Below are 113,391 nucleotides of genomic sequence, written 5' to 3'. Positions count from 1 at the left end.
GCGCGAAATATGAGCGTGGATTTGGAATTCTGGGCAGCTGCACTGCGCAATGTTTGGGGTCATGAGGCAAAACTGGAGCGGCTGGATGGCGAATATGACCTGAACTTTCTGGCGCGCGCCACCAACGGGCAGGACTATGTGTTGAAAGTCATGCGCGCGGGCTGTGCGCCCGATCTTGTCGACATGCAGGTCAAGGCTTTGGAGCACATCGCTGCGGCGGCACCTGGCCTGCCGTTCCCCAAGGTGTTCCCAACAATCGATGGCGCTTTTCTACCTGAGATTGCCGATGAAACAGGCGCACCCCGTCTTGCCTGGCTGCTCGAACGGCTGCCGGGCGAGTGTTACGCCAAGTCCAACCCAAAGCCGCTGGATCTGATCGTCAAACTGGGTCGGGTTCTGGGCGCAACCGGACGGGCGCTCAAGGGGTTCGAGCACGACGGCCTTGCGCGGGCATTCAAGTGGGATCTGATGCAGGGCGGTTGGATCGCCAACAAACTGGATGCAGTCGAAGATCCGACACGGCGGGCGCTGTTGGCGGACATCGTCCAGGCCTTTGCAGCGATCAAGCCCGAGTTGGAGACCCTACCAAAACAAGCGATCCACAACGATGCCAATGACTACAACATCCTGGTCGAGGGCGCATTGGGTGAGCCCAAGCAGGTATCGGGTCTGATTGATCTGGGCGACATGTTCGCCGCGCCACGGATCTGCGATCTGGCCATCTGTGGCGCCTATATCGTGCTGGATCATCCCAACCCCGAGGCAGCACTGGCCGGGCTGGTCCAAGGCTATCACGCGGCCGGACGGCTGAGCGCCCAAGAGGTCGATCTGATCTGGCCATTGCTGCGAATGCGGCTGGCGGTGTCGGTGGTGAATTCGACCCTGATGGCGGTGGAGAACCCCGAAGATCCCTACGTGACCATCTCTCAGGCGCCCGCGTGGCGGTTCCTTGAGAATGATGCGGTCAACGGTGGCCTGATGTCGGCGCGCCTGCGCGCGGCCTGCTACCTCCCCGTGACCGATGGTGCCGACCGGGTTCACGCCTATCTGGAGGAACACCGGGGCGAGTTTGCCGACCTCTTTGGTCGCGATCTAAGCGATGTGCCGATGGGTTCGCTCTCGGTCGAGAACTCTACTTGGCCGCAGAACCCGTTTAACATGCCGCTGGAGGAAGCCGCGCGCGTGGGTGAGGAATTTGGCCCTGATTGGTGGCTGGGTTACTACAGCGAACCGCGCCTGATCTATGCCGAACCTGGGTTCCGCAAGGGCCCCTGGAAGGCCAGCGACCGACGCACCGTACATCTGGCAGTGGATGTCTTTGCCCCTGCGGGAACGCCGCTTTATGCACCGATGAGCGCGCGGGTAGAGGTGGTCGAGAACCGCACTGGGCATCTGGATTATGGCGGCGTCGTGATCCTGTATCACGAAACACCGGAAGGTGACGCGTTCTACACACTTTATGGTCATTTGGACCCCGAGGTTTGTGACCGTCTTAAACCCGGCGACCCGGTGGCGCGCGGCGCGGCCTTTGCCCGGCTTGGCGATCACACGCAAAACGGCGGTTGGGCTCCGCATGTTCATTTCCAGCTGGCCCTGACCACCGACGGGATGGAGGCCGACTGGCCCGGCGTGGGCGACCCCGACGAGATGTACCTGTGGCACAAGGTCTGCCCCAACCCGGCGCCTATGCTGAATCTGCCCGATGACAAGGTGTTCTATCAGCCGACCGACAAGGGTGGCGTGCTGCAAGGGCGTCAGGATCATTTCGGCGGCAACCTAAGCTTGACCTATGACGATCCGGTCATGCTAATGCGGGGCTGGAAACACCATCTGTTCGACGAATGGGGGCGGCCCTATCTGGACGCCTACAACAACGTTCCCCATGTGGGCCACGCACACCCACGCATTCAGGCGGTCGCAGCGGATCAGCTCAAACGCATGAACTCGAACACCCGCTATCTGCATCCGGCACAAACTGCCTTTGCCGACAAGGTGCTGTCGAAGATGCCTGAACATCTGGAGGTCTGCTTCTTCGTCAACTCAGGCACCGAGGCAAATGAACTGGCCTTGCGGCTGGCGCGGGCGCACACCGGCAACAAGGGGATCGTGACGCCGGATCATGGCTATCACGGCAACACCAATGCGGCTGTCGCAATCTCGGCCTACAAGTTCAACAAGCCGGGTGGCATCGGTCAGGCGGATTGGGTCGAACTGGTTGAGGTGGCCGATGACTATCGTGGCAGCTTCAAGCGCGATGATGGCGATCGTGCCCGGAAGTTTGCCGATCTCGTTGATCCCGCCATTGCCGCGCTGCAAGAACGGGGCCAGGGATTGGCTGGGTTCATCGCCGAAACCTTCCCCTCGGTCGGTGGTCAAATCATCCCGCCCAAGGGCTATCTGCCTGCGGTTTATGAGAAGATCCGCGCCGCTGGCGGGGTCTGCATCGCAGATGAGGTGCAAACTGGCCTCGGCCGTCTGGGAGAACACTATTTCGGGTTCGAACACCAAGGCGCCCTGCCCGATATCGTGGTTTTGGGCAAACCCATCGGCAACGGGCACCCTCTGGGTGTACTGGTCACCACCAAAGAGATCGCGCAGAGCTTTGACAACGGGATCGAGTTCTTTTCGACCTTTGGTGGGTCCACCCTATCGTGCCGGATTGGCAAAGAGGTGCTGGACATTGTCGATGACGAAGGACTGCAGGACAATGCGCAGCAGATGGGCGACAAGCTGATGACAGGGCTCAAGGCGCTTGAAGCCAAACATGGCTGCGTCGGAGACGTGCGCGGGATGGGTCTGTTCCTGGGCGTTGAGCTGATCAATCCGGACGGGTCCGAGGGCACAGAGATCTGTAAATACGTCAAGAACAGGATGCGTGATCACCGCATTCTGATCGGCAGCGAGGGACCCAAGGACAACATCCTGAAAATCCGCCCGCCGCTGACGATCGAGGCAGAAGACGTCGAGATGATCCTTTGGGCCTTGGATCAGGTGCTGTCCGAGGTGGGCGACTTTGCGCCCGCGCACGAACATTCCTGCGGGCATGAGCACCATCATCACGACTGCGGGTGCTGCTGACAGAAAATGCCCCGGACCTGAGGGAGGGCCGGGGCGACAATGACTTTGTTGAAAAGGGCTTGAGGCTGTCAGTGCAACACTGATGGCGTGGGGGAATGGGTCACCCGTCCATGTTGAAACGGAAGGGTCATGCGCCGCAGGGCCAGCCCGAATTGCTCTGACAGCGCCGCCAGAGACGGGGCAAAGTCCGGTCGCACGATCAACGCGGCCATCATCATCGCGTCTTCATGCTGGCCGTCTGCAGCGGCGCCAATCATCTGAGCGAAACAGCTTTCATCTGCGCCCAGGCAGGAACAACCCAACCCATGGCGCATCAACGGGCGGCGCCCATGTGTCGCACAGAGCGAGCAAATCTGCTCCAACGTCGACATCGCCGACTTGCCAAGGCCCCGCCCGAGAGCAAGGTCAAAATCGCTGGCAGCATCAGCGCGGGAATGGGCGCTGTCGCTCCACATGCGCAGGTACATCACCGCGCCCGCCTCGACCGGGGCAAGGTCGGCGAGACGGCCAACAGCCGCCCCGCCCCGAGGTGTGCCGCTCATTTGGTCAGGATCAATTTGCCTGCGCGGGTGATCCGCAGCGTGTAGAGCTGATCGCCCAACTCGATGTGGGCCAGATTGCCACCCTTGGTCAGCTCTTCGGCCTTGTGGGCGGGCAGCAGGGAAACAGGGTAACCGTGGGTCGGAGTAGAAGTCTGCGCGTTCATTGGATCATCTCCTGAGCTTTGGACTGGATGCGAGTGGTGGCTGGGACATTTGTCCGGGCTCGGGGAAGCAGACATGTGAATTCAATGCTTTGCATGTTGCGAACCAGAGAACGGACTGGGTTGCGATATTGGCTGACCCTTTGCAAAGCAGGTTGGCAAGATGGGGTGGCTGTTCGTGTTGATCCATAATCTGATAAAAATAGTAAGGTATGTCAAGCGGGCAATTTTGCGCCTGCAGAATTCTGCGAACGTCCCCTCTTGCGCTTGCGTCCTGGCCCTGTCACTCAAGGCTGAAACAAAGGAGATCGCCCATGACCGCAAGCATCGTCTTTGATCTGGACGGCACGCTTGTCGACAGCGCACCGGACATTGCCGCCGCCGTCAACGCCATGCTGGCGGACGAAGGGTACGAATCGCTGGACCTTGCGACCGTGATCTCTTTTGTCGGCAACGGCCTGCCGCATCTTGTGAAGTTGGTGATCGAGCACGTCGGGTTGGACATGGCCCGTCACGCCGAGCTGTCGGCGGCAACACTCGCCCACTACAACCGTGCCTCAACCGCGCTGACGGTTGTGTATCCCGGCATCACCGAGGTGCTTGAGACGCTGCAATCGCGGGGCCTCAAGATGGGTCTGTGCACAAACAAGCCCGAAGCCCCGGCTCGTCATGTGCTGGACGCGCTGGACATGGCGCAGTTCTTTGACGTGGTGATCGGCGGCGACAGCCTGCCCCAACGCAAACCGGACCCCGCCCCATTGCACGCCACCTTCGACGCGTTGGGGGCAAAGCAACAGATCTATGTTGGCGACAGCGAGGTTGACGCCGAAACCGCACACCGCGCGGGCGTGCCGTTTCTGCTGTTCACCAAGGGGTATCGCAAGACACCGGTGGCCGACCTCCCGCACCATGCCACGTTCGACGATAGCGCGGGTCTGATCGCGGCCGTTGATCAGCTGCTCGGCAGCTGAGCTTCGATCCGTTCTCGGATGCTGTCGGGCCAAGGTTGGGATTTGCCCATACGTTGGATGTAGACGAGCGTGCCGCTGCACCTCAGGCGCAGTTCGTCGCCGCAGTGCGCCGTGATCTCATAACTCACGCTGGAGCGTCCCAGGCGTACAGGCGTCAGGCGAAAATCGAGCACATCGCCGTGCAAGCTGGGCGCGGTGAACCCGGCCGAAATCTCGACCGTGGGCGCGCCATTTTCCTTGACCAGAACCTCGAACGGGGTGCCTAGAGACTGGGCAAACCAATCTTCGACCACATCGTTGATCATCTCGAAGTAACGCGGGAAGAACACGATCCCTGCAGGGTCGCAATGTTTGAACCGAACGGGGATCTGAACGTCAAAGGCCAAGGGGCTGCTCCTGTCTGCTTGGGCGCACTGTCGGGTGTTTCTCGTCCGGGCTCAAGGGGCCGCAGCCAAAGTGCGCCAAGCGGTCGCCAACCCGGCCCGCGTCACGCGCGGTTCATCCGCCAGCGCCGCCGGGGCACCCTGGGCGCCCAGCGCATCGACATAGAGCTGCGCCAACTCCCCCTCGCCCACCACGGCCAGTTGCTGACCCAGCCAAAACGGGCGCGCCGCCGCCAGTTCCGACCCGATCAACCCACCCAACAAGCGCGCGCGGGCGATCTCGGGCTGCAACCCATCCAGCACCGCCTCAGCATGAATGGAATGAACGCGCGCCATGACCCGCTCAGGCTTGGCGATGGCATCGCCCACGGCTTCAGAAAAGGTCACGCCATCCACACGGGCCGCGCGCGCATCAGGCACAGCACGGTCCAGCAAGGTGGCCGCAACCACGCCGGTCATGAAGGTCTGAAAGCTCACGATCTCTCCAGCGCTGACGTGGATCCAGCGGCTGTGTTCGCCGGGCAAACAGATCACCCCGTCCCAATCCGTATTCAACGCCAGAAACCCGGCCACGCGGGTCTCATCACCCTGCATCATATCGACGGGTTGCTTCTGCCGCAGGCCCGAGACGCCGCGCAGCCAAACTCTGACATCACCGATATCCACCGACCATGCCCCGTCTGACAAAGGTTCGCAGGGCACCGAAGCCCCCACAGGCCCAAGCGTGCCACAGGTCATCACATCAACCGGCGCGTCCGACAAGAACACCGAGATCAGGCCCAAAAGTGCCTCAGCCGGGCGCGCAGCCTCGACCGGGCCAACCTGCGTGACCGTGTCCAGAACCGTATCCCCCCGCATGGCCCAAGCCCGCCTGCGCACAGGCGTCCAATCAACTGCGATCCATTCGGGCGAGGTATCCATGTCTGCTCCTGCTTTGCGGTCAATGTGCCATAACGGATTCCGTGCTGACCTGCCACAAGCCAACCAAACCAATCCAATTGGTCTGGTCAGATTTTGCCCTTTTGGCCGTTCTGCACAACCAAATGACAGCGCTATCCTGCTTCAAACACAGCAACGCCCGGACTCTGTCATGACCCAGCACGCCAAAATTCTCCCCAGCGTCTGCCCGCTGGACTGCCCCGACACCTGCAGCCTGAATATCACCGTCGAGGGCGACCAGATCACGCAAGTGAAAGGCTCGGAGGCGAACCCCTATACGGCAGGTGTCGTCTGCAACAAGGTCACGCGCGCCTATCCCGATTTCGTGCATGGCGACAAACGCCTGACCCACCCGATGAAACGCACCGGACCGCGCGGCAGCGGACAATTCGAGCGCATCACCTGGGATGACGCACTGGATATCATTCATGGCCGCTTTTCTGCGGCAATTTCTAAGCACGGGCCGGAAACGATCCTGCCGTTCAACTACGCAGGTCCGCATGGAGAGCTTGCGGGCGGGTCGATGGACCGCCGGTTCTTCTACAAGCTCGGCGCGTCCCTGCTCAATCGCGGCCCTCTATGCGGCGCGGTGCGCGGCACAGCTTACAGCAGCCTTTACGGTGCAGCACCGGGCATGCCACCCGAGCAGGCCGTGCATGCTGATCTGATCCTTGTCTGGGGCAACAATGTCACAGTGTCGAACCTGCACATGACCCGCGTGTTGAAAGAGGCGCGCAGCAAAGGCGCCCGTGTGGTCGTCATCGACCCCAAGCGGATCAAGCAAGCCGAACAGGCGGATATGCACATACACATCCATCCCGGTACTGACGTGGTCCTCGCCATGGCTCTGGCCGCCGAACTGGAGCGGCGGGATGCTTTGAACATGGGCTTCATCACCGACTGGACCGTTGGATTTGACGCCTACATGGACCAGGCCCGCAGCTATACGGTCGAAGATGTCAAAACGATCTGCCGCATCTCAGCGGAGCAGTTCCACCAATTGGCCGATTGGATCGTAGCAGCAGAAAAAATGGCCACCTCGCTCGGCAACGGGATGGAGCGGGGGCGCTCCGGCGGTTCGGGCCTGCGCGCGGCGATGGCGTTGCAGGCGTTGACCGGCCAGCACGGGCATTTGGGCGCGGGCGTGATCGCCAAATCTGGCCTTTCGGTGCCCAAGACCACGGACATTCTGCAAGGCTCACATCTGATCCCCAAGGGGACACGGGTGTTCAACATCGTGGATATTGCCGAAAAGCTGCAGGACGAAACACTCGATCCGCCGATCAAGGCGACGATGATCTACAACCACAACCCGGTGGCCACTCACCCCGATCAGGCGAACATGATCAAGGCGCTGATGCGCGAGGATCTGTTTGTGGTGGGCTGCGATGTGGCGATGACCGACAGCATGATACTGTGCGACGTGATCCTGCCCGCCTGCACCCATTTCGAACACGACGACATCTTTGGCGCTTACGGGCAGAACTATTTGCAACGGGCGGCCCCGGTGATCCCTCCGGTCGGGGAAAGCCTGCCCAATACCGAGATCTTCCGGCGTCTTGCGGCAAAGTTTGGCTTTGACGGACCAGAGTTCCTCGCCAGTGACCGCGATCTGATGGATCAGGCGATGGATGGTGCGCATCCACAGCTGAATGGTCAGTCCCCCAGTGAAATCGCCGTGGACCGGGCCATCGGCATGACATTGCGTGATGGCTCCCCGATGATCATGTGCGACACGGTTAAACCCGCCACGCCAAGCGGCAGGATCGAGCTGTTCAGCCAAAACCTAGAAGACCGGTTTGGCTATGGCGTACCACGTTTTGAGCCCGTGCCGCAGGACCGGCGCTTTGCCCTGATCACGCCATCCTCGGCCAAGCGCACCAACGCCACCTTTGGCGGACATGCCGGCAGCCTTGGGCCCGAAGTGGTCGAGATGAACCCCGCAGACGCCCACGATTTGGGTTTGCAGGACGGGGCCGAAGTCACGGTGTTCAACGGACAGGGAGAGGTGAGCTTTACTCTTTCCGTCACAGACGCCACGCGCCCCGGCGTTCTGTACAGCCCGAAAGGCACCTGGCGGGCCACGTCAAAGACCGGCCTGACCGCCAACGCGCTGATCCCGGCAGGCATTCGCACCGATATCGAAGACGGCGCCTGCTACAATGAAACCTTTGTGGATGTGAGATGCAGCTAGGGCAAATCCTGCCCAGCTCCCTGCCTGGCGAGATTTCCGATGGTCCGGAAGTCTCGCCCTTTTTACTGAGACATCAAATCACGCAAGGACTTCCGTTGTTGTCCCTGCTCATCAAAATTCTCGGGTGCAAGCCAAGCCTCGAACGCCGCCTCGATCCTCGGCCAATCCCGGTCCAGGATCGAATACCAAGCGGTGTCCCGGTTGCGGTCCTTGTAGACCAGCGACTGTTCGAATGTGCCATCGTAGGAAAAGCCCAACCGCTCTGCCGCGCGCTTGGACGGTGCATTGAGCGCATCACATTTCCATTCGTAGCGGCGATAGCCCAGTTCCGTGAACACCCGTTTCATCATCAAAAACATCGCCTCAGTCGCAAGCGGTGTCCGTTGAAGAAGCGGAGAGAAGGCAATGAAACCAACTTCGATCGTGCCCGCTTGCGGCGCGATGCGCAGATAGCTGGCCACGCCAACGGCCTGTCCGGTCTGGGCGTCGATGATGGCGTGAAACAACGGATCAGGACTGAGCGCGGCCTCGGCCAACCAAGCGTCAAACCCGGCGCGGTCATCCACAAAAGGACCAACCGGCATATAGGTCCAGAGCCGCCCCGTTTGGTCATGACTGAAGGCGTCGAACAGGTCCGCACCATGCCGTTCTTGGTGCAGACGCTCAACCCGGCAGAACTGCCCCATCATCGGCGCATCGCCCGGCCGGTCGCATCCGACCCAATTGGGCACCTCGACCCCGATGGGTTGTCCGTGTTCGTTCATCCGCTGCGCCATTACGCCCTCCATTCCGCATTGTCGATTGTGGGTTTGCACCACATTCGGCGCGCCGTTAATGTCCAAAGAATAACGATTTGAGCAGACCAATTCGATGACCCAAACGCCCTCCATCGCCTTTGCCATCGACCGCGAGGCCCGCACGCCCGTGTTCGAACAGATCTGCGACCACATCCGCCAAAGGGTTACGCGGGGTGATCTGCTGCACGGCGCACGCCTGCCTGCCACCCGCGCGCTAGCGACGGAACTGGGGGTGTCGCGCTCAACCGTCGTGACTGCTTACGAACAATTGGTGGCCGAAGGCTATCTGAGCAGTCTGCAAGGATCCGGCTATACCATCCGTGCGATGGAAGGCGTCGAATTCACCGCTCCCAAACCGGCAACCGCCAAAACGACGCGCTCTGAGATCGCGCCCACCCGCCTGCCCTTTGCGCCGGGTTATCCTGACATGCGGCTGTTCCCCTATCGCCAATGGGCCAAGTCGGTGGCGCGGGTCTGCCGCACCAATCCGCAGGCCATGCTTTTGGGCGGCGCGGCCTTTGGCAATTTCGAACTGCGTCAGGCCATCGCCGGGCATGTGGCCGAGTGGCGCGGCATCACGGCCGACCCGGCGCAGATCATTGTCACCGCAGGCTCGGCCGACGCGCTGGAGATTTGCACCAGAACGCTGGCCGAACGTGGTGACGGCATCGGGCTGGAAAACCCCTGTTACCCGCCCCTGCGACGCTTTGCAGATGCACGCGGGCTGGAGACGCATTTCCTGCCCGTGGACGAGCATGGCGCACAACTGCCCCGCCCGGAACAGGACGTGCGTCTGGCGGTGCTGACCCCCTCGCATCAGTTCCCGCTGGGGGGCGCGATGTCGCCAGACAGGCGGCAAGCCTTCATCACATGGGCCGATCGCGCCGGCGGCTGGATCATCGAAGACGACTATGACAGTGAATTTCGCTATGCAGGACGCCCCATTCCGGCGATGGCGGGTTTCGACCGGCTGAACCGCACAATCTATGTCGGTAGCTTCTCAAAGATCTTTTCCAACACCCTGCGCCTTGGCTATCTGATCGTCCCTCAGGCCCTGACGGATCACTTCCGCACCTCGCTCGAACGCTTTGGTCTGCGCGCCAGTTACATGCCGCAACAGGCCCTGGCCGAGTTCATCCGCGATGGCGAGTTCTATCGCCATCTGCGCCGGGTGCGCCGCACCTATGGTGAGCGGCGCAAGTATCTGCTGGATCGGCTGACCCGGGACTTTCCCGACGTTGGCTCGCTGGTGGATCATCAGGCAGGGATGCAGGTCGCCTTTCATCTGCGTGACGGCTTCGATGACACAACGCTTGCCGCGCATGCGCAAAAGCTGGGTTTGAACGTCGACACGCTGTCGCATTTCTGCGCAGACGGGGCGGACTACAACGGTTTCCTTCTGGGCTATTGCGGATTTTCCATCGAAGAGCTGGAAAAGGCCCTGACCCGCCTTGAACAGATATTCGCCCCCTCACACCGGAGCCGCTGATGCAAAGCCGCCGTTTCATGCAAGTTGATGTCTTCACGCCCACCCCGACCCAAGGCAACGGGCTGGCGGTTGTGCTGGATGGGGACGGGCTGAGCGATCAGCAGATGCAGGATTTCGCCACCTGGACCAACCTGGCCGAGACCACGTTCATCCAATCACCCACCTCACCGGACGCAGATTATCGCCTGCGCATCTTCTCGCTGTCGGGCGAGATGCTTTTTGCGGGGCACCCCACGTTGGGCAGCTGCGCGGCCTGGTTGGCGGCGGGGGGTGCACCGAAACGCTTCGGCTGTGTTGTACAGGAATGCGGAGTTGGCCTTGTCGAGATCGATCAAACCGGCCCAATGCCCGCCTTTACCGCGCCTGCAACCGCGGTGGACGCCCTGGACCCGGAGCAGGTGGAGCGCATCTGCGCAGCACTTGCACTGTCCCGTGACCGGATCACCCGCACCGCGCGTCTGAACAATGGCCCCACATGGCAGGTGATCGAATTGCAAAGAGCTGCCGACGTGCTGGCGGTGAAACCCTTCACCACACGCGGACCCGAATTTCGCGGCGTTGCACTGCTTGGACAGGGAGGCGAGGCAGACGTTGAAGTTCGAAACCTTGGCCCCGCCAGCTCCATGAGCGAGGACCCGATAACCGGATCGCTGAACGCGGCCCTTGCCTGCTGGAAATACGAAACCGGGGGCTGGACCGGGCCAAAGGTGATCGCGCAAGGCACCTGCATCGGTCGCACGGGTCGCGTTTATGCCGATTGTCGCGAGGGCACCGTGTGGATCGGCGGCCAAAGCCACATTCTCATCGACGGCACAGTGACCCTGTAGCTTACCCCTCCAGAGAGACCCAAAGGACGGTTGCGTCCTCTTCGCTGGTCGAGACACAGCCATGTCCCATGCCGCTGTCATAATAAACGGAATCCCCCGCCTGCATCTTCAGTGGCCGGTAATGCTCGGTAAAAAGCGTCAACTCGCCCCCCAGAACAAACATGAACTCTTCGCCCCGGTGACGCACCCAGCTTTCAAACTCGGTCACATCGCGCGCCTTTATGGTGCTGATGTAGGGGACCATGCGTTTGCTTGTCAGTTCACTGCACAGCAGCTCGTGATCATAGGTGGTGGTTTCCTTGTGCTCGCCCTGCCCCTTACGGGTGAAATCGCGGCGGCCCGAGATATCGCTTTGCGCAGACTGCACAAACAGCTGCGGCGTTTCCAATTCCAGCGTCTGCATCAAGCGGCGGATGATCTCGAAACTGGGGCGGGTCTGGTTGTTTTCGATCTTTGAAAGGGTCGAGCGACCAATGGCTGCCGCCTTGGCCGCTTCCTCCAGCGTCAGGCCCTTTTCCTTGCGCGCATCGCGAATCATTTTCCCCAAAACTTCGCCATCCGGGGCCTCACTTGCCTCGGCCGCGATACCGCTCTCTTCGATTTGAACTGGTTCCATCGACCCATTTTCCTTGTTTCCCGCAGAGCTTAGCCACGACCTAGTTCATAGTCAAAATTTCTCAACAATAGTTTTTGTTGCTTATAGGGGAAAAGTTTCCTAAAGGAGTCACAACGCAGCATACAGGCACATTCGGCGACAATCCGCTACGCGCCATCTCGGGGAGGAGACAGCCATGAGCGCATTTGATCTGATCGTGATCGGAGGCGGTCCGGGCGGCTATGTCGCAGCAATCCGTGCAGCCCAGTTGGGCCTGTCGGTCGCCTGTGTCGAAGGGCGCGGCGCCTTGGGTGGCACTTGCCTGAACGTCGGCTGCATCCCCTCGAAAGCTTTGTTGACCTCCTCGGCCAAGTTTGCCGAACTCTCCCATGTCTCCTCACACGGCATCTCGGTCGAGGGGGTCAGCATTGATCTGGGCGCCATGATGGGGCGCAAGGACAAGGTGGTGGGCGATCTGACCAAAGGGATCGCATTCCTGTTCAAGAAGAACGGTGTTGAGCATATCGAAGGCTGGGCCAGCATCCCCGCCCCTGGTCAGGTCAAGGTTGGCGACGACCTTTATGAAGCCAAAAACATCATGATCGCCACCGGCTCGGAACCAACCCCGCTGCCGGGTGCCGAGATTGATGAGGTCGACGTTGTCAGTTCGACTGGTGCGCTGGCGCTGGATTCAGTACCAGAGCATCTGGTTGTTGTGGGCGCAGGCGTGATCGGCCTGGAACTGGGGCAGGTCTGGGCCCGTCTGGGCGCCAAGGTGACCGTCGTTGAATTCCTCGACCGTATCCTGCCCGGCATTGACGGCGAAATCGCCAAGCTGTCGCAGCGCGCATTGTCTAAGCGGGGGCTGAAGTTCCAGCTTGGGCGCGCGGTAAAGACCGTCGAAAAGACCGACGCAGGTCTGTCGCTGACCGTCGAGCGTGTTGGCAAAGATAAAATCGAGCAGATCGAAGCGGACAAGGTGCTGATCGCCATTGGCCGCCGCCCGGTCACACGTGGTTTGGGCCTCGAAGAGCTCAGGGTCGCCGTGAACGCGCGTGGCTTTATCGAGGTTGATGGCACGTTCCAGACCTCGGTCCCCGGCATTTATGCCATTGGCGATTGCGTTCCCGGCCCGATGCTGGCGCACAAAGCCGAAGAGGATGGTGTCGCCTGTGCCGAGACGCTGGCAGGGCAGCATGGGCACGTGGATTACAACACTGTTCCGGGCGTCGTGTATACTGATCCCGAAGTTGCCTCGGTCGGTCAAACCGAAGAGGCCCTGAAAGACGCGGGCACCGACTATATCAGCGGCAAGTTCACCTTCATGGCCAACTCGCGTGCTCGGTCGACCGGCGAAACCGATGGCGCGGTCAAGGTTCTGGCCACACCCGAAGGGCAGATCTTGGGCGCACACATCTGCGGCGCGCATGGCGGTGATCTGATCGCTGAGCTGGTGCTGGCCATGACCAAAGGTGCCACCGTCGAAGAGGTCGCGCGCACCTGCCACGCCCACCCCGCCATGGGCGAAGCGGTGAAAGAGGCCTGCCTCGACGCGCTTGGCCGCGCCATTCACGCATAAGGGGAACCGCCAGATGACCATCCAGCTTCGCCACCCCGAGAAGTCCAAAAAGGCCGACAGCGTGATCCCGCGCAAGCCCAAGTGGATCCGCAAGAAAAAGATCGAAAGCGCCGAGTACTATGAAACCCGCCGCCTGATGCGCGATCACAACCTGACGACCGTCTGCGAAGAAGCCGCCTGTCCCAACATCGGCGAATGCTGGTCGCAGCGCCACGCCACCATGATGATCATGGGCGAGACCTGCACCCGCGGCTGTTCTTTCTGCAACGTGGCCACCGGCAAGCCAGACACTTTGGATGTGTTCGAACCGGGCCGGGTTGCGCAGGCCGTCAAGAAACTTGGTCTGCGCCATGTGGTGATCACATCCGTGGATCGCGACGATCTGGACGACGGCGGCGCCGAACACATCGCGCAGACCATCCGCGCCGTGCGCCACCAGAACCCCAACACCACCATCGAAGTTCTGACCCCCGATTTCCTGGGCAAAGGCGACGCGGCGCAAGCCGTCTTCGAGGCCGCGCCAGATGTGTTCAACCACAACCTGGAAACCGTGCCGCATTTGTATCCACGCGTGCGCCCCGGTGCTCGTTACTATACCTCGCTGCGGTTGCTGGACGACGCCAAGCGCGCCAACCCGCAGATCTTCACAAAATCCGGCTTGATGGTCGGCCTGGGAGAGACAATGAACGATGTGCGTCAGGTCATGGATGACCTGCGCGCGGCCCAGGTCGATTTTCTGACCGTCGGCCAATACCTGCAGCCCACCCCCAAACACCACCCGATCGACCGGTTCTGGACGCCTGAGGAGTTCACCCAGCTGGAACAGATCGCAAAGGGCAAGGGATTCCTCGGCGTATCCGCAACGCCGTTGACCAGATCCTCGTTCCATGCGGACGAAGATTTTGCCGCCTTGAAACAGGCCCGCCAACAGACGCTTGCGTCCGGCACCTGACCTTCAAGGCAAATGACCAGACGCAAATGGGAGGGAAACCATGGAAGCGTTAAATTCAATCGTAGGAGCCATCAATGGCGTCGTATGGGGGCCGCTGATGCTGGTCCTCATCCTTGGCGTTGGCTTCTTCCTGCAGGTCGGCCTGAAGTTCATGCCGATCCTGAAGTTGGGCACGGGCTTCAGCCTGCTGTTCAAAGGCCGTGAAGGCCAAGGCGAAGGCCAGATCAGCCCGTTCAACGCACTGATGACCTCGCTGTCGGCCACCATTGGCACAGGGAACATCGCCGGTGTTGCCACCGCTGTCTTCCTGGGCGGTCCAGGCGCCTTGTTCTGGATGTGGATGACCGCCCTGGTGGGCATGGCCACCAAATATGCCGAAGCTGTCTGTGCCGTGAAATATCGCGAGACCGACGAGCTGGGCAACTTTGTTGGTGGTCCGATGTACTACATCAAAAACGGCCTCAGCTCGAAGTGGTACTTCCTGGCACCTGCCTTTGCCCTGTTCGGCGCGATTGCCGCGTTCGGCATCGGCAACGGCGTGCAGGCCAATGGTGTTGCACAGGTTCTGGACAGCAACTTTGGCGTCAACACATCCGTAACCGGCGTTGTGCTGATGGTCCTGACCGCAGCCGTTATCCTGGGTGGCATCACCCGCATCGGTGCTGTGGCTGGTAAACTGGTGCCCTTCATGGCCGTCAGCTACATCATCGCAGGTCTGCTGGTTCTGCTGATCAACATCGGCGCCATCGGCGACGCGCTGAGCCTGGTGTTCACGCACGCTTTCACTCCGTCGGCTGCCGAAGGTGGCTTTGCCGGTGCCGCCGTCTGGGCCGCGATCCGCTTTGGTGTGGCCCGTGGTGTGTTCTCGAACGAAGCCGGTCTGGGTTCGGCTCCGATCGCACACGCTGCAGCCTCGACCGCAGGTCCGGTAAACCAGGGTCTGGTGGCAATGCTGGGTACGTTCATCGACACCATCATCGTCTGCTCGATCACCGGTCTGGCCATCATCGCCTCTGGCGCATGGCTCAGCGGTGAAAGCGGTGCGGCTTTGACCTCGCTGGCCTTTGAAACCTCGCTGCCGGGTATCGGTGGTGCACTGATCGCCATTGCTCTGTCGATCTTTGCCTTCACCACCATCCTGGGCTGGTCGTTCTACGGCGAAAAATGCGTGGGCTTCTTCTTTGGCGCCAAGGCGCTGATGCCTTACCGCGTGCTGTGGATCGTCGCGATCTACTTTGGTGCAACCGCCGATCTGGGTTTTGTCTGGCTGCTGGCCGACACGCTGAACGCCATGATGGCGATCCCGAACCTGATCGCCCTGGCGCTGCTCAGCCCGGTTGTCTTCAAGCTGACCAAGGAATTCTTCGCCTCTGGCGGGGCCTCGGAAAGCGGCGACAGCACGGCTGCTGAGTAACACGAACCCTTCGAGAGGGCCGTACCCCGGCCCTCTCATCCCAAAACAGAATTCTTGCCTCGTGAGGAGACGACAGATGGCTACGAAAATCCTGCTTCCGATCGACCACACCGATGACCGGTCCTGGAAAAAGGCGCTGGCGACCGCGCTGGAACAGGCCAAGTTCTATGGCGCAGAACTGCACGCCGTCGAGGTCATCCCCGAGATCATCCAACTGCCGAACCTGCCCGAGGGCTATGGTTCCGGCGCCCGCGACTTTGTCCGCGGCAAAGTCCAGGCCATCCTGATGGCAAACGACGCATCCCATGTGCCCGTGCACATCGAAGAAGGCAGCGTTTACCGCGAAATCTTAAAGCTCGCCCACAAGGACGGCTATGACATGATCATCATGGCATCGGCCAAAGGCGACTTCCCGAATTATGAAATTGGTCCGAACCTGGCCCGGGTGGTGCGCAACGCGCATTGCACCGTTATGGTCGTCCGTGACTGATCCCGACCCGTCAACTGAAAGGCACCTGTCATGACCGACGCGCCCAAACGCACACCTCTTTACGATCTGCACGTCGAACTCGGCGGCAAGATGGTCGATTTCGCGGGCTGGGAAATGCCCGTACAATACCCCATGGGCATCATGGGCGAGCACAATCACACCCGCGCCAAGGCTGGCCTGTTTGACGTCAGTCACATGGGTCAGGTGATCCTGCGCGGCGAAAACGTGGGTGAAAAGCTCGAAACGCTTTGCCCACAGGCCTATGCCACCCTGAAAGAGGGCAAGGCGCGTTATGGTTTCTTCACCAACGAAGACGGCGGGATCATGGACGACCTGATCGTGTCAAATGCAGGCGATCACTACTTTGTCGTCGTGAACGCGGCTCTCCGTCACCAGGACATCCCGCATATGGCGGCCAACCTGGATGGTGTCGAAGTGACCGAGATCTTTGACCGCGCGCTGGTTGCCGTCCAAGGCCCGTCGGCCGAAAACGTTGTGGGTGATTTGTGCCCCGCCGCGCGTGAACTGAAGTTCATGGAAACCACTGTGGCGGACATCAACGGCGTCGAATGCCGCATCTCTCGTCTGGGGTACACCGGCGAAGACGGCTATGAAATCTCGATCCCCGAGGACAAGGCCATCGAAGTGTCACGCGCGTTCCTGGCACATGACGATTGTGAGCCTGCGGGTCTGGGCGCACGTGACAGCCTGCGCCTTGAAGCGGGTCTGTGCCTTTATGGCAATGACATCGACCAGTCGACCTCGCCCGTCGAGGCAAGCTTGGGTTGGGCGATGCAAAAACGCCGCAAGGAAGAGGGCGGGTTCCCCGGTGCCGCGCGCATCCAAAAGGAACTGGCCGAAGGCGCCGCCAAGAAACTGGTTGGCATCAAACCGACAGGCCGCGCCCCTGCCCGTCAACACGTTGAAATCCAATGTCTTGAAGGCAATACTATCGGCGAGATCACCTCGGGCGGCTTTGGTCCCACTGTCGGTGGACCGGTGGCCATGGGCTATGTCTCGGCAGGCCACGGCGAGCCGGGCGAGAAGGTCAACCTGATCATTCGCGGCAAGGTTCAACCTGCCGAAATCGTATCGCTGCCCTTCGTGCAGCAAAACTACAAACGCTAAACAGAGAGCAACTTGAACATGGCTATCTATTATTCCGAAGAGCACGAATGGGTTCTGGTCGAGGGCGACACCGCCACCATCGGCATCACACAGCACGCCGCTGACCAGCTGGGCGAAATCGTCTTCATCGAGCAGCGCGAAGAAGGCGATGAATTCGAAAAGGGCGACGAGATCGGCGTGATCGAATCCGTCAAAGCCGCGTCCGAAATCTATGCCCCCGTCGATGGCGAAGTGGTCGCTGTGAACGGCGACCTGGAAGAGACCCCCGGTAAGCTGAACGAAAGCCCCGAGGGCGACGCCTGGATCTACAAGATCAAACTGTCGGACGCCTCGCAGCTCGAAGAGCTGATGGATCTGGATGGCTACAAAGCCCTGATCGGCTAAGTCTTCATTTGCCAAACACGCCCGGCGGCAGACCGCCGGGCCGGACATTTGACCTCAGGAGCGCTGAAATGGCCTTCAAACTCACCGATTACGAAGCTTACGATTTCGCCAATCGCCGCCACATCGGCCCGTCGCCCACCGAAATGCGCGATATGCTCAAGGTGATCGGCTTCAAAACCCTGGACGAGCTGATCGACGCCACCGTCCCCCCTGCGATCCGCCAGAAAGAGGCGCTCGATTGGGGTCCGGCGATGACCGAGCGCGACGCGCTCTTCCACATGAAAGAGATCGCGAGCAAGAACAAGGTTCTGACCTCGCTGATCGGTCAGGGCTATTACGGCACCACGACGCCAGCGCCGATCCTGCGCAACATTCTGGAAAACCCGGCGTGGTACACGGCCTATACCCCCTACCAGCCCGAGATTTCCCAAGGCCGTCTTGAGGCGCTGTTGAACTTCCAGACCATGGTCAGCGACCTGACCGGGCTGGATGTAGCCAACGCTTCGCTTCTGGACGAAGCCACCGCAGCAGCCGAAGCCATGGCTATGGCCAAGCGTGGCGGCCGGTCCAAAGCCAACAACGCGGCCTTCTTTGTCGACAAAAACTGCCACGCCCAAACCATCGCCGTGATCAAAACCCGCGCCGAGCCTCTGGGCATCGACGTGCAGGTTGCCGACCCTGCCGAGCTGGAAGCCGGTGCCGTCTTTGGCGCGATCTTCCAGTATCCGGGCACCAACGGCCACGTGCAGGACTTCACCGATCAGATCGCCGCGCTGCATGAAAACAAGGCCATCGCCATTGTTGCCGCCGACATCCTGTCGCTGGCACTGCTGAAATCGCCCGGTGAAATGGGCGCGGACATCGCCATCGGCTCGACCCAGCGGTTCGGCGTTCCCATGGGATATGGTGGCCCCCACGCCGCTTACATGGCAACCACCGACAAGCTGAAGCGCGCGATGCCGGGCCGTATCATCGGTGTGTCCATCGACAGCCGTGGCAACAAGGCCTATCGCCTGGCGCTGCAAACCCGCGAGCAGCACATCCGCCGCGAGAAAGCGAACTCGAACGTCTGTACCGCTCAGGCGCTGCTGGCCGTGATCGCGTCGATGTACGCCGTGTACCACGGCCCTGACGGCATCAAAGCGATTGCCCAGTCGGTGCACCGCAAGACCTCGCGTCTGGCCAATGGTCTGGAAGCCGCCGGTTTCGCGGTTGAGCCCGAAGTGTTCTTTGACACCATCACCGTCGAAGTCGGCCACCTGCAGAACGTCGTGATGGAGGCCGCAGTGGCCCGTGGCGTCAACCTGCGCAAGGTTGGTGAGACGAAGGTTGGTATCTCGCTCGACGAACAGACCCGCCCGGAAACCATCGAGGCCGTCTGGGGTGCCTTTGGCATCGACCGCAAAGACGACAGCTCGGAAAAGCACTATCGCCTGCCCGACTATGCGCTGCGTGAAAGCGAGTATCTGACCCACCCGATCTTCCACAAGAACCGGGCCGAGGCCGAGATCACCCGCTACATGCGCCGCCTGGCGGACCGCGATCTGGCGCTGGACCGTGCCATGATCCCGCTGGGGTCCTGCACCATGAAGCTGAACGCCACGATCGAGATGATCCCGGTCACCTGGCCCGAGTTTGGTAATCTGCACCCCTTCTGCCCCGAAGATCAGGCGCAGGGCTATCATCAGATGATCGATGATCTGAACGACAAGCTGTGCCAGATCACCGGCTATGACGCGATTTCCCAGCAGCCCAACTCGGGTGCGCAGGGTGAATACGCGGGCCTGCTGACCATCCGCAACTACCACTTCGCCCGTGGCGAAGGGCACCGGAACGTCTGCCTGATCCCGACATCGGCACACGGCACCAACCCGGCGTCGGCGCAGATGGTGGGCTGGAAGGTTGTTCCGATCAAAGCGGATGACAACGGCAACATCGATCTGGTGGATTTCCGCGAGAAGGCTGAAAAGCACTCGAACGAGCTGGCAGGCTGCATGATCACATACCCCTCGACCCACGGCGTCTTCGAGACCACCGTGCAAGAGGTCTGTGACATCACGCACGAGCATGGCGGTCAGGTCTATATCGACGGGGCCAACATGAACGCCATGGTGGGTCTGTCGCGTCCGGGTGACATTGGCGGCGACGTCAGCCACCTGAACCTGCACAAGACCTTCTGCATCCCGCATGGCGGTGGCGGCCCCGGCATGGGTCCGATCGGCGTCAAGGCGCACCTGACCGAACACCTGCCGGGTCACCCGGAATACGGCACCGCCGTGGGTCCGGTTTCTGCGGCGCCCTTCGGCTCGCCTTCGATCCTTCCTGTCTCGTGGGCCTATGTGCTGCTGATGGGTGGTGCAGGTCTGACGCAAGCGACCAAAGTGGCGATCCTGAATGCCAACTACATCGCGGCGCGTCTGAAGGATTCCTATCCGATCCTCTACACCTCGGAAACGGGCCGTGTTGCGCATGAATGCATCCTGGACACCCGCCCGCTGAACGACGAAGCCCACGTCTCTGTGGACGATGTTGCCAAGCGTCTGGTGGACTCGGGCTTCCACGCCCCGACCATGTCCTGGCCGGTGGCTGGCACGCTGATGGTGGAACCCACGGAATCCGAACCGATGGCAGAGCTGGACCGCTTCTGCGATGCCATGATCTCGATCCGTCAGGAAGCGCAGGACATCATCGACGGCAAGATCGACGCGGAAAACAACCCGCTCAAGAACGCGCCGCACACGGTGCGTGATCTGGTGGGTGAATGGGATCGTCCCTACACCCGCGAGCAGGCGTGTTTCCCTCCGGGCAACCTGGGCGTCGACAAATACTGGCCGGTCGTCAACCGGGTCGACAACGCCTATGGCGACCGCAACCTGATCTGCACCTGCCCGCCCATGTCGGACTACGAAGACGACGCCTGATCCAACTCGGGTCACCAAACCAACCAGCCCTGCCGGGATATCTCGGCAGGGCACACCCTCCCCTTTTTTCAGGGTGCCCCCAAGACTGACGCGATCCATCACCAGGAGGAGACAGGCATGACCTTTTTCAATCCGGTTTCAGACACCGCTCAATGCACCCTTGCCCCTGCGGGCACGACACCCTTGCACGACATCGATATCCTGCTGCCCGACGGCGCGCCGATTGCTGGAACCCGGATGATCGAGGACATGTTCACCGCCGCCAACGAGTTGCTGACTGACGGCGGATACAGCCTGTCCGTGCGGCATCTGTCCGAGCCGCATCATCAGGATCCCCGCCGCTGGAGCCGCCGAACGGTGGTGTTTCTGGGCGACATTCACAGCCGCTGGCAGGTCTCCGACAGCGACCGGCACAAGGTGCAACGCATCATCCGTCTGGCCCCGCGCACGGTGTTGGTGGGCGGCGCCGTGTTCCTGCTGGGCGAAACCGGCATGCGTGATAACCACCAGATCGCCGTGCACCCCAATTTTCTGGCCGCTGCGGAAGAAGAGCACCTGACCCCGGCCCAGGGTGGCGGACACACCGCCCATTCGAACGCCTTGCACAGCGCCACCAGCCCCTTTGCCGCGCTGACCCTGTTCATTGACTTGATCCGGGACGATCACGGGCAATTCATAGCAGGCGCCCTGGCCGAATATCTGGGCTTGTCGCATCCATCCGAGCGCACCCGCAGCAAGGTCGCCCTGCACTTGAAACAACGCGCCGAGGGCGACGCCCTGATCGCGCGCATTCTGGACCTGATGCAAGACCACATCGAAGAGCCCAAGCGGGTGCGCGATCTGGCCCGTCAGGTGGGCGTCTCAACCCGCAAGCTGGAGCGGCGGTTCCAGGAAAAGACCGACACCACGCCCTTGGTTGCGTACCGCAACCTGCGGATCGAACGGGCGCATCAACTGATGATACATTCCAGCCTGTCACTGCCCGAAATCGTGATCGCGACCGGATTCAGCTCGCTCACCAACCTCAGCTATTGGTGCCGCAAGGAACTGGGTTCGAGCCCACGTACGCTACGCCGTCAGGCTTTTGCCACTGCAAATGAGGCACGCAGCGCATAAGGTCCAAGGACAGAAATTAGAGTTTCAGAAGACGACCCAGACGCTCAGCAATGTGCTGAATACCGCAATGATCCCCAAAGACGCCAGCAAGACGGCAAAGGTGATCAGGGTCTTGTCCAGACCGTTTGAAGGCGGGGTCGCGGTGTGGGATTCGTTGCTCATGCCCCTGACCTATTGGGTCCCACGGCTGTCTTCAATAAGCGGGAAAACGCCCGGCGAAATCCCGCTTGCGGATTGCCTCATGATGCAGCCGCAAGGGCCAGTTCGCCGGAATCATACCACTGCGCTCAATAAGCACCCCGGCCACTCAAGACGGCACGAAACGTGCGAAACATGATTTGGATATCGGTCAATACCGACACATGCCGGGCATAGGCCAGATCCAGCGCGATCATCTCGTCAAAACCGATGTCGGCACGTCCGGACACCTGCCAAAGCCCCGTGATGCCAGGCAATACGCTGTGACGCCCATGTGCCTTGGCCGGGTAAGCCGCAACCTCTTGCGGCAGCGCGGGGCGCGGACCGACCAGTGACATGTCCCCCTTCAGCACATTGAACAGCTGTGGCAGCTCATCCAGCGACCAACGGCGAATGAATTGGCCCACCGGAGTGACGCGCGGATCGCTTTTGAGCTTGAAGCAGACACCATCGCGTTCGCTTTGTTCAATCAGCTGGTCACGACGCGCCTCGGCGTCCTGGTACATCGAGCGAAACTTCAACATCCGGAACGATCGGCCGTAAAGACCGACGCGGGTCTGCACAAAAAACACCGGCCCGCGAGACGTGATCGCCACAAGGCCCGCGACGATTGCCAGCACTGGCCACACTGCCAGCAGGATGAGAACCACCAACCCGAGATCCAGCACCCGTTTAGGGTTGAGCTTTGGCAACAGGCGGCGACGTTTGGTCGGTGCAAGTGAGGTCATGGTCATGGCGATCTCCTGTTGTGCAAGGCATCAAGTCCGAACACTGAGCCAAGGGTCTTTTGACAGCGCGTTGCGCATCACGGCGACGCTTCCATTGCGCGGCAATGTGTCGAGCCGGTCGATTTGGGACAAAACTGCATCTTTGGGATCCGAGGGGTGCATTGCCAGAACACCCACATCGCTTGCGGACAGGACAAACTGGCATGCCAGACGGTTGGTCAAGCTTCCGGCCGACACCACGATGACGTCAAAGTCTTCCACCAGACTGTCGAGCGCGGTGCGGACCATCGGGGCGGAAACAGACGAGTCATCAATGTCGCTGTCGATCCCCTTGCGCAGCTCCCAGGCACCGGTGCTGCCACGCATGGCCCGCGGCTGACCTCCCTCGTGGCTCAGAACGCTGCGCCAACGGTTTGCCTGGACCGAGGTCGAGGACACGCCAATGTCAGCTTCGACAAACAGCGCTTTCATCCGAGCGCGCGCGCAGCTGGCCGCCAAGGCACGCGCCAATTCTGTGGTGGAGCGATCAGTGACGCAGGTGACTGCGATGATCGGTGCCTTGCCCACCAGTCGCGGCTGCCGCAAGGGGCGCAGTTGCAGTTCATTGCGCAGCAGGTCAGCGGCACAGTCATCGCTGCAATCCACATCCGAGACCTGCAACACCGGCAAACGATGTTCCACAGGCGTCAGAGTTTCGGCAAAGCGCAGGCTGCGATCCGTCAGACCCAACCCCAAAGCAATCAAAACTGCCAGGCCCACTCCGCCGACAAGTCCACCCGCAGCAAGCATCTTGCGGCTGTCACTGACCGGGCTGGTAGGCAGCGAGGCAGGAGACATCAGCACAGCGTAACCCGGCAACGCACGCCCGGATTCCAGGCGGATCACCTCAAGCGCGCGGCGCGTCTCTTCCAGCAGCCTTTGCGCCTGGTCGATATCCTGTTCAACCTGGTCTAGCTCGATCCGGCGGCGGTTGAGATCCCACGCTTCTTTTCGGGCGACGTCCAGTTGACCTTCGACTTTGGTGAACAGCGCGCGAATGTCGGCCAGGCTGGTGTCTGGCCCTTCGGCCGACGCATCGGTCAGTGCACCGGTCTGACCCAGCACCTTGATCTGCTCGCGCCGGTCGGCAAGCGCGGTTTCGATTACTTCGATCTCGTCCAGCTTGGCTTTGACCTTCAATTCGAACCGGGAATTGTTCTGACCTTGGTATCCGGCACGCAGGCCGGCCAGCTGGCTCATCAATTTGGCCCGTTCAAAGTTCAGGTCCGCCATCGCCCGATCCAGAAGCGTCGCGCGCATGATCTCTTCGTCAGACGTATCGGCCGAGGCGCCGCCGTTGTTGGCTTCCAGCGCAATCAAGGTTGCCGCCACTTCGGACTTGCGGGCCGCAAGGGCATCAATCTGGGCGATTTTTTCCACATGTGCCTTGGCTAGAGCGTTCATTCCGTACTCACCGCCGACCTCAAGCTGAGTCGCGCGCAGGTCGTCCAATCGGTCCACCAACTCAAGTTCCCGCGCGTTCAATTCAGACAGGCGCACGGCAGAGCGCGACACCTCGGCCTCGGTTTGCAGGTTCAGATACGACGACACAACGGCGTCCAGCTTCGCTTTGGCAAAGTCGGGTTCGCGGCTTTTGGTTTTCAGGACAATCAGGCTGTCTGAACGCCGAACTTCGATTGAGCCCGACAAATCCGAAACCCGCATACCTTCAGCGGTTTCGCGGTCAGAGCTTGTGATGGTCGCATGCGCCCGTGACATGACCGGGTGCGAGGCAACATAACTGGTCTCGGCCTTGACGAAACTGTCAAAGGTTTTGAGGACCGAAGCCTCACCAGTGGAATAGAGAATATTGGTTTCCTGGGGAAAAACGCGCAAGATGGCCTGCGCTTCGTAAAGCTGATCGCCAGCAAGCAGCCCAAGGCAAGCGCCAATCAACCCGAGTCCCCCAGCCCCAGCGATGGTGCGTTTCCAGCGACCACGCATTGCCCGTGCGCCAGAGACCAGCGGGTTCTGTTCCGGGATCTCGGTAGACGGTTGGGCCTGCATGATCGGATCGTCACCCGCAGGCTGAGAGAGAGCTGCAAGCGCCATGGTTATCGCACCACCCGTGAGGTCAGGTCTCGTTCCCAGCGAAGGCTTTGAGACGTTTCAAAGAGCAAGACCAATCGCACCCAGGTGACAACGGCCAGGAAAATGGCAATTGGCAACGCATCGCGCGGAGATATGAACGCCCGACCCAACATCCGGAACCGGCTGGTGCGTTCGGGGCTTGGCAACCCCAACTTGGAGATCTCTCGCGCACCCCGCAGACTGCGGCGGCGGATGCTCACAAGCGCGCTGAGCTTCGTGGGCGATCGCGCCACGAAAATGCACCTTGATACCGTTGCGATCTGCGCGTCACAAAAGCTGCGACGGATGTATTCGTCATCAGCCGTGACATCAGGCAGCGGAAACACCTGCTCGGCCCCTTTGGCCGACAAGGCGAAGAGCCCACCAAACTTGCCACGGTCGAAATAGGGGTTCGACCGCCATCCCTGGTAAAATGCCCGCACCGCAGTCGAGGCATGGGTGGTGTCGACATCCATCCGACCGCAGGCCGCATCTGTCCCTTCGGCAGTCACAGCAACGGACAAGGCCGCAACAGATTCCGCAGTCACGTCCAAATCCGCGTCCATGCAGACAACCGGCGCGCTCTTGTCCGCCGCGGCATAGCCAAGGTTCATGGCGTGACACTTGCCCGCCGTATCACATTCGATGACCTGCGCTTGCGGCAAAGCGGCACGCGCACGCGCTGCGGTCGCGTCCGAACAACCGTTGGCAATCACGATGACCTGGAATTCGGCCAGGTTCAGGCCGCGCGACAAAAACCACAATGTGCGTCCAATGACGGCTGCCTCGTTATGCGCCGGAATGAGGATTGTCGCTTTGGTCATAGCGAACGCGCCGCATTGTTGGACGACACCTGCTGCTGTTCCTCGTGACCGCCCCAGACAAAGGTCCGAATGACATCGAGCAAGGGTTCAAGCTTGGCGCCGTCAGGTTGAATTGGCATCATCTCGACTTCGAACGCATAGCGCGCATACCAATCCAAGGTTTCGTGCAAGGCCTCGGCATCATTCGCCACCGTCACATTCGACAAGCGCATCATCTCCTGCGCAGTGTCCAACTGATGGTCATTGCGGTGTTCGCCGAACTCGGACCTGCGCGGCATCAGGACGATGGGTTTGCCCAACTCTGCGGCCGAAAGGATCGTGCCCATGCCCGCATGCGCCACAATCAACTTTGCGGCCTTGAAGCGTTGACGAAATTCTCGTTGACCCAGATGCTCGACCGTTTCCATATGGTGGAATGCACATTGGCCATCGCCCGTCTGAGCCAGGACTGGAACACCCGGATTGCTTCCGGCCCAATCATCCAGAGCATGCAGCATCCGACGAAAAGGCAGTTGTGTGCCAACAGTTGCGAAAATCATGAGGTTATCCCGTCGAAGTCGTGAAGAAAGGTTCAGATGATTGCGCCGCGGTACTCGGCGCCACTCAGATCGGCCACGGCGGGCCATTGCGAGAGAACGCGGTCTGCCACATCCAGCGACAGCCGGGCCGAAATCGACAACGAACGGGCATTGGCAATTGAGTCGATGAACATCGTGCGCGCTCCGATCAGGCGTGCCACTCGGATCGCAAGAAACCCACCGGCTGCTCCCGTCGAAATCACCACATCAGGACGCAGGCGCAGCACGATCCAGGCCAGCCGCAGCGCGCAAAGAGCCAGACGCAGCGGCGTGTCCTTGTTGGCATCCGGATAGGTGTGAACATGGCCGTCACGCACCCGGTCAGCCGCGGTGCTATCCGTGGTGGCGTAATGCACCTCGGTCCCGTCAAAGGCAGGTGCAAGGTGTTGCATCTGAACCCAGTGACCGCCTCCGGACGAGACGGCAAGAACGACGGGTTTTTGGCGTGAATGTTTAGTCATTGATATGCTCCCAAGCTTCTCTTCGATGCCTTGAGAACAAATCTAGCGTGTCATAACCCCTTGATGTGCAGTCGCAAAAGTCACCTTTGCGCCGATAAAGGTGAGCCTAGCTATGCTTTGGGATAGAACGCTGTCTAATCGCAGTTGGCAGCAGATCAGCATAGAGGTCAACAAGGCGATCCGCCTTGGAGGACCACAGTCCCTCACGCAGGACCTTGGCCTTGGCGCCCGCGCCCAGACGGGTCCGCGATGGTGCGTCCTGAGCCAGTGATCGCAGGGCGTCGGCAACACCCTTCGCCAGCTGTTCCGGGGTCTCCACCGGCAAACGCAGACCGCATGTATCGTCCACGATCCAACCCGGACCACCACGGTTGGCCGTCACGACGGGCAACCCATGGCGCATCGCCTCGTACAAGACACCGCCGGCGGGTTCACGAAACGATGGAAAGCAGAACACGTCGTGCGACGCATAAAGCGTTTCTAGCTGGTCGCGGGGCACCTGGCCCAGAAACTCGACACGGTCGGACACGCCAAGGCGCTCCGCCTCTGCTCGGCACAGGTCAAGTTCCTCTCCGCTGCCCGCGCTGGTCAGAGTGATCCCGGGCATGTCCCGCAAGTGTGCCAATGCACGTACCGTGTCACGCAAACCTTTTGTGCGCACGGCGCGGCCCACATGCAGGACGCGCATTTGACCAGGAAGCTGCGGGCGAGCGACCTCAGGCTCGACATCGTCGATGCCAAGTTCAAGCATTGCTTCGAACCGCTGCAAAGGCACATCGCCCAGGACATCCCGCACGTAGGGTGCGACACCCAGAATGCAGGCTGCCTGCGAATAGCTGGCACGCAACCAGGGATCATGCCGAAAACGATAGGCATCCAATGCCCGCAGCCGGGTGAAAAGTGGCGCGCTTGCAACTTCGGAGCGAAAGGCCTCGGGCGTTTCCAACGCGCCACCCAAGGGGCCAATGACAAAGGGCATGTCGAAATGGCGCAACGGCGAGGCATAGCGCGCCGCTTGGGGCATCAGCTGGTGAGCAATGTCGAAACGCTCATTCCGTTTCAATTGATCCGTGATCCAACGACGCACGTGACGTGCAAACACGGGCCATGCAGGTTTGAGCATGGCGTTCAGTCGCTCGTGTTTTCTGGCCCATGCAGGCTCGGGCCAGGTGACAACCTTGGCCATTGGCAGCTGAGCCGCGACGCTCTCACGCCCGTCACGTTGAAAGGTCAACAGGGTCAAGTCCACGCGCTCTGACAGCGCTCGGGCCCATTTGAAGGCGATCAGGGCCTCGCCGACATCCGTTGCATCGACATTTGGGGCGATCAGCAGGACGCGCATCATTGGGCTGCCCGATTGGTCGACGCGGATCTCAACTTGGGCCATGCACGCGGCAGATCCCGTACCACCGACAGGAAGTGCAGCGCGCGGTTCCCGGCGCGGCGCGGCCGTACCAATCCCAAAGCCGTCCAAAACACCGCGCGTGACGTGTTGTGAAAGGTCAGAACCGCAAAACACGCCATCCCTGCAAGAATGCCGCCATGCTTGCGGTGCAGGCGGGTGACGCCCTCGGTCATCATGACATCACGCCGATGGTTGAACTTGGCGACGGCGCCGCCGCCAAAATGGGTCACGGCGGGAAGGGGGACATAGGTCACGCCCCATCCCGCTTGGGCAAACCGTAGGCACCAATCCGTCTCTTCCCCGTAGAAAAAGAACGCCTCATCCAGCAGACCAATCTGCTCCATCGCTTCACGGCGCACCACCATCGCAGCACCCGAGATCACATCGACCTGGCGCTCGGTTGACCTGTCCCAACCTGTCATGCGGTAACTGTCCAGCTTTCCAATGCGGGTCAAACCAAGCGCCTGAAGGATCAGGTACTTGAGCGATGGGAAGGCGCTGCACGATGGTTGGACGGTGCCGTCCGTGTTCAAAACACGCGGCCCCATCACGGCGATTTCGGGGTGGTTGTCCATCCACTCGATCGACTTGGGCAGAACGGTTCCGTGTACCAAAGTGTCCGTATTGAGCAGCATGACATAGCGGCCCGCAGCATGGCGCAGGGCCAGGTTGTTGCCACCGGCAAAGCCGAGGTTCTGCTCGCTCTCGATCAGCGCCACTTGCGGAAACTCGGCTTGAACCATGCCGACCGAAGCGTCGCCAGACGCGTTGTCGACCACCAAAACCTCGGCCTCCAGCCCCCGCAACCCGTCAAACACGCTGCGCAGGCAATCCCGCAACAGATCACATGTGTTCCAATTCACGATGACAATCGAAATATCCATGGTTCGGGGCTTTCTCTAAGTGGGCTCAAAATAACCGTTCTGGCTGCAATTGGGGCCGAACAGGTGCAAAGGATCGGTTAACGACAGAAGAGGTCGGGCGGGCATCCAACAGCCAACTGCCGGCCCCAACAAGGAAGAAGAAAAGCACAAAGAGCGCGTTCCACAGATGAACCGTGGCCGCCGCGACGCTGATCCCGAACAGGGTAAAGGCCCAGGCATGACGCGCCCGTTTCCATTCAACAGGCAGGCCCTTGCGTCGACCAACGGCCCAGACCAGTCCCAGAAGCAGCCCAACAAGCAGCAAAAGGGCAGGCAGCCCATAGCGCACGGCCGTTACCAGCCAAAAGTTGTCCATGCTGTCGGACATCCAGACCGGACGCTCCCATTGGCCCAGTCCAATCCCAAAAAGCGGATAGCGCGCAACCTCGGCGGTGCCGTACTCAAAGATCAAAATCCGGTTGTAGGCCGACTCTTTGGAGAATGTCAGGTAGTTGACGAAGACATGAAACGGCGTCTTGGTCGACAACAGGTCAATCGCGAGGTAGGCCAACCCAAACAAAGAGAAAAGTGCGGTCCAACGGCCTTTGAACTTGCCCAAGACGCGTTCCCATAGGGCGACAAAGCCCTGCATGATCAGCACCACATAAGGCCCGCCCGAAGCCGACATGAACGTGGCAAGCCCAACGCCCGCCACCTTGGCCATGCCCGACAGATTGCTCAATCGCTTTTCGGCAATCACAAAATAGGCCAGGGAAAAGGCCGAGGCCGAAAAGACCCCGTAAAGGATCGGATGGTCAAAGGGGCCGAAAGTGCGCTCAATCCCCATGCGCGGCTCGATATAGGCTGCTGGCCTGCCTCCAAACGCGGCCGAGATGCTGTCGTGCAGGATGTGAATGCCGGTCAGCGCCTCGGGCACGGTAAACAGCAGCGTGGTCAGCACCAGCCCCACATAGGCATAAGACATCGCCACAAAGTCCTGATGCGAGCGGATGTAAAGCCGCCCGATCAGATAAGCCCCGGCGCATTCGACGAAATAGATGCCGCCCGATTCAATTCCCTGCGCCAACCCGCCCCAGTTGATCAGCGCAAATATGGCCCAGGTGCAATGGGCCAGGATCAACCCGTCAAAAAGCGTCACCTTGCCCTGCCGCCCGGACACCAGTTGCAATAGCATCGGCAAGATCATCACAATCAGCACCACCCGATAGGCCGAAAGCCTCAGCCCGCCCAGGTTAAGCGACACCGCCGTCGGCAACATCATCGCCACCATAAAGATGGCGATCGCCAACGGCACACCAAACAAGGTGCGGGTTTTGGCGGCTGTCGTGCTCATGCGGCGACCTGCGCGCGGCGGCGGGTGGCGGGGTGCTCAACCAGATGCCAGCTGGCGATGGCAAACGGCATGGTCGCGGCCAGGCTCAGCACCGCCAGCGACGCGGGAGAGAGGCCGGGGGCAAGCCACAGCACGCTCTGCGCCACCGGCCAGCCATAGATATAAAGGCCATAGGAATAGTCAGCCGACAGCCTGACCTGCGGGGCCACCAAGGCCAGCGACAGGATGCCGTAGCAGACAGCAGGAATGGCCAGCGGCGCGGGCAGCAGCGGCACACTCAGCACCAAAAGCGCACCCAGTGATGGTAACAGCGCCAAGGAGGCGCGCAGGTCATGCGCGGCCATGCCGAATCCAAAGGCAAGGAACAGTGGCAACGCCGTGTCTACCCGGTGCGGCAACGGCCCGTTCCACAGCAGCCCCAAGGTTGTCGCGGTGAGCAGTGCGCCGATCCAGGCCAACCGCCTGCGCGGCGTGGCCAGGGCAATGACGGCACAAAGCACATAAGCCGCGATTTCATAAAACAGGCTCCACAGCGGGCCATTGAGCACCAGCGGATAGGGGTTGTCTACAAAGGCCCCGCTCAACCGATGCTCAATCGATACCAGCGTGATGGCGCGCATGGCCCAAACGGTGCTTTCGCGCAGATCCGCCGTTGCCCCGCTGACCTGCGCCAGAAGCAGCGTAACCAAAACCGCAACGCCAAGCCCCGGAAAAATCCGCCTGATCCGAGCGCGCCAAAAAGCAACTGCCGAGCGGCGCTGACTGCTGGCCGTGATCAAGAGACCCGAGAGGAAGAAGAACAGCACCACCGCCCATCCGCCTAATGACCGGCCCGTCCGGTCAAGCAGCGGCTCTGCCGTGCCGGGGCCAAGGGTCAGTGGCCAGGCGTGGCTGACAATGACGCAAGCGGCCAAAAGCAGGCGCAGCGCGTCCAGATTGGCGTTCCGCCCTCTGCCAAATGCCTCGGCCAAGGTGAGATGCATGCTCATTTCGCACCCTCACTGACACTCACTCGACGCCACAAACGTTCGCGCAGGATGCGCTTCCAGGTGCCCAGCACCGATTGTAGCTTCTGCTTGGGCGTCAGGCTCAGCCACATGGAGAACAGGCGCTGTCCCTTGGCCGAAGGTGCTGAAATGCCGACGAGCCGCATGGCCAGCACCCTGCCCCACACAGCGCCATGCGTGTTCTTCAGGTTCGGCTGCGCCCGTTCGATCACGTCACGGGACTGAGGTGTGGCAATCAGCACGCCTGCGCGGATCGCATCCTGGATCAACTTCTGGCCACGCAGGGTTCTTGCAACGATCAGCGATTGACCCTCGTCGGTCTGCCCGACTGGCGGGGTGTGCCAGGGATCACCGACCGAAATATCCGCCAAGGCCCCGGTGTGATCGGCACAGACACGGCACCTCCAGCGGCGCTCCGATTGCAGGATCTGCCCCCAGCCCTCGGCGTAGGAGATCCCCTTGCTGGAGCGCTGCGCTCCTTCGTCATCGATCCAGGTGGCCTGCATCTGCCCGGGCCAGCCGTTGCCCCGATACCTGAGGTCGACAAGCTGGGCGTCCTTGGGCACCTCAAGCCGATCCAACAGCTTGTCCGTGGCCTGAAGGTTTGGTGCACCGGCACAGAAAATCGCAATGCTCAGCGGGATCTTGTCCTTCAAATTCGGGCGCGCGCGCCTTGCTCGAGCAAGCGATGCCACGTCACAGGGTTTGCCGATGAACGCCACCCGGTCATTGCCAGCTTCAATTTCGCCGAGTGCTTCAACCGGGCTGGCCTGCGCATATCGGGATCCGGTGCCGCGCATAAGGTCGGCTTTGTTGCGGCTGACCACGGCTTGGTTCAGTCGTGGGTCATCTTCGCGTGCAGAAATATGCGCCACTCCATCCGCCTGGTCGTTTTCCAGGGCAAACAACGCAAGCGCCGTCACCGCTCCGCCAGATGATCCGCTGCGGCGGATGTCGGGATCCGCGGCCCATCCTTGCCAGACGGACAGGGTTGGACCCCAATTAGCGTCGATGTCGTCCTTGATCTGCAAATCGGACCAATCAGCGGAAATCCCACCACAGATCGACACCGCCTCGGCAGCAGCCTTGCGGCCCTGGTCACTGTCTTCAACCACGGGACGACGGCCATTGACCGGGTCCTCGAGCATCCGGATGGCGTTTGGGAACGCCCCCGCGCAGGCACCACAGCCCGTGCATAGATTTTCCGCAACAATCGATGTGATGGGGTCCGTTCTCATGCAAGAACCTCCTCGCTGTTTGAGAAATGCAATGAGTTGCGCGACAACCAGAACGCACGGAATGTGGCGGCGGCTTCTCCGGCGGCGGCAGCAAATGCGATGACGGCCAGGGGCAGACCCGCTGCGGCACTCACCGCCGCTGGAATGAGGGCCAATGCCCGCAACACGTTGGCCCGCGCCGGATCGCCGGTGCGCCCCGTGGCGACAGCCAGTTGCGACAACGGTGTCCGCAGGATGCGAAAGCCTGCCGCCAAAGCCACACCCAAGGTCAGGAACAGATCCGGGCGGTAAGCAGCGCCATATGTCAGATCGATTGTGATTGGCGCGCAAACAACAAATCCGACGACCATGATCAGAGCCCCAACCGCAAAGGTCGCCATGCTTCTGGGCCAGACCTCAAGCAGACGATTCTGGTGAAAGGCCTGCGCCAACCGGGGCAATAGCAGCGAGACCGCCGCGCGTCCGGCGACCTGAGCTGGCAGCATCGCCAATTGCAGGGTGATGCCATAAACCGCCAGAACAGCCCAGCCATAGGCCTCTGCCACAATCAGGCGATCGGCGTAGAAAGCCACGAAAAGCAACAAGGCATTGGCCACCAATGGCGCCCCGAAACGCTGGAGACGGCCAAGAACCTGGGCCGACATCACAACACTATAGCGACGTGCCGCCACGGCATGGGACAGCAAAGCAAATGAAGCTGTATGAAGGATGAGAACAATGATCATCGCCCGGTGGTCCTGAAAGACGATCCCCGCAGGCAGCACCGCAGCTGCCATCGCCACCGTGGCACCCCCTTCAACGATGGCCATGCTCTGATAGCGAAACCGACGCTCGAACCGGCGATAGTCAAGATGGGACAGGCCGCGAAGAAGCGGGACTAGGGCCAAGAGCGCGTAGCTGCTCCACCCCGGGCCATCATCCAAGCCCCATGCAAAAACGGGGGCCAAACCCAGCAAGATGATCGCAGACATCACACCGCGCAGGATCATCGCCCCGTGCAGCGCGGCTTGAAAGCGTTTGGTGTGACCTTCCACCGCCTGAACGATCAGGCGCTCTATCCCAAAATCAGTGGCCATTTCGACCATCCGAACGGTCAGGGCCAGCATCATCGCCTGGCCCATCTCGTCCGGCCCAAGCAACCATGCAAATACCACCGACCGCGCCAGGGCCGCGGCCTCGGCCACGATCGGGACGGCCCAGGCGAGTGACCGGCCAGAAGGCGTGACGTCAGTCATCGCGCTGTGGCTCCGGCCTGTTTGGCAATCTCGTCCATTTCCCGCGATGCCCGGTCTTTGAGGTCGGCAATGCGATGGTTCAATCGATTGCGCAACGCCCCACGTCGCGCATAGCTTTCAACCGCCCGGGCCGCGATGGTGTTTGCGTCTGTGGTGCGCAGATCGACAACCTCGTCCCCGATGCCGCATTCGTCAAAAACACCCTGAGCTTTGTCGGTGTAACCAAGACCCAATGTGGGTGTACCGGATGAAAAGGCGCCAATCGTGGCGTGCATGCGCGCGCCTGCGAACCAATCCAGGCGCGCCAGCACCCATTTCAACTCCATCGCAGAGAGAGGCTCATCCAATATCTGAACGCGTGTTTCACCCAACGGACCCAGTTGCGCCTTGAGCGCACGTGCCGCGCCCAAATCACTTTCGGCGTCGCCTTCGGGGCGGTGAACATGCGGAACAAGCAACAGATGAAGGTTTGGATCAGCCTCCAAAAGCGCGCGCGCGGTCGCCGTGATCTGGCGTTGGTGAGAGGCATGCAGCCCAAAGGACGCCTGTGCATGATCTGGCTGGTTGTACAACAAGCCCGAGACATTCAAACCTGCAACCGCATGCGCACGGTTCGCGCCCAACAGCAGGTCGATTTCCGGTTTCAACGCCTGTGGCTTTGCCTCTGGCAAGGCCACGGCCACATCTACACCCAACTTGTGCCGGACCGGATCAAACGTGGTTCCCAAGGCGCTTTTCAGGAACTCATAGCTTTGCGCGTCACGGACCCAAACAGCAGCGGCGCGTTTCAGGATATCTTTGGCCGTCGCCTGGGCAGCAGAGGTGGAAAAGGGGCCCAGTTTCTGCGGCAACAGGATCAAGGGGACGCCCGCATCCAAAACCATGCGTTTGCTCAGCGCCATGGCCTGAAACCGCTTGGGCCCGTAAATGTCGGTGAAACTGTCGCCCCCAGAGATATCAAGAACCGCTTGTGATCCTGCAACCGCATTGGCCGCGGCGCTCAGACGACTGGCGCGTCGCACAACCGCGTGAGCCATCCGCAGGTTGTCACCGCGCCAGAACCGACGGTGATTTGTAAGCCCGACCAAATTGACCTCGGCGTAGCCCCAATTGGCTGAGCGCAAACCACGCCCATGATCCGCCACCGTCAGAGATGTCGCGCCTCGGCGGGCCAGGCCCGCGACGACCGAATGGCACAGGGCACTCACGCCCTGGTTACCGGTATCGGGTGCAGCATTCAGCAGAGTAATCATGTGCGTCCTCACAAAAATTGTTGAGGTACGCTAACTTGACCGCCTCTTGGCTTTTGGCGTTCAGGTGTTGAGAAGAGGCCGCGAAAGACGAGGTCGGCTAACCTAAAGGATAGATCGGCATCTTGGTCACAAAAGGTCAGAGAGACCCTTGGCCCCTGGAAATCACTGCACGCCTAAGTTTTTCCGGACGAAAAAGTCACTGATTCTGATTGAGTTCGGACAGTTTGCTCGCCGCCCTTTGCAGCGGCTCGAGGAAAGCAACGATCTGCTCAAGTGTACACCGCATCACCGGGGCATGGACCGACAGTGTTGCCAAGAACCGTGCCTGCGGATCGAGAACCGGCACCGCAATGGCCGCCATCCCGGTCATGAACTCTTCGTTGTCTTGCGAGTATCCACGCCGCCGCGTTTCCGCCAGTTCCTCTCGCAAAAGCTCAGGGTCTGTCGTGGTCTGATCCGTCAACTTCTCCAGCGGCTTGGCGGACAGCACGCCATTCAACGTCGCAGAACGCAGCGAAGAAAGGTACATCTTGCCACTCGCCGTGCAGTGAAACGGAACCTGGGTGCCGATGGGCAGTTGGATGCGCAGCGGCCATTTGGTCTCGACCCGGTCCAGATAGGTCATGCCCTCGCGGTCCGGGGTGGCCAGATTGATGGTTTCGCCGATCTCTTCTGCCGCAGCCTTCATGATCGCCAGACGCGCAGTGCGGATACGTTCGGACGACATCGTGTTGACGGCCAGTGCCCGCAGGCGATCGCCTGGCCCGAAAGAACGCCCATCAATGTCACGTTGTAAAAACCCTTCGGCCTCTGCAGTTTGCAGAAGCCGATGGATCGTTGGTTTGGGCAGGCCGATCGTGTCGATCAGATCGGCCGGCTTGACGGACACCCCAAGGCGCGCGACCTCCTCCAAAATCCGCAGAAGCCGAAGGTTCGTCGGGATCTGGTGTTCTTTCGAAGGTATCGCGTCTTCAGGCATCGCGTCTCATTTCTATCTGTTCGGCAACAGCGCCAGTGCCAGATCCGGTACAAGTGACACAAGCACCCAGACCGAGATCAAAGCGGCAAGGTATGGCACCGTATAGCGAAGCAGACGGAAATATGGAACTCCGGTTACGCCTGATGCCACATAGAGGTTCAACCCGTATGGCGGCGTGATGAAGCCGATCGACGCGCCCACCAGGAAAATCACCGAGAAGTGGATCGGATCAATGCCCACGGATGCCGCAATCGGCGCCAGGATGGGGGCAAGGATGATCGTCACCGGCAGGCTTTCCAAAACCATGCCCGAGAAGAACACGATCACCATCGAGGTAAAGAGCACCGCATGATAACCGCCCATCGAGGTTACGAAATCTCCGATGGTTTGCTGCGCACCTAGCAGGGACAGGATCTGTTGCATCACAACGGACACCGCGATCAGGGGCGCAAGAATGCCACTGATCTGAGCCGAACGGACCACGATTGAGGGGATTTCCGGCAAGGTGAACCCTTCGACCGCGAACATCTCGGCAAAGCTTTTGTCCGAAATGTGCTTGTCTTTGTCAGCACCCATGATCTTGTTGACCGGGTAACTAACGAGACCTGCAAAGATACAGAACCCCACGGTCACGCCCGCAGCCTCGGTGGGAGAGAACTTGCCGGTGTAGATGCCCCAAAGCACCAGACCGATGGCAAAGAAACCCAGCCACGCGCCAAACGCGGTTTTCAGAACGCGGTTCAGTTGCAGCGGGATCAGATAGCCCCAGCCGTTGATGCGGCAAATGATCCAGCAGGCCAGCTGCATGCCGACAACCATCAGCGTGCCGGGCAGGATGCCAGCCACAAACAGGTCCGAGATCGGCAGGTTCATCAGGAAGCCGTAGACGATGAAGATGATCGACGGCGGGATGATGATGCCAACAGTACCACCCGCGGCCGCTGTGGCCGCCGAGAACCGCTCGTCATATCCGCCCTTGACCATCTCGGGATGGAGCATCGAACCAATCGTGGCCGTGGTGGCCGAGTTCGAACCCGAGATCGCAGCAAAGAGACCACAAGCCCCAAGCGAGGCCATGGCCAGACCGCCGCGCAGCCAACCAAGGCAGGCATAGGCGAAATCCGATAGCCTTTTGGCAATCCCTGATTTGTTGATCAGGTCCCCGGTCAGGATGAACAGCGGCATCGCCATCAACGCAAACCCGTCCTTGAAGACGTTCAGCATCTCGGCGCCGGTGTTGTCGAGCGTCAGATCCAGCACAAAGCTGCATCCCACCACCCAGTAAAAGATGATAAGCAGAACTGGCGTGCCCATCATGAAAAGAAAGGTCACCCCAAGCGAGATGATCGTAATCCAGGTTGCATCGGTCATCAGGTGTCCCCCCCGATTACGGCTTGCTCGATCATTGGACCGTCACCGCGGTACTTGCCGAGATCTTCGAGGATGTTCTCGATTGCGCGCGTCGCCAACAGGATGAAGCACAAAGGCATCGTCAGGATGAACCACCAGCGCATGATGTCGTCGGTCCCCAGAACAATGGCAAAGTTGTCATAGGTGTTGACCGTCACACGGGCCGTGGTGGTGACAACGATGATGCAGAAAATCAGCCACAGGACGTTGTCCATGGTCAGCCAGAACAACTGGCCTTTGCGGCCAAGCTTGGTGCGGAACTCGGAAAAGCTCAGATGCGTGCGCAGGCGGATGTTAAAGGTGCACCCGTACCACGCCATGATCATGAACAAGAGCGGCGGGATGGTCGTCGACCAGGGGGCCTGCACCGAAAAGACAAACCGCTGGATGACGCCGACAAAGATGATCACCGCCATGACGATGTAACAATAGACGACGATGGTGCGTTCGGGCGTACGCTCCAACAGGATCAGCAGAACCGGAATGAGCACGACAAGCAGTCGCAGATTGTCGCCCGTCACCGTACTTAGGAAATTGGCAACTGGATCCAGAAAGGCCGCCGCCAAACCCAGGGCCAACATTACAGCGATGATCGGATGAGTGATACGCGTGGCCGAATATCCCAGCCGCTCTTCCAATCTGACTGCTAGTTTTTCGCGATAATAAAAGATAACCGCGCCGATCAAGGTCAGCGGTCCAAACACAAGCCACGCCGCATCCGAGCGGTAGGCCTTTACGACTTTGAAGTTGATGTCCCCTGTCACGGTGGCCGTGACAATGGTGGACATATCCGCCCAGACAGACATCTGGTGCCCCTCCCATGTTCCTAAATACGCCCGATGCCGCAGATTTTCTGCTGGCACGGACAAATGAGCCGGCCCCGTGACCGAGGCCAGCTCCAATACCTTAGCGGTGGATTACGATTTCCACCAACGGCGGGGTTCGACGTTTTCGGGCAGCGTATCCTCGGGGATCGTACGCACTTCGTCGTAGATCTCCTGATAGGTGTCTGCGCCACCTTGCCAGCCGTTGATCCGCTCGCGCCATTCTTCCCACAGCTGGGGCTGGAATTCGGGCGAACACATCTCTTCGGCCTTGCGCAGCTCTTCCTTGGACAGGAATGCGTTGCGCACGTTGTTTTTGGCAAAGATGGTGCCTGGCAACTGCGGATCGGACATGCCGACCGTCTTGACCAGAGCCGCTTCGTTGGCGGCCTGAACATGGGTTTGTGCCCAATAGGCCGATTCCATCACGGCATCCTGAAGTTCGCCACCCAGACCATCAAAGACCTCGGCCGACATCGCCGTGTGCTCGGTGCCACAGAAGAAATTCAGGTGAACCGACTGCGAAACAACCGGCGACATGTTGGCATAGGCCACAGCCGACGCCCAGGTTTCAGCACCGTCAATCAAACCTTGCTTCAGGCCATCCAGGGTTTCTTCCCATGCGACCGGAACCGGGTTCAGGTTCAGAGCCGTCATCGCGATGCGGCCCAACTGAGTACCCGTGACACGGTTTTTGGTGCCGAACAGCTGCTCGACACTGGTAACGGTCGGCTTGTCTTCCCACGACAGACCCAACTGGATACCGCGCAGTTCCGCGTGGCTGAACAGGAATTTCAGCCCGTGGCGACGCTCATATGGTTCACGCAGCAGCGCCTGGGACTTGGGCGAATACAGGAAATGATACTGATCCGCGCGGTTACGGAACATGTACGCATAGTCCAGCACGTTCAGATACGGTGCACCACCAGCCGAGTTCTGGGTGGAGGCTGCATAGATGTCGACGATCCCCTGCTGGGTTTTCTCGACACAGGACACCTGACCGCAGATCTGGTTGTTGCCGATGAATTCGACGCGGATCTCGCCGTCGGTGCGGCTTTCCAGATCGCGAGCAAATTCCAGCGCACCCGCACGTTCGATCAGCAGGTTCTGAGGGTTGAACCCTGCTGCGCCGAACTTCAGCGTGTGTTTGGCCGGTTTTGCGAACCGCTTTTCATAAGTCGACTCGGCGGCGTTTGCCAGGTTGGCCACGCTCATAGCCCCCCCGAACGAACCGGCCGCCAACAGTGTCGAGCTTAGACCATACTGCCCCGCGACCCTGAACAAATCGCGCCGAGACAGATGACTCAGCTTGCTTCCGATACTCATAAGTTCTCCTCCCTGAGTATTAATTATTGAGACTTGTGGTCTCATTTTTACTCATCTATTGATTGGTGACGCAAGGGAATTCTTTTGATCCCGTCAAACAAACCCGTCGGAGGATCTGACTATGTCACCAAAAACAGCTGATTTTCTGATTGTTGGAGCCGGTTCTGCCGGATGTGTTCTGGCCAACCGGCTGAGCGAAAATCCAGCGAATCAGGTGATTCTGCTGGAGGCAGGCGGCCGTGACCTGAACCCGTGGATCCACGTGCCGGTGGGGTATTTCAAAACGCTGCACAATCCCAACACCGACTGGCGTTACAAATCCGAGCCTGATCCGGGCCTGAACAACCGCAGCTTGGATTGGCCGCGCGGCAAGACGCTAGGTGGCTCATCTTCGATCAACGGGTTGCTCTACGTGCGCGGCCAGAAAGAGGATTACGACCGCTGGGCACAGCGCGGCAATCGCGGCTGGGGCTATGACGACGTTCTGCCACTGTTCAAACGGTCCGAGGCGCATGAAAACGGGGAAGATGAGTATCATGGCGGTGACGGTGGACTCGCGGTGTCCCTGATCCGGGCCAAGTCCGAAATTTCCGAGGCCTTCATCGACGCCGCTGTCGAAATGGGCGTCCCCCGGACCCAGGATTACAACGGTGCCGACCAGGAAGGGGCGGGGTATTTTCACCAAACCGCAAAGGGCGGTTTCCGCTGTTCTTCGGCGCGCGCGTTTCTGAACCCCGCCAAGAAGCGTCCCAACCTTGAGATCATCACCCACGCTCATACCGAGGAATTGATCTTTGATCCCAACGACGACAAGCGTGTCGTCGGGGTCCGGTACTCGACCAAAGGGCAAACGCATGAGGTTCACCTGAACCCCGGCGGCGAAGTCATTCTGTCCGCGGGAGCGATCGGATCGCCGCAAATCCTTGAACTGTCCGGCATTGGTCGCGGCGACGTGCTGCAAAAGGCGGGCGTGGCGGTGCGTCACGAACTGCCGGGCGTTGGCGAATGCCTGCAGGACCACCTGCAGATCCGCCTTGTCTATGAGGTGAACGCCGCAACCCTCAATGATGCAATCAACCGCTTTGTCCCGCGCATGGGGATCGGCCTGAACTATGTCCTGTTCCGCAAGGGGCCGATGAGCCTGGGGGCGAGCCAGGTCTGCATCTTTGCCAAGTCGATGGAAGGGTTGGAAACGCCTGACATCCAATTCCATTTCCAACCGCTCAGCGCCGACAAGCCTGGGATCGAGATGCACCCCTTTTCAGGCATCACATCCTCGGTCTGCCAGCTGCGCCCTGAAAGCCGGGGGCACATCCATATTTCGACACCCCGCGCAGCGGATTACCCCAAGATCGTGCCGAATTACCTGTCGGCCACGGCGGATCAACTCTGCGCCGTCCGCGCGGTAAAATTTGCCCGGGCGATGACGGAAACCAAGGCGCTATCACCCTTTATCGTGCGTGAGCACGTGCCATCGAACAACCCGCAGACCGACGAAGAGCTGCTGGACTGCGCCCGAAACATCAGCCAGACGATCTATCACCCGACAAGTACCTGCCGGATGGGCCAAGATGATCTGGCGGTGGTGGATGACAGGCTACGTGTGCGCGGCATCGCCGGGCTTCGGGTGGCCGATGCCTCGATCATGCCGGACATCGTGTCGGGCAACACCAATGCGCCCACGATCATGATTGGCGAAAAAGCCAGCGACATGATCCTGGAAGACCGCAAGCGCGGCGCTTGAGGCCAGTTGGGAGATTGTTGAGCTTATCCAAGATTGAAAGCAGCTCGCCGGTCTCTGCTACGGCTCAATTCCTGGACCTGGTAACCGCCACGCCAAATACGGTGAGGCGGTGGAAAACTGCATCGTGAATATAAACTCTGCGAGTTGGGAGCATCAAAGCTCCCCTCGCGAATTCCCTGAACGGCCCGCTAGTTCAGGTCACACGACAAACAGCTTCAAACCGATCTCATCTTTTCCTTCTCTTCACGTTCCCGCCCCGCTGCCCTGGCCTCCCAGCGGTCGAGCGTCCACGCGATTTCACCGCGTCTTCTGATGCTTTCTCGACGGCCCATTGGCGCGCCATCGGGTCGTCGGCAATGGCGAGGTCGACCGCCTCCAAGCGCTTGATTTCGTCACGCAGATTGGCGGCCTCTTCGAATTCCAGGTTCTCGGCGGCCTTGCGCATCTGCTCGCGCAGCCCGTCCAGATGTGCCTCCAGGTTCGCGCCGTGCATCGGTTTGTCGATGGTGGCGGTGACACGGTTCATGTCGACGTCGCCCTCGTAGAGACCAGCCAAAACATCCTCGACGTTCTTTTTCACCGTTGCGGGCGTAATCCCATGCTCTTCGTTATAGGCCATCTGTTTGGCGCGGCGGCGGTTGGTCTCGCCAAGCGCGCGCTCCATTGAGCCGGTGATCTTGTCGGCATACATGATCACACGACCCTCGGCGTTCCGTGCGGCGCGGCCGATGGTTTGCACCAGTGACGTCTCAGACCGCAGGAACCCCTCTTTGTCGGCGTCCAGAATGGCCACAAGCCCGCATTCGGGAATATCCAGACCCTCGCGCAGCAGGTTGATACCGATCAGAACGTCGAACGCCCCAAGGCGCAGGTCGCGCAGGATCTCGATGCGTTCCAGTGTGTCGATGTCCGAGTGCATATAGCGGACCTTGATGCCCTGCTCGTGCATGTATTCGGTCAGATCTTCGGCCATGCGTTTGGTCAGCGTCGTAACCAGTGTGCGGAACCCATCCGCGGCCACCTTGCGCACCTCGTCCAGCAGATCATCAACCTGCATCTCGACCGGGCGGATTTCGACCTCAGGGTCCAAAAGACCGGTGGGACGGATCACCTGTTCGGTGAAAACGCCGCCAGTTTGTTCGATCTCCCATTTCGCCGGGGTGGCCGAGACAAAGACAGATTGCGGCCGCATGGCATCCCATTCTTCGAATTTGAGAGGGCGGTTGTCCATGCAAGACGGCAGGCGAAATCCGTGTTCGGCGAGCGTGAACTTACGCCGATAGTCGCCCCGGTACATGCCGCCGATCTGCGGAACGCTCACGTGGCTTTCGTCGGCAAAGACAATGGCGTTGTCGGGGATGAACTCGAACAGGGTTGGGGGCGGCTCACCCGGTGCCCGCCCTGTCAGATAGCGCGAATAGTTCTCGATCCCGTTGCAGACGCCGGTCGCCTCAAGCATTTCCAGATCGAAATTCGTGCGCTGTTCCAACCGCTGCGCTTCCAGCAGCTTACCTTCACCCACCAATTGATCCAGCCGGGTGCGCAGCTCTTTCTTGATGCCGATGATGGCCTGCTGCATCGTCGGTTTCGGCGTCACATAATGCGAATTGGCGTAAACCCGCACCTGTTCCATCGTGTCCTTGCGTTCACCGGTCAGGGGGTCGAACTCAGTAATCTGTTCCAATTCCTCGCCAAAGAAGGACAGCTTCCAGGCACGGTCTTCCAGGTGTGCAGGCCAAATTTCCAGTGAATCGCCGCGAACCCGGAACGAGCCGCGCTGAAACGCCTGATCGTTGCGGCGGTATTGCTGCGCCACCAGATCGGCCATCACCTGTCGCTGGTCATATTCGTTGCCGACTTTCAGGTCCTGGGTCATGGCCCCATAGGTTTCGACCGAGCCGATGCCATAGATACACGAGACCGAGGCGACGATGATCACATCATCACGCTCCAGCAGCGAACGCGTGGCCGAGTGGCGCATGCGGTCGATCTGTTCGTTGATCTGGCTTTCCTTCTCGATGTAGGTGTCCGACCGCGCGACGTAGGCTTCGGGTTGGTAATAGTCGTAGTAGGACACGAAATATTCGACCGAGTTTTCCGGAAAGAACCCTTTGAATTCTCCGTACAGCTGCGCCGCCAGCGTCTTGTTTGGTGCCAGGATAATCGCAGGACGCTGTGTTTCGGCAATGACCTTGGCCATGGTGAACGTCTTGCCGGTGCCGGTGGCGCCAAGCAGCACCTGATCGCGCTCGCCGTCGTTCACACCTTGAGACAGTTCTGCAATTGCAGCCGGTTGATCGCCTGCCGGGGAAAAATCCGTATGCATCACAAACTGCTTGCCCCCCTCCAGCTTGAGCCGGGCGCGCACGTCCTCGCTCGTCATCTGTGTCTTTTCGGAATGGGCATAAGGCATGGGGCGGTGTCCTTTGTGGAGCCTCATATTTTGATCTGTTCGGGTTTTGTTTCAAGGCCGATCTCACAAGCCAATGACAAAAACTGACATCAGGATGGCGATGCAGGCCGCAAGCGCCCAATCCCCCAGTAACAACAGGACAAAGCAACGCAATTGATCGATTGGGTTCTTGTCGATCAGACGATTCTTTGCCTATACAGAAATCGGAACAGGAGACAGCCAATGCGTGCCCGTATTTTCAAGCCAGCTCGAAACGCAATGACATCTGGTATGGCCAAAACCCGCAAGTGGGTTCTGGAATACGGTCAGGCCTCGTCGCGCGAAGTGGATCCGCTGATGGGCTGGACGTCCAGCTCGGACACGCAGACCCAAGTGCGTCTGCGCTTCGACAGCAAGGAAGAGGCGGTCGAATACGCCCAATCCCACGGGATTGACGCCGAAGTGATCGAACCCAAGCCGCGTAAACCCAACGTTCGTGCCGGGGGCTATGGCGAGAACTTTGCCACCAACCGTCGCGGCGCCTGGACCCACTGACCCCATGATCGACATCCGTCTGGCTGACCCGAGCGCTACAGACGTGCGCCCCCTGATCGAGGCGCATCTGGCGCACAGCCAGGACGCGGGTCCGGATGAGAGCAACCACACAATGGGCGTCGAGAGCCTGCGTGAACCGGGCATTCGGTTCTGGGTGCTCTATGATGATGAAATCCCATTGGGGTGTGGAGCACTCAAGACGCTTGCGGATGGCACAGCCGAGGTCAAATCGGTTCATGTGGCCGCTGCCGCACGCGGTCGAGGCTTGGCACGGGATCTGATGGCCCATCTCGAGACGCAGGCAAGGCACAGCGGAGCAACTGCGCTTGTTCTGGAAACCGGGGCGGCCCATCTGCAGGAATACGGCGCGGCCCGCAAACTCTATGAAGCGCTTGGATACAGCTATTGCGGCCCGATCCACGGATACCCCGAAGACCCCAACAGTGCCTTCATGCGGTTGGATCTGAATACGGAAGGCTAAGAAAACCTCGCCCCTTTTTGCACTTTCCTTTTGAACTCAATCGCGCGGGTGGGTAAGACAATTTTCAGGCCAACAAAGGCCAGAAAACGCGCGGTCCCTTAGCTCAACTGGATAGAGCAGCTGACTTCTAATCAGCAGGTTGAGGGTTCGAGTCCTTCAGGGATCGCCAGTTTTTCTTCGGTACTGAAAGCGGCGATACTTTGGAAAGGCTCCGAGCCCCCTGTCTAAAGGTCCAATTCCGCCCGCAACTTTTTGGTCAGCTTGGCCACAACCATCTCATATGAAATCAAAATATGCTCTTGCAGCGAGGCGTCGCTCATCCCGCGGTCTTCATAGACCTGCAGCCACTTCATACCCCGAGACGCCAGGTAAGGGGCCGGGCGAATGCCTGGCGCATCTTGCAACACTTCATATGCGATGTCGGTGGCTTTGAAGGTGAAGGCATCCGCGCCGTCATTCCAGCCGCACAAAGCAAAGACCTTGCCGCCCACTTTCCACACGTCCGAATTGCCCCATTGCACAACATGGGTCGTGGCCTTGAGGTTAGAGCAGTAACTGTTGAAATCTTGACGGTTCATTTTTGCCATCCTGACCACGCCAAGCGAGGGTTGCAAGGGGCACCAGAGACCACGCGCACCGAACCCGAAACCAAAGACACCGAACGGCTACCAGCGGGGAATTCAACGGCATAGGCCAGCGTGCTTTGCTGAGTCGGGCATCCTGCGTCGCGTTCCTTCGCGTTACAAATAGAGCTCAAAAGTGAACGCTGGCTTTGGCTAGGAAAAAACGACCTGAAATGGGTTCCTGGCTGTGGCTTACCCTGGCTGGCGGTTGCTGGCTTGGGCTGGCTAAAGCTGGGTACCTATCAAGTCGTTGAAATCTGATTATCGTTTCTATTCCCACCCCGTCAACGTGAAAGTGCAATAAAAACAAATACTTGACTTATTTCATCAGATTTTGCGGAAGATTGCTTCAACGGATGCCCCGCTCAAAGGGCGCCCGTCACGGCCGTTCAGTTCCGAAATTCGGAGGGCTCAGTCTGACGCAGCTTCGCCGTTTGACCCGACCGAACTTTGGATCTCTTTCGAAATCTCCTTGGCCCAATCACCGACGATCGGAAGGAAATCGATCTGACTGAGCATATAGACCAACACGGACACCAGGATCGACGCGCCGACCACCGTACCCAGCCCCACCGCCATGCCGCGCAAAAGTGCCTGCCAGAGCATCAACCAGATCGAGTTCTGTACCCGCACAAACCGGTGGCTGTTGAACTTGGCAATCTCTTCGCGCAGCGCGCGGATTTCTTCGTCGGTGCTTTGTGTCATACGCGCACCCTACGCCATCTGCGAGGGCTGTCCAGAGGGGTCGCATTGCACCGGCTTCACTTCCTGATAGAAAGAATCGGAATAGTCCCCAGATCAGGATCGCACACATGTCATCAAAAGATCTGTTCCAACCCGCAGACGCCGAGGCCCGCACGCTGGCCAAAACGTTGATGGATACGGCAACGCACGCCGCCTTGGCTTTTGTACAACCAAACACCGCGGCCCCCTCTGTGACGCGCCTGGCATTGGCCCGCGACGAACAAGGCGCCCCGGTCTCTCTGATCTCGCAGCTGGCAACGCATACGGCGGCGCTCGCAGCCAATCCGACCTGCGCGCTGTTGGTCGGCGAGCCGGGCGAGAAAGGCGATCCGCTCACCCACCCTCGGTTGACCCTGCATTGCACCGCCCGGTTTTTGGAACGTGGCAGTGCCGAGCACGACACGTTGCGCGCGCATTACCTGTCGATCCGACCCAAGGCCAAGCTATATGTCGATTTCCCAGACTTCCGATTTGTCCGGTTCGACATCTCGGACGGGTTGCTCAATGGCGGGTTCGGCAAGGCCTATATGCTCTCACCGTCGGACTTGATTTAGCGAAACCGCGCGCCTGTGCTACACTGCTGCACATGCGTCTAGCCGTCTACATAATCGCAGGCGGGCAGTTTCTATTCCTGTGTCTGGCCTGGTTGGAAATCGCCATGAACCCGTCAGACGCCGCAGGCCAAGGCATGGCCTATGGCTTTTTGATGGTTGGCTTTCTGGCCCTGGCGATTGTCGTTGTTCCCGCCATCTTGTTGGCGCGCAGCGAGAAATGGCAGCCGCTGGCACTGTTGCTGGCCGCGTCGCCATTCCTGGTGCTGATCTGGATCAACGCGATCTAGCGTACCACATGGATCGCACAGCCCGCATTGCGCACGATCTGCGTCGCCGTGGACCCCAGCAGCAGGTCCTGCATCCCGGGCCTGTGCGAGGCCACGATGATCAGATCGGGCTTGTTTTGCTCGGCCCAATCCAGGATCGACCGCCCCTTGTGCCCTTCAATCACCTCCGCCCTTGCATTGGGTAGCGGGTCGGCCAGGGCCTGCAACTCGCGCTCGATGGCGACGCGGGTTTCCACCAGATAGTCGGTCGGCATGTAGGAAATCGCATAGGCCGGGATATGCTCGACCACATGCAGTAGCGTGATCTGCGCATTTGGGGTCCCCAAAAGCTCGGCCAGTTTGAGCGGGCCAGAGATGTCCCGCTCGCTGTCAAAGGAAATCGGTACAAGGATATTGTGATACATGGATCGCGCTCCTTTTTTGAAAAGATGCCCGGATCCTGCCTGTTTTCGCTGCCTCGTGCGTTGATTCAGATCATGTCTCAGCCAAAGGTCTCGGCCACGTCATACATGACCGGCTCAAAGCTTTTGCACATCTCATTGATCTTGCGATTGCGGTCGCGCATTTCCCTGGTCCGCAGCATGGCCAGGAAATCCTCGCGCCGCTCCCATTGGGAATAGTTGGCAATCCGGGTCTGTGCGTCGTTCACATGCAGACCAGCGGCAACAAAACCCGGCTGTTTCGAAATGAACTCGGCGTAAGCCTCGGTCAAAGCTTCGAGCAGATCTTGGCAGGTGCCCGGGGTCATTTCAAAGGTGGTGATGACGGTTTGGACCTGGGCGGCTGTGGAAATGTTTGGCATGCGGATCCTCCTTGAGTCTCCACCAGCCTATCACAGGTTTTTCAGGACACTCTCAATTTCTTGCATCAATCCAGTGACTTCGGACTTGGCTGTGCGATTGGTGGATTCAGACACCGTGCGCCCCTGCCCCAATGTTTCGGCATAGACGACCCGGTTGGCCAGCTGGGCTTGCGCCACATCTGCCTCCAACTCGCGGGCCTTTTCGGTCACTTCGGCGTCCAGCCGGGTTCCGGCGCGCGCCCGCGTCATCACCATCATCGCAGGTTTGCTTTCACGATCGGCAAGGTAGAGCACCATCTCGACGGCCCACAGATCCAGATGTGACGTTGCCACCGGGATCAGCACCAGGTCCGAGGCCCGCATCGCCGGGCGCAGGTCACTGTCGGCTTTGGGGGGCGTGTCGATCAAAACGATGTCGTGGGCCTCGGCAAGCTTGCGGACCTCATAGGTCACACCCCAGGCCGAAGCGGTGGAAAACTCCAGACCGGGGTCATTGTCCGTGGCTTCAAGCCGGGTCATGAACCAGCGCCCGGCACTGCCTTGGGGGTCAGTATCCATCAAGGCAACGGATTTGCCCGCCCTGGCAAAGGCCACCGCCAGATTGACGGCCATCGTGGTCTTGCCCGACCCGCCTTTTTGCTGCGCAACGGTTATGACATGTCCCAATGGGCGCTCCTAAATTTGCTGCATTGCAGCATACCCCAACGCGACCTTGCCGCAATGCGAAAGCACCAGGATGCGACAGTTTGGTAACCCCTCGTTAACCAAGGTTTACGAAACTGCGTACGGAGGGCATTTGATGGGTCGCATCCTGGCAATTATTCTGCTCAGTTTTTGCGCGGCTCAGCCCGCCTGCGCAGGGGCTTGGTTGCGCGATAAGGGAGCAGGCTTCCTGTCGTTGACCGGGACACTCTACAACCCGTCAAGCACCTATGATTTCAAATCGGCTGTCTACGCAGAATGGGGGCTGACCCCCAAGCTGACTGTTGGCTTGGACCTGAACGAACGTCCAGGATTGACAGGGCACGCGTTGATCTTTGCCCGCGTACCGGTGGCAGCCCTCGGACAGAACGGACGCGTTGCATTTGAATTCGGCGGTGGAGGGCATCACTTTCAGAACCGCTGGCATCCGATGTACAAAGTTGGCCTGTCTTACGGCAAAAGCCTTGATACCAGATGGGGGAGCGGTTGGCTGGCCATCGACTTTGCACTCGAACACCGCATGCGAACCAGCGACCCGTTCTATAAACTGGACGCAACTGTTGGGCTTTCAGAAAACCGCCGTTTGAACCCGATGCTGCAGATCGAAACCGCATATTTTGACAATTCCGAGTTTCAGTGGTCGGTCACACCGTCGATATTGATCAAGAGCAAGAACAACAGAAAATGGCAAATCGGGATCGAACATCGATCCGCCTACCCAAAGGGGTATGGGCTCAAATTCGCCATAATGCGCGAGTTTTGAAAGCCAGGAAGACTGGGGGGCCGCCATGGCAGCCCCCCGGAAAACGACTTACTTGTCGATGCGCATCTGCACGGCCACCTCACCTTGCACGGCTTCTTCGAACCTCAGATGCACCTGGTCCGAATTGCTGCCGCGCTCCAGCTCAACATACGGCATGTGATAACGGACACTGCCCGAACCATTTCTCAGCGCGTTGATCGGAACAATGGAATCCACCCCGCGGGCACGGCCCCCAAATGGCAATCTGCCCTCGGCATCGACGACCCAAGTCTGCGAGGCCGAGTTCTGTTCATGACGCACACGCACAGGATTTGCCGACTTGTGCGAGACACCATGGAACGTGTTGCCTTCAAACAAGACATCGCGAAAGCGCGTGAAGTTCAAATTCGCAAAGCTCGTGTCGACCCGCTCGGCGCGGTCGATATAGCCGTTGATGGACCGGAACTTGTTGTCAGTGATCGAAACACCGTTCAGGAAATGACCGGTACCGTAGGGCCTAATGACAATATAGCTGAACCACGAGGCCACTTCACCGGACAAGAAGATGTTGTCCGTAATACTCATCGCGCTGTACGAGAACCCCGTCACGAAATCCGGAGATGAATCGTGTTCGTTGGTCCATTCGATGGAGCAGTTGTCGACATAGTTTCCGGCAATGACCGAACTGGTGTACGTGCCGATGATCACGACACCTGCCGTGCGCGGACCGTTGGCCACGGAATCGCCCTGGAAGAAGTGATTGCCAAGAACCAAAGAATTGCCACCTGACAGCACTGCAAAATGCAAGAAACGCGTCGCGCGGTTGTTTCGCAATTTCACGTCATTGGCGTTCGCATTAACGGCAATCGACACGCGATCCCCAACGTTCAACGAGTCCTCGGAAGACAGGAATTGGCATTGATCAATGATCATGCCCTGGCACCCGCCACCGCTGGACGAGATCCCACGGTCCTTTGGGCGACTGACGAAGCAATCACGCAGATTGAAGCCGACCCCAGATGGGGCCAGCGCAATGGCGCTGCATCGGTTGTTGCACTGGAACTCGATGTCCGACATCGCAAATTTCGACAGCTGGCTGAACCCTCGGAAATCAAGCATGAACTTGAAATCGTGGAACGTGAAATTCTGTGTGCCCGCCGCATCGTACAAAGCCGATGACAGGGTGATCTCACCTGCCCCGACATTCTTTGCCCGGACATAAACCTCGCGGCCGACACCGTTGCCCTTGATCAAGGATCCAACAGGAATATTGGCCACGTTGGCTACATTCGTCAGCGTTTTCGAATTCGACGGATCATAGGTCGCCTGCGAGGAATAGACTTGCGTGTCCCAGGCCGCGTTGTCGTTCGCCTCGATCTGACCATTGCGGATAACGCGTCGGGTTGCGTAGCTGGTCTTGTTGGGCACAGCCGCTTGCATATCGATCGGCCCGCTCAAGGCAACCTTGCGCCCGCCCAAATTCAGGCTTTCGTGGTCCGCGTTGTTCAGCAGCGCTTGAAACGCCTTTTTGAACGCCAACTCCTCATTTCCAAATGCATCGATATAGTTGGGAAGATCGAAGTTCTTGGTCAGAAGAAGCATCCGGTCGGTCGGCATGGTCACCTTGCCCTCGAACGACACCTCGGACACGAAGGTCACACTGTCAGCCAGGTGATATGTTCCTTCGGGCACGAAAACAGTTCGTCCATTGGCGGCATCATCCGCAGCCTCAAACGCAGCAGAGTCATCGGTCGACCCATCGCCGACCGCGCCATAGTCTCGAACATCCACAATACCGATCATGTCCCGCAGGAAAACGCTGGTGACATCGGTGATCTCGATATCGTCAATGCGGAAGATACCGCCATTGGGGCCTTCGATATCCAAACCGAAATGGCCATAAAGCGCCGTCCGTCCCCATGGCATGTCAACACCAGAGCGCGAGCCAGAGCCCACAATCCCGGTAACCTCGACCACCTCGCCATACGTTGTCAGAGTGACTGCATCAGCCCATTCAGTCACACCCGAAACATGTGTGTTGCCAGCTGCTCCAGCCCATCCCGCAACGCGCACGGTGGGCAGGTTGCCACTGATGGCTTTGACACGGGCTTTGATTTGAAGATAGCACCCAGGCTGCAACGGGGTCTGCCCCATGTAACGCAGCTTCTGGGTCGAGCTGGTTTTCTGCAGCTCCAGACACCCGCCGAAATCGGCATCCGCCGGAACAAAGGCCGCATTCGCCGCCCCGTCATATGTATCCGAACCCGGCGTGCCGTCGCCGCTCGACCAAACATTCAGGCCGTCCTTGAACGCAGGCGGCATGAACTGAATACCGTCGGTGATTGCCTTGTTCATCCAAATCCCTTTCCCAATCGCGCCGCAGACCACCTGCGATGGCGCATCAAACCCGTGGCCCAAGCGGAAAACTCGGACGCGAGCAATTGGGTAAGGGAAAGGGATTAAAGGCGCCTCATAGCACCGTCACGGTGGCGTTGCTCACGCGGTCTCACCTCCGGCGTCCAAAATCTGTACGCCGTTGATTTTCCAGACACCTTCTTGGTTTACCATTTGGTAATCCAGAATGTGGACCGATCCGTCACTGTCAGTGATCATGACCTTCTGCCATTGATACCCTGCGATTTCCCGCAATTCGAGAAACCGCACTTCGCCAGGACGCCAGACCATCGGATAACCACGCCGCACCATCACGCCAAAGTTCTCGGGCGTACGAAACAGGTTCTGGATCGTGGGGCTGGCAAAGCCGAATGCAGTGACAAAGTCATCCGCTTTGAAGGCCTGTATCTGCGACCGGATCTGGTTTTCGATCTGGGCCTCTTGCGCGGGCAAGGGGCTGGCCAAAGCCAGTGTCAGGGCAATTGCGGTAACGAATTGGCGCATGGGACATCCTCCGGGCTGTCCCGCAGAATTAGCCCCACGCGCCGGATCGTCAAATCAGGCCAACTCGCCTGCCAGACCTTTGTCGATCAGGGCCACGGTCTCATCCACTCCATAAAGCGCGATGAACCCACCAAAACGCGGCCCCTGGCTGGCGCCCAGCAGAACCTCGTAAAGCGCGGTGAACCAGGCCCGCATCGGATCGAACCGCTCGCGTCCCACCGAATAGACGATGGATTGCAGCGCTTCATCCTCGACCGGCCCGTCATAGGCCTCCAACTCGGCCCGCAGCGCCTCCAACGCTTCACGCTCCTGATCCGTCGGCGCACGGAACTGCCGTGTCGGTTTGACGAAGTCGTTGAAGTAGCGCACCGCAAAGCCCGCCGCCTGATCCAGATCGGGATGGCTCTCGGCACTCGCATCCGGCGCATAACGCCCAATAAAGCCCCAGAGCGTTTCCTTATCTTCAGCCCCTGACACCGACGCCAGGTTCAACAGCATTGCAAACGGCACCACCAAAGTAGACGCCGGAACATCACCACCGTGGATATGCCACACGGGGTTGTTCAACTGCGCCTTAAGCTCTTGGCCCGGATAGGCGCGCAGCTGCTGGTGATATTCATCCACCGCCTTGGGGATCACATCAAAGAACAGCCGCTTAGCGGTCTTTGGCTTCTGGTACATGAAATACGACAGCGATTCCGGCGCCGCATAGGTCAGCCATTCCTCCATCGACAGGCCATTGCCCTTCGATTTTGAAATCTTCTGGCCCTGCTCGTCATTGAACAGCTCATAGCTCAGGCTCTCTGGTGGTTGCTTGCCCAGCGCACGACAGATCTTGGACGACTGCGTGACCGAGTCGATCAGGTCCTTGCCCGACATTTCATAATCCACACCCAACGCGGCCCAGCGCATCGCCCAGTCAGGCTTCCACTGCATTTTGACATTGCCACCAGTGACCGGGATCTCGACCTTCTCACCATCAGGCTCCTGATACACAATGGTGCCCTTCTCAACATTGCGCTCCAACGTCGGCACCTGCAGCACATGGCCGGTCTTGGGCGACACGGGCAGGAAGCAGGAATAGGTCTCCTGCCGCTCTTTGCCCAGCGTCGGCAGCATGATCTCCTGGATCTTGTCGAACCGTGCGAGCGCGGTCAGCAGCATCTCGTCAAACTTGCCGGACAAGTAGTAATCGGTGGCCGATGCGAACTCGTACTCAAAGCCAAAGCTGTCAAGAAAATCGCACAGACGCGCGTTGTTGTGCTGCGCAAACCCTGCGTGCGTGCCAAAGGGATCACGCACCTTGGTCAGTGGCAGGTGCAGATCTTCTTTCAGCTCGTCCTGCATCGGCACATTGGTCGGCACCTTCCGGAACCCGTCCATATCGTCCGAAAAACAGATGAGCCGTGTCGGAATGTCCGACATCTGTTCAAACGCATGGCGCACCATCGAGGTCCGCGCCACCTCACCAAAGGTGCCAATATGCGGCAGACCCGAGGGGCCATAGCCGGTCTGAAACAGCACATACCCCTTTTCCGGATCCTTCTTCTGATAGCGTTTGAGCACCCGGCGCGCTTCTTCAAAGGGCCAGGCCTTGGACGCTAGAGCGGTTTCACGCAGATCAGACATATCAGTCTCCATAGGGGAATTCGGTGCCGGTTGCCCCATGCAACCAACCCGGCCTCTCCTATTGTGCATCTGCGGCATGAGTCAAGAAACTGGCACTATTTCTGCCCCTTTTCCGCGATCCATTGCAGAATTTCCTGCACAGGGCGGTCAGCGGCCAGCCCATCGCGCGCCGACAGGAAATATCCACGTGCCGAAATCGCATGATGCCCGCGAAGCCGGGTGATCGCGCCAGTGTCCAGAAAGCTGTCCAGCACACCATCCCAGCACAGGCCCACGCCCTGCCCGGCCAGCACCGCATTCACAAGCATCGCATATGAGGTGAAATCCAAAACCCGCGCGCCTTTCGGCATGTCCAGACCCGCGGCACGGAACCAACTCGGCCAATCATGCCACTGGCTGCGCGCGGTCTCCATCGTCAGCAAGGTCATCTTTGACAGATCGTGATCCGCCCCACTCATGCCTCGCTTGTCCAGATAAAGCGGGCTGGCGACAGGAAACACAGCCTCCCCCAGCAGGCGCATCTCATCGCCCTCTTCCGGCAGGCCAAATCGGATCAGAACGTCACCGGGTCGCACGGCCTCACCATACTCTTGGCTCATGATACGAATCGTCACGTCGGGAAAGGCGTCTTCCAGTTCTCCCAGCCGCGGGATCAACCAGAACGCTACAAAACCCGACGGCGCCGTCACCGTTACAACCCGGCCCTTTGCGGCCTGCCTGATCTGTGCAACGGCGCTTTCGATCTGACCAAAGCCACCATGCAGCGCCCGCAGCAAGTCCCTGCCCGCTTGAGTCATTCGTACAGGTTTGCGACCCCGATCGAACAAAGCCACACCCAAATCTGCCTCTAACGCCGCAATCCGGCGCGAGATCGCCGGCTGTGACACATTCAGCTCCTGCGCCGCCGCGGTCAGCGTGCCATGACGGGCAGCCGCATAAAAAGCCGTCAACCCAGAGAACCCCGGAAGTCGCTCCATCTATCATAACTCCAGCGTATAATTAAATTCAGCTTTATCCTATTGCCGAAACACCGCAACCCCTCCTAACTGCCAACAACAGGAAGGAGACTGCGATGACCGAAAAACTCGAAACGCTCGCCACCGTTCTCGGTGATGCCCAAATGCTCAACCAAGCCAGCAATCTGCCGCATGCGCCCTTGGCCATCGACGCAGCCCAGGTTCCGCTGTCCGGCGGCACCGATCCGACCTATGGCGAAGTCCGCTGGCGCACGCTGATCAACGGCACGCCCGACGCCCCCCGCGACATGGTGCTGGGCCTAGCCGAGTTCGAACCCCATGGCCGCCTGCTGCCACACCGCCACGACCCGCCCGAGTTCTACTTTGGCCTCGAGGGCGATGGCATCGTTACCGTCGACGGCGTCCCGCATCGTATCGCCCCTGGCATCGCGATCTACGTCCCCGGCGGCGCCGAACACGGAACCCAGGCCGGAGAACACGGGCTCAAATTCTCATATGGGTTTGCAACGCCAAATTTCGAAGACATCGAATATCGTTTTACCGCTGCGGGTTAAGACAGCAGATGAAAAATCGCGGGCGGGTGTTGTCCCCGCCCCGATGGCTCCGTATCTTGCGCAGGTAGCATTTTGAGCAGGATACCACGATGACCGAGCAAGCGCCCCACCCGATGACCCCGCAGGATTGCCTTGTTGCGATCATGGTGGCGGTTTCCGCATCGGACGAAACCATTCGCACGGCCGAGCTGGTCAAGATCCAGTCCGCCGTCAACATGCTGCCGGTCTTTGCAGACTACGACATCGACCGCATCAACCGTGTCTCGTCGGTGGTGTTCGATCTGTTTGAGCAAGAAGACGGGCTGGATGCCCTGTTTGGCCTGACCCGCGAAAACCTGCCCGAACGGCTCTATGAAACCGCTTATGCTCTAGCTTGCGACGTCGCCGCTGCAGACGGCAACCTGGCAGAAACCGAACTGCGCCTACTGGAAGAAATCCGGTACGAGTTGAACGTCGACCGCCTGCACGCCGCTGCCATCGAACGCGGTGCCCGCGCGCGGCATGTCGTCTGAGTAACCAGACGACATGCCAACAACGGCCTAGGCGGCCTGGTCAAACCGCAGTTCACCGTTGTTCAGGAAACAGAACCGATCAAACACCGACAGATCCAACGGGTTGGGTTGCCGAATGTCCGCGACACCCGGCATTGCCCGCCCGCTCAGGTCAAAGGCTCGGTCGATCTGCGAGATCATGGCGCAGACGTGCCCGCGGTCCCGAACAAACTGCCGCAAGGCCACCATCTGATCGATCAATACCGGGTTGCTTCGCCTTTGATCCAGAAGCTGCAGATAGTCCACAACGATCACAGCTGAGTGTTGCACGTCTCCAAGCCGATCAATGATGTAGTCGGCTGAAACCTGGTCTGATGTATCAAGCAAAAATGACGCTCCCTTGCCAACACCCATGGCCGACAGCTGCTCAGTTACATCGCGTTCACTGTATTCCAGCGTAAAGACATACCCCCGCCGCCTGATCTCGGCCGCCCTGGAGGCCACCTCAAGACCCAGCAACGTCTTGCCCTGCCCGGGCCGCGCACCGATCAGGATCATGTCGCCCGACTTGACCTGACGCAGCACTTCGGTCGCGGGACTGGCCGTCGCACAGGCTGCCGCAAGGTGGCTCCAGCTCTTGAACCCCTCGGACACAGCCACCTGATCCAGCGTCTGATGCAGGGCCTTGCCCTCATGACGCGCCATTTTTTTGGCCTTGCGTTTCAATACGTAAATCGGGGCAGAAATCTGCATCTCTCATCCTCCTCAGTCGAGCGGTTGATGCAATCCCCCCTTATGCGTCAGCTCGAACGAGTTGATGTCAGACGATCGCTCTACATGTCATGTGCTTCCCGAACGGAGGGCGGAGGTCCGAGCAAGACCTGCCCCATCCTGCCGCACCCCGGCTGTAGCCTCAACCCAAATCGGATCAACTGCCGTACAGAGCGCCCCAGCGTTCAATCAGCTTTTGCTGCAACCGCTTTGATCGCCGATTCCACGCCCGCGCCCCTTCGGGCACTTCACGATCGGCCCGCTTGATCCTGGAGCGCTTGGCCGTGTCCGCCGTGAAAATGGCAAAGGCCAGCTCGGTCCCATCGGCCGCCGTCATGAACCCACCCAGCCCCGAGACGAAATTCAGCGTTCCGGTCTTGGCGTCCACCTTGATCGGATGCGACTTCAACACCCGCCCTTTACTGTCGCGCATGGCAAAGGGTTTCAGCAGCGGACGCAGAATGCCCACCTTGTGGACCTGCACCAAGGCCCGCAGCATATCCTGCGGGGTCACGCGCGATGCATCACCCAGACCGGAATGATCCACCAGGCTGGTGCCTGACATCCCGTATTTCGACGCCGCCCAACGGCTCATCTCTTGCGCAGACGCCTTCAGCGAAGATGGCTTGCCGCCACGTGCGACTGTGGCGGACATGCCCACCATTTCCGCCGTCAAATTGGTCGAGTATTTCAACATCCCTTTCAGGATCGTTTGCAAAGGCGCACTTTGGTGAATTGCCAAAACAGTTCCCGCAGGCCGCGAGCGCGTGACCTTGGGGTTCTCAAGCACGATCCCGTTTGCCCGCGCCAGTGTCTGAAACACGTCGCCGGCGTAAAGCGCGGGCTTGCGCACCGGCAACCACCGCGACCCGCCCTTGCCCAGGGCCTGGCTCGCCACTGTCCATTTGTCGATCCGGGGCGTCTCCTCATAGGTGTAGACCGGCAAGCGCCGGCTCTTGACCTGCATCTGCGCCATTGCGACCCGCGGTTTGTACTTGTTGCTGCGGGCATCCATCGCAACAGTGTAACCATTGCCACCACGTTTCCATTCGAAATGGACGCGGTTGAAATTCAACGCGATTCCGGACACCGACGGGCTATAGCCCAAATGATCGGGTTGCTCGGGATCGATGCTGCGCACATAGGGCAGCGACCCGTCATAGACCTTGAATTTGCCGCGTACCTCGCGCACCCCGGCCGCCTTCAGGTTGGCAGCCAACTTGCCCAGAGCATTGGTGTCCAGTGTCGGGTCACCCCCGCCCACCAGCACCAAATCACCCTTGAGCACCCCATTCTTGATGGGCCCGTCCGCAACAACCTGTGTTCGAAAAACATGCCCCGCGCCCAGCACGTCCAAGGCATAAAGCGCCGTCAGCGCTTTGGCGACACTCGCGGGGGGCAGCCCGGTTGTCGACCCCACGGCCTCCAACTGCAGTCCGGTCTTTGCATCTGCCACGGCAAAGGCCACTTCTCCGGACAATCCGGACGCCTTGATGACCGTCTCGGGCCCGCCTTGTGGCGCGGCCCCCAGCCCCCGCAACTGCGGACGCAATGACGTCGCTGGCGCATTGGCAAAACCCGAGGCAGGGACGACACTCGCCCCCAAAGCCCCCAACAGAAAACGTCTCGTAATCAAACCGCTCATAAGTCCATAAAATCGCAGACGATCGTGTCAAACAAGCGGCAGTTTCAAGGTTTTCTCCGTCTGTGCCCCGTGATACCCGCGACACATGCTAAAGGCCGTTCTGATCATGTTTGTTGCGATGTCGCTGATCCCCGCCGGGGACATGGCCGGCAAGCTGTTGACCGGGCCACATGGCGTCTCACCGGCCTTTGTCGCGTGGTCGCGATTTGCCCTTGGCGTCCTGATGATCCTGCCCTTCACCCCCCGCTCTGCCTTTGGGTTGCTCAAAGACCCGCGCATCTGGTTTCGCGCGCTTTTACTTGCAGGCGGCATCTTCTCGATCCAGACCGCTCTGAGAACCGAACCACTGGCCGACGTCTTCGCCGCCTTCTTCATCGGCCCGATCCTCAGCTACGTGCTCTCGGCCTTGCTGCTGCGAGAGCCAACAACGACGATCCGATCCCTGCTGATGCTGACGGGCTTTGCCGGGGTTCTGTTGGTTGTCCGCCCCGGCTTTGGCGGCACAACCGGTCTGGCCTGGGCCCTGCTCGCGGGGTGTTTCTATGGCAGCTTCCTGACCGCCTCCCGCTGGCTGTCGCACCTGGGCTCGCCACTGGCGCTCAGCTTCACACAGCTTTTTGTCTCGGGCTTGGTTCTGATGCCACTTGGGCTGATGCACCTGCCGACACTCACACCCGCCGTCGCCGGGTTCACCACGCTCAGCGCCCTTGGCTCGATGCTGGGCAACCTGCTTTTGCTGGTGGCCTATGCCCGCGCACCGTCAACCAAGCTCGCCCCACTGGTCTATTTCCAACTGATCGCGGCAACCGGGTTGGGATGGGCGGTGTTCCACGACTTCCCCGACGCAATCACTTGGGCCGGACTGGCGCTGGTTCTGCTCTCGGGCCTGGCCTCAGCCGCCCTGCGCCGCTGACCAATCCCCCCGTGCGCGAAGCTCGGTCGAGCTGATGTCGACCATCGGCACGTTCACGAAACACCACGCCGGGGCCTGCGCCCGCCCCAACAGCCGCCGCGCCTGACCATCCAGCCGCGCGCTGGCATAAGCCCTCACCGCCGGCGCCATCCGGGCCGAGATCCGATCGCCCGGCCGTGCCACGACGCCTACGGGCACCGTCTCCATGATCTCGCGCCATTTGCCCCAACGATGCAGCTGCGCCAGGTTATCGGCCCCCATCAGCCAGACAAAGCGCACCCCTGGGTACAATAGGCGCATCTCAGCCAAGGTGTCCGCGGTCACCCGCGTACCTAAATGTGCCTCGATATCCGTAATCTCGACCCTCGGGTCGCCCATCAAAGACCGCGCCGCCGTCATCCGTTGCTCTAAAGGAGCAGGCCCGCGTGATTTCAGCGGATTGCCAGGGCTGACCAGCCACCAGACACGATCCAATCCAAAGGCCTTGATCGCCTCGCGCGTCACATGCACATGCCCCGCATGCGGCGGATCAAACGAGCCGCCCAGCAGACCAATGACCTGCCCGGACCGCGCATATGGCAAAAGATGTCTCATCGCCCCCGTGCTTGGCCCGAGAGATGTGTGTTGTCAATCAACGGTCTGAACCACATCGCCCAATCGAACCTGACCCGGTTGCAAAACGCGCGCACACCACCCGCCATGCCCCCGCACCGCCGAGTACCCGCCCGGCCCAAATGCCTCTTCCATCCGGGAACACGGCGCACAGATCGTAGTGAACTCCAGCACGGCCTCACCAACCTGCACCCGCCGCCCTTTCAAAGCACTCAGGTTGATCCCCTCCACCACCAGATTGCGCCGCAAGACCTCTGGCGGCACCGCATCCCGCCCCAGAAACGATCCAATCGCCGCCAAATGCTCCCGCTGCACCAAAGTCACCGCCCGCTTGCCAGCCCGCGCCCGATCCCCATGACATCCATCCTCGCCAATCCAAACTTCCGAGAGGGCTTCCATCCCCTCTCGCCGCCCAGGCCGCACCCCGATCCAGGTCACCCGCCCCGGCTGAGCCCATCCAGCGATCAGATCTTTCAGCGACATGAGACCCCTCCTCGATTTAACCCATTGTAAACACACGCAGCAAACCGGCGCACAGCTGTGCACGGGTAGTGCACGCATGGTGCACGGGTTGTGCATCGCAGGTTTTGCCCCTTTTGGCACGTTCAGGCCCGTCACGTTTTCTTGGGCCATCACCTCGCGCGCCCCAATCTGGACGATTGCCCCGCCCCCAACGTTCAGCTACACCACCGCCCAACCTGAATTCCCCGATGCAGAGGACGCACCATGGCTGCCTATCAATACGTCTACCACATGCAGGGGGTCTCCAAGACCTATCCCGGTGGCAAAAAATGCTTTGAAAACATTCACCTGTCGTTCCTGCCCGGCGTGAAAATCGGTGTCGTCGGCGTCAACGGCGCGGGTAAATCGACCCTGATGAAGATCATGGCCGGCCTCGACAAAGACTACACCGGTGAAGCCTGGTCCGCCGAGGGCGCCAAAGTCGGCTACCTGCCGCAGGAACCCCAGCTCGACGAGAGCCTGTCCGTGCGCGAAAACGTCATGCTCGGCGTCGCCGAAAAGAAGGCCAAAGTCGACCGTTTCAACGCCATCGCCATCGAGATGGCCGAAAACTACACCGACGAGCTGATGGAGGAGATGACCACCCTTCAGGACGCCATCGACAGCGAAAATCTGTGGGATCTGGACGCCCAGATCGACGTTTCGATGGAGGCGCTGCGCTGTCCTCCCGATGACGCCGACATCAAGAACCTCTCGGGTGGTGAAAAGCGCCGCGTGGCGCTCTGCAAGCTGCTGCTTGAAGCGCCCGACATGCTGCTCCTCGACGAACCTACCAACCACCTGGACGCCGAGACCATCGCCTGGCTGCAGCAGCACCTGATTGATTACAAAGGTACAATCCTGATCGTCACCCACGACCGTTACTTCCTGGACGACATCACGGGATGGATTCTGGAACTCGACCGCGGCAAGGGCATTCCGTACGAGGGCAACTACTCGGCCTGGCTGGAACAGAAAGCCAAACGGTTGGAACAGGAAGCCCGCGAAGACAAATCCAAGCAGAAAACGCTGGAGCGCGAGTTGGAATGGATGCGTCAGGGCGCCAAGGCGCGTCAGGCGAAATCCAAGGCCCGGATCAACGCCTATAACGATCTGGCGCAGCAGTCCGAACGCGAGAAACTCACCCGCGCGCAAATCGTCATCCCCAACGGCCCCCGTCTGGGCGGCAAGGTGATCGAGGTCGACAACATCGCCAAACACTATGGCGACAAACAGCTGGTCGAAGGCCTGTCCTTTGCCCTGCCCCCCGGCGGCATCGTCGGCGTCATCGGCCCCAACGGTGCCGGTAAATCGACCCTGTTCCGCATGCTGACCGGTCAGGAGCAACCCGACGAGGGTTCGGTTACCTATGGCGACACCGTCAAACTGTCCTACGTCGATCAGTCCCGTGATGACCTGAACGACAAAGACACCGTGTGGGAATCCATTTCCGGCGGGGCCGAGATCATCGAGCTTGGGGATGCGCAGGTGAACTCCCGCGCCTATTGCTCGTCATTCAACTTCAAGGGCGGCGACCAGCAGAAACCCCTGAACCTGCTGTCTGGTGGGGAGCGCAACCGCGTCCACATGGCGCGTCTGCTGAAAGAGGGCGGCAACGTGCTGCTGCTCGACGAACCGACCAACGACCTCGACGTCGAAACCCTGCGCGCGTTGGAAGACGCGCTCGTTGATTTCGCCGGCTGCGCCGTGGTCATCTCGCACGACCGTTTCTTCCTCGACCGGATCTGCACGCACATCCTGGCCTTTGAGGGCGACGCGCATGTGGAGTGGTTCGAGGGCAACTTCGAAGACTACGAAGAAGACAAGAAACGCCGTCTGGGGCCGGATGCACTGGAGCCCAAACGGTTGAAGCACAAGAAGTTTGTGCGTTAAGAGTTCCAAGCCCTGCCTCTTGGTAGGGCTTTTTTTGTTTAGAAAGGTATTGTTATGCCGACAGGAAGATCTGTACGTCTCTTCTTAGCGGAGGGAACGCCCACGGGAATTCTGACAGCAGAAATCGTCAATTGGACAGGCCATGTACTCTCCGCGCCGCGCATCCGGCTAGAAACAGCACTAAAACGAAGCGAATTGAAGAAGACGGGAATATACATCCTGTATGGCTCACCTTTCGACGCAGATCTTCCTTTGGTTTACATTGGCGAGGGAGATGACATCTCTACACGCTTATCCAGCCACTCAAGAGACGATGACAAAGATTTTTGGGAACGCTTCATCGCTGTTACCAACAAAGACATGAACCTTACAAAAGCCCATGTGAAATATCTCGAAGGTCGCCTCATTACGTTGTTAAAAGAGGCTAAAAAGTCCCAAGTCACAAATCGAACTGACCCTAGCTTTGATAAGCTACCAGAGGCTGATATCTCCGATATGGAATCGTTTCTTGAGCAACTGAAGCTAGTTTTACCAGTCGTTGGCGTAGATTTTTTCAGGAAGGTCGTTTCCTCCTCCACTACAGGCCTTGCCGCAGATTCCGTTGAAACCCCAACTTTTGCAATTGAGAACAAAAGGAAGGGCATTTCAGCCACTGCAAGGGAAGTCGACGGGGAGTTCGTTGTTCTTGCTGGCTCGACAGGCGACCTCAAGGAAGCTGCATCATTTTCTGAAAGGTTGAAAAACTTGAGGAATCAAAGTCTAGCTGTAGGAAAAATCTCTAAAGTTGGCGAAAATACCTTTAGGCTAATCGAAGACATTGCATTTTCTAGCCCCAGCGCTGCCGCAGTTTTTTTGTTTGGTTCCTCGCGAAATGGGCGAACTACATGGTACGTTCAAGGAAACACGATGAACTACGGAGAATGGAAAGAGGCGCTGTTACAAGACTAAGTCATACTACAGGGCAAGTGATCAACAAGAGACCCGCGCCTTCCCAGGGGGAAGGTCAGACGCGGGTCGTGCCACCTTGTGACACGACCTTTTGGGACAGATCGTTAACGCTCATCCGAGCGGAAACCTGCTAGATCGTAGAACCGAGAAAAGCCCCATCCTCAGAACCCTTTGCTTCGCAACACAAAACCAGCCCATCCACCACAACCCTAGGTGGGCGGTCGCTCGCTGGTGGGTTTAACAAATTTAGCGAAAATGCGCCGAACCTACGGGTTTGCCCCAGTTTGAACACAATTCTAGATAACCTATGATTGTACCATACGGTGAATCGTGCACACTGTACTCAACATGTGTGCCGACATGCGCAGCAGGAGGTAAGCGTTTTGGCTTGGGTTGGTTTGATCTCGGGGTTCTTTGGCGGGCTGTTGGCCGCTGTCCTGGGCTATACCGTCTTTGCCCTGCCGCTGTGGCTGTCGCTGGCGCTTTATCCGCTGGTCGGGTCGCTCGCGCTCTTTGCCACAATCGGCGTGCTTTTGATGCGTGGACGCACCGACCCGCCGCAGCCCCCGGCCGTTCTGACCGCCGAGCTGGAAACCGCCTGAGCGCTCATCCCTAACTCTTTAGCGCCCCCTGACCCATCCTTCGATCTGACCCGCCCGCAGCGCGCCTGCTTGTCGCTTGCGCTCTTTGCCGCGCTCGAACGCCACCATCGTCGGGATGCCCTTGATCCGATAGCGCCCTCCGGTCGATTGGTGCTTTTGCGTGTTTACCTTGACCAGCCGCGCCCGCCCGCTGAGTTTCTTTGCAGCCTTGGAAAACTCGGGCGCCATCATCTTGCACGGGCCACACCACGGCGCCCAGAAATCCACCACCAGCGGCAGATCGTCGTTCTTGCTGGCCTTCTCCAGGATCGCGGGTGAGACCTCAACCGCGTCCGCAGGCACCAGAGCCTTAGAACATTTGCCGCATTTCGCCCCGGCCCGTAGCTTTGCCTCGGGCACGCGGTTGAGTTGCCCGCAGCTCAGGCAGGTGAGTGTCTTGTCGCCCATGGATCAGCCCTCAACCGGGCGCGGCCGCCCTTCCTCGTCGATGGCCACGAACGTGAACACCGCCTCGGTCACCTTTTCCCGATCACCGTAACGGTCACGCAGTACCCAGGCCTCGATCTCTATCCCAAGGGACGTGCGCCCCACCCGCGCCAGATGGCAATAGATGCACAGCACATCGCCCACATGCACAGGCCGGATGAATTTCATCGCGTCCACCGCAACGGTCGCAACCCGCCCATGCGCCTTGTCGCCCGCCATGATCCCTGCGGCGATGTCCATCTGGCTGAGCACCCATCCGCCAAAGATGTCCCCGTTCACATTCACGTCCTTGGGCATGGCAAGGGTCCTGAGGGTCAGGTCACCCTTTGGCTCTGTCCGGTCGGTCATATCTTGCTCCTTCTGCGCTGCGGCACGCACAGTAGACCGGGAAACCCGCCCAACTGCAACGGAGTTCACGAAACCGTAACACGGGTTTCACTGCCGGTGCTTGCCGCCTAGGTCTGGACCATGACACACGCCAGACAGATGATCCTGCCCTTTGTCCTGTTGCTCCTGCTTGCAGGGGTGGCAACAGCCCTGGACCTGCCCAAGATGCTGGGCGCGCACCCCTGGTGGTCGGTCAAGGTGATCTGGATCGGTTTGACCATCGGTTTGGGTATTTTCGCTATCGGAGCCGCGCTCAAGCTCTCGGGGCGCGTCACATCAGTTGGGTTCTCCGTTCTGACGATTGCAAGCTATGCCGTTGCCACGCTTGGGAAAACACGCTTCGCCGCGTCCTATGCCGAGGACGCGATTGCAGGGCAGATGTGGTACTTTGGTTGGATCGCAACCTGCGCCTTTACTGCCGCAGCTTTGCTATCACTTTTCCGATATTGGCAGCAAAACCGTTGACCTGCCCGGTCAGACCTTCAAAATTGGATATACATGAATATTGAATGAGGTCGGTCATGTTTTCACGACGCAGCTTTCTTGCCGCAACTACCGCAGCAGGCGCCCTGCCTCAGGTTGCCTTGTCCCAGAGCGCCGCGGTCTTTGATCCCACGCCGCAAGAGGTTCGGATCAAGAAAGGCTATGAACCCGGTCGGCTGCTGATCCTGCCGCGGTCCTTCTACTTGTATTTCGTGACCGACGATCGCAAGGCGATCCGCTATGGCTGCGGCGTTGGCAAGGCCGGGTTGGAATTCACCGGGACCGCCACGATCGACGTCAAGAAAGAGTGGCCCACCTGGCGCCCGACCCAAGAGATGATCGAGCGCTCGCCCCAGACCTATGCCAAGTTTGCCAACAACAAATATGTGCAGCCCGGCGGCCCGGACAATCCGTTGGGCGCGCGGGCACTCTATCTGTTCCAGAACGGCGTCGACACCTATTTCCGCATTCACGGTACAACTCAGCCTGAAACCATCGGTCAGGCGGCCTCAAATGGGTGCATCCGAATGATGAACGAGCACGTCAAGGATCTGTATACACGAGTGCCCTTGGGAACAGTTGTGACGGTCCTCTGAAGTCGCCGCCTGAAAACCGGTCCGCAGCTTGCTCCGCTGCAATCTTCTGAACGCGTTGCAAAAGATAGTTTTTTCTTGAAACTGGCCCCCAATCGCTCCACATTCTCGGTGCGACGTTACGCTATCGACCCCACTGCTCCTACACCGGCACAGTCTTCGATCTTGCACTGACTTAGCCGGGTTGCCGCATTCCGTGGGCAGCACAAAACAGGAGAATACGACGATGGCAAATGGCACCGTCAAATGGTTCAACACCACCAAAGGCTACGGCTTTATTGCGCCCGAAGGCGGCGGACGGGATGTGTTCGTGCACATTTCGGCTGTTGAGCGCGCCGGCCTGACCGGCCTGGCCGACAACCAGAAAGTCACCTTTGACATCGAGCCCGGCCGTGACGGCCGCGAAGCAGCTGTAAACATCGCAGTTGTTTAAGCTCTGAACTTAAAGGGCGGGTCACTTAATGACCCGTCCTTTACGGACCTGACCAGTCCACATCCACGGCTTCGCGGATCTCCAGCAAGCCGTTGGGCAAGGGCCGCATCAGATTGCGGACAACGCCCTCATCCTCCGACAGCCATGTTTGCACGTCATCGACATGCAGGATGACCCCCATCCGGTGATGAATAGGTTCGACATCTGCATTTGGTTCGCAAGTGACGGCCGCAACTTGCGGGACCTGCAGCCCACCAGGTGCAGTCCAGACATCGGTGATGGCAGCAAAGTACAGCATCTGCCCATCCTTGGCCGACAAACGCCATGGCGTTTTGCGCCGCTTCTCACCGGTCCACTCGTACCAACCATCGACCGGAATGACGGCCCGCCCGACTCCGTCAAAGGCTGATTTATCGAACACGGTTTCCGAACGCGCATTGATGATCGTCTCCATCACCGGACGCCCCCGTGCATTGACCCGACCAACGGGGATCATCCCCCACCGCATGCGGGTCAATCCTTGCATGGTAAGCACTACGATTTCTTGCCCCGGCTGAATATTCTGGCGAGGCGGTTCATCCGTCAGATCGCCCACCGGTTCATCCAACCGTTCAGCAACCTCGGCCATCGGCCTGGTCAGAAAAAATCGTCCTGGCATCCGATCCCCCCTTTTGATGTTGGGGCAAGCCTGACGGATCGCATCACCTTATGGCAAGTCAGTTTGCGGCCTTCGCAAGTTCCAGCACCTGGGGTCCCAATCCTTCGACTATCAAGTTCACACCTTCAGGATTCGGATGAATGCCGTCTGCCTGCATCCATTGCTGCACCGCAGATGGATCGTCGTTCACTGGAAAGCCCTGGAAAAAGCTCTCGGCCAGCAAAACCTCGAACTCGTCCGCCAATTCAATGTAAGCGTTGTCAAACTCCGCTTTGTATTCAGGTCCGTAGTTACCCGGCGCCTGCATACCAACCAGCAGCACCTGCACATCCGCATCGCGCGCAGCAGTCAGGATCGTTGTCAGGTTTTGGCGAACAGCAGCCGGGTCGATCCCGCGGAGCATGTCGTTGCCGCCTAGCGTCACGATCATCGCGTCCACCTCGGGCGTCAGGGTCCAGGCGACGCGCGCGGCCCCGCCGGCGGTTGTATCGCCTGAAACGCCTGCGTTCACCAGTTCTACTTCGACCCCTTGCTTGTCCAACCATTCCTGCATCTGTGGCACAAACCCCTGCCCCTGCGGCAGGCCGTACCCTTGGGTCAGGCTGTCCCCCAAAGCGGCGATCACCACCGGTTCTGCCGTTGCCGGAAAACCGCACAAGACAAAAAGCCCAGCAATCAGAACCTTGCGCATTTCGCAGTACACTCCATATCCCAATGAACAACGAAAACAGGACAGCCCACATGACACAGCCCATTCTCACCCTCCAAGATGCGTGTTTGTCGCTGGATGGCAATGCCGGACGGGTGGATATTCTGCACTCGATCTCGCTTGAGGTGGCAAAGGGCGAGACTTTGGGCATGATCGGGCCGTCCGGGTCGGGTAAATCCTCGCTTCTGATGCTGATCGGCGGGCTGGAGCAGGCGACAGGCGGCAAAATCACCGCCTTGGGCAAGACATTGACTGACATGTCCGAGGACCAGCTGGCCACTTTTCGTCGGGCACACATGGGCGTGGTGTTTCAGAACTTTCACCTGATCCCGACGATGACCGCTTTGGAAAACGTCGCAACACCGCTCGAGATTGCCGGTCACCGCGACGCGTTCGACCGGGCCGAAGCCGAGCTGGAGGCCGTGGGGCTTGCCCATCGAACCCATCACTACCCGACCCAGATGTCGGGTGGTGAACAACAACGCGTGGCACTCGCCCGCGCAATCGCACCCCGACCCGACATCCTTCTGGCGGATGAACCGACCGGCAATCTGGACGGCACCAATGGCAATGCTATCATGGACCTGCTGTTTGATTTGCGTGACCGCCATGGGGCAACGCTTGTCCTAGTCACCCACTCACGCGCCCTTGCGGCGCGGTGTGACCGGGTGATCCGCCTGCGCGACGGGCGCATTGATGAAACAGCGGCCCAAGAGGCCGCGGAATGAGCCTGCGTCTCGCGTCCCGCTTTGCGGCCCGAGAATTGCGTGGCGGTCTGCGCGGCTTTCGCATCTTCCTGGCCTGCCTCGCCCTGGGGGTTGCAGCCATCGCCGCCGTTGGGTCGATCCGCGCAGGCATCACCGAAGGGCTAACCCGCGAAGGGTCTGCCATTCTGGGTGGCGATGCCCAAATGGAATTTACCTATCGCTTTGCATCAGAGCTCGAACGGGCCTGGATGGGCGAAAACGCCACCCAAGTGTCCGAGGTTACCGATTTCCGGTCCATGGCCGTGGTTGACAACAACGGTGTGACCGAACGCGGGCTGACGCAGGTTAAGTCAGTCGATGAGCTTTATCCGCTGGTGGGTGCTGTACAGCTTTCCCCCGAAATGCCGCTGGCCACTGCCTTTGAAGGGGCCAAAGGGCTTCCTGGCGCTGTCATGGACCGTGTCCTGATGGACCGTTTGGGGCTGACCCCTGGTGACTCCTTCCGTCTGGGTACGCAGGACTTTGTCCTGATGGCCGAATTGACCCGCGAGCCCGATGGGGCCGCAGATGGTTTTGGCCTGGGACCCAGAACCTTGCTGCGCACCGCGGACCTGCAAAATTCAGGGCTGCTGGCGCCCGGATCGCTCTATTCGACCAAATACCGCATGGACCTGCCGGATGAGGCCGATCTGATTGCCTTGTCCGAACAGGCCAAGGACGCTTTTACCACCTCGGGCATGCGTTGGACGGACGCCCGCAATGGTGCGCCCGGCGTGGCTGAGTTTGTGAACCGGTTGGGTGCGTTTCTCATCCTGGTTGGCCTGGCTGGTCTGGCCGTCGGCGGCGTCGGTGTTTCCGCGGCTGTGCGATCATATCTAGCAGGCAAGACCAGCACGATCGCCACTTTCCGAACTCTTGGCGCGGACCGGGCCACGATCTTTCAAACCTATTTCCTGCAAATTGGTGCGCTGTCGATCCTGGGCATCGCCATGGGCCTTTTGCTTGGTGGCCTTGTCCCGGTCCTGCTCGCCCCCATCATCGAGGCGCGCCTGCCCATCCCCGCAGCCTTTGCTATCTATCCGGGCCCGCTGGCCGAGGCCGCGCTGTACGGCATGTTGACTGCCTTTGTCTTCACCCTATGGCCCCTGTCCCGCACGGCCGAGATCGGCCCTGCCGCGCTTTACCGTGATGCGTTGAGCCGTGCGCGCCTGCTGCCCCGCTTTGGATATGTGCTGGCCACTCTGGGCGGTTTGGGTCTGCTCGTCGGTCTTGCGGCCTGGTTCAGTGGCTCAGCTGAATTGACGCTCTGGACCGCAGGCGGTTTGATCGGCACCCTGCTGTTGCTGTCTCTCTCTGCCGTTGGATTGCGCAAACTGGCCCGCATCAGCGCGCGCCCTGCCCGTGGCAAACCCGCGCTCAGGTGGGCGTTTGCCGCCATCTCGGACCCGCGCGAAGGGGCGGCCTCGGTTGTGCTGTCGCTGGGTCTGGGTCTGTCGGTTCTGGCCGCTGTCGGGCAGATCGACGGCAACCTGCGTAATGCCATTTCCGGCAACCTGCCCGACATCGCGCCGTCGTATTTCTTTGTCGACATCCAGAAAGATCAGATGCCGGGTTACATGGAACGGTTGGAAAATGACCCGGCCGTCAGCAAGATCGAAAGCGCCCCGATGCTGCGCGGCGTGATCACCCAGATCAACGGCGAATCCGCTATCGAGGTTGCAGGCGATCACTGGGTCATCGAAGGCGACCGGGGCATCACCTATGCTGCCGACATGCCCGACAATACCCGCCTACTGGAAGGCGAATGGTGGCCCGAGAATTACGCTGGCCCGCCCCAGATCAGCTTTGCCGCTGAAGAAGGCGAAGAACTTGGTCTGTCATTGGGCGACAAGTTGACCGTCAACATCCTCGGCCGCGATATCGAGGCGACGATCACCTCGTTCCGCGAAGTTGATTTCTCGACCGCTGGGATCGGCTTTGTGATGACGATGAACCCCGCGGCCGTTGCCGGTGCTCCGCATAGCTTCATCTCGACCGTCTACGCCGAGGAAGAAGCCGAAACGCAGATCCTGCGCGACCTGGCCGAAGCCTATCCCAACATCACCGCAATCCGTGTCAAAGACGCCATCGACCGGGTATCAGATGTTCTGGCCGGCTTGGCCGCGGCAACATCGTACGGCGCAGGTGCATCCCTGTTAACCGGTTTCCTTGTGCTGATCGGGGCCGCCGCCGCAGGCGAAGCTGCGCGCACCTATGAGGCGTCGATCCTGAAAACACTGGGTGCGACTCGCGCGAGGGTCTTGTCCAGCTTTGCGCTGCGTTCCGCATTCTTAGGGGCTGCAGCGGGCTGCATCGCGCTTTTGGCAGGTGTGTTGGGGGGATGGGCCGTAAGCAATTATGTACTCGAGACCGACTTCACCGTAATCTGGCCCTCGGCCATAGCCATCGTATCGGGCGGCGTGTTAGCCACCTTGCTTGCAGGGCTTGCCTTTGCCTGGCGGCCTCTATCGGCAAGCCCGGCACAGAATTTGCGGGCGCGCGAGTAATCAGCGCCCGCAGGTGACCGGCTGCAGGATTTTGAGCAGATCGACATTGTCACAAACCAAAGCGTCCAGTGTGATCTCATCCAGCGAGGCATAAAACGCCTGTGCCGCGTCACTCAGCGCCACGCGCAGGCGGCATGCATCCGTCAGCGGGCAGGTGTTGTCGACATCCGCAAAACACTCGGCAATTGGCAGGTTGCCCTCGATGTGGCGGAACACCTCGCCAATGCGGATCTGATCGGCTGTGCGCGCCAGGCTCATGCCACCGTTGCGGCCCCGCTGCGTGCTCAGGAAGTTCAACTGGCTAAGTTGGTTGATGACTTGTGCCAGATGGTTTTCCGAGATGTTGCAGACCTCGGCGATCTCGGATTTTGTCACCAGCCGGTCGGTATGCGCGGCGCAATACATCAGCAACCGCACAGCAATGTTGGTTCTTTTGGTGATACGCATGGCAACGCCTCCTCGGTCCTTGGCTGCGTCCTGTATTGCACATCCCGCAAAAAAGCGGTTTGACATACATCAATGGAGCTTTGCGGCAGGAGAACGATGAGCGCCCCCTATTTCTTTGGCTATGGCAGCCTGGTGAATCGCGCCACGCACGACTACCTCGACCCGCAACCAGCACGGTTGCGGGGCTGGCGGCGGGCCTGGCGGCACACCGACCTGCGCCCGGTGGCCTTTCTGACGGCTGTTCCGTGTGAGGCGTCCGAGATCGACGGGCTGATCGCCCATGTCCCGGGCAACGATTGGGCCGCCTTGGATGAGCGCGAATGGGCCTATGACCGCCATTCGGCGACCTACTCCATCACCCACGGCCTGACCCACCCGGCCGACATCGCCGTCTATGCCGTGCCTATAGAACGCCAATCACCCCCGGACACGCGCCACCCGATTTTACTGAGCTATCTGGACGTGGTTGTGCAGGGCTATCACCAGATGTTCGGCCTTGATGGTGTTGCCGACTTCTTTGCCACCACTGACGGCTGGGACGCGCCGATCTTGGATGATCGCTCTGAACCGCGTTATCCGCGTCATCAGACGCTGACCGCGGATGAGACTGGGTTGGTGGATCACCACCTCTCTGACCTAAACGTCAAACCCATCCAACCGGCATAAGAAAAAGGCGGCCCTGGTCCAGAGCCGCCCTTGTTCTTCTCGTTCCGAATACGGCCGCCAGAGGCGGATTTACCCGCGCGCCTTGATCACCTGCAACAGCGGCAGCAACACGGCCATCTCCGGCCCGCGCTCTTGCCCGGTCAACGCTTTGCGCAGTGGCATGAACAGACCCTTGCCTTTGCGGCCAGTGGCATCTTTCACGGCTTTGGTCCAGCTGCCCCACGTGTCGCCGTCCACCTCTACGGGCAACAGCGCCATAGCTTCGGCAATGAAGTCGCGATCTTCGTCGTCAATCAGCGGTTCGGCCCCGTCGCGGCACAAATCCCACCAGGGGCCCAGGTCCGCCAGCGTGGTGATATTGCCACGCGCCATTAGCCAGAATGCCTCGGCCAGATCGCCCGGCACACCAACGCCTGCGACGGTGTCTGCCACGGCATCCAACGACAGTGTCTGAAGGTAATGTGCGGTCAGCGGGTACAGGTCCTGCTCGTCGAACTTGGTCGGAGCCGCACCAAAGCGATTGATGTCGAACCCGTCGATCAGTTCAGCCATCTCAGTGCGCAGTTCCACCGGGTCAGACGACCCCAGACGCGCCATCAGCGACAGCAGAGCCATCGGCTGCACACCCGCCTCGCGCAGATCACGCAGAGCCAAGGTACCCAGACGTTTCGACAGAGCCTCACCCTGCGGGCCAGTGAGCAGCGAATGATGCGCAAAGCGCGGGCAATCGCCACCAAGCGCCTTGATGATCTGGATCTGAGTTGCGGTGTTGGTCACGTGATCAGACCCACGCACAACATCCGTCACGCCCATTTCGGTGTCATCGACAACCGAAGCCAGAGTGTAGAGCAGCTGACCATCACCGCGGATCAGAACAGGGTCCGACACGCTGGAGGCATCGATTGAGATGTCGCCCAGAATGCCATCGGTCCATTCGATCCGCTCGTGATCCAGCTTGAAGCGCCAGACACCATTGCCACGCTCGGCACGCAGGGCGTCCTTTTCGGCATCCGACAGGTTCAGCGCGGCACGGTCATAGACCGGCGGCTTACCCATGTTCAGTTGCTTCTTGCGCTTCAGGTCCAGCTCGGTCGGCGTCTCGAATGCCTCGTAAAACCGACCCAAATCGCGCAGCTTGTCAGCCGCAGCGTTATAGCGATCCAGCCGCTCGGACTGCCGCTCGACTCGGTCCCATTGCAGGCCCAGCCATTCCAGATCCTGCTTGATGCCGTCGACATATTCCTCTTTCGACCGCTCAGGGTCGGTGTCGTCGATGCGCAGGATGAACGTGCCGCCTGCCTTGCGGGCGATCAAGTAGTTCATCAGCGCGGTGCGCAGGTTGCCCACGTGAATGTAACCGGTGGGCGACGGGGCGAAACGGGTGGTGGTCATCAGCATCTCCTGTTGCCGCGTCCCTTGTCACAGGCCCGCGGTTTTGTCCAGTACAGGGCGCGGTGACTGTGCCTGCGGCGGCCGTATTTGGACCAAGAAGAAGGCTCAGGTCGGCTCGACCGGCCAATGGGTTGCCAAATCGCGCAACCCTACGTGAATGAGTTCACCCAGAACATCCAGGTCAATGTCGGCCAACTTGTTCACGTAGAGGCAGGATTTGCCGATCTTGTGCTTCCCAAGACGCGCCAGGATATCCCCGAAATCCGCATAACCCGGCATGATATAGATCGACAGGGCCGCTTTGCGCGGCGCAAATCCGGTGGCCAGAAAATCGCCTTCGCGACCTGACTTGTAGCGATAGTGATACCGCCCGTACCCCACGATGGCCTCGCCCCACATCACCGGCTGAAACCCGGTGATCTGGCGAAACATCTGATCCAATCGCACGGCGTCTGCCGCTTTTGACGCGGGCAGCACCCCGGCAAGGTACTTGGCGACATCCGCATCTGTGGGTTGGGTCTTGTTGGCGCTCATCTCGCCACTCTAAGCGGCATCAAACCGCCACACCAGAACAAGCACACGCGAAGGTGATGGTCTTGCCACGGAACTGGACTAGCTTTGATGATGTTCGAACGCATGTTGAAAGACCAACAAGGAGTGACCCGATGACCCTGAACATGACCCGCCGCGCCGCGCTGACCGGTGCTGCCGCCCTTCCGCTTGCTGCCGCTGCGTCGCCCTTGTTAGCAGGTGGACATGGTGGCAAGGCCCCAGCCCCGCTGGCGCATAGTTTCAAATTGGGCGACATGTCCGTGACGACCTTGCTGGACGGCAGCGCCATGCGCGAAGGTCCAAAGGACCTGTTCGGCAAAGCCGCATCGGATGAGGAATTCGCACAGCTGTCTGCCGAGAATTTCGTTCCCTCGGACAGTGTACAATTCTATTTCACCCCGACCGTGATCGACACTGGAAGCGAAATTGTTCTGTTCGATACCGGCCTGGGCCAGGGCGGTATTGCCAAAGCGATGGCCCAGGCGGGCGTCTCGGCAGACGCCATCGACGTAGTTGTGATCACTCACATGCACCCCGACCACATCGGCGGCATGATGACCGACGGCGCGCCGACCTTCCCCAACGCCCGCTATGTGACGGCAGCAGCTGAATACAACTTCTGGTCCAAGATGGAGGCCGGGAACCGCGTGGGTGACATGGTCGCCAAACTGGTCACGCCGCTGGCTGAAAAGATGACGTTCCTTAACGACGGTGACAGCGTCGTGTCCGGCGTGACTGCGGTGGCCAGCCATGGCCACACGCCCGGCCACACCTGCTATATGCTGGAAAGCGGCGGGCGGCAGCTGGTGCTGACGGCGGATCTGGCCAACCATTATGTCTGGAGCTTTGCACGCCCCGACTGGGCCTTCAGCTTTGATGCCTCGCCCGAGGATGCCGCCGCATCGCGCCGTCGTGTTCTGGGCATGCTGGCGGCCGACAAGATCCCGATGATCGGCTATCACATGCCCTTCCCCGCCGCTGGCTATGTAGAAACCCGCGACGATGGCTTCCGCTATGTGCCGGTCAGCTATCAGTTGATGGGCTGATACTCACGCGGTGGCCTGCCAGTTGGGCCACCGCCCCCTTACGTGCGCCACGTGCGGGCCAGAACATCCAGCCAGTTGCGGTGACAGATCTTCTCGATCAGCTCTGCACCAAACCCGGCCTCACCCATCGCTGACCTCAGAACACCCAGCCCGCTGGCATCACCGATAGCTTCCGGCACCATGGCGCCGTCAAAATCCGACCCAAGTGCCACGCCGCCTTCGCCCAGGATGCCCAGCATGTGTTCCAGATGCCGGATCATTTCAGCCACGGGTGTATCTGCCACCATTCGCCCGTCCGTCCGCATCATGGCGGTGGCATAGTTCAAGCCGACCACCCCGCCGCTTTCCGCAATCGCCACAAGCTGTTTGTCGGTCAGGTTGCGGGAATGGGGGCAGATGGCGTGTACGTTGGAATGGGTGGCCACAATCGGCGCGTCGGTTGTAGACGCCAAATCCCAAAACCCCGCTTCATTCAGATGCGATACATCCAGCATTATCCCCAGCTCATTGCAGCGGCGCACCAATCTGAGCCCAGCCTCTGTCAGGCCACCGCCAATGTCCGGCGTAGAGGGAAACCGAAACGGTACCCCCTCGGCAAATATGGTCGGGCGGCTCCAGACCGGGCCCAAAGATCGCAATCCCGCCGCGTGGAAATCATCCAACTCAGCCAGATCAGGCCCAATCGCCTCGGCGCCTTCCATGTGAAGGACGGCGGCAATCACCCCGTCTTCCACGCTCTCATTGATCTGTGAAACGCTTGTGCAAATCCGGACGAGACCGTGTTTTTCAAACGTTTTCAGGATTTCGATCTGCTGCCACGCCACAGGGCCCGCATCGCTGAGCTGTAACGGCGCAGGCAAAGGGAGATCATAGCCATGACCCTGCATGAGTTCGAGGATATTGGGCCCGTCCCCTCCGGAGGAGATATAGACCGCGAAAAACCCCGCGCCCAAACCACCTGCTTTGGCCTTCGGGATATCGATATGGCCATCCCAACCGGCTTCAAACGTTTCGGCATAGTTTGACGGAAACCGCGACAACATTCGGCTTAGAACATCGTTGTGACCATCAAAAACAAAGGGATGTGAAGGCTGCATGGCGGACGGGTGACCTCTAATCTTTTGAACCGTAATACCCTTGTTCGTAGCAATGGACGGCGTGTCAGATCAATGTGATTGGTTGCCCCGTCAATGTCTGGGACATGCCTTCAATAACCAGGGTCAGGGGCCACGCGCGTGCCATCTTTGAACCGCGACAACCGGAACTCCCAAGTGTCCACCAGCGGGGTCGCCCCCGTCACCAGATCGGCCATCAAGCGCCCGGCGCCGGGACCGATGCCAAAGCCATGGCCAGAAAATCCGGTGGCGATATGCATGCCCGGCAGGTCGGTGACCTTGGACATCACCGGGATCGCGTCCGGTGTCACGTCGATCATCCCGGCCCAGCTTTGCACGATCTCGGCTTTCTCAAGGGCGGGAAACGCTTTGCGCGCGCTGCCCCAAGCCTTGCGCAGAATCTTGTCCGAGGGTTCAGGATCCAGGATGCGGCATTGCTCGAACGGGGTTACATCCGTTGGCAACCACCTTCGATCCTGTCGCGCCTCCTCCAGCCAGCGTTTGGACAAACGGAACCTCAGCGAGCGCCATTCCTGACGGAACGCGGGCAGGAACGACCAGGCCAACCGCAGGCTGTCCGGCACCAGGTCAACGGTGTTTTCGTGGCCCGAGGCAATGGTGTATCCCCCATCCGCCCGTTTGCGGATGGCAAACTTGTCCGACCACAGCGCAACCTCTGGGCCATCTTTGACCGGTGATGTGCGCATAACCGTGTTCAGCACCTTGAGCTGCGGTAGATCAATCCCCGCATTCCCGGCAAAAAGGCGCGACCATGCCCCGCTCGCCAGCACCACTTGATCACACGCCACGCGACCACGCTCGGTGATCACGCCAGCAACCTGGCCGCCTTGCACATCAATGGACCGAACGGCGCAACCGGTCAGGATCGACGCCCCGCGGTCGCGGGCGCCTTCGGCGATTGCAGGCGCCGCCCATTGCGGCTCGGCGCGGCCATCACCGGGCATGTAGAGACCCCCCGCCAAGCGCATCTGATGACCGGCCAGCACATCGTCCAGATCAACGCCCTGCGCAATCCGGTCGCCCTCTTGCAGGCCTGCCACATGCTCGGCCCACCGGTCCAACCCGGCAAGGTCGCGCTTTCCCGACGCGCCGAACATGATACCTGATTGAGTATAGCCGGTCTTGCGACCCAACCGCTCGTCCAGCCCATGCCACATCCGAATGGCCTCGACCATCAGGGGGATCTCACGCGGGTCGCGCATCCCCAGTCGCACCCAGCCCCAGTTGCGCGAGCTCTGCTCGGCCCCGATCTGACCCTTTTCACACAGCAGAACCGAAACGCCCCGGTCGGCCAATTCCAACGCCGTCGACACACCGATGATCCCTCCGCCGATCACAACGACGTCGACCTTTTTCGGCAACGCGAGGTCCGAATAGAATTCTGTTAGGCGAGGTCCGGGCATGGCTGGAAAATCACTTCTGGCAACTCAGGTGATATGGAATGCGCAATACGTCCGAGACAAGGCCTCTGCACATCTTTCACTCCACTGTGGTCTCAAGGACTCAGTCTGAGAGTTAAGTTGTGTCGCGCCACCGGTTTGCGATTGGATAGCGTCGGTCCAACCAGAACGCACGACGACTTAGGCGCGCCCCCGGGGCTGATTGAAACCGCTTGTACTCGCTGATCAACAGCAGATGCTCGACCTTGCGAGCCACATCTGCGTCGAACCCCGCCGCAACACAGTCGGCAATAGAGCCATCCTGATCGACCAGTATGTCCAGTATCGCATCCAGCACCGGATAATCCGGCAGGCTGTCGCTGTCTTTCTGATCTTCACGAAGCTCGGCACTTGGGGGTTTATCGATGATGGACGGCGCAATCACTTGACCCGCAGGCCCGCGCATCCAGGCGCGGTGATGTTCATTACGCCAACGGCAGGTTTCGAACGCGCGCGTCTTGTAGAGATCCTTGATCGGGTTATAGCCGCCGTTCATGTCGCCATAAATCGTGGCATAGCCGACTGCGACCTCGGATTTGTTGCCGGTGGTCAGCAGCATCTCGCCGAACTTGTTCGAGATCGCCATGAGCAACAGCCCCCGCAGACGGGACTGAATGTTTTCCTCGGTCAATCCGGGTTCGGTGCCTGCAAACAGCGGCGCGAGTGTATCCGTCACAGCGGCCCGGCTGTCAGCAATCGGCACCGTGTCGTAACGCACGCCCAAGGCATCCACCACGGCCCGCGCATCTGACAGCGAGGTTTGGCTGGTGTACTCTGACGGCAGCATCACACAGCGCACATTATCCGCCCCCAAGGCGTCGACCGCGATGGCCGCGACCAACGCCGAGTCGACCCCACCCGAGAGACCCAATACCACCTTGGAAAACCCAGTCTTGCGCATGTAGTCGCGCAACGCTTCGACCATCACGCGATAGTCCTGCTCGATCTCGGACGGGTGGCTCGCCTTGGCGGCGTCGACAACCCGCCAACCATAATCCAGGCGCTCCAGTTCGATATGCGAAATCTCTTCGTCAAACACTGGCAGTTGCAGGGCCAGTGCACCGCCTGGGTTCAGCGCAAAACTGCCACCGTCAAAGACTTGATCGTCTTGCCCGCCCACCATGTTCAAATAGATCAGTGGCAACCCGGTTTCGACAACACGGGACACCATATGGCTGAGCCGGATGTCATGCTTGCCGCGGTAATAGGGCGAGCCATTGGGCACCAGCAGGAACTCGGCACCGGTCTCTTCCAGCGTCTCCGCCACATCTTCGTGCCAGGCATCTTCGCAAATGGGCGATCCGATGCGCACACCATCGACCGAAAACGGCCCCGCCACCGGGCCGGGTTCGAAAACGCGTTTTTCGTCGAACACAGCCTCGTTTGGCAGATGGTGTTTCTGCACGACGGCACTCACCTTGCCATTTTGCAGAACCACATACGCGTTGTAGAGCTTGCCATCGATCACCCAAGGCGCACCAATGGCCATCGCCGGACCATCTGCGCAGGCCTTGGCCAGTTCACGCACCTGTTCCATCGCCGCCTGCTGAAACGCGGGCTTCAGAACCAGATCTTGCGGGTTGTAACCGGCAATGAACATCTCGGGCAGTGCCAGCAGGTTCGCCCCGGCCTCACGCGCCACGTCCCACGCCCGTTTTGCCTGCTCGGCGTTGCCGATCAAATCGCCAACGGTGGGGTTGAGTTGCGCCAGAGTAATGCGGAAGCGGTCAGTCATCGGGCTCTCATTTTCGCTGATGTTTCCAGCGATGTAGCAGATCACGGGCGCATGGAAACCCATCTGCGGCAAAAGGCGTTGCTCATGGGCGCGACCTGACTTAATTTTACGTTGTCAGCCACAAGGCTGGCCACAGATAGGGCAGGCAAAACACTCATGAACCAGATCCGCATCGCGACAGTCGTTGTTTCCGCGTTGACCGTGACCACCGCTGTCTGGGCTCAAGAGGCTCAGGTTCTGACCACTCAGGACGCCATCGGCGGCGTGTACGAGGGAACGTTCCGAGGTGGCTTGCAGCACGGCACCGGGTCATACCGCCTGCCCAATGGATACGAATACACCGGCCAATGGGTCGATGGCGAGATCAAGGGCGAAGGCGTTGCGCGGTTCCCCAATGGCTCGGTCTATGAGGGCGAGTTTTCCAAGGGCAAGCCGGAGGGGTTAGGTCGCATCACATTCTCGGACGGCGGCACTTATGAAGGCGAGTGGAAAGACGGTGTGATCAACGGACAGGGCGTGGCGGTTTACGCCAACGGTGTCCGCTACGAGGGCAGCTTTCTGAACGCACAACACCACGGCAAGGGCGTGATGCAAAGCCCAGGTGGCTATGTCTATGACGGCGATTGGGTCGATGGACAAAAACAGGGCGTGGGCAAAGTCACCTACCCCGATGGCGGGGCGTATGAGGGCGAAATCCTGAATGGCCAGCGGCACGGTCAAGGCACTCTGACGTTGCCGGACGGGCTAATCTACGTTGGCTTGTGGGCCGATGGGCAGATCAGCGGCCAAGGTAAGCTGACACAGCCTAACGGTGATGTGTACGAAGGCGATTTGATCGCCGGTCGCCGCGAGGGCAACGGCAGGGTGACCTATGCCAACGGCGACGTTTACGAAGGTCAGTTCGCCGATGATCGGCGCGAAGGGACCGGGACGTTCACCGGCACGGATGGCTATGTCTATACCGGCAATTGGATCGCAGGCCAGATCGAGGGCCAAGGACAGGTCACCTACCCCGACGGGTCAATGTATGAGGGTAACTTCCGCGCCGATCTGGCGGACGGCGTGGGCAAGATCACATACACCAACGGCTCCAGCTACGAGGGCGACTGGGTTGCCGGCGTGATCGAGGGCAATGGCACGGCCACCTATGCAAATGGCATTGTCTACAAGGGCGAATTCAAGAACGCCAAGAACGACGGCAAAGGCATAATGACTTATGCCGACGGGTATCGCTATGACGGCGATTGGAAAGACGGCGTTCGTCATGGCCAAGGCAAGGCCACCTATCCTGACGGTTCTGTCTACACCGGACAGTTCTTCAATGGTCAGCGCGAAGGCACCGGAGAAATCGTGATGGCCAGCGGTTTCAAATATAGTGGCGCCTGGTCTGGCGGCAAGATCAGCGGCTATGGCGTTGCGACATATGCCAATGGCGATATTTACGAAGGCAACTTCCTGAACGGCAAACGTCAAGGCAAGGGCACCATGCGCTACGCCAGCGGGCAAGAGGAACAGGGTGACTGGGAAAACGGCGCGCTCAAGACCGACAACGCCTCGGACGGTTGATACGCGGTTCTAGCCGTCAAACCAGCGCGCCGTCGGACATCCGATCCAGAAAGATCTGAGCCTCCTTCACGATGGTGGCGCGCTTGCCATCATCCATGCGGTCCCAAGTGCGGTACATGTTGCCCATGCGTGGGTTGTCCTTGAACCGATCCCGGTGCCGCTCAAGAAAATGCCAGTACAGCAGGTTGAACGGACAGGCCCCCTCGCCGGTCTTGGCAGTGACCGAATAGGCGCAAGACTTGCAATAATCCGACATGCGGTTGATGTAGGCGCCGCTTGAGACATAGGGCTTTGACCCCACTACACCGCCGTCAGCAAACTGACTCATCCCCACAGTATTGGGTGCCTCGACCCATTCGAACGCATCCGCGTAGACCGCCAGATACCATTCATGCACCTGATGCGGATCAATGCCTGCCAACAGCGCGAAGTTTCCGGTCACCATCAGACGCTGGATGTGGTGCGCATAGGCTTCGTCGCGCGTCTGCTCCACCGCCTCCGACAGGCAGTTCATTCGCGTCTCGCCGCCCCAGTATAGCGCTGGCAACGCACGGTCGTGGCCAAGGGCATTGCGGTTCACATAATCCGGGCCTTCCAGAAAATAGATCCCCCGCACAAACTCGCGCCAGCCGATGATCTGGCGAATGAACCCTTCTGCGGCGTTGATCGGCACGTGACCCGCCTTCCATGCCGCCTGGACCCGCTGACAGACGGTGAGCGGGTCCAGCAGCCCGATGTTCAGACAGGGAGAGATCACCGCATGGAAAAGAAACCGCTGACCGCTGAGCATTGCATCCTGATAATCGCCAAAGTTCGGCAAGGCGTGGTCGATGAAATGATCCAGCGCCGCCTCAGCCTGTTCTGCGTCAGTGGCAAACCAGAACGGGCGAAGCCTGCCAAAGTTACCACTGAAACGAGCCTCGACCAACTCCAGCACCTCGCTGGTGATCGCATCCGGTTCGAATTTTGGCGGCTCTGGCGGGCGCAGGTCCTTGGGTGGCGATTTGCGATTCTCGGCGTCATAGTTCCACTTGCCACCCGCAGGTTTGTCCCCCTCCATCATCAACCCGGTCTTACGCCGCATCTCGCGATAGAAAAACTCCATCCGCAGCTGCTTGCGCCCCTCGGCCCAACCTTCGAAATCGGCACGGGTGGCCACGAAACGGTCATCCGCCAGAAACTGCACCTGCAGCGGGCAGTCGCTCAGCACGTTTATCAGCCGCCATTCGCCTGGTGTGGTGACCAGAACCTCTGACGCGCCCACTTCTGCAGCACGGCGTAGCAGCTCGCCAGGGATAGAGCCCGCGTTGTCCGGGTGGTCTAGTCGAGTGTAAGCGACGGTCCACCCTTCGCTCTCCAGCCGGGCCGCAAACTTGCGCATAGCCGACAAAATCAGCGCGATTTTCTTGGGGTGATGGGGGACATAAGCTGCCTCGTCCGCAACCTCGGCCATCACAATGACGTCGTCGGCCTTGTCAGCCTGCGCCAAGGCCGACAGGCCAAGCGACAGCTGATCGCCAAGCACCAGAACCAGACGCGTCACCAGGGGACCGCCTTGCCTGCCCAGTCAAAAAACTGGCCAGTGTCTTCGGGCGTCAGCCCCTCGATCACGTTAATCAAGTTCATCGCGGCCTCGGACGGCTGAACCGCAGTATGACGGCCCAGGTATTTCCGAGTGAAGGCCGTGGCCACGGTGCCCGGGTGCAAGGACACGCAAATCGACTGTTTGTGCGTGCGGGTCAGTTCGATGGCTGTGGTGCGCACAATCTGGTTCACCGCCGCCTTGGCCGCGCGGTAGCTGACCCAGCCGCCCAGGCGGTTGTCACCGATCGATCCCACCCGCGCCGAGAGAACCGCCACCACGGCGCGCCGGTCCCGCGGCAACAGACGTGCGGCATGACGCAGAACCAGAGCAGGGCCAACCGCATTCACCGCGAACTGATCCATCATTGCCTGCGCTGAAACGGATTTGATTGACTTTTCGGGCGGCGCGCCCGCAATCTCGAGAGCGCCCGACGTCACCAGGATCAGATCAAACGGCCCTTTGACATCGCCCAGCACACGCTCGACGGCCCCGGGATCAGTCAGGTCCAGCCCATCGGCCGAACGCGATAGTCCCTCGACGGCCACGCCATCCGCTTGCAACCCAGCGACGAAGGCACACCCGATCCCGCCAGAGGACCCAATGATCAATGCTTTATCCATACTGGCGGAACTAGCGGATCATCTCGGGACTTCAAATTTCTTCTTGGTCCGAACGCGGAAACTGCACAGCATTTGCCGCGCCCACGCGGCCCACGCATTTTACCCTTTCCATTCCAAAATCGGACTGTATAAACTTTCCCCATGATCAACCGCGCACATAACTCGACCCTGACCGCTGAATGCGGTGCGTCGCTGCGTGGCCTACTGATCCTAATCCGCCTCTGAGCGTGCCATCCGGCGCGCCCGCTCAGAGGAGGTAGCCCGCGCGCCAAATGGCTTTAGGACAGATACGAGAGATACCAACATGACCAATATTCCTGACCAAGATCGCGTCGTGATCTTTGACACCACGCTTCGTGACGGCGAGCAAAGCCCCGGCGCGACCATGACCCATTCCGAAAAGCTCGAGATTGCAGGGCTGCTGGATGAGATGGGTGTCGACATCATCGAGGCGGGGTTCCCCATCGCATCCGAGGGCGATTTCAAGGCCGTGTCCGAGATCGCGATGAATTCCAAGAACAGCCGCATCTGCGGCCTGGCCCGCGCGAACTTCGCCGACATCGACCGCTGCTGGGAGGCGGTGAAACACGCGGAAAAGAACCGCATTCACACCTTTATCGGTACTTCGCCCCTGCATCGCGCCATCCCGAACCTGACCATGGACGAGATGGCCGACAAGATCCACGAGACGGTGACACACGCGCGAAACCTGTGCGAAAACGTACAGTGGTCACCGATGGATGCCACCCGCACGGAATGGGACTACCTCTGCCGCGTGGTCGAGATTGCGATCAAGGCCGGCGCCACGACTATCAACATCCCCGACACGGTGGGTTACACCGCGCCTGTCGAAAGTGCCGACCTGATCCGCAACCTGATCGAGACCGTGCCCGGCGCAGATGAGGTGATCTTTGCCACCCACTGTCACAACGACCTCGGCATGGCGACCGCGAATTCGCTGGCCGCTGTTGCAGGTGGTGCACGTCAGATCGAATGCACCATCAACGGTCTGGGCGAACGCGCGGGCAACACTGCGCTGGAAGAGGTCGTGATGGCCCTGAAAGTGCGCAATGACATCATGCCCTGGCACACGGGTATCGACACAAAAAAGCTCATGCATATCTCGCGCCGCGTCGCGACCGTCTCGGGCTTTCCGGTGCAGTTCAACAAAGCCATCGTCGGCAAGAACGCCTTCGCGCATGAATCCGGCATCCACCAGGACGGCATGCTCAAGAACAAGGAAACGTTCGAAATCATGCGCCCCGAGGATGTGGGTCTCGCGGGCACTTCGCTGCCGCTTGGCAAACACTCGGGCCGGGCTGCGCTGCGCGACAAGCTGGAAACGCTTGGGTTCGAGGTGGGCGACAACCAGCTCAAGGACATTTTTGTCCGCTTCAAGGAACTGGCCGACCGCAAGAAAGAAGTGTTTGACGACGATGTCGTCGCGCTGATGCGCTCGGGCGAGGATGCGGAAAACGATCACTTGCAACTGGTGTCCATGAAAGTGGTCTGCGGCACTGGTGGTCCGGCGGAATCTACCGTCGAGATGGAGATCGACGGCAAGGACGTCAGTGCAACCGAGCATGGCGACGGCCCGGTTGACGCTTCTTTCAAGGCCGTTCGCACCCTCTATCCCAACACGGCGCGCCTGCAGCTTTATCAGGTACACGCCGTGACGGCGGGCACCGACGCGCAGGCCACCGTGACCGTGCGCCTGGAGGAAGATGGCGTGATCGCTACGGGCGAATCCGCCAACACAGATACCGTGGTCGCGAGCGCCCGCGCCTACATCAACGCGCTCAACCGTCTAATCGTGCGCCGCGAAAAATCCGGCCCGGGCGTGGATGCCCGCGAAATCTCGTACAAGGACGTGACCTGAGGCGGGACGACCAGGCAAACAAAAAAAGGGCGGCCCGCTTGGGCCGCCCTTTCTCATTGCAGGTTGACTTACTGCCAGTAGTAGAACGTCAGGTCGACCTTGCCTGGTTCGACCAACGAGTATTCGAACACCGGATCGCTGTAGAGGTCATTTGACCCCGAAATCGCATAACCTTCGGTCGGCAAATAGGTCTGGTCATAGTTCAAATCATAGTCACCGTTATCATCATGGATGGCGACGATGGCGTAGTAGTTGTTGTTGAGATCCGGAAAATCCAACCGCTGTGGATAGGTGCTGGCAGGCACCTCCAGATAGCCGACCGCGTTCTGGTAATCCATGTTGGCAAAAGGCTCGGCCCGATCAAATACCATGACGATCAGGTTGCCGGTGTCATTGCGCGCACCATGCAGGTTAACGGTCAGGCCTGCGTCCGAGGTCGCGCCCGAGGTCGAAACGGAAGCGTCCGGCAGTTCAACCGAAAACCCGGCGGCGAGCCATGCGCCGCCCACAAACAGGGCGGCCGTGGCCATGGCGGCGGTGATGCGTTGTACGTTGGATGGCATCTGTGCTGTCCTTGTGGCTTATTCTGCAGGCGGAGTGTCTTCGCGGTTTTTGGGCTGCCAGCCCGGCGGGCCAAGGAAAACGCCCAACTTGTTCATGAACCCCGGCATGTTCCACACATCCGTCGCAAGTCGCGTGAACCCGTGGAAAAAGGCCACAAAGGGATTGATGGAGTCGATGGGTTTCACCAGGCCATAAACCACCTCTTCTTCTTCCTCTTCAAAGGTGCCGAACATGCGGTCCCAGATGATGAAGATCCCAGCATAGTTCTTGTCCAGATATTTGGGGTTAGATCCATGGTGGACACGGTGATGCGACGGCGTGTTCATGATCATCTCGACCGGTTTCCACAGCTTGCCGATCACCTCGGTGTGCAGTGCCGTCTGGTACAGCTGCACCAGCAGCTCGACCACCAGGATCAGGATCGGGTTGAAGCCCAGCAGAACCAGCGGCAGATGGAAGAACAGTGGCCAGAAACCATCAAGCGGCCCGTGGCGGTAAGCCACCGAGATGTTGAAGAAGGGCGAGCTGTGGTGCACCGAATGTGTGGCCCACAGGAAGTTGATCCGATGCAGGATCCGGTGCTCCCAATAATACGCCAAATCCGCCAGCACCAAGGCAATCACGAACGAGGCCCAGGTGGTCGGGATATTGAACACCGCAAACTGCGCGGCATAGAAATAGGCGCCGACATAGAACGCAGCCATGCCCAGAAAGGTGATACCGATGAAAAACGCCAAGGTAATGAAGTTGGTCACTGTGTCACCAACCATTTCCCAGTTCAGCCGTTTGACCACTGCATAGCGGATCAGCTCAAACGCCAGAAAGGCCAGCGCGAAAACCAGGAACCATTCATCAATCAGGGTTTCCAAATGCGTCAACTGAAAGTCGCTGACATATTGGCTAAGGAAGTCCATGGAGTGCCTCGTTCATGTGGAGGGAGTTTTTTGTCACTTTCGACAGGTTAGTTAGTGAACGCTACCTGATTTGCAATAGCAAAGATGAACAAAAAAAATAAAAACCACCCAATCACCTTTTCGGAGGGCGCCCGCAGACTCAGTTCGTGGGTCAGGTTTTTCACAAATTGCAGGCAACGTGACGAAACACGCTCGGAATTGGCGGAAACGCGCTGTTTCCGTTCATTCTGGACTTTCACCCTCACCTTGGGACGCCTATAAGACCAACGTCCCGCACTGTCAGAGTCGCGGGTCCAATCGGCAGCTCTCAGCAGGATCACACGTATATGTCAGTGTTTGGAAATCTCGGCGGCTTGTTCACATCGGACATGGCGATTGACCTCGGCACTGCAAACACACTGGTCTATGTCAAAGGGCGCGGTGTCATCCTGTCGGAACCGTCGGTGGTGGCCTATCACGTCAAGGATGGCGTGAAAAAGGTGCTGGCCGTAGGCGAAGACGCCAAGCTGATGCTGGGCCGGACACCGGGCAGCATCGAGGCGATTCGCCCCATGCGCGAAGGTGTGATCGCGGACTTTGACACCGCCGAAGAGATGATCAAGCACTTCATCCGCAAGGTGCACAAGCGCTCGACTTTCTCGAAGCCGAAAATCATCGTCTGCGTCCCCCACGGTGCGACGCCAGTCGAAAAACGCGCGATCCGTCAGTCGGTTCTTTCGGCGGGTGCGCGTCGCGCGGGCCTGATCTCGGAACCTATCGCTGCGGCCATTGGGGCCGGCATGCCAATCACCGACCCGACCGGCAATATGGTTGTCGACATCGGCGGCGGCACCACCGAGGTGGCTGTTCTGTCGCTGGGTGACATCGTTTACGCCCGCTCGGTCCGCGTTGGTGGTGACCGCATGGATGAGGCGATCATCAGCTACCTGCGCCGCCAGCAGAACCTGTTCGTGGGCGAAGCCACGGCGGAACGGATCAAGACATCCATCGGCACTGCGCGCATGCCCGACGACGGGCGCGGTCAGTCGATGCACATCCGCGGCCGCGACCTGCTCAACGGCGTGCCCAAGGAAATCGAAATCAGCCAGGCCCAGGTTGCCGAAGCCTTGGCCGAACCGGTACAGCAGATCTGTGAAGCGGTAATGACTGCGTTGGAGACAACTCCGCCCGATCTGGCCGCCGACATCGTCGACCGAGGCGTCATGCTGACCGGTGGTGGCGCGCTGTTGGGAGATCTGGATCTTGCCCTGCGCGAGCAGACCGGCTTGGCCGTGTCGATCGCTGACGAAAGCTTGAACTGCGTGGCACTGGGAACCGGCAAGGCGCTGGAGTACGAAAAGCAATTGCGCCACGCAATTGACTACGACAGCTAAGGGGCGCACCCTTTAGGGCACGGTATGGTGCATCGGCCCTAACTCAGGACCAAACGCGCGCCGAAAGGGAGTCTCGTGGCCAAGGACCGTTCACAGCGCGAAGACTACACTGCCCCACTACGCAGGCTGCTGCTTGGGGCTTTGTTGTTGTGTTTGCTGGGTATTTTCCTGGTCTGGCGAATCGACAGCCCACGTGTTGAACGGTTCCGTGCTCAAGTCACCGACAAGGTCGTGCCGTCGATGGAATGGGCCATGGTCCCTGTCACGGCCACGATCAACCTGTTCCGCGATTTCCAAAGCTATCAGCGCCTGAGCGAGCAGAACCGCGAACTGCGCAGTGAGTTGCGCCAGATGCGTGCCTGGAAAGAGGCAGCGCTGCAATTGGAACAGGAAAACGCCCGCCTGTTGGACCTCAATAACGTGCGCCTTGACCCGCAACTGACCTATGTCACCGGTGTCGTGATGGCCGACAGCGGATCGCCCTTCCGGCAGTCGGTGCTGCTGAATGTCGGTGCCCGCGACGGCATCGTTGATGGCTGGGCTGCAATGGACGGCATCGGACTTGTAGGCAGAATTTCAGGCGTGGGTCAAAACACGGCGCGCGTCATCCTGCTGACCGATGCGGCCAGCTCGATTCCAGCGACGATTCAACCCTCGGGCCAGACCGCGCTGATTGCGGGCGACAACACCGCCGCGCCCGTGCTGGATTTTCTGGAAAACCGCGAACTGGTGCGGGCCGGTGACCGCGTGATCACCTCGGGCGATGGCGGCGTATTTCCGGCAGGCCTCTTGATCGGGCAAATCGCCCAGGACCCGTCAGGCCGGTTGCGAGTGCGTCTGTCAGCCGACTATGAGCGGCTGGAATTCCTACGTGTAATCAGGCACTTGGGAAATGAACAGATCGACACGCCCGGGAACATCGTGACCACAGATCCGGTTGACAACGGCGCCGCCCAAGTGGTCGAGGATGAGGAGGTCGTTGATGGATAACCTGTCGACCTCTCGCATCTGGACCATGCGCCTGGTGTATTTGGGCCTGGCGTTGGTCATCCTGTTCTTTCACCTGTTGCCCCTGAACACCCTTCCCAGTCGGTGGGCCCCACCCGACCTGCTGATCGCCTTCACCTTTGCCTGGACGCTCAGACGCCCGGACTATGTACCGGTCCTGCTGATCGCCGGTGTTATGCTGGTCATGGACTTCATGCTGCAGCGTCCGCCGGGGCTGCTATCGGCTTTGGTCGTGGCTGGGGTTGCCTATCTGCGCAACTGGTCTGCAGGTTTAAGCGACGCTAGTTTCCTTGGCGAATGGGCCTCGGTCGGATTGGTCCTGGTGTCGATCATGGTGCTGAACCGCATGATCCTGGGCCTGACAGCCGTTGAACAGGCGCCCCTTTGGCTGGTGCTGATCCAGCTTGTTCTGACAATTGCGATCTACCCGCTGGTCGCCTTCATCAGTCAGAACCTTCTTGGCGTTCGCAAGCTGACGCCGGCCGATGTGGACATCTTGGGAGGTCGCTCATGAAACGCCCCCCTCGCGATGTGGAAGGTACGCACCGTAAGCTCTCTCGCAGGGCCTTGCTGCTTGGAGGGATGCAGGCCGCGTTCATCGGCGGGCTGGCCATGCGTATGCGGTATATGCAAGTCGATCAGGCTGATCAGTTCCGTCTGCTGGCGGAGGAAAACCGCGTCAACATCCGCCTGATCCCGCCCACACGGGGCGAGGTCTTTGACCGCAACGGCGCGATCCTGGGCCAGAACATACCGCTCTACCGCATTATCATCGTGCGCGAGGATGCGGGTGACGTGGACAAGGTGATCAGCGATCTGTCCAAGCTGGTGGCACTAGACCCTGAAGAGGTTGAACGCGCCCGCGCCGAAATGCGCCGCTCGCCGCCATTCCTGCCCGTCACCTTGGCCGAACGTGTAACATGGGACGATATCTCCAAGGTCGCGGTCAACGCCCCGGCCCTGCCGGGTATCACGCCCGAGGTCGGCCTGACGCGCGTCTACCCGCAAGGTCCTGATTTCGCGCATGTCCTGGGCTATGTCGGACCAGTCAGTGATTACGACCTAAGCCAGATCGAAGACCCCGAACCGGTGCTGCGCATCCCGCGTTTTCAGATAGGCAAGGTTGGCGTCGAAGCCAAGCGCGAACGACAGCTGCGAGGCAAGGCCGGCGCCAAGCGGGTCGAGGTGAACGCCACCGGCCGCGTCATGCGCGAGCTGGACCGCCGCGAGGGTCAACAAGGCGCCGACCTGCAACTGTCCGTCGACGCCGAATTGCAGGAATACGTGCAGGCCCGCCTTGGCGACGAAAGCGCCAGCGCCGTGGTGATCGACTGTGAAACAGGCGATCTGCGCGCGATCTCTTCTGCGCCGACCTTCGACCCCAACCTGTTCGTGCGCGGTATCTCGGTCGCGGACTATCGCGCCTTGACCGAGGACAAGTATCGCCCATTGGCCAACAAGACGGTTCAGGGCACCTATCCGCCCGGTTCGACCTTCAAGATGATCACCGCTTTGGCCGCTCTAGAGGCCGGGATCGTCGGCCCCGATGATACCGTTTATTGCCGAGGCTATCTGGAGGTCAGCAGCCGCAGATTCCACTGTTGGAAGCGTGGCGGTCACGGGCATGTGGACTTGCTCAATTCGCTCAAGCGGAGTTGTGACGTCTACTATTACGATGTGGCTTTGAAAGTTGGGATCGACCGGATTTCCGAGATGGCCAGGAAGTTCGGCCTAGGTGTGCGACACGATCTGCCAATGTCTGCTGTGGCCAGCGGATTGGCCCCCAATCGCGATTGGAAATCCCGCGTGCATGGGCAGGATTGGCTGGTGGGGGACACCGCCAATGCCTCAATCGGTCAGGGATACATGTTGGCCTCGCCCTTGCAACTCGCCGTCATGACTGCACGACTTGCCACCGGGCGCAGCGTGTCGCCGCGTCTGGTCAAGTCCATCAACGGGGTCGAACAGACGTCGGGCGCGGGTGAGACCATCGACGTCAACGAAAACAACCTGCGGAAATTGCGCCGCGCCATGTTCTCGGTCAGCAACGACCGTCGCGGCACCGCATATGGCAGCCGTATCATCGAAGATGCTTTTCGTTTGGCGGGCAAAACCGGCACCAGCCAGGTCCGAAACATCACTGCCGCCGAGCGCGCAGCCGGCGTGATTCGCAACGCAGACCTGCCGTGGGAGCGCCGTGACCACGCGCTGTTTGTTTGCTTTGCACCCTACGACAACCCAAAATACGCCGTCTCGGTCGTGGTTGAACACGGCGGCGGAGGGTCCAAGGCAGCCGCCCCCGTCGCGCGGGACATCATGTTGCAAGCGCTCTTTGGCGGCACGCCCCCACTCGAGGCGTATCCTCGCAAGGATCGTGGCCGCATCGAAGCCCAGCAGGAGCGCATGAAACGCGAACGCCGTCCCCGCGCCCGGACCGACGGAAAGGACCGCGCATGAGCTATCTCGAGTATACGGTCAAATCCACGCCTACCGGTCTGCGCAAGGTGTTCTACATGAACTGGGCCCTGACCGTACTGCTGATCAGCGTGGCAGGCGTCGGGTTCCTGATGCTTTATTCAGTGGCAGGTGGGTCGTTCTCCCCCTGGGCCGAGCCGCAGATGAAGCGGTTTGCGCTTGGATTGGCCGTGATGATGTTTGTGGCCATGGTGCCGATCTGGTTTTGGCGCAATATGGCCGTGGTGGCTTACCTGATCTCGATCATCCTATTGATTTCAGTCGAATTTTTCGGAATCGTCGGCATGGGTGCGCAGCGCTGGATCGATATCGGCTTCATGCGACTGCAGCCATCCGAGCTGATGAAGATCACCTTGGTAATGCTGTTGGCGGCGTATTACGACTGGCTGCCCGGCAACAAGACCTCGCGCCCGTTCTGGGTTCTGGTGCCTGTGGTGATGATCCTGTTCCCTACCTTTTTGGTGCTGCGGCAACCGGATCTGGGCACCTCGATCCTTCTGATGACCGCCGGCGGCGGGTTAATGTTTCTGGCAGGCGTGCATTGGGCCTATTTCGCGGCGGTCATCGCGGCGGGCGTTGGCCTGGTCACCGCCGTGTTCCAGAGCCGTGGGACCGACTGGCAGTTGCTCCAGAACTATCAATACCGTCGGATTGACACGTTTCTCGACCCGTCTTCGGACCCGCTTGGCGCGGGTTATCACATCACGCAATCCAAGATCGCGCTTGGCTCTGGCGGCTGGACAGGGCGTGGCTTCATGCAAGGCACGCAGTCGCGGCTGAACTTTCTGCCCGAAAAGCACACCGACTTCATCTTTACAACACTGGCCGAAGAATTCGGCTTTGTCGGTGGGTTTTCCCTGCTTGGCCTCTACAGCCTGATCATCCTTTTTTGCATCGTCACGGCGCTTGCCACCAAAGACCGGTTCTCGTCCCTGGTGACACTCGGCATTTCCATCAACTTCTTCCTATTCTTTGCCGTGAACATGTCGATGGTCATGGGGTTGGCGCCGGTTGTGGGCGTGCCGTTGCCGATGGTCAGCTATGGCGGGTCTGCCATGCTGGTACTGATGGTGGCCTTTGGCCTGGTGCAAAGTGCCCATATTCACCGACCTCGCCTGGGATCCTGACAACATGACCACAAACATCCTGTTCGCCGCCAAGGCGGAACGCTGGACGACCTATGAGCAGCCTTTGGCCAAATCCTTGACGGACACGGAGGTCAACTTTGATCTGCGTACCGAGTTTGCGCCAGAGGAGGTGGATTACATCGTCTATGCACCCAACAGCGAAGTGCAGGATTTCACCCCCTACACCCGGCTGCGCGCGGTTTTGAACCTGTGGGCCGGGGTTGAGGATGTCGTGGGCAACGAGACGCTCAAAGTGCCGCTGACCCGAATGGTGGATCACGGGCTGACGCAGGGCATGATCGAATGGGTGATGGGGCACACGCTGCGTTATCATCTTGGGATCGACGGGCACATTCACGGCCAGGATGGACTTTGGCGCAATGAAGCTCCGCCACTTGCGCAGGATCGCAAGGTCACCGTTCTGGGCCTGGGCGCCTTGGGGGCTGCCGTGGCGCAGGCCCTGGCCGGGTTGGGGTTCGATGTCACCGGGTGGAGCCGGTCCGCCAAAGAGATCGACAGCGTCCGCTGTGAAAACGGACCGGAGGGATTGCGCGCGGCTCTGTCCGAGGCAGAAATCGTGGTACTTTTGCTGCCGAACACGCCCGCAACAGAGAATACGTTGAACGCGGAAACACTGGCGCTGATGCCACGTGGCGCCTGCATCATCAACCCGGGCCGGGGGCCGCTCATCGACGACGACGCCCTGCTCGCAGCCTTGGACAGCGGCCAGATCGCCCATGCGACTCTGGATGTGTTCCGCATCGAACCCCTGCCCGCTGAACACCCCTATTGGGCGCATCCTAAAGTGACTGTGACGCCCCATATCGCATCCGAGACCCGCGCTTCCACCGCCAGTCAGGTCATCGCGGAAAACATCCGTCGCGATCTTGACGGTGAGCCGTTGTTGCATGTCGTGGACCGGTCGTTGGGATACTGAACGTATCCGGAAGTGCTCCCGCCCGTCGTCGATGCCCCTTGCGGGACATCTCCTCCCGTTGGGCCAGGCTCACGCGGGCTTTGCCCGTGTGAGCCTGGCCCCCTGCCGTCCGCAGGACGCAAAGCCGATAGGCCGCGCAGTTAGGCAGCGATGAGCCCACGTCCTTTGAGCAGTGCCTCAACCCCGGGCAATTTGCCCCGGAACGCCAAATAGAGCTCTTCGGCCTCACGTGAGCCGCCAGTGGACAAGATATGCGTCTCAAGCGCCTTGGCCCGCTCCGCGTCGAACGCGCCCCCTGCCTCTTCAAAGGCGGCGAAGGCATCCGCATCCATCACTTCGGACCACATGTAGCTGTAATAGGCCGAGCTGTAGCCGTCGCCCGCAAAGACATGGGCAAATTGTGGCGTTGCGTGGCGCATGCCGATGGCCTGGGGCATGCCGATCTGTTCCAGAACCTCGGCCTGTTTTACCATCGGGTCAGCGGGGGCTGCGCCATCGTGGAACTCCAGATCCACCAAGGCCGACGCCACATATTCCACCGTCTGGAACCCCATATCAAAGTTCGCAGCCTTGAGCACCTTGTCCAACATCTCTTGCGGCATCGGTGCGCCAGTTTCAGCGTGTGTGGCAAACTCGGCCAAAACCTCGGGCACCTCGAGCCAGTGTTCATAGAGCTGGCTGGGGAGCTCGACAAAATCCCGCGCGACAGAGGTGCCCGAAATGCTCTCATAGGTCACATTCGACAGCATCTGGTGCAGAGCGTGGCCGAACTCGTGAAACAATGTACGGGCATCGTCATAGGACAAGAGCGCCGGATCGCCTTTGGCAAAGTTGCAGACGTTGATTACGATGGGGGCCTGCTCTTTCGGGAACTTGGCCTGCGCGCGCATGGCGCTGCACCAGGCGCCAGAGCGTTTGGAACCGCGGGCGAAGTAGTCACCAATAAATACCGCGACATGCTTGCCATTTCGGGTGACCTCCCATGCGCGGCAGTCTTCGTGATAGAGCGGGATGTCGAGTGGGGCAAAGTCCAAGCCAAACAGGCGGTTTGCGCAAGCAAAAGACGCCTCGATCATGCGATCGAGCTGCAGATAGGGCTTGAGCTCGGCCTCATCCAGATCGTGTTCGGCCTTGCGGCGTTTTTCCGCGTAGTAACGCCAATCCCAAGCTTCGAGCGGGCCGTTTATGCCGTCAGCCTGCATCATCTGGGTCATGGTTTCCGCGTCCGCACCCGCCTGTGCCCTGGCGGGTTCCCAGACCTGCATCAACAACTCGCGCACCCGTTCGGGCGTGCGCGCCATTTCGGTTTCCAGCTTGTAGGCGGCGAAATTGTCATAGCCCAAAAGCTGCGCGCGTTCCTCACGCAGTTTCAGGGTTTCGGCCGCGATCTCGCGGTTGTCAGTCTCGCCACCGTTGGCGCCGCGCGCAGCCCAGGCCTTGTAGGCCAACTCGCGCAGATCGCGGCGTGGCGAGAATTGCAGGAACGGCACGATGATCGAACGCGACAGGGTCACAACAGGGCCGTCGACATCCTTCTCGGCCCCAGCGGCGCGAGCGGCACCCACGACGAAGTCGGGCAGACCCTCAAGATCACTATCGGACAGCTCCATGAACCACTCTCGCTCGTCCGCCAGCAGGTTCTGGGTGAATGATGTGCCAAGAGTGGCCAACCGAGCCTTGATATCCTGCATGCGGGTGTCGTCTTCGCCCTCGAGCGCGGCACCGGCGCGGACAAAGCCGCGGTGGGTCAGCATCAGGACACGGGACTGTTCTGGTGTCAGGGTTAGCTCATCTTTGCGCGCCCAGAGATCCGCCACCCGGCGGAACAGCGCCTTATTCGACGAAATCGCCGAGAAATGCGCCGCCAGCTTTGGCGAGAAATCCCGCTGCAACTCTTCGCGCTTGGGGTTGCTGTCGGCGCCCGCAACGGTGAAGAACACCGAAAGCACCTTGTCGAGCGCCTCGCCCGCCGCCTCCATCGCGCCGATGGTATTGTCGAAATCAGGTGTTTCGGTGTTGTCGGCAATGGCCTCGATCTGCTCGAGATGAGCCGTAAGCGCCGTATCCAGAGCCGGGGCAAAATCATCATCGCTGATGGCGTCGAACGGGGCGATTTCAAAAGAGGTTTGCCACGCGGCAAGGATCGGGTTGGTCATGGGAGTCTCCTTTGCGCTCAAGCTAGGATCGACCATGCCAATGGTCCAGAGGGCCTGTCGCGATTTGGCAAACTCTGTCGGGAAGCTTCTTGCCCGGCGGGCCTTGCCCGCCCACTGTGAGCCGAAACACGGGAGAAGATCATGACACAACGAAACCGCCCCCTGGGGCTCATGACGCAAGCCATTCATGCAGGTGAAGGGCCAGATCCTGCGACAGGCGCCTCGGCCCCGCCGCTGCATATGTCATCGACCTTTGTCACCGACCAGGTGGCCGGGTTTTCCGCGCATGATCTGGAAAGCGGTCCCGAGGGATTTTTGTACGCCCGGTGGGACAATCCGACCGTGGCGATGCTGGAAAAGAAGATCGCGGCGATGCAGGGGACCGAGGCCTGTTTGTGCACGGCGTCCGGCATGGCGGCGGCGGCGGCGATATTTCTGACCTTTCTGTCGGCGGGTGATCATGTGGTGGTCTCGGACGTGTCATATGCCGGGGTGGCGGAATTGGCACGCGAGACCCTGCCCCGCCTGGGGATCGAGGTTAGCACGGTCAACATGTCGGATCTGGAGGCGGTTGCAGCGGCAATCCGGTCCAATACCCGGCTCATCCACACGGAAACTCCGGTGAACCCAATCGGGCGGCTGACGGATCTGTCGGCAGTGTCGAAGTTGGCGAAGGAGGCGGGTGCCTTGCACAGCTGCGATGCGACCTTTGCCTCGCCTTTGGGCATGGACACCGCTGGTTTGGGCGTGGATCTGACGATGCATTCGATCACAAAATACATCGGTGGACATGGCGATGCGGTTGGCGGGGCGGTTGCGGGTCGCGCAGAACTGATCGCCAAGATGCGGGCCGAGGCGTCGATCCATCACGGAGGCATCCTGTCGCCTTTCAATGCCTGGCTGATTGCCCGCGGAGCTTCGACCCTGCCTTTGCGGATGAAGGCGCATCAGGCAGGCGCGGAGGCGGTGGCGGAATGGTTGGAAAGCCATCCCGCGGTCACCCGCGTGATCTATCCTGGTTTGGCTTCACACCCTCAAGCAGAGTTGGCAGCACAACAGATGTCGAACACCTCGGGCATGATCTCGTTCCAGGTGGGGGATGCGGCAGCGGGCCAGAGGATCGCACAAAAGATGATCGACCGGTTGCAGGTGATCCACTATGCAGTGTCGCTGGGTCATCACCGGTCGCTGATCTTCTGGATGGAAACAGCGGGTCTGATGGAGACGTCGTTCCACTTGGAAGGCGCCCAGTTGGACGCGTATCGCGCCTATGCAGGGGACGGGATTTTCCGTCTGTCGGTCGGGCTGGAAGACGCCGAGGATCTGATTGCCGATCTGGATGTGGCCCTGACGTAATTCGGGGGAGCTCCCGCCCCCGCGCAGGCATCAAAGATGCCCGCTGGCGGGGTTGGGCCGGGCCGCGCACCTAGCGGCGCGCGGCGGTTGCGTTACGCCACATTTGTTCCGCACACCGGGCAGTCGGCGCGTTTGGACAGCGTAATCTTGCGGCTTTCGCCATAAAGCGCGTCATAGATCAGCATTTCACCTTTGAGCACCGCACCTGCCTGCGTGATCAGCTTGACCGCCTCGACCGCCATCATGGACCCGACCACACCCGGCAGCGGGCCAATCACCCCGGCCTCGGAACACGATGGCGCCAAACCCGGAGGGGGGGCTTCGGGGAAGATGCATTGATAACAGGGGCCTGTGTCAGCCGGATGGAACACGCTCAGCTGTCCTTCCCATTGGGCCAAAGCGCCCGAAATTAAGGGCTTGCCCAGTTTCACCGCAGTTTCATTGGCAAGGTAACGGGTTTCAAAATTGTCGGTGCCATCGAGGATCAGATCATAATCCGCAAAAAGCTCGGCTGCGATGTCAGCTGTCAGGCGTCGGTTGTAGGGGCGCACGGTAACGTTGGGGTTCTGCGCCTCCATCGCCATTTTGGCCGAGAACACCTTGGGCACGCCGATGTCTGCATCGCGGTGGATTACCTGCCGTTGCAGGTTGGCGTTTTCAACCACGTCGTCGTCGATCACCCCGATGGTGCCGACACCAACCGCCGCGAGGTATTGCAACGCAGGCGCGCCCAGACCGCCTGCCCCGATCACCAGTACCCGGGCCTGTTTCAGGCGTTTCTGCCCTGGTCCGCCCAATTCGCGCAAGACGATGTGACGGGCATAGCGTTCAAGCTCGGTATCGGTGAAACTGCCTGTTGGCTTGGGCGTCTGCTTGGCTGTCTCAGGCGTACTGCGGGCACGCAAAGCCCGAATGAAACGCGAGTATCCGAGGACCAGAACGACAGCGCCCGTCAGGATCAGCCACAGAGCCGGGGATTGCCCTGTTGCCTCGCGCACCGGGTGACCGTCAGGCAGTGCGAACTGGAGCAACAGCACCAGCGCCAACAATCCGCCCATGAGCGTCAACCGCGCCTGTCGGGATACACCCATCACCATGCCGATGCCCCAGAGCATCGCGGCCATGCCCAGAACCAAAAGCATCAGCCGCGCCCGGTCGAGCCGAAGCCGCCGCTGCCGCGATCGGTGTTACTCAGACCGTCCACAAGGTCGAACTGCGCCTGCAGAACCGGGGCCACGATCAGCTGCGCAATGCGCTCGCCATGCGCCACCTCAAACGGCTCTGTGCCTGCGTTCAGCAGGATCACCCCGAGGGGACCGCGATAGTCGCTGTCGATAGTGCCGGGCGTGTTGGGCAGCGTGATACCGTGTTTCAGCGCAAGGCCCGAGCGCGGGCGCACCTGGACCTCGTACCCAGCCGGGATCTCAAGCCGCAGACCGGTGGGGATCAGCGCCCGTGCACCGGGGGCCAGAACCACACCAGTGCGGTCCGGGAAATTGGCACGCACGTCGGCACCCGCCGCCCCCGCTGTTTCATAGCTGGGCAATGCGATCTGCGGATCGCTTTCTTCGTCTCTGATGACCCGGATGGCTACCATCTGCTGGCCTCCTGCTTGCATGTTCTTTTGTTAGCCCGCCAGCTTTGCCGCTATCCGCTCAGCCAATTGCGTTGCCACGTCGGACTTGCTCATGCGGGGCCATTCTTCGGCACCTGTGTCCGAGATCAGGATGACCGCGTTTTCAGAGCCCCCCATGATGCCGGTCGCCGGGCTGACGTCATTAGCCACGATCCAGTCACAGCCCTTGCGCAACCGCTTGGCGGTGGCATTCTCGATCACATCATTGGTTTCTGCGGCAAAACCCACAACCAGGCCCGGCCTGCCCTGCTCCATCCGAGAGACGGTTTTCAGGATGTCGGGGTTTTCGGCAAACTCCAGCACCGGCAGGCCATCCTTGCTTTTCTTCAGCTTACGGTCCGAGGCGCTGGAGACGCGCCAATCGGCCACGGCAGCGGCAAAAATGCCCGCATCCACCGGCAAGGCAGCCTGCACCGCGTCGGCCATTTCGCGGGCGCTTTGAACGGCCGCGACCTCGACCCCATCGGGCGGGGGAACGTCGGCAGGTCCGGTCACAAAGACCACGTGTGCCCCAAGGGACGCCAACGCCCGCGCCACGGCTGATCCTTGCGCGCCGGACGAGCGGTTGGCGATGTAACGAACTGGGTCGATGGGTTCGTGGGTGGGTCCCGAAGTCACCAAAATGCGTTTGCCCTGCAACGGACCGTGAGCAAAATGCGCCTCGACCGCAGCCACGATCTCAAGCGGTTCCGACATGCGGCCCGGACCGTATTCACCGCAGGCCATGTCGCCGTCGTTGGGACCAACAAACGCGATCCCGTCAGCCGTAAGCGTGGCTCGGTTGCGCTGTGTTGCGGCATGCTCCCACATGCGGACGTTCATGGCAGGGGCGAGTAGAACGGGCGTGTCTGTGGCCATCAACAGGGTCGAGGCCAGATCATTGGCCAAACCGCCCGCCATCTTGCCCATAAGGTCAGCGGTCGCTGGCGCAACCACCACCAGATCGGCAGAGCGCGACAGCTGAATGTGGCCCATCTCAGCCTCGTCCGTCAGATCAAAGAGATCGCGGTAAACCTTGGTTCCGGCAAGGGCCGATACAGACAGGGGGGTTACAAACTCTTCGGCCGCCTTGGTCAGGACCGCCGTCACCTCGGCGCCGCGTTCGCGCAGGCGGCGGATCAGGTCGAGGGATTTATAAGCCGCAATCCCGCCTCCGATGATCAGAAGTATGCGCTTGGATGCCAGCATGGCTGCCCCCTTCCCGTTTCGGATGCCCCGTATTCAGCCCGGCAGACCTTAGGCAAAGCCCGCCACAACCACCAGCCGATTTTCGCGGCCCTCAATCAGCAGCTTTGTGAAACACCCCACAGGGATCATCGCGTTCGACTGCAGGAGCATCCAGAACGGCGTCAAAAGTCCCCTGGATCGCGCCCCCTTCGGATTGCCCCAACACAAAAACGCGCAAACCCGGCTGCATGCGGGCCAAGAAGCTGGGAATGCCCCAATCCTTGCGTGCATGGCCGTTTCCCGTGATCACAACAACCGGTCCGCCGGTGTCCTCTATCGCCGTCAGGATGGCGCGGGTCAGCACCGCATCCCGCAGGCGTTGGATTTGAACCAAAACCGGCGCCATCTCAGCAGGAAGAGCGTCGCAGTGGGCCGCCATCTGTCCCGCTTCGCGCGCGGCCTTTTCCTCCTCTGGGAGGGGAACGGTCAACCCATAGCGCGCTGCATCTGCGCCAAGCGCCACGGCTGGGCCCGCATCCATCGCCCCCATCGCCGCCTCACGCGGAACAAGGGCGCCATAGATGGGGGCGTCGGGCGCTGCATTGAAGATCGGGAGGTACATGGACAGAGGTGGCCACCCCAATTCGGCCCAACGGATAGCGGCGGCAAGTTTTTCCGGGTCAGAAATGAGCTTGCGATTGATCCTATTCGCACCCTCTGCCGTCAGCATTTCCCACACCATGGCGCGGGGTTCCAGCGCGGCCACAACGTCGCGCTGAACGCGGTGATGTACCGGATTGTCGTGCACCTCGCCGACGATCACCACATCGGCGCCCGCCATCTTCAGCATAATCTCGTCGGGCACCAGCTCAGACGCCAAGGCCGCCCGGATCGGGGCGGCCACAAACGCAACACAGGCGCAAATCAGAATCGCAGCATGTCTCATGCGAGGAAGTGTTGCACCTCGTGCGATTCAGCTTCAAGGCTTTTGCGCATCTTGGCAAAAGCGGCGGCTTCAAGCTGCCGAACCCGTTCTTTGGAAAGGCTGAGTTCCTGTCCCAAGCTTTCCAACGTGCGGGGCGTATCGCGCAGTTTTCGCTCGCGGATGATGAACTGTTCGCGGGGGTTCAGCGCAGTCATCGCCTTGAGCAGCCATTCACGCAGCTGCGCCGTGTCGTGGGCATTCTCGACATGCTCGGCCGCCTGTTCGCTTTCATCCTCGAGCGCGTCGATCCATTCGCGCCCATCTTCGTCCGCTGATTGCACGGCGTTAAGCGAAAAGTCAGACCCGGCCAAACGACCATGCATCATCTCGACGTCTCTGAGGGGCACCCCAATCTCTAAAGCAATCATCTCATGAAGCTGATGCCGGTCCAAGGCGGCGCCTTCGCTGGCAGCTTCTCGCTCGAACTTGGCTTGAACCCGGCGCATGTTGAAGAACAGTGATTTCTGAGACGAGGTTGAGCCGGTACGCACCATCGACCAATTGCGCATCACATAGTCTTGGATACTCGCCTTGATCCACCAGACGGCATAGGTCGAAAAGCGCACGCCCCTGTCAGGGTCGAACTTGTCTGCGGCCTTCATCAAGCCCAATCCAGCCTCTTGGATCAAATCATTCATCGGCGCGCCATAGCGCTTGAACTTGGCCGCCATCGAAATAGCTAACCGCATGTATGCGTTAATCAATCGGTGCAGCGCCTCTTCGTCGCGGTGGTCCCGCCACGCATAGGCCAGTGCCCGTTCGGTTTCGGCATCCAGCAGCTCTGCCTTCATCGCTTTGCGCGACATCGAGGTGTCACGTACATTGTCCAAGGCCATACATCTCTCCCCAAATGTCCGGCACGCCTGCCGTGGCTTGTTTTGCGCGTTCACAGTGGATACGCAGGGAAACGTCAGGCGGATCAAAAATAAGGTAATAACTTGTTTCCAAAATTCACCTTTATCTTTGGAGGTGCGGCGTCGGGCAAATCAGCCTACGCCGAGCAACTCGTTGTTTCATCGACAAGAAACCGAGTTTACCTAGCCACTTCACAAGTATTTGATGCTGAAATGCAGGCCAAAATTGATCGGCACATTCTGCAGCGTGGAGCTGGTTGGCACACGGTCGAGACCCCTTTGGAGTTGGCAGATACCCTGTCTGAGCTGACCGTAGACGACGTCTGTTTGATCGACTGTGCCACCATGTGGCTGAGCAATCATCTGTTGGCGGAAAGTGATCTGGCCCTGGCTCAAGATCGACTTTTAGGCGCCATTGCCGACACCGCCGCATCGGTTGTCGTGGTCTCGAACGAGGTGGGGCATGGGATCGTCCCCGAAAACGCCCTGGCCCGGCAGTTTCGCGAGGCGCAAGGCAGGCTGAACATCGCTTTGGCCGCCAAGGCCGATCTGGTGATTTCCGTCACCGTTGGCCTACCTCATGTGCTGAAAGGACAATTGCCATGACCACGACCCGCCTGCACATGGTGCGCCACGGACCCACACACGCGAAATCCATGGTCGGCTGGTCCGACCTGCCCGCCGACCTGAGCGATACTGCAGCCATTGCGCGCCTGTCCGATCACCTGCCGCATCCGGCCATCGTGATTTCGTCGGATCTGTCCCGGGCCGCCGACACCGCCAGTGCCATTCAGGGCAGCCGCACCCGCCTGCCGCATCATCCGGACCTGCGCGAGATCAATTTCGGCGACTGGGAACTGCGCCGCTTTGCTGAAATCGATGCCGAAGACCCCGCCCGCATTCGAGCCTATTGGGAAACGCCGGGCGACGTGCGCCCGCCAAACGGAGAAAGCTGGAACGAGGTCTGCGCCCGCGTGGATGCAGCCGTTGACACCCTGCTTGCCTCACACACGGGGCATGACCTGATCATTGTGGCGCATTTCGGGGTCATCCTGACCCAGGTGCAGCGCGCCTTGCGTCTGGATGCTGAACAAGCCTTTGGACACAAGATCGACAACCTGTCGGTGACAGAGCTCACGCACCATCCACAAGGATGGGACGTGCACCGCATCAATCATATTCCGTGATGTGAAGGCGCACAAAAATCCGATTTACTGATCGGTCGAACCGCATTTACCCTCACGCGCATGAATTACGACCTTTTCATCGGTGACCAGCTTTTTTCCAGCTGGTCCATGCGCGGGTGGCTGATGCTCGAGAAATTCGGCATCCCCCACCGAACCCACATGATCGGCCTTTACTCCGGGACCATGGCCGCAGACATGGCCCCGCTTGCCCCCGCCCGTCTGGTACCGACCCTGCGCACAGCAGCCGGAACCGTTGTCGGCGAAAGCCTGGCGATGGCAGAGACGCTGGCCGAAGAGAATCCTGATGCGGGATTGTGGCCGTCAGACCCGGCGGCCCGCGCCGCCGCACGCTGGCTTTGTGCCGAAATGGTCGCAGGGTTTGGGGCCCTGCGCGGGGAATGCCCGATGCAACTGCTGCATTGCTACGAGGGGTTTGAACCTTCGCCCGAAACGCGCATCGATCTTGAACGGATCGAAACCCTCTGGGCGCATGCCCGGTCCGTTTCGGGCGCGACCACAGGTCCGCTGTTCGGCACCTATTCGCTGGCGGATGTGTTCTACACCCCCGTCGCCGCCCGTATCATCGGCTATGGCTTGCCCGTGTCCGAGGCCAACCGCTCCTATTGCCTTGAGCTGCTGTCGGATCTGTCGGTGCGTCAATGGCGGGCGATGGGACTGACCAAAACTTACGATCCGTTTCCCTACCCGGTCGACCTGCCAACATCCGCCTGGCCGATTGCAAGCCACAAGGCCAAGGCGGTCGAGGCGACATCCGGCGAGAACACGCATTGCCCCTATTCGGGCAAGCCGGTGCAGGATTTCCTGGAACTCGATGGTCAGATCTGGGGCCTGTGCAACTCGTTCTGTCGCGACAAAACCGTCGCCGACCCCGAGGCCTGGCCCGCCTTCGTGGAAATGATCGGGGCGCGTTAACCTTTCCTCAACCACGCGGGCGCTAGCAATGTCTTGTTAACCAATGAACAGGACAGAGATGGTCGCCCGCGCCTATACCGTTGCCTTTCAAGGCGTTGACGCCCGCCTGGTCGAGGTGCAATGCGCCGTTACCCCCGGGCTACCAGCGTTTTCTATCGTGGGTTTGCCGGACAAGGCCGTGTCCGAGGCGCGCGACCGGGTGCGCTCGGCGCTGAGTTCGATGGCCATCGCACTGCCTTCGAAACGGATCACCATTAACCTTTCGCCTGCTGACTTGCCCAAAGAGGGCAGCCATTTCGACTTGCCGATTGCGCTGTCCCTGCTCGCAGCGCTTGAAATCGTGCCCAAGGAAACCGCCGAGCAGACCGTCGCGTTAGGAGAGCTGTCCCTCGATGGCTCCCTGGTCCCTGTGGTCGGCGCCCTACCTGCTGCCATGGCCGCGGCCGAAGACGACCGGATGCTGCTCTGCCCGCAAGCGTCAAGCGCCGAGGCCGCCTGGGTCGATGCCGCGCAAGTCCTCGGCGCGGACACGCTGGCCACCGTTGTGCGCCACTACACCGGCCAGGCCCTGCTGTCCCCCGCCACCGCTGGTGAGATCCATTCCGACCCGTTTGCCAAGGACCTGCGCGACGTGAAGGGCCAAGAACGCGCCAAACGCGCGCTGGAGATTGCCGCTGCGGGTCGCCACCACATGATCATGATCGGAACGCCGGGGTCGGGCAAATCCATGTTGGCGGCGCGCATTCCCGGCATCCTGCCGCCGCTGAGCGCCGCGGAGGCACTCAGCACATCCATGATCCATTCGCTCAGCGGGCTTTTGGATGAGGGCGGGATTTCGATGACGCGCCCCTTCCGCGAACCCCATCACACCGCGTCCATGGCCGCCATCGTGGGCGGCGGCAAAGGCGCCAAACCGGGCGAGATTTCCCTGGCGCACAACGGGGTGCTTTTTATGGATGAGTTTCCAGAGTTCTCGCGCACAGTTCTGGAAACCCTGCGCCAACCCATCGAGACCGGAGAGGTGATGGTCGCCCGTGCAAATGCGCATGTGAAATACCCCTGCAAATTCATGCTGGTGGCCGCCGCGAACCCCTGCAAATGCGGCTACATGACGGACCCTGCCCGGGCCTGTTCCCGCGCGCCGATTTGTGGTGAGGACTACTTGGGGCGCATCTCGGGCCCGTTGATGGACCGGTTCGATCTGCGGATCGAAGTGCCGCCAGTGGGGTTTGCCGACCTCGATTTGCCGCCATCCGGTGACCCGTCGGAAACCGTCGCTGCACGCGTCGCAACCGCCCGCACCGTGCAGGCCGAGCGGTTTCGTGAAACTCCAGACGCTGCGCAGAACGCCGATGCCGAGGGGTCGGTGCTCGAAGCCATCGCCACACCGGACAAAGAGGGCAAAGAGATGCTCTTGAAGGCCGCCGACAGATTCGGCCTGTCAGCGCGCGCCTATCACCGCATTTTGCGGGTGGCGCGCACGATCGCAGATCTTGAAGGGTCCGACGACGTGCGCAAACCCCATGTAGCCGAAGCCTTGAGTTTCCGGATCACGACAAAGGCTTATGCCTGAACCTTGCCCTCGATCGCTTGCCAGACCTTTTCGGCGATGTTGACGCCGTCAAAGCGTTCAAGCTCTTGAATGCCTGTGGGTGAGGTCACGTTGATCTCGGTCAGGTAATCGCCAATGACGTCGATGCCGACAAAGATTTGGCCCTTTTCGCGCAGCAAAGGCCCGATGGCAGCGCAAATCTCCAGGTCACGTTCTGACAGGCCGATCTTTTCGGGACGTCCACCAACGTGCATGTTCGAGCGCGTTTCACCCGCGGCTGGGACACGGTTGATCGCTCCTACCGCCTCGCCATCAACCAAGATCACCCGCTTGTCGCCGTTGCTGACGTCGGGCAGGAATTTCTGCACGATCAGCGGCTCGCGGCTGAACCCGGTGAACAGCTCGTGCAGGGATGACAGGTTGCGGTCGTTGGCGTCCAGACGGAACACGCCTGCACCACCGTTGCCATACAAGGGCTTGAGGATGATGTCGCCGTGCTTGGCTTTGAACGCCTTGATGGTGTCGAGATCGCGCGCAATTGTGGTCGGCGGCGTCAGATCGGGGAAATCCAGAACCAACAGCTTTTCGGGATAGTTGCGCACCCAGAACGGGTCATTGACCACCAGCGCCTGCCCCTTGAGCCGATCCAGCAGATGGGTCGAGGTGATATAGTGCATGTCGAACGGCGGGTCCTGGCGCAGCCACACCACATCGAAATCTGCAAGATCGACCTCGCGCATCTCGCCCAGAACGGCCGGGTCGCCTGCGACACGCTGCACTGTCATATCATAGCCGCGCGCTGTGATCCGTCCCTCTTGATAGGCCAAGTGGTCGGGGCTGTAGTAGAACAGCTCATGACCCCGTGCCTGCGCCTCTTCGGCGAGGCGGAACGAGCTGTCCGCGTTGATGTCCACATTCCCGATCGGGTCCATCTGAAAGGCGATTTTCATGGCGCGTCCTTGTTGTCTGCTGCCCGATACATGGCGCAGGCGCAGGCCGGGTTCAATGGGGTTCACCCCATCCCAATCGCATTCTCAAGGATTTGAACCTGTCCTGTCGCGTCGACCAGGGCCACATCAAAGCGCACATCCGTCAGTTGACCCTTTGGTTCATTTGCCAGGAATTCGGAACCTGCTGCATAGATTCGCTCGATCTGTCTACGTCCCAGCCGCAAGGCAGCCTGATCGAGATTTCGACTCTTTTTGACTTCAACAAAAACAACCGCGTCCCCGTCGCGAAGGATCAGATCAATCTCACCGGATTGGCCCCGCCATCGGGTTTCGGCAAGCTCCAACCCCATGTCGGTATAGGTGCGTGCCACGATCTGTTCGGCGGCGTCACCTGCGTAATGAGCCATCGATCCGCGCCAGACCTGTACCGACATATCACCCTTTCCCGAGCTGCAGCGCCTTTTGATAGAGCGGCCTGCGCGGAAGCCCGTACATCTTGGACACCAGATCTGCCGCATCCTTGACCGAATGACTTTCCAGCGCCTGTTTCAGGGCCGTTTCTATGTCTTCTTCGTTAACAGGACCTGAACAGGCACGGTCGACGAGCACCACGATCTCACCCTTCACCGGGTCATCAGCCAGGGAATCGGCAAGCTCTTGCAATGTACCGCGCCGCACCTCTTCGAACTTCTTGGTCAGCTCTCGGCACATTGCGGCAGGCCGGTCTGCGCCCAGAACCAGCGCCATGTCAGACAGGCTGGCCGCAACCCGCTTGGGCGATTCGTAGAAGGCCAGCGTGCCGGGGATTTCGCGCAGCTCCTCCAACCGAGAGCGGCGCGCGGATTTGGCATTCGGCAGGAAACCAGCGAAAAAGAACGCATCCGTCGGCAACCCCGCCAATGTCAGCGCCGTCACCACCGCCGTTGCACCCGGTGCCGTCGTGACCATATGCCCGGCCTCGGAGGCAGCGCGGCTCAAATCGTATCCAGGGTCCGCGATCAATGGCATCCCGGCCTCGGACGCATAGGCAACGGATTGCCCAGCCTCCAGAGCATCCAAAACCTTGGCCCGTGCGCCTGCGCCGCTGTGATCGTGATAAGCAAGAATGTACCGCCCGTCCAACGGCACGCCGTGGATTTCCATCAACCGACGCAGGCTGCGCGTGTCCTCGGCCGCGATCATGTCCGCCGAGGCCAGCACATCCAGCGCCCGCAGGGTAATGTCACGCGCAGTGCCAATCGGCGTGCCGACAAAGTAGAGCCCCGAGGGCAATCTGACCTTTTGGTGATTCAACGCTGGACCCGACCTTTCTGACGTTTATTATCGCGGCTTATACATAACTCGGCTGAACAAGGCCGGATGAGGGAGTTTTGATTTAGATGTTTGCCGTTTTGAAGTCGACCCGCAAGGTGACCCTGTCGGTCCTTGGTCTGGCAACTGCTGCGCTTTTGGCAGCCTGCGAACCCGGAGGAATCACCAGCGGCGGACCATCGATCAACACTTCGGAGCCGGTGCCGGTCGCCCTGCTGGTGCCCAAAGGATCGGCGCAATCAGGGGACGCCGTGCTGGCGCAAAGCCTGGAAAATGCAGCCCGTCTGGCAATCGGTGATCTTGGGAATGTGCAGATTGATCTGCGCGTCTACGACACGGCAGGTGACGCGGCCACTGCATCGGCTGTGGCGCAGCAGGCCGTTGGCGACGGAGCCAAGATCATCCTCGGCCCGGTTTATGCGCAGGCCGCCAATGCAGCGGGCCTGGCGGTGTTGAACAAGAACGTCAACGTCCTGTCCTTTTCAAACAACACCAACATCGCAGGCGGCAACGTCTTTGTCCTGGGCCCGACTTTTGACAACACTGCTAAGCGCCTGACCGGCTACGCCGCAGCCACAGGCAAGGGCAACATCGTCGTCGTGCACAGCAACGACGAAGCTGGTCAGCTGGGCCGGGCCGCCATCACCAACGCCATCAACGCAACCTCGGCCACCCAAAGCGGATCGGTCGCGTTCGAACGCTCGCAGCAAGGCGTGATCAACTCTATCCCGCAAGTCAAAGCCACGGTTGACAGCAGCGGCGCTCAGTCGCTCTTTTTCACCGCAACCACTGCCGGCGCACTACCACTCTTTACGCAATTGCTGCCCGAAGCAGGCGTTTCGACCGTGGACACGCAATATATCGGCCTGACCCGTTGGGATATCCCGGCGCAAACTCTGGAACTGCCCGGTGTACAGGGTGGCTGGTTTGCGCTGCCGGACCCAAGCAAATCGCAGAACTTCAAAGCGCGCTATTCCGCGACCTACGGAGGCGCTCCGCATCCAATTGGTGGCCTGGCCTATGACGGGATCGCTGCCATTGGGGCGCTTGTCGGCTCTGGCAATTCGAACGCTTTGACGGGGGCCGCCCTGACCCAAAGCGCCGGTTTCCAGGGCGTTGGCGGCATCTTTCGCCTGCTGCCCAACGGCACAAATGAGCGCGGCTTGGCGGTCGCAACAATCCAGGACAAGCAGGTTGTCGTGATCGACCCTGCGCCACAGAGCTTCTCCGGTGCCGGTTTCTGAAATACCCCCCACAAACCCGTTGGTACCCCAATCTCCGGGCACATTGATCTGCGAACCAAACGACATCTTTGACGCTGACGACATTCGTCAGCGCATTGATGCCTTCGTAGATGACACATCCGACAACGCAGCCATCCGCAACGCGGTGGTGGGCGTGTTGCGCGATGCGCAGAAAGCAGGTCGTGCCAAAATTGCCGAAGCCTTTGCACGTGCCCCCTTTGCCGCGCGCCCCTTGACCCGTTCCTATACCTATTTGACTGACGGTCTGGTGCGCGCGACACTCTATGTCGCAAGCGAAGTGCTGCACCCGCTGGCAAACCCGACCCAAGGCGAACGCATCGCTGTGCTGGCTGTTGGCGGATACGGACGCGGAGAGATGGCACCGTTTTCGGACGTCGACCTGCTGTTCCTGACGCCCTACAAGATTACCGCCTGGGCCGAGAGCGTCATTGAATCGATGCTCTACATGCTCTGGGATCTGCGGCTCAAGGTTGGACATTCCTCGCGCACGATCAAGGATTGTCTGCGCCTGGGAACCGAAGATTTCACCATCCGTACGGCCATGCTGGAACAACGTTTCCTGGCCGGTCACTCACCGCTGGCCGAAGAACTGGATGAACGCCTGAAGAACGAGCTGTTCAAAGGCTCAGGCCAGGAGTTCATCGAGGCCAAGCTGGCCGAACGCGACCTGCGCCACCGCAAGCAGGGCGAGCGGTACATGGTTGAGCCCAACGTGAAAGAGGGCAAAGGGGGCCTGCGCGATCTTCAATCGCTCTACTGGATCGCCAAGTACCTTTACAGCGTGCAAGACGTGGAAGAACTGGTGCCCCTTGGTTTGTTCACACCGGACGAGTTTGACACCTTTGTTCAGGCGGAAAGCTTCCTCTGGGCTGTGCGCTCGCATCTGCATCTGGTGACCAATCGCGCCACCGAACAGCTGACGTTTGATCTGCAGGTCGAGGTGGCCGCGCGCATGGGGTACGAAGACCGCGCAGGTCGACGAGCGGTCGAAGTCTTCATGCAGAAGTATTTCCGCGAGGCCACCCGCGTTGGCGAGTTGACGCGCATCCTGCTGACTAAGCTGGAAGCGGCGCATATGAAAAGCGAGCCATTGCTGGAGCGCATTTTCCGCCGTCGTCCAAGGGTCAAATCAGGGTATAAGGTCGTACGTGGACGGTTGGATGTTGCCGACCCCAAAAGCTTTCTTTCCGACAAGCTGAACCTGCTGCGTCTTTTTGACGAAGGGCTGCGCACGGGCATGTTGATCCACCCCGATGCAATGCGGCTGGTGACGGCAAATCTCGCGCTCATTGACGATGAGATGCGGGGCGACAAGGAAGCGCAGCGGATTTTTCTGGATTTGATGCTGAAACACGGCAACCCTGAACGCGCGCTACGGCGGATGAACGAACTGGGCGTGCTGTCGGCCTTTATCCCTGAATTCGAGCCCATCGTGGCGATGATGCAGTTCAACATGTATCACAGCTATACCGTGGACGAGCACACGATCCAGTGCATCACCAACCTGGCGATGATCGAAAAGAGCGAGTTGGTCGAAGAGCTACCGTTGGCCTCGGGTATTCTCAAGGAAGGGATCAACCGCAAGGTGCTTTATGTGGCGCTACTCTTGCATGACATCGGCAAGGGGCGCCCCGAGGATCATTCGATCCTGGGGGCCAAGATCGCACGCAAGGTGGCACCCCGTTTGGGGTTGAGCAAATCCGACTGCGAGACCGTTGAATGGCTGGTACGCTACCACCTGTTGATGTCGGACATGGCTCAGAAACGCGACATTTCCGACCCGCGCACGGTGCGCGATTTCGCCAAGGCGGTCCAGACAGTCAAACGGCTGGATCTGCTGACGGTGTTCACGGTCTGTGACATTCGCGGTGTTGGCCCCGACACCTGGAACAACTGGAAGGCTACCCTGCTGCGCGCCCTGCATCGCGAAACCAAACGCGCGCTTGAAACGGGGATGGAGGACCTGAACCGCGAGAACCGCGGGACCGAGGCCAAAAAGGCCCTGCGCGCGGCGCTATCGGGATGGAGCAAAACCGACCTCAAGGCCGAAACGGGACGGCACTATGATCCCTATTGGCAGGGGCTGCAGACAGAAACCCAGATCGAGTTCGCCGAAATGCTACGCGCGCTCGAAGCGTCCGGTGATCCGGGCGACATCGAAATCCGCCTGCAGCCGGACGAGGACCGCGATGCAACGCGGGCCTGTTTTGCGATGTGGGATCATCCGGGCATCTTTGCCCGCGTGGCCGGGGCCTTGGCCCTGGTGGGGGCTAACGTGGTTGACGCACGCAGCTACACCACCAAAGACGGTTACGTGACCGACGCCTTCTGGATCCAGGATGCCGAGGGACGCCCTTATGAAGCTAATCGCCTACCTCGATTGACTCAGATGATCCACAAGACCCTCAAGGGCGAGGTTGTGGCCCGGGATGCGCTGAAATCCCGCGACAAGATCAAGAAGCGCGAAAAGGCGTTCAACGTCCCGACCCACATCACCTTCGACAACGAAGGGTCCGAGATCTACACGATCATCGAGGTTGATACCCGCGATCGTCCCGGACTGCTCTATGATCTGGCAAGGGCTCTTGCCGGCACCAACGTCTACATCGCCAATGCCGTGATCGCGACCTATGGCGAGCAGGTGGTCGATACCTTCTACGTCAAGGATATGTTCGGGTTGAAGTACCACGCGGAAAGCAAACAGCGCACGTTGGAAAAGAAACTGCGCGAGGCGATCACCGAAGGCGCAAAGCGGGCCAACGCATGAGGGGATCACGGCTGACTTTGGGGTTCCTGACGGTCGGATTCTGGACGCTGGCCAGTCGCGTCCTGGGGTTCGTGCGGGAAATCTTGCTGACCTCCCTGGTCGGCCCAGGCCCGGTGATGGACGCCTTTGTCGTGGCCTTTCGCCTGCCCAACATGTTCCGCCGCTTCTTTGCCGAAGGCGCGTTCAACGCGGCTTTTGTGCCAATGTTTTCCAAGAAATTCGAAGGTGGGGACGATGCAGAGCGGTTTGCCAACCAAACACTGAACGTGCTGGGGCTGACTGTTCTGGCCCTTGTGGGCCTCGGCATGGTGGCCATGCCTGCCTTTGTCTGGCTGACAGCACATGGCACCTATGGCGATGAGCGTTTCGATCTGGCCGTGGGGTACGGTTATGTCGTGTTTCCTTATATCTTTTTCATGTCGCTGGCGGCGCTTTTCTCGGGCGTCCTGAATTCGGTTGGCCGTTTTGCCGCCGCGGCTGCTGCTCCGGTTCTGCTGAACATTTTCACCTGTGGTGCGATGATCCTGGGCGCAGTGGTCGGTGGAAACGTCATAATCTGGCTCATATGGACAATTCCCGTGGCAGGGGTTGCGCAGCTTTCCCTTGTGTGGATCGCGACAGAACGGGCGGGCATTCGCCTGCGACCCAGCATGCCCCAATGGGGACCCGAGATGTCGAACCTGGTCCGGATCGCGATCCCGGCGGCCCTGGCGTCGGGCGTGGTGCAGGTGAACCTGCTGGTTGGGCAATTTGTGGCTTCGGGCACCGAAAAGGCGATGAGCTGGTTGTTTGTCGCGGACCGTCTGTACCAGTTGCCGCTTGGCGTTGTTGGCATTGCGGTTGGTATTGTTCTTTTGCCCGAGCTGTCCCGCCGCTTACGTGCTCAGGACGACGAAGGCGCGCGCAATGCCTATTCGCGGGCTGGAGAGTTCGCGATGATGCTGACCGTTCCGTCAGCCGTGGCCTTTATGGTGATCCCCTTACCGCTTGTGTCGGTGCTGTATGAGCGTGGCCAAACCACGTCAGACGATATCGCCGCCATTGCGGTTGCAGTTTCGATCTATGGCGTTGGGTTGCCTGCGTTTGTCCTGCAAAAACTGCTGCAACCTCTTTATTTCGCCCGCGAAGACACCCGTTCGCCCTTCCGATATGCGGTTGTCGCCATGGTGGTGAACGCGTTGCTGGCCTTTGGCTTGCAACCATGGATGGGCTGGCTGTCAGCAGCTATTGCAGCCACCGTGTCGGCTTGGACGATGATCGGGTTACTGATGTGGGGCGCACGCGGTTATGGCTTGGTGGCCCGCTTTGATGCCCGGTTCCGATCGCGGGCCTGGCGGATCATTGCGGCCTCGGCCGTAATGGGGGTAGCGCTTTGGTTCACCGCCCTTTCGGCCGCCGGGGCCCTGCATACGCCGGGCTGGCGGTATCTGGCGCTGCTTTGCCTGATCATCTTTGGCGCCGTGGTCTATTTCGGCGTGGGCCAGCTGATCGGCGCATTCCGGTTGTCCGATCTCCGAAAATCCCTGCGGCGCGGCTGAGGCTCAATCGCGCTGGAGCAAGGCCCGAATGCGTGCCCATCCACCCGGGACAAACAGAAACGACAGGCCAAAACCGGTTGCAAAACCACCCAGGTCAGCGACCCAATCCTTGGTGCCTCCGAACAGAAGGCCAAACACCAGCTGGATACCCATCAGCATCGCAATCAGCGTGAAGGCGCGGCTTTGGTTTTCACCCACCAGCGACAGGTTGACCCACAGCAAGAAGGTGAACGCCCCGATCAGGCCATAGACAGCGGGAAAACCCCCAACCAGCGGGTAGGGTTCGGTCAACAAGATTGCATAGAGCAGCGCCCCACCAACACCAGAGAGAACAAAGATCAACAGCATAGCGACGCTGCCAAACACCTCGGCCACCATTTTGCCCATGGCCAGCACAAAGACGCAGACAAAGATCGCCTGCGTGGACGAGCCATGCACAAATGGATAGGTCACGAACCG

The 113,391-nt window shown here is 60.0% G+C and carries 109 protein-coding genes and 1 tRNA gene (1 of these 110 running past the window's edge); 49 read left to right on the top strand and 61 right to left on the bottom strand.

What is annotated here, in order from left to right; translation table 11 throughout:
• Positions 1-9 precede the first annotated feature (9 nt).
• Entirely contained in the window at positions 10-3,078 is a 3,069-nt protein-coding gene (locus tag TRM7615_RS07450) for an aminotransferase class III-fold pyridoxal phosphate-dependent enzyme (RefSeq protein WP_181893120.1), read from the top strand.
• Between the two features lie 68 nt (positions 3,079-3,146).
• Here the strand turns inward: TRM7615_RS07450 and TRM7615_RS07445 are convergent, their stop codons facing one another.
• Together TRM7615_RS07445 and hemP are read right to left on the bottom strand one after the other, a co-directional pair.
• Positions 3,147-3,620, bottom strand: coding sequence for a hypothetical protein (locus tag TRM7615_RS07445; protein ID WP_108786270.1), 474 nt, complete (start codon positions 3,618-3,620; stop codon positions 3,147-3,149).
• Positions 3,617-3,784 (bottom strand): hemin uptake protein HemP, encoded by a 168-nt coding sequence (gene hemP / locus TRM7615_RS07440; RefSeq protein ID WP_108786269.1) that lies wholly within the window; start codon positions 3,782-3,784, stop codon positions 3,617-3,619. Before hemP ends, TRM7615_RS07445 begins: the two co-directional genes overlap by 4 nt.
• A gap of 311 nt (positions 3,785-4,095) precedes the next feature.
• On the opposite strand from hemP, the gene gph reads away from it, so the two are divergent.
• Entirely contained in the window at positions 4,096-4,752 is a 657-nt protein-coding gene (gene gph, locus TRM7615_RS07435; RefSeq protein ID WP_108786268.1) for a phosphoglycolate phosphatase, read from the top strand.
• On the opposite strand, the gene TRM7615_RS07430 is transcribed toward gph, so the two are convergent.
• Together TRM7615_RS07430 and TRM7615_RS07425 are read right to left on the bottom strand one after the other, a co-directional pair.
• Positions 4,734-5,138 (bottom strand): acyl-CoA thioesterase, encoded by a 405-nt coding sequence (locus TRM7615_RS07430; protein ID WP_108786267.1) that lies wholly within the window; start codon positions 5,136-5,138, stop codon positions 4,734-4,736. The genes gph and TRM7615_RS07430 overlap by 19 nt on opposite strands.
• 51 nt (positions 5,139-5,189) lie before the next feature.
• Complete coding sequence (locus TRM7615_RS07425; protein WP_108786266.1) at positions 5,190-6,056, bottom strand: 2-dehydro-3-deoxygalactonokinase; 867 nt, start codon at positions 6,054-6,056, stop codon at positions 5,190-5,192.
• Between the two features lie 169 nt (positions 6,057-6,225).
• Here TRM7615_RS07425 and TRM7615_RS07420 point away from each other — a divergent pair, with 169 nt between their 5' ends.
• Positions 6,226-8,268: a molybdopterin-dependent oxidoreductase gene (locus TRM7615_RS07420; protein ID WP_108786265.1), complete on the top strand. Its 2,043-nt coding sequence runs from the start codon at positions 6,226-6,228 to the stop codon at positions 8,266-8,268.
• A gap of 62 nt (positions 8,269-8,330) precedes the next feature.
• Here TRM7615_RS07420 and TRM7615_RS07415 read toward each other — a convergent pair whose 3' ends face one another.
• On the bottom strand, positions 8,331-9,044 hold the full coding sequence (locus tag TRM7615_RS07415; protein ID WP_108786264.1) for a GNAT family N-acetyltransferase: 714 nt from the start codon (positions 9,042-9,044) through the stop codon (positions 8,331-8,333).
• Positions 9,045-9,138: 94 nt separating this feature from the next.
• On the opposite strand from TRM7615_RS07415, the gene pdxR reads away from it, so the two are divergent.
• Both pdxR and TRM7615_RS07405 read left to right on the top strand, forming a co-directional pair.
• On the top strand, positions 9,139-10,554 hold the full coding sequence (pdxR, locus tag TRM7615_RS07410; RefSeq protein WP_108786263.1) for a MocR-like pyridoxine biosynthesis transcription factor PdxR: 1,416 nt from the start codon (positions 9,139-9,141) through the stop codon (positions 10,552-10,554).
• Positions 10,554-11,381 carry a PhzF family phenazine biosynthesis protein gene (locus tag TRM7615_RS07405; RefSeq protein WP_108786262.1) on the top strand — a complete coding sequence of 276 codons (828 nt, stop codon included), beginning with the start codon at positions 10,554-10,556 and terminating at the stop codon, positions 11,379-11,381. The genes pdxR and TRM7615_RS07405 overlap by 1 nt, the downstream gene beginning before the upstream one ends.
• A gap of 1 nt (position 11,382) precedes the next feature.
• Here the strand turns inward: TRM7615_RS07405 and TRM7615_RS07400 are convergent, their stop codons facing one another.
• Positions 11,383-11,997 carry a helix-turn-helix domain-containing protein gene (locus TRM7615_RS07400; protein WP_108786261.1) on the bottom strand — a complete coding sequence of 205 codons (615 nt, stop codon included), beginning with the start codon at positions 11,995-11,997 and terminating at the stop codon, positions 11,383-11,385.
• Between the two features lie 175 nt (positions 11,998-12,172).
• Here TRM7615_RS07400 and lpdA point away from each other — a divergent pair, with 175 nt between their 5' ends.
• The 8 genes from lpdA (at position 12,173) to TRM7615_RS07360 (ending at position 21,960) form a co-directional block, all read left to right on the top strand.
• Positions 12,173-13,555, top strand: a complete 1,383-nt coding sequence (lpdA, locus tag TRM7615_RS07395) for a dihydrolipoyl dehydrogenase (protein ID WP_108786260.1) — start codon at positions 12,173-12,175, stop codon at positions 13,553-13,555.
• A 13-nt stretch (positions 13,556-13,568) separates the two neighbouring features.
• Positions 13,569-14,507, top strand: a complete 939-nt coding sequence (gene lipA, locus TRM7615_RS07390; RefSeq protein WP_108786259.1) for a lipoyl synthase — start codon at positions 13,569-13,571, stop codon at positions 14,505-14,507.
• Between the two features lie 40 nt (positions 14,508-14,547).
• Positions 14,548-15,921 (top strand): alanine/glycine:cation symporter family protein, encoded by a 1,374-nt coding sequence (locus TRM7615_RS07385; RefSeq protein ID WP_108786258.1) that lies wholly within the window; start codon positions 14,548-14,550, stop codon positions 15,919-15,921.
• Between the two features lie 76 nt (positions 15,922-15,997).
• Positions 15,998-16,411 carry a universal stress protein gene (locus tag TRM7615_RS07380; protein ID WP_108786257.1) on the top strand — a complete coding sequence of 138 codons (414 nt, stop codon included), beginning with the start codon at positions 15,998-16,000 and terminating at the stop codon, positions 16,409-16,411.
• Between the two features lie 30 nt (positions 16,412-16,441).
• Positions 16,442-17,539 (top strand): glycine cleavage system aminomethyltransferase GcvT, encoded by a 1,098-nt coding sequence (gene gcvT / locus TRM7615_RS07375; RefSeq protein ID WP_108786256.1) that lies wholly within the window; start codon positions 16,442-16,444, stop codon positions 17,537-17,539.
• Between the two features lie 18 nt (positions 17,540-17,557).
• A complete protein-coding gene (gene gcvH, locus TRM7615_RS07370) occupies positions 17,558-17,923 on the top strand; it encodes a glycine cleavage system protein GcvH (RefSeq protein ID WP_108786255.1) in 366 nt (121 codons plus the stop codon).
• 68 nt (positions 17,924-17,991) lie between these two features.
• Positions 17,992-20,844 (top strand): aminomethyl-transferring glycine dehydrogenase, encoded by a 2,853-nt coding sequence (gene gcvP, locus TRM7615_RS07365; RefSeq protein ID WP_108786254.1) that lies wholly within the window; start codon positions 17,992-17,994, stop codon positions 20,842-20,844.
• Between the two features lie 117 nt (positions 20,845-20,961).
• On the top strand, positions 20,962-21,960 hold the full coding sequence (locus tag TRM7615_RS07360; protein ID WP_235824039.1) for a helix-turn-helix domain-containing protein: 999 nt from the start codon (positions 20,962-20,964) through the stop codon (positions 21,958-21,960).
• Between the two features lie 24 nt (positions 21,961-21,984).
• Here TRM7615_RS07360 and TRM7615_RS25520 read toward each other — a convergent pair whose 3' ends face one another.
• From TRM7615_RS25520 to TRM7615_RS07280, 17 genes are all read right to left on the bottom strand, one after another.
• The gene (locus TRM7615_RS25520) at positions 21,985-22,122 is read right to left on the bottom strand and encodes a hypothetical protein (protein WP_165821386.1); all 138 of its coding nucleotides are present in this window, start codon (positions 22,120-22,122) and stop codon (positions 21,985-21,987) included.
• Positions 22,123-22,247: 125 nt separating this feature from the next.
• Positions 22,248-22,892 (bottom strand): sugar transferase, encoded by a 645-nt coding sequence (locus TRM7615_RS07355; protein WP_108786253.1) that lies wholly within the window; start codon positions 22,890-22,892, stop codon positions 22,248-22,250.
• Between the two features lie 24 nt (positions 22,893-22,916).
• Positions 22,917-24,977 (bottom strand): GumC domain-containing protein, encoded by a 2,061-nt coding sequence (locus TRM7615_RS07350; RefSeq protein WP_108786252.1) that lies wholly within the window; start codon positions 24,975-24,977, stop codon positions 22,917-22,919.
• 2 nt (positions 24,978-24,979) lie between these two features.
• The gene (locus TRM7615_RS07345; protein WP_108786251.1) at positions 24,980-25,819 is read right to left on the bottom strand and encodes a glycosyltransferase family 2 protein; all 840 of its coding nucleotides are present in this window, start codon (positions 25,817-25,819) and stop codon (positions 24,980-24,982) included.
• A complete protein-coding gene (locus tag TRM7615_RS07340; RefSeq protein WP_165821385.1) occupies positions 25,816-26,358 on the bottom strand; it encodes a glycosyltransferase in 543 nt (180 codons plus the stop codon). Before TRM7615_RS07340 ends, TRM7615_RS07345 begins: the two co-directional genes overlap by 4 nt.
• Positions 26,359-26,390: 32 nt before the next feature.
• On the bottom strand, positions 26,391-26,858 hold the full coding sequence (locus TRM7615_RS07335; RefSeq protein WP_108786250.1) for a glycosyltransferase family protein: 468 nt from the start codon (positions 26,856-26,858) through the stop codon (positions 26,391-26,393).
• A 106-nt stretch (positions 26,859-26,964) separates the two neighbouring features.
• Positions 26,965-28,245 carry a glycosyltransferase family 4 protein gene (locus TRM7615_RS07330; protein WP_108786249.1) on the bottom strand — a complete coding sequence of 427 codons (1,281 nt, stop codon included), beginning with the start codon at positions 28,243-28,245 and terminating at the stop codon, positions 26,965-26,967.
• Complete coding sequence (locus TRM7615_RS07325; RefSeq protein ID WP_108786248.1) at positions 28,200-29,147, bottom strand: glycosyltransferase family 2 protein; 948 nt, start codon at positions 29,145-29,147, stop codon at positions 28,200-28,202. The genes TRM7615_RS07330 and TRM7615_RS07325 overlap by 46 nt, the downstream gene beginning before the upstream one ends.
• A gap of 25 nt (positions 29,148-29,172) precedes the next feature.
• Positions 29,173-30,480 (bottom strand): O-antigen ligase family protein, encoded by a 1,308-nt coding sequence (locus TRM7615_RS07320; RefSeq protein WP_108786247.1) that lies wholly within the window; start codon positions 30,478-30,480, stop codon positions 29,173-29,175.
• On the bottom strand, positions 30,477-31,469 hold the full coding sequence (locus tag TRM7615_RS07315) for an acyltransferase family protein (protein ID WP_108786246.1): 993 nt from the start codon (positions 31,467-31,469) through the stop codon (positions 30,477-30,479). The genes TRM7615_RS07320 and TRM7615_RS07315 overlap by 4 nt, the downstream gene beginning before the upstream one ends.
• Complete coding sequence (locus tag TRM7615_RS07310) at positions 31,466-32,725, bottom strand: Coenzyme F420 hydrogenase/dehydrogenase, beta subunit C-terminal domain (RefSeq protein WP_108786245.1); 1,260 nt, start codon at positions 32,723-32,725, stop codon at positions 31,466-31,468. Before TRM7615_RS07310 ends, TRM7615_RS07315 begins: the two co-directional genes overlap by 4 nt.
• Positions 32,722-33,960: an oligosaccharide flippase family protein gene (locus tag TRM7615_RS07305; protein WP_108786244.1), complete on the bottom strand. Its 1,239-nt coding sequence runs from the start codon at positions 33,958-33,960 to the stop codon at positions 32,722-32,724. Before TRM7615_RS07305 ends, TRM7615_RS07310 begins: the two co-directional genes overlap by 4 nt.
• Positions 33,957-35,213 (bottom strand): polysaccharide pyruvyl transferase family protein, encoded by a 1,257-nt coding sequence (locus TRM7615_RS07300; protein ID WP_108786243.1) that lies wholly within the window; start codon positions 35,211-35,213, stop codon positions 33,957-33,959. Before TRM7615_RS07300 ends, TRM7615_RS07305 begins: the two co-directional genes overlap by 4 nt.
• Positions 35,214-35,409: 196 nt before the next feature.
• Positions 35,410-36,192 (bottom strand): IclR family transcriptional regulator, encoded by a 783-nt coding sequence (locus tag TRM7615_RS07295; RefSeq protein WP_108786242.1) that lies wholly within the window; start codon positions 36,190-36,192, stop codon positions 35,410-35,412.
• A gap of 12 nt (positions 36,193-36,204) precedes the next feature.
• Entirely contained in the window at positions 36,205-37,563 is a 1,359-nt protein-coding gene (locus TRM7615_RS07290; protein WP_108786241.1) for a TRAP transporter large permease, read from the bottom strand.
• On the bottom strand, positions 37,563-38,408 hold the full coding sequence (locus TRM7615_RS07285) for a TRAP transporter small permease (RefSeq protein ID WP_108786240.1): 846 nt from the start codon (positions 38,406-38,408) through the stop codon (positions 37,563-37,565). The genes TRM7615_RS07290 and TRM7615_RS07285 overlap by 1 nt, the downstream gene beginning before the upstream one ends.
• A gap of 111 nt (positions 38,409-38,519) precedes the next feature.
• Positions 38,520-39,752: a TRAP transporter substrate-binding protein gene (locus tag TRM7615_RS07280; RefSeq protein WP_108786239.1), complete on the bottom strand. Its 1,233-nt coding sequence runs from the start codon at positions 39,750-39,752 to the stop codon at positions 38,520-38,522.
• Between the two features lie 121 nt (positions 39,753-39,873).
• Between TRM7615_RS07280 and TRM7615_RS07275 the strand changes: the two genes are divergently transcribed.
• A complete protein-coding gene (locus TRM7615_RS07275) occupies positions 39,874-41,496 on the top strand; it encodes a GMC family oxidoreductase (protein WP_108786238.1) in 1,623 nt (540 codons plus the stop codon).
• Positions 41,497-41,722: 226 nt separating this feature from the next.
• Here the strand turns inward: TRM7615_RS07275 and uvrB are convergent, their stop codons facing one another.
• Positions 41,723-43,909, bottom strand: a complete 2,187-nt coding sequence (gene uvrB / locus TRM7615_RS07270; protein ID WP_108786237.1) for an excinuclease ABC subunit UvrB — start codon at positions 43,907-43,909, stop codon at positions 41,723-41,725.
• Positions 43,910-44,131: 222 nt separating this feature from the next.
• Between uvrB and TRM7615_RS07265 the strand changes: the two genes are divergently transcribed.
• From TRM7615_RS07265 to TRM7615_RS07255, 3 genes are all read left to right on the top strand, one after another.
• A complete protein-coding gene (locus tag TRM7615_RS07265; RefSeq protein WP_108786236.1) occupies positions 44,132-44,443 on the top strand; it encodes an ETC complex I subunit in 312 nt (103 codons plus the stop codon).
• Between the two features lie 4 nt (positions 44,444-44,447).
• Positions 44,448-44,924, top strand: a complete 477-nt coding sequence (locus TRM7615_RS07260) for a GNAT family N-acetyltransferase (protein ID WP_108786235.1) — start codon at positions 44,448-44,450, stop codon at positions 44,922-44,924.
• 92 nt (positions 44,925-45,016) lie between these two features.
• Positions 45,017-45,093: transfer RNA gene (locus tag TRM7615_RS07255), tRNA-Arg, on the top strand.
• Positions 45,094-45,148: 55 nt separating this feature from the next.
• On the opposite strand, the gene TRM7615_RS07250 is transcribed toward TRM7615_RS07255, so the two are convergent.
• Together TRM7615_RS07250 and TRM7615_RS07245 are read right to left on the bottom strand one after the other, a co-directional pair.
• Positions 45,149-45,502 carry an MmcQ/YjbR family DNA-binding protein gene (locus TRM7615_RS07250; RefSeq protein WP_108786234.1) on the bottom strand — a complete coding sequence of 118 codons (354 nt, stop codon included), beginning with the start codon at positions 45,500-45,502 and terminating at the stop codon, positions 45,149-45,151.
• 456 nt (positions 45,503-45,958) lie between these two features.
• Positions 45,959-46,252, bottom strand: coding sequence for a DUF5665 domain-containing protein (locus TRM7615_RS07245; RefSeq protein WP_108786233.1), 294 nt, complete (start codon positions 46,250-46,252; stop codon positions 45,959-45,961).
• Between the two features lie 107 nt (positions 46,253-46,359).
• Here TRM7615_RS07245 and TRM7615_RS07240 point away from each other — a divergent pair, with 107 nt between their 5' ends.
• Positions 46,360-46,845, top strand: coding sequence for a HugZ family pyridoxamine 5'-phosphate oxidase (locus TRM7615_RS07240; protein WP_108786232.1), 486 nt, complete (start codon positions 46,360-46,362; stop codon positions 46,843-46,845).
• Between the two features lie 32 nt (positions 46,846-46,877).
• Complete coding sequence (locus tag TRM7615_RS07235; RefSeq protein ID WP_108786231.1) at positions 46,878-47,132, top strand: hypothetical protein; 255 nt, start codon at positions 46,878-46,880, stop codon at positions 47,130-47,132.
• On the opposite strand, the gene TRM7615_RS07230 is transcribed toward TRM7615_RS07235, so the two are convergent.
• The 3 genes from TRM7615_RS07230 to parA all read right to left on the bottom strand — a co-directional run bounded on the left by TRM7615_RS07230 (position 47,129) and on the right by parA (position 48,600).
• Positions 47,129-47,536, bottom strand: coding sequence for a universal stress protein (locus tag TRM7615_RS07230; RefSeq protein WP_108786230.1), 408 nt, complete (start codon positions 47,534-47,536; stop codon positions 47,129-47,131). The two genes, TRM7615_RS07235 and TRM7615_RS07230, sit on opposite strands and share 4 nt — an antisense overlap.
• A gap of 77 nt (positions 47,537-47,613) precedes the next feature.
• A complete protein-coding gene (locus TRM7615_RS07225; RefSeq protein ID WP_108786229.1) occupies positions 47,614-47,934 on the bottom strand; it encodes an antibiotic biosynthesis monooxygenase family protein in 321 nt (106 codons plus the stop codon).
• A gap of 30 nt (positions 47,935-47,964) precedes the next feature.
• Positions 47,965-48,600: a ParA family partition ATPase gene (parA, locus tag TRM7615_RS07220; protein ID WP_108786228.1), complete on the bottom strand. Its 636-nt coding sequence runs from the start codon at positions 48,598-48,600 to the stop codon at positions 47,965-47,967.
• Positions 48,601-48,733: 133 nt separating this feature from the next.
• Between parA and TRM7615_RS07215 the strand changes: the two genes are divergently transcribed.
• Positions 48,734-49,399, top strand: coding sequence for a hypothetical protein (locus TRM7615_RS07215; protein WP_108786227.1), 666 nt, complete (start codon positions 48,734-48,736; stop codon positions 49,397-49,399).
• Positions 49,400-49,447: 48 nt separating this feature from the next.
• Here the strand turns inward: TRM7615_RS07215 and TRM7615_RS07210 are convergent, their stop codons facing one another.
• From TRM7615_RS07210 to TRM7615_RS07195, 4 genes are all read right to left on the bottom strand, one after another.
• The gene (locus tag TRM7615_RS07210; RefSeq protein ID WP_108786226.1) at positions 49,448-51,733 is read right to left on the bottom strand and encodes a glycosyl hydrolase family 28-related protein; all 2,286 of its coding nucleotides are present in this window, start codon (positions 51,731-51,733) and stop codon (positions 49,448-49,450) included.
• Positions 51,734-51,874: 141 nt separating this feature from the next.
• The gene (locus TRM7615_RS07205; protein WP_108786225.1) at positions 51,875-52,276 is read right to left on the bottom strand and encodes a DUF4864 domain-containing protein; all 402 of its coding nucleotides are present in this window, start codon (positions 52,274-52,276) and stop codon (positions 51,875-51,877) included.
• A gap of 54 nt (positions 52,277-52,330) precedes the next feature.
• Entirely contained in the window at positions 52,331-53,905 is a 1,575-nt protein-coding gene (locus TRM7615_RS07200; RefSeq protein WP_108786224.1) for a lysine--tRNA ligase, read from the bottom strand.
• A gap of 95 nt (positions 53,906-54,000) precedes the next feature.
• Complete coding sequence (locus TRM7615_RS07195; protein WP_108786223.1) at positions 54,001-54,882, bottom strand: LysR family transcriptional regulator; 882 nt, start codon at positions 54,880-54,882, stop codon at positions 54,001-54,003.
• A gap of 95 nt (positions 54,883-54,977) precedes the next feature.
• Between TRM7615_RS07195 and TRM7615_RS07190 the strand changes: the two genes are divergently transcribed.
• Positions 54,978-55,436, top strand: coding sequence for a cupin domain-containing protein (locus TRM7615_RS07190; protein WP_108786222.1), 459 nt, complete (start codon positions 54,978-54,980; stop codon positions 55,434-55,436).
• 89 nt (positions 55,437-55,525) lie between these two features.
• A complete protein-coding gene (locus TRM7615_RS07185; RefSeq protein ID WP_108786221.1) occupies positions 55,526-55,948 on the top strand; it encodes a tellurite resistance TerB family protein in 423 nt (140 codons plus the stop codon).
• A gap of 27 nt (positions 55,949-55,975) precedes the next feature.
• Here the strand turns inward: TRM7615_RS07185 and TRM7615_RS07180 are convergent, their stop codons facing one another.
• Together TRM7615_RS07180 and dacB are read right to left on the bottom strand one after the other, a co-directional pair.
• Positions 55,976-56,680 (bottom strand): DNA helicase, encoded by a 705-nt coding sequence (locus tag TRM7615_RS07180; protein ID WP_108786220.1) that lies wholly within the window; start codon positions 56,678-56,680, stop codon positions 55,976-55,978.
• Positions 56,681-56,855: 175 nt separating this feature from the next.
• Positions 56,856-58,343 (bottom strand): D-alanyl-D-alanine carboxypeptidase/D-alanyl-D-alanine endopeptidase, encoded by a 1,488-nt coding sequence (dacB, locus tag TRM7615_RS07175; RefSeq protein WP_108786219.1) that lies wholly within the window; start codon positions 58,341-58,343, stop codon positions 56,856-56,858.
• Between the two features lie 85 nt (positions 58,344-58,428).
• Between dacB and TRM7615_RS07170 the strand changes: the two genes are divergently transcribed.
• Positions 58,429-59,256 carry a DMT family transporter gene (locus tag TRM7615_RS07170; RefSeq protein ID WP_108786218.1) on the top strand — a complete coding sequence of 276 codons (828 nt, stop codon included), beginning with the start codon at positions 58,429-58,431 and terminating at the stop codon, positions 59,254-59,256.
• Here TRM7615_RS07170 and TRM7615_RS07165 read toward each other — a convergent pair.
• Both TRM7615_RS07165 and TRM7615_RS07160 read right to left on the bottom strand, forming a co-directional pair.
• On the bottom strand, positions 59,236-59,850 hold the full coding sequence (locus tag TRM7615_RS07165) for a nicotinate-nucleotide adenylyltransferase (RefSeq protein ID WP_108786217.1): 615 nt from the start codon (positions 59,848-59,850) through the stop codon (positions 59,236-59,238). The genes TRM7615_RS07170 and TRM7615_RS07165 overlap by 21 nt on opposite strands.
• 33 nt (positions 59,851-59,883) lie before the next feature.
• Positions 59,884-60,351, bottom strand: a complete 468-nt coding sequence (locus tag TRM7615_RS07160; RefSeq protein WP_108786216.1) for an MOSC domain-containing protein — start codon at positions 60,349-60,351, stop codon at positions 59,884-59,886.
• Positions 60,352-60,594: 243 nt separating this feature from the next.
• Between TRM7615_RS07160 and ettA the strand changes: the two genes are divergently transcribed.
• The 3 genes from ettA to TRM7615_RS07145 all read left to right on the top strand — a co-directional run bounded on the left by ettA (position 60,595) and on the right by TRM7615_RS07145 (position 63,812).
• Complete coding sequence (ettA, locus tag TRM7615_RS07155) at positions 60,595-62,262, top strand: energy-dependent translational throttle protein EttA (protein WP_108786215.1); 1,668 nt, start codon at positions 60,595-60,597, stop codon at positions 62,260-62,262.
• A gap of 54 nt (positions 62,263-62,316) precedes the next feature.
• Positions 62,317-63,210: a GIY-YIG nuclease family protein gene (locus TRM7615_RS07150; protein ID WP_108786214.1), complete on the top strand. Its 894-nt coding sequence runs from the start codon at positions 62,317-62,319 to the stop codon at positions 63,208-63,210.
• Positions 63,211-63,593: 383 nt separating this feature from the next.
• Positions 63,594-63,812, top strand: coding sequence for a hypothetical protein (locus tag TRM7615_RS07145; RefSeq protein ID WP_108786213.1), 219 nt, complete (start codon positions 63,594-63,596; stop codon positions 63,810-63,812).
• Positions 63,813-63,830: 18 nt separating this feature from the next.
• Here the strand turns inward: TRM7615_RS07145 and trxC are convergent, their stop codons facing one another.
• Positions 63,831-64,259, bottom strand: a complete 429-nt coding sequence (trxC, locus tag TRM7615_RS07140) for a thioredoxin TrxC (protein WP_108786212.1) — start codon at positions 64,257-64,259, stop codon at positions 63,831-63,833.
• A gap of 3 nt (positions 64,260-64,262) precedes the next feature.
• Complete coding sequence (locus tag TRM7615_RS07135; protein ID WP_108786211.1) at positions 64,263-64,646, bottom strand: acyl-CoA thioesterase; 384 nt, start codon at positions 64,644-64,646, stop codon at positions 64,263-64,265.
• A 120-nt stretch (positions 64,647-64,766) separates the two neighbouring features.
• Between TRM7615_RS07135 and TRM7615_RS07130 the strand changes: the two genes are divergently transcribed.
• The 3 genes from TRM7615_RS07130 to TRM7615_RS07120 all read left to right on the top strand — a co-directional run bounded on the left by TRM7615_RS07130 (position 64,767) and on the right by TRM7615_RS07120 (position 66,194).
• Positions 64,767-65,150, top strand: a complete 384-nt coding sequence (locus TRM7615_RS07130; RefSeq protein ID WP_125133654.1) for a hypothetical protein — start codon at positions 64,767-64,769, stop codon at positions 65,148-65,150.
• Positions 65,151-65,206: 56 nt separating this feature from the next.
• A complete protein-coding gene (locus TRM7615_RS07125; RefSeq protein ID WP_108786209.1) occupies positions 65,207-65,764 on the top strand; it encodes a L,D-transpeptidase in 558 nt (185 codons plus the stop codon).
• Positions 65,765-65,987: 223 nt separating this feature from the next.
• Entirely contained in the window at positions 65,988-66,194 is a 207-nt protein-coding gene (locus TRM7615_RS07120) for a cold-shock protein (protein WP_108786208.1), read from the top strand.
• A 40-nt stretch (positions 66,195-66,234) separates the two neighbouring features.
• Here the strand turns inward: TRM7615_RS07120 and TRM7615_RS07115 are convergent, their stop codons facing one another.
• Both TRM7615_RS07115 and TRM7615_RS07110 read right to left on the bottom strand, forming a co-directional pair.
• The gene (locus TRM7615_RS07115) at positions 66,235-66,852 is read right to left on the bottom strand and encodes an SOS response-associated peptidase (protein ID WP_108786207.1); all 618 of its coding nucleotides are present in this window, start codon (positions 66,850-66,852) and stop codon (positions 66,235-66,237) included.
• A gap of 58 nt (positions 66,853-66,910) precedes the next feature.
• Positions 66,911-67,543, bottom strand: a complete 633-nt coding sequence (locus TRM7615_RS07110; protein WP_108786206.1) for an arylesterase — start codon at positions 67,541-67,543, stop codon at positions 66,911-66,913.
• Positions 67,544-67,593: 50 nt separating this feature from the next.
• Here TRM7615_RS07110 and TRM7615_RS07105 point away from each other — a divergent pair, with 50 nt between their 5' ends.
• Together TRM7615_RS07105 and TRM7615_RS07100 are read left to right on the top strand one after the other, a co-directional pair.
• The gene (locus TRM7615_RS07105) at positions 67,594-68,289 is read left to right on the top strand and encodes an ABC transporter ATP-binding protein (RefSeq protein WP_108786485.1); all 696 of its coding nucleotides are present in this window, start codon (positions 67,594-67,596) and stop codon (positions 68,287-68,289) included.
• Positions 68,286-70,814: an ABC transporter permease gene (locus tag TRM7615_RS07100; RefSeq protein ID WP_108786205.1), complete on the top strand. Its 2,529-nt coding sequence runs from the start codon at positions 68,286-68,288 to the stop codon at positions 70,812-70,814. The genes TRM7615_RS07105 and TRM7615_RS07100 overlap by 4 nt, the downstream gene beginning before the upstream one ends.
• Here the strand turns inward: TRM7615_RS07100 and TRM7615_RS07095 are convergent, their stop codons facing one another.
• A complete protein-coding gene (locus TRM7615_RS07095) occupies positions 70,815-71,261 on the bottom strand; it encodes an RrF2 family transcriptional regulator (protein ID WP_108786484.1) in 447 nt (148 codons plus the stop codon).
• Between the two features lie 96 nt (positions 71,262-71,357).
• Between TRM7615_RS07095 and TRM7615_RS07090 the strand changes: the two genes are divergently transcribed.
• A complete protein-coding gene (locus TRM7615_RS07090; RefSeq protein ID WP_108786204.1) occupies positions 71,358-71,927 on the top strand; it encodes a gamma-glutamylcyclotransferase family protein in 570 nt (189 codons plus the stop codon).
• Between the two features lie 69 nt (positions 71,928-71,996).
• On the opposite strand, the gene gltX is transcribed toward TRM7615_RS07090, so the two are convergent.
• Both gltX and TRM7615_RS07080 read right to left on the bottom strand, forming a co-directional pair.
• Positions 71,997-73,319, bottom strand: a complete 1,323-nt coding sequence (gltX, locus tag TRM7615_RS07085; RefSeq protein ID WP_108786483.1) for a glutamate--tRNA ligase — start codon at positions 73,317-73,319, stop codon at positions 71,997-71,999.
• A gap of 105 nt (positions 73,320-73,424) precedes the next feature.
• Complete coding sequence (locus TRM7615_RS07080) at positions 73,425-73,853, bottom strand: DUF1801 domain-containing protein (RefSeq protein WP_108786203.1); 429 nt, start codon at positions 73,851-73,853, stop codon at positions 73,425-73,427.
• Between the two features lie 131 nt (positions 73,854-73,984).
• Here TRM7615_RS07080 and TRM7615_RS07075 point away from each other — a divergent pair, with 131 nt between their 5' ends.
• Complete coding sequence (locus tag TRM7615_RS07075) at positions 73,985-74,917, top strand: MBL fold metallo-hydrolase (RefSeq protein WP_108786202.1); 933 nt, start codon at positions 73,985-73,987, stop codon at positions 74,915-74,917.
• A 38-nt stretch (positions 74,918-74,955) separates the two neighbouring features.
• Here TRM7615_RS07075 and TRM7615_RS07070 read toward each other — a convergent pair whose 3' ends face one another.
• The 3 genes from TRM7615_RS07070 to TRM7615_RS07060 all read right to left on the bottom strand — a co-directional run bounded on the left by TRM7615_RS07070 (position 74,956) and on the right by TRM7615_RS07060 (position 79,227).
• Positions 74,956-76,014 (bottom strand): dipeptidase, encoded by a 1,059-nt coding sequence (locus TRM7615_RS07070; protein WP_108786201.1) that lies wholly within the window; start codon positions 76,012-76,014, stop codon positions 74,956-74,958.
• A gap of 110 nt (positions 76,015-76,124) precedes the next feature.
• Positions 76,125-77,456, bottom strand: a complete 1,332-nt coding sequence (locus TRM7615_RS07065) for an NAD(P)/FAD-dependent oxidoreductase (protein ID WP_108786200.1) — start codon at positions 77,454-77,456, stop codon at positions 76,125-76,127.
• 112 nt (positions 77,457-77,568) lie between these two features.
• Positions 77,569-79,227 (bottom strand): NAD+ synthase, encoded by a 1,659-nt coding sequence (locus tag TRM7615_RS07060; protein ID WP_108786482.1) that lies wholly within the window; start codon positions 79,225-79,227, stop codon positions 77,569-77,571.
• 156 nt (positions 79,228-79,383) lie between these two features.
• On the opposite strand from TRM7615_RS07060, the gene TRM7615_RS07055 reads away from it, so the two are divergent.
• On the top strand, positions 79,384-80,793 hold the full coding sequence (locus TRM7615_RS07055; RefSeq protein WP_108786199.1) for an MORN repeat-containing protein: 1,410 nt from the start codon (positions 79,384-79,386) through the stop codon (positions 80,791-80,793).
• A 16-nt stretch (positions 80,794-80,809) separates the two neighbouring features.
• Here the strand turns inward: TRM7615_RS07055 and TRM7615_RS07050 are convergent, their stop codons facing one another.
• The gene (locus TRM7615_RS07050; protein ID WP_108786198.1) at positions 80,810-82,339 is read right to left on the bottom strand and encodes a cryptochrome/photolyase family protein; all 1,530 of its coding nucleotides are present in this window, start codon (positions 82,337-82,339) and stop codon (positions 80,810-80,812) included.
• A complete protein-coding gene (locus TRM7615_RS07045) occupies positions 82,333-82,998 on the bottom strand; it encodes an SDR family NAD(P)-dependent oxidoreductase (protein WP_108786197.1) in 666 nt (221 codons plus the stop codon). The genes TRM7615_RS07050 and TRM7615_RS07045 overlap by 7 nt, the downstream gene beginning before the upstream one ends.
• A 304-nt stretch (positions 82,999-83,302) precedes the next feature.
• Between TRM7615_RS07045 and TRM7615_RS07040 the strand changes: the two genes are divergently transcribed.
• Positions 83,303-84,877: a 2-isopropylmalate synthase gene (locus tag TRM7615_RS07040; protein WP_108786196.1), complete on the top strand. Its 1,575-nt coding sequence runs from the start codon at positions 83,303-83,305 to the stop codon at positions 84,875-84,877.
• Between the two features lie 68 nt (positions 84,878-84,945).
• Here the strand turns inward: TRM7615_RS07040 and TRM7615_RS07035 are convergent, their stop codons facing one another.
• Complete coding sequence (locus TRM7615_RS07035; RefSeq protein WP_108786195.1) at positions 84,946-85,440, bottom strand: DUF2141 domain-containing protein; 495 nt, start codon at positions 85,438-85,440, stop codon at positions 84,946-84,948.
• An 18-nt stretch (positions 85,441-85,458) separates the two neighbouring features.
• Positions 85,459-86,355: a sterol desaturase family protein gene (locus TRM7615_RS07030; RefSeq protein ID WP_108786194.1), complete on the bottom strand. Its 897-nt coding sequence runs from the start codon at positions 86,353-86,355 to the stop codon at positions 85,459-85,461.
• Between the two features lie 326 nt (positions 86,356-86,681).
• Here TRM7615_RS07030 and TRM7615_RS07025 point away from each other — a divergent pair, with 326 nt between their 5' ends.
• The 6 genes from TRM7615_RS07025 (at position 86,682) to TRM7615_RS07000 (ending at position 93,275) form a co-directional block, all read left to right on the top strand.
• A complete protein-coding gene (locus tag TRM7615_RS07025) occupies positions 86,682-87,728 on the top strand; it encodes a rod shape-determining protein (RefSeq protein WP_085797465.1) in 1,047 nt (348 codons plus the stop codon).
• A gap of 75 nt (positions 87,729-87,803) precedes the next feature.
• Positions 87,804-88,718, top strand: a complete 915-nt coding sequence (gene mreC / locus TRM7615_RS07020; RefSeq protein WP_108786193.1) for a rod shape-determining protein MreC — start codon at positions 87,804-87,806, stop codon at positions 88,716-88,718.
• On the top strand, positions 88,711-89,250 hold the full coding sequence (locus tag TRM7615_RS07015; RefSeq protein WP_108786192.1) for a rod shape-determining protein MreD: 540 nt from the start codon (positions 88,711-88,713) through the stop codon (positions 89,248-89,250). Before mreC ends, TRM7615_RS07015 begins: the two co-directional genes overlap by 8 nt.
• A complete protein-coding gene (mrdA, locus tag TRM7615_RS07010) occupies positions 89,247-91,193 on the top strand; it encodes a penicillin-binding protein 2 (RefSeq protein WP_108786191.1) in 1,947 nt (648 codons plus the stop codon). Before TRM7615_RS07015 ends, mrdA begins: the two co-directional genes overlap by 4 nt.
• Entirely contained in the window at positions 91,190-92,338 is a 1,149-nt protein-coding gene (gene rodA / locus TRM7615_RS07005; RefSeq protein WP_108786190.1) for a rod shape-determining protein RodA, read from the top strand. Before mrdA ends, rodA begins: the two co-directional genes overlap by 4 nt.
• Before the next feature lie 4 nt (positions 92,339-92,342).
• Complete coding sequence (locus TRM7615_RS07000) at positions 92,343-93,275, top strand: 2-hydroxyacid dehydrogenase (RefSeq protein ID WP_108786189.1); 933 nt, start codon at positions 92,343-92,345, stop codon at positions 93,273-93,275.
• Positions 93,276-93,415: 140 nt separating this feature from the next.
• On the opposite strand, the gene TRM7615_RS06995 is transcribed toward TRM7615_RS07000, so the two are convergent.
• Positions 93,416-95,431, bottom strand: coding sequence for a M3 family metallopeptidase (locus TRM7615_RS06995; RefSeq protein WP_108786188.1), 2,016 nt, complete (start codon positions 95,429-95,431; stop codon positions 93,416-93,418).
• Between the two features lie 141 nt (positions 95,432-95,572).
• On the opposite strand from TRM7615_RS06995, the gene TRM7615_RS06990 reads away from it, so the two are divergent.
• The gene (locus TRM7615_RS06990; RefSeq protein ID WP_108786187.1) at positions 95,573-96,787 is read left to right on the top strand and encodes a trans-sulfuration enzyme family protein; all 1,215 of its coding nucleotides are present in this window, start codon (positions 95,573-95,575) and stop codon (positions 96,785-96,787) included.
• 92 nt (positions 96,788-96,879) lie between these two features.
• Here the strand turns inward: TRM7615_RS06990 and TRM7615_RS06985 are convergent, their stop codons facing one another.
• The 5 genes from TRM7615_RS06985 to TRM7615_RS06965 form a co-directional block, all read right to left on the bottom strand.
• Entirely contained in the window at positions 96,880-97,929 is a 1,050-nt protein-coding gene (locus tag TRM7615_RS06985) for a HesA/MoeB/ThiF family protein (RefSeq protein ID WP_108786186.1), read from the bottom strand.
• Positions 97,929-98,384, bottom strand: a complete 456-nt coding sequence (gene dut / locus TRM7615_RS06980; RefSeq protein WP_108786481.1) for a dUTP diphosphatase — start codon at positions 98,382-98,384, stop codon at positions 97,929-97,931. Before dut ends, TRM7615_RS06985 begins: the two co-directional genes overlap by 1 nt.
• Before the next feature lie 30 nt (positions 98,385-98,414).
• A complete protein-coding gene (gene coaBC / locus TRM7615_RS06975) occupies positions 98,415-99,611 on the bottom strand; it encodes a bifunctional phosphopantothenoylcysteine decarboxylase/phosphopantothenate--cysteine ligase CoaBC (protein WP_108786185.1) in 1,197 nt (398 codons plus the stop codon).
• A gap of 91 nt (positions 99,612-99,702) precedes the next feature.
• A complete protein-coding gene (locus TRM7615_RS06970; protein ID WP_108786184.1) occupies positions 99,703-100,536 on the bottom strand; it encodes a ChaN family lipoprotein in 834 nt (277 codons plus the stop codon).
• Complete coding sequence (locus TRM7615_RS06965) at positions 100,533-101,411, bottom strand: RNA polymerase factor sigma-32 (RefSeq protein WP_108786183.1); 879 nt, start codon at positions 101,409-101,411, stop codon at positions 100,533-100,535. The genes TRM7615_RS06970 and TRM7615_RS06965 overlap by 4 nt, the downstream gene beginning before the upstream one ends.
• Positions 101,412-101,513: 102 nt before the next feature.
• Here TRM7615_RS06965 and cobU point away from each other — a divergent pair, with 102 nt between their 5' ends.
• From cobU to TRM7615_RS06945, 4 genes are read left to right on the top strand one after another with little or no spacing between them, the layout of a single operon-like run.
• Complete coding sequence (gene cobU, locus TRM7615_RS06960) at positions 101,514-102,035, top strand: bifunctional adenosylcobinamide kinase/adenosylcobinamide-phosphate guanylyltransferase (protein ID WP_108786182.1); 522 nt, start codon at positions 101,514-101,516, stop codon at positions 102,033-102,035.
• Positions 102,032-102,616: a histidine phosphatase family protein gene (locus tag TRM7615_RS06955; RefSeq protein WP_108786181.1), complete on the top strand. Its 585-nt coding sequence runs from the start codon at positions 102,032-102,034 to the stop codon at positions 102,614-102,616. The genes cobU and TRM7615_RS06955 overlap by 4 nt, the downstream gene beginning before the upstream one ends.
• Positions 102,617-102,676: 60 nt before the next feature.
• Positions 102,677-103,549 carry a glutathione S-transferase gene (locus tag TRM7615_RS06950; RefSeq protein WP_108786180.1) on the top strand — a complete coding sequence of 291 codons (873 nt, stop codon included), beginning with the start codon at positions 102,677-102,679 and terminating at the stop codon, positions 103,547-103,549.
• A 58-nt stretch (positions 103,550-103,607) separates the two neighbouring features.
• The gene (locus TRM7615_RS06945; RefSeq protein WP_108786179.1) at positions 103,608-105,122 is read left to right on the top strand and encodes a YifB family Mg chelatase-like AAA ATPase; all 1,515 of its coding nucleotides are present in this window, start codon (positions 103,608-103,610) and stop codon (positions 105,120-105,122) included.
• On the opposite strand, the gene gshB is transcribed toward TRM7615_RS06945, so the two are convergent.
• From gshB to rsmI, 3 genes are all read right to left on the bottom strand, one after another.
• Positions 105,113-106,051 carry a glutathione synthase gene (gene gshB / locus TRM7615_RS06940; protein WP_108786480.1) on the bottom strand — a complete coding sequence of 313 codons (939 nt, stop codon included), beginning with the start codon at positions 106,049-106,051 and terminating at the stop codon, positions 105,113-105,115. The genes TRM7615_RS06945 and gshB overlap by 10 nt on opposite strands.
• Before the next feature lie 62 nt (positions 106,052-106,113).
• Complete coding sequence (locus TRM7615_RS06935) at positions 106,114-106,485, bottom strand: YraN family protein (protein ID WP_108786178.1); 372 nt, start codon at positions 106,483-106,485, stop codon at positions 106,114-106,116.
• 1 nt (position 106,486) lies between these two features.
• Positions 106,487-107,344 (bottom strand): 16S rRNA (cytidine(1402)-2'-O)-methyltransferase, encoded by an 858-nt coding sequence (gene rsmI, locus TRM7615_RS06930; protein WP_108786177.1) that lies wholly within the window; start codon positions 107,342-107,344, stop codon positions 106,487-106,489.
• Between the two features lie 86 nt (positions 107,345-107,430).
• Here rsmI and TRM7615_RS06925 point away from each other — a divergent pair, with 86 nt between their 5' ends.
• Genes TRM7615_RS06925 through murJ form a run of 3 tightly spaced genes read left to right on the top strand, consistent with a single transcriptional unit; the run spans position 107,431 to position 112,932 of the window.
• On the top strand, positions 107,431-108,606 hold the full coding sequence (locus TRM7615_RS06925) for a penicillin-binding protein activator (protein ID WP_108786176.1): 1,176 nt from the start codon (positions 107,431-107,433) through the stop codon (positions 108,604-108,606).
• The gene (locus TRM7615_RS06920) at positions 108,593-111,394 is read left to right on the top strand and encodes a [protein-PII] uridylyltransferase (protein ID WP_108786175.1); all 2,802 of its coding nucleotides are present in this window, start codon (positions 108,593-108,595) and stop codon (positions 111,392-111,394) included. Before TRM7615_RS06925 ends, TRM7615_RS06920 begins: the two co-directional genes overlap by 14 nt.
• Positions 111,391-112,932, top strand: a complete 1,542-nt coding sequence (gene murJ / locus TRM7615_RS06915; protein WP_108786174.1) for a murein biosynthesis integral membrane protein MurJ — start codon at positions 111,391-111,393, stop codon at positions 112,930-112,932. Before TRM7615_RS06920 ends, murJ begins: the two co-directional genes overlap by 4 nt.
• Positions 112,933-112,935: 3 nt before the next feature.
• Here murJ and TRM7615_RS06910 read toward each other — a convergent pair whose 3' ends face one another.
• Positions 112,936-113,391, bottom strand: the 3' portion of a protein-coding gene (locus TRM7615_RS06910; protein WP_108786173.1) for a rhomboid family intramembrane serine protease. The gene runs 231 nt beyond the window's last position; 456 of the gene's 687 nt are visible here — the last part of the coding sequence; its start codon lies off the right edge, out of view; the stop codon is at positions 112,936-112,938.

It is taken from the genome of Falsiruegeria mediterranea M17, assembly GCF_900302455.1.
Lineage (GTDB): Bacteria > Pseudomonadota > Alphaproteobacteria > Rhodobacterales > Rhodobacteraceae > Falsiruegeria > Falsiruegeria mediterranea.
The sequence above is the reverse complement of the archived record's forward strand: the minus strand, read 5'-3'. Positions and strand labels throughout refer to the sequence as shown.

Bases quoted from the DNA above. Each gene is read 5' to 3' on its own strand.
- TRM7615_RS07065 (WP_108786200.1), bottom strand. From the start codon at position 77,456: ATGCCCGGACCTCGCCTAACAGAATTCTATTCGGACCTCGCGTTGCCG.
- TRM7615_RS07135 (WP_108786211.1), bottom strand. From the start codon at position 64,646: ATGACCGACCGGACAGAGCCAAAGGGTGACCTGACCCTCAGGACCCTT.
- TRM7615_RS07060 (WP_108786482.1), bottom strand. From the start codon at position 79,227: ATGACTGACCGCTTCCGCATTACTCTGGCGCAACTCAACCCCACCGTT.
- TRM7615_RS07165 (WP_108786217.1), bottom strand. From the start codon at position 59,850: ATGAGACATCTTTTGCCATATGCGCGGTCCGGGCAGGTCATTGGTCTG.
- TRM7615_RS07055 (WP_108786199.1), top strand. From the start codon at position 79,384: ATGAACCAGATCCGCATCGCGACAGTCGTTGTTTCCGCGTTGACCGTG.
- TRM7615_RS07285 (WP_108786240.1), bottom strand. From the start codon at position 38,408: ATGTCTGTCTGGGCGGATATGTCCACCATTGTCACGGCCACCGTGACA.
- TRM7615_RS07035 (WP_108786195.1), bottom strand. From the start codon at position 85,440: ATGCCATCCAACGTACAACGCATCACCGCCGCCATGGCCACGGCCGCC.
- TRM7615_RS07310 (WP_108786245.1), bottom strand. From the start codon at position 32,725: ATGAGAACGGACCCCATCACATCGATTGTTGCGGAAAATCTATGCACG.
- pdxR (WP_108786263.1), top strand. From the start codon at position 9,139: ATGACCCAAACGCCCTCCATCGCCTTTGCCATCGACCGCGAGGCCCGC.
- TRM7615_RS07115 (WP_108786207.1), bottom strand. From the start codon at position 66,852: ATGCCAGGACGATTTTTTCTGACCAGGCCGATGGCCGAGGTTGCTGAA.
- lipA (WP_108786259.1), top strand. From the start codon at position 13,569: ATGACCATCCAGCTTCGCCACCCCGAGAAGTCCAAAAAGGCCGACAGC.
- trxC (WP_108786212.1), bottom strand. From the start codon at position 64,259: ATGGGCGACAAGACACTCACCTGCCTGAGCTGCGGGCAACTCAACCGC.
- TRM7615_RS06955 (WP_108786181.1), top strand. From the start codon at position 102,032: ATGACCACGACCCGCCTGCACATGGTGCGCCACGGACCCACACACGCG.
- TRM7615_RS07325 (WP_108786248.1), bottom strand. From the start codon at position 29,147: ATGGATATTTCGATTGTCATCGTGAATTGGAACACATGTGATCTGTTG.
- TRM7615_RS07045 (WP_108786197.1), bottom strand. From the start codon at position 82,998: ATGGATAAAGCATTGATCATTGGGTCCTCTGGCGGGATCGGGTGTGCC.
- gcvP (WP_108786254.1), top strand. From the start codon at position 17,992: ATGGCCTTCAAACTCACCGATTACGAAGCTTACGATTTCGCCAATCGC.
- gcvH (WP_108786255.1), top strand. From the start codon at position 17,558: ATGGCTATCTATTATTCCGAAGAGCACGAATGGGTTCTGGTCGAGGGC.
- gph (WP_108786268.1), top strand. From the start codon at position 4,096: ATGACCGCAAGCATCGTCTTTGATCTGGACGGCACGCTTGTCGACAGC.
- dacB (WP_108786219.1), bottom strand. From the start codon at position 58,343: ATGAGCGGTTTGATTACGAGACGTTTTCTGTTGGGGGCTTTGGGGGCG.
- TRM7615_RS07315 (WP_108786246.1), bottom strand. From the start codon at position 31,469: ATGAGCATGCATCTCACCTTGGCCGAGGCATTTGGCAGAGGGCGGAAC.
- TRM7615_RS07130 (WP_125133654.1), top strand. From the start codon at position 64,767: ATGACACACGCCAGACAGATGATCCTGCCCTTTGTCCTGTTGCTCCTG.
- TRM7615_RS06950 (WP_108786180.1), top strand. From the start codon at position 102,677: ATGAATTACGACCTTTTCATCGGTGACCAGCTTTTTTCCAGCTGGTCC.
- TRM7615_RS06995 (WP_108786188.1), bottom strand. From the start codon at position 95,431: ATGACCAACCCGATCCTTGCCGCGTGGCAAACCTCTTTTGAAATCGCC.
- TRM7615_RS07300 (WP_108786243.1), bottom strand. From the start codon at position 35,213: ATGATTACTCTGCTGAATGCTGCACCCGATACCGGTAACCAGGGCGTG.
- TRM7615_RS07405 (WP_108786262.1), top strand. From the start codon at position 10,554: ATGCAAAGCCGCCGTTTCATGCAAGTTGATGTCTTCACGCCCACCCCG.
- TRM7615_RS07215 (WP_108786227.1), top strand. From the start codon at position 48,734: ATGGGTCGCATCCTGGCAATTATTCTGCTCAGTTTTTGCGCGGCTCAG.
- TRM7615_RS07030 (WP_108786194.1), bottom strand. From the start codon at position 86,355: ATGGACTTCCTTAGCCAATATGTCAGCGACTTTCAGTTGACGCATTTG.
- TRM7615_RS07025 (WP_085797465.1), top strand. From the start codon at position 86,682: ATGTCAGTGTTTGGAAATCTCGGCGGCTTGTTCACATCGGACATGGCG.
- TRM7615_RS07125 (WP_108786209.1), top strand. From the start codon at position 65,207: ATGTTTTCACGACGCAGCTTTCTTGCCGCAACTACCGCAGCAGGCGCC.
- TRM7615_RS07230 (WP_108786230.1), bottom strand. From the start codon at position 47,536: ATGTATCACAATATCCTTGTACCGATTTCCTTTGACAGCGAGCGGGAC.
- TRM7615_RS07245 (WP_108786233.1), bottom strand. From the start codon at position 46,252: ATGACACAAAGCACCGACGAAGAAATCCGCGCGCTGCGCGAAGAGATT.
- TRM7615_RS07265 (WP_108786236.1), top strand. From the start codon at position 44,132: ATGCGTGCCCGTATTTTCAAGCCAGCTCGAAACGCAATGACATCTGGT.
- TRM7615_RS07015 (WP_108786192.1), top strand. From the start codon at position 88,711: ATGGATAACCTGTCGACCTCTCGCATCTGGACCATGCGCCTGGTGTAT.
- TRM7615_RS07415 (WP_108786264.1), bottom strand. From the start codon at position 9,044: ATGGCGCAGCGGATGAACGAACACGGACAACCCATCGGGGTCGAGGTG.
- gcvT (WP_108786256.1), top strand. From the start codon at position 16,442: ATGACCGACGCGCCCAAACGCACACCTCTTTACGATCTGCACGTCGAA.
- TRM7615_RS06965 (WP_108786183.1), bottom strand. From the start codon at position 101,411: ATGGCCTTGGACAATGTACGTGACACCTCGATGTCGCGCAAAGCGATG.
- TRM7615_RS07450 (WP_181893120.1), top strand. From the start codon at position 10: ATGAGCGTGGATTTGGAATTCTGGGCAGCTGCACTGCGCAATGTTTGG.
- TRM7615_RS07360 (WP_235824039.1), top strand. From the start codon at position 20,962: ATGACCTTTTTCAATCCGGTTTCAGACACCGCTCAATGCACCCTTGCC.
- TRM7615_RS07260 (WP_108786235.1), top strand. From the start codon at position 44,448: ATGATCGACATCCGTCTGGCTGACCCGAGCGCTACAGACGTGCGCCCC.
- rodA (WP_108786190.1), top strand. From the start codon at position 91,190: ATGAGCTATCTCGAGTATACGGTCAAATCCACGCCTACCGGTCTGCGC.
- TRM7615_RS07330 (WP_108786249.1), bottom strand. From the start codon at position 28,245: ATGGCCCAAGTTGAGATCCGCGTCGACCAATCGGGCAGCCCAATGATG.
- TRM7615_RS07120 (WP_108786208.1), top strand. From the start codon at position 65,988: ATGGCAAATGGCACCGTCAAATGGTTCAACACCACCAAAGGCTACGGC.
- uvrB (WP_108786237.1), bottom strand. From the start codon at position 43,909: ATGCCTTATGCCCATTCCGAAAAGACACAGATGACGAGCGAGGACGTG.
- lpdA (WP_108786260.1), top strand. From the start codon at position 12,173: ATGAGCGCATTTGATCTGATCGTGATCGGAGGCGGTCCGGGCGGCTAT.
- TRM7615_RS07090 (WP_108786204.1), top strand. From the start codon at position 71,358: ATGAGCGCCCCCTATTTCTTTGGCTATGGCAGCCTGGTGAATCGCGCC.
- TRM7615_RS07235 (WP_108786231.1), top strand. From the start codon at position 46,878: ATGCGTCTAGCCGTCTACATAATCGCAGGCGGGCAGTTTCTATTCCTG.
- TRM7615_RS07185 (WP_108786221.1), top strand. From the start codon at position 55,526: ATGACCGAGCAAGCGCCCCACCCGATGACCCCGCAGGATTGCCTTGTT.
- TRM7615_RS07320 (WP_108786247.1), bottom strand. From the start codon at position 30,480: ATGAGCACGACAGCCGCCAAAACCCGCACCTTGTTTGGTGTGCCGTTG.
- TRM7615_RS06925 (WP_108786176.1), top strand. From the start codon at position 107,431: ATGTTTGCCGTTTTGAAGTCGACCCGCAAGGTGACCCTGTCGGTCCTT.
- TRM7615_RS07295 (WP_108786242.1), bottom strand. From the start codon at position 36,192: ATGCCTGAAGACGCGATACCTTCGAAAGAACACCAGATCCCGACGAAC.
- TRM7615_RS07350 (WP_108786252.1), bottom strand. From the start codon at position 24,977: ATGGCGCTTGCAGCTCTCTCTCAGCCTGCGGGTGACGATCCGATCATG.
- TRM7615_RS07160 (WP_108786216.1), bottom strand. From the start codon at position 60,351: ATGTCGCTGAAAGATCTGATCGCTGGATGGGCTCAGCCGGGGCGGGTG.
- TRM7615_RS07075 (WP_108786202.1), top strand. From the start codon at position 73,985: ATGACCCTGAACATGACCCGCCGCGCCGCGCTGACCGGTGCTGCCGCC.
- ettA (WP_108786215.1), top strand. From the start codon at position 60,595: ATGGCTGCCTATCAATACGTCTACCACATGCAGGGGGTCTCCAAGACC.
- TRM7615_RS07195 (WP_108786223.1), bottom strand. From the start codon at position 54,882: ATGGAGCGACTTCCGGGGTTCTCTGGGTTGACGGCTTTTTATGCGGCT.
- TRM7615_RS07100 (WP_108786205.1), top strand. From the start codon at position 68,286: ATGAGCCTGCGTCTCGCGTCCCGCTTTGCGGCCCGAGAATTGCGTGGC.
- TRM7615_RS07425 (WP_108786266.1), bottom strand. From the start codon at position 6,056: ATGGATACCTCGCCCGAATGGATCGCAGTTGATTGGACGCCTGTGCGC.
- TRM7615_RS07275 (WP_108786238.1), top strand. From the start codon at position 39,874: ATGTCACCAAAAACAGCTGATTTTCTGATTGTTGGAGCCGGTTCTGCC.
- TRM7615_RS07345 (WP_108786251.1), bottom strand. From the start codon at position 25,819: ATGACCAAAGCGACAATCCTCATTCCGGCGCATAACGAGGCAGCCGTC.
- TRM7615_RS07000 (WP_108786189.1), top strand. From the start codon at position 92,343: ATGACCACAAACATCCTGTTCGCCGCCAAGGCGGAACGCTGGACGACC.
- TRM7615_RS07080 (WP_108786203.1), bottom strand. From the start codon at position 73,853: ATGAGCGCCAACAAGACCCAACCCACAGATGCGGATGTCGCCAAGTAC.
- TRM7615_RS07200 (WP_108786224.1), bottom strand. From the start codon at position 53,905: ATGTCTGATCTGCGTGAAACCGCTCTAGCGTCCAAGGCCTGGCCCTTT.
- TRM7615_RS07190 (WP_108786222.1), top strand. From the start codon at position 54,978: ATGACCGAAAAACTCGAAACGCTCGCCACCGTTCTCGGTGATGCCCAA.
- TRM7615_RS07240 (WP_108786232.1), top strand. From the start codon at position 46,360: ATGTCATCAAAAGATCTGTTCCAACCCGCAGACGCCGAGGCCCGCACG.
- TRM7615_RS07040 (WP_108786196.1), top strand. From the start codon at position 83,303: ATGACCAATATTCCTGACCAAGATCGCGTCGTGATCTTTGACACCACG.
- TRM7615_RS07305 (WP_108786244.1), bottom strand. From the start codon at position 33,960: ATGACTGACGTCACGCCTTCTGGCCGGTCACTCGCCTGGGCCGTCCCG.
- TRM7615_RS07385 (WP_108786258.1), top strand. From the start codon at position 14,548: ATGGAAGCGTTAAATTCAATCGTAGGAGCCATCAATGGCGTCGTATGG.
- hemP (WP_108786269.1), bottom strand. From the start codon at position 3,784: ATGAACGCGCAGACTTCTACTCCGACCCACGGTTACCCTGTTTCCCTG.
- murJ (WP_108786174.1), top strand. From the start codon at position 111,391: ATGAGGGGATCACGGCTGACTTTGGGGTTCCTGACGGTCGGATTCTGG.
- gltX (WP_108786483.1), bottom strand. From the start codon at position 73,319: ATGACCACCACCCGTTTCGCCCCGTCGCCCACCGGTTACATTCACGTG.
- TRM7615_RS07420 (WP_108786265.1), top strand. From the start codon at position 6,226: ATGACCCAGCACGCCAAAATTCTCCCCAGCGTCTGCCCGCTGGACTGC.
- TRM7615_RS07400 (WP_108786261.1), bottom strand. From the start codon at position 11,997: ATGGAACCAGTTCAAATCGAAGAGAGCGGTATCGCGGCCGAGGCAAGT.
- TRM7615_RS06935 (WP_108786178.1), bottom strand. From the start codon at position 106,485: ATGTCGGTACAGGTCTGGCGCGGATCGATGGCTCATTACGCAGGTGAC.
- TRM7615_RS07180 (WP_108786220.1), bottom strand. From the start codon at position 56,680: ATGCAGATTTCTGCCCCGATTTACGTATTGAAACGCAAGGCCAAAAAA.
- TRM7615_RS06990 (WP_108786187.1), top strand. From the start codon at position 95,573: ATGACACAACGAAACCGCCCCCTGGGGCTCATGACGCAAGCCATTCAT.
- TRM7615_RS07110 (WP_108786206.1), bottom strand. From the start codon at position 67,543: ATGCGCAAGGTTCTGATTGCTGGGCTTTTTGTCTTGTGCGGTTTTCCG.
- TRM7615_RS07205 (WP_108786225.1), bottom strand. From the start codon at position 52,276: ATGCGCCAATTCGTTACCGCAATTGCCCTGACACTGGCTTTGGCCAGC.
- TRM7615_RS25520 (WP_165821386.1), bottom strand. From the start codon at position 22,122: ATGAGCAACGAATCCCACACCGCGACCCCGCCTTCAAACGGTCTGGAC.
- TRM7615_RS07280 (WP_108786239.1), bottom strand. From the start codon at position 39,752: ATGAGTATCGGAAGCAAGCTGAGTCATCTGTCTCGGCGCGATTTGTTC.
- gshB (WP_108786480.1), bottom strand. From the start codon at position 106,051: ATGAAAATCGCCTTTCAGATGGACCCGATCGGGAATGTGGACATCAAC.
- TRM7615_RS07070 (WP_108786201.1), bottom strand. From the start codon at position 76,014: ATGCAGCCTTCACATCCCTTTGTTTTTGATGGTCACAACGATGTTCTA.
- dut (WP_108786481.1), bottom strand. From the start codon at position 98,384: ATGGTAGCCATCCGGGTCATCAGAGACGAAGAAAGCGATCCGCAGATC.
- TRM7615_RS06945 (WP_108786179.1), top strand. From the start codon at position 103,608: ATGGTCGCCCGCGCCTATACCGTTGCCTTTCAAGGCGTTGACGCCCGC.
- TRM7615_RS06985 (WP_108786186.1), bottom strand. From the start codon at position 97,929: ATGCTTTTGGTTCTGGGCATGGCCGCGATGCTCTGGGGCATCGGCATG.
- TRM7615_RS07095 (WP_108786484.1), bottom strand. From the start codon at position 71,261: ATGCGTATCACCAAAAGAACCAACATTGCTGTGCGGTTGCTGATGTAT.
- TRM7615_RS07170 (WP_108786218.1), top strand. From the start codon at position 58,429: ATGCTAAAGGCCGTTCTGATCATGTTTGTTGCGATGTCGCTGATCCCC.
- mrdA (WP_108786191.1), top strand. From the start codon at position 89,247: ATGAAACGCCCCCCTCGCGATGTGGAAGGTACGCACCGTAAGCTCTCT.
- TRM7615_RS07355 (WP_108786253.1), bottom strand. From the start codon at position 22,892: ATGACCATGACCTCACTTGCACCGACCAAACGTCGCCGCCTGTTGCCA.
- TRM7615_RS06970 (WP_108786184.1), bottom strand. From the start codon at position 100,536: ATGAGACATGCTGCGATTCTGATTTGCGCCTGTGTTGCGTTTGTGGCC.
- TRM7615_RS07380 (WP_108786257.1), top strand. From the start codon at position 15,998: ATGGCTACGAAAATCCTGCTTCCGATCGACCACACCGATGACCGGTCC.
- TRM7615_RS07250 (WP_108786234.1), bottom strand. From the start codon at position 45,502: ATGAACCGTCAAGATTTCAACAGTTACTGCTCTAACCTCAAGGCCACG.
- coaBC (WP_108786185.1), bottom strand. From the start codon at position 99,611: ATGCTGGCATCCAAGCGCATACTTCTGATCATCGGAGGCGGGATTGCG.
- TRM7615_RS07340 (WP_165821385.1), bottom strand. From the start codon at position 26,358: ATGATTTTCGCAACTGTTGGCACACAACTGCCTTTTCGTCGGATGCTG.
- TRM7615_RS07290 (WP_108786241.1), bottom strand. From the start codon at position 37,563: ATGACCGATGCAACCTGGATTACGATCATCTCGCTTGGGGTGACCTTT.
- TRM7615_RS07150 (WP_108786214.1), top strand. From the start codon at position 62,317: ATGCCGACAGGAAGATCTGTACGTCTCTTCTTAGCGGAGGGAACGCCC.
- TRM7615_RS07335 (WP_108786250.1), bottom strand. From the start codon at position 26,858: ATGACTAAACATTCACGCCAAAAACCCGTCGTTCTTGCCGTCTCGTCC.
- TRM7615_RS07105 (WP_108786485.1), top strand. From the start codon at position 67,594: ATGACACAGCCCATTCTCACCCTCCAAGATGCGTGTTTGTCGCTGGAT.
- TRM7615_RS07225 (WP_108786229.1), bottom strand. From the start codon at position 47,934: ATGCCAAACATTTCCACAGCCGCCCAGGTCCAAACCGTCATCACCACC.
- TRM7615_RS07210 (WP_108786226.1), bottom strand. From the start codon at position 51,733: ATGAACAAGGCAATCACCGACGGTATTCAGTTCATGCCGCCTGCGTTC.
- TRM7615_RS07445 (WP_108786270.1), bottom strand. From the start codon at position 3,620: ATGAGCGGCACACCTCGGGGCGGGGCGGCTGTTGGCCGTCTCGCCGAC.